This window comes from Sphingobium sp. RS1 (assembly GCF_056156825.1).
The window spans coordinates 3,637,929-3,740,556 of record NZ_JBLZXE010000002.1 but is presented as its reverse complement, the minus strand read 5'-3'; the positions used below and the strand labels follow the sequence as shown (position 1 = coordinate 3,740,556).

Sequence of the window (102,628 nt, the reverse complement as noted above, 5' to 3'; positions counted from 1 at the left end):
GACAGCGCCGGCATCTTCACTGGCTTCGGTGCGGTCCCCGTCAGCCCGACGCGCTGGACACTCCTCCCCGGCGAGGAGCAGCCCAAGCCGGTGGTGGACGGAAGCGAAGGCACGGTGTCATTCCCCGCAATCACCGGCGAAAACGTATATTTCTCAGACGGTACGATCAAGATCGACTTTCCGGCGCTGCCCCGTGATGATGCCACCTATGTCGCGGAATATATCCTCACCTCCGAGATAACCGGCGGCGAGAATGACCCATGGCAACCGCTGGCGATCAACATCAATACGGCGGTCAGCTCCACCCTTCCTGATGGCGATTATACGGTTCGCTACCGCTATGTCGTGACTTCTGGTCGCGGCCCGGCATGGGAGTATGCCGCCCTGTCAGTGGCAAGCGCGCTGCCTCCGTCGACCAACCTGACAGCAGAAGGGGATGTTGGCCAAGCCGTGTTCGCATGGAAGAACCCGAACGACCTGCGGTTCTTCTCCTCCGACATATGGCGCGGCTCTACATCGGTTTTCAGTGCTGCGACAAAGATCGTGGACAGCTTCGGCGGGGGCGTGGGGCAGGTCCAGTCCATCACCGATACGGTCGCGCCGGGGGTCTGGTATTATTGGAATGTCGCGACAGATGGCGCGGCGCTGGAAGCAGTGGAATCCGGCCCGGTCAGCGCGACCGTCACATGAGCGCCATCGCCAATCCGGTGATCGGCGCGGTGGTCAAGAGAGACGGAAAGCTGGAGCCGGTTGAGGGCGCCGACCCTTCTACGCCCGGCACCTATCGGGCAAATGCGCCAGCCACCCCCACCGATGGAAATTCCGTGGAACAAAGCGCCCCTCACACTATGTGAATATTTCAACGCGCTTGTCTAATATTGCGTCATTCGGTATGTCTTGGACATATCGTTTCAAAGGTGACGTTGTGAGCGCAATAGACATTCTCAGGGACGCACTTTTCGGAAACCCGCCATCCCCGACGACCAAGCCTTCTCGCGAGGGCGTGTTTGCCGCATTCGCTGCGCTCTATGATCTTCTCGTCACCTCTGGCTTTGCTCAAGGCATCTATGAGACGACGGCAGCGGGCATCGCAGCGACGACCAATGGCGAACTGTTTCTGGTCAAAGGCGACGGGACCAACACGTTCGTCGGCATCTACAAGAACAATGCGGGTGTGGCGCAGGACTTGGGCATTTCACTGCCCTCTTCCGCGAGCGTCCTAGCTCTATTTGAGCAGGCCATGGATGAGGCGGCGGCGGCGTCCGATCTTGCGGAATCAATCCGCCTCGGCTCCGGCGAAAAGCTACCGGAAACCTCTTCCCTCTCCTCTACCAGCGGTGGCGCGTCGATCATCACCTCAGGCGGTCGCCCGGTAGGGGTTTCCATCCCGGCAGGCCAGACCGGCGCCGGCTCCAACGTGATCCCGCGCATCCCCTTCGACGCGGACGTTGCCAAGCTGCTGACCGGCGCGACAATCCGCATCCGGGCAAAGGCCAACGCGACGGCCGGCTATCTGGCGGCGACGCCGTTCGGCGGCAATGCCGTGCGCATCGATCGGCAGGACGGCACCGTCAATTCCAATGCCGGCACGGCGTTCCCCGCGACGCAGGATGGCACCGCGCTATCGCGCGTCTTCACCTATCCGATGATCGGCAATGAGCGGCTGGTCGGGCCGACGATGCAGGTCGGGGCCAATGTCGAGACAGGCGCTGTGCGGTCGTTTGAAACCCGCTCGGTCACATGGAAGGTCAAGGAAACGCCTGCCTATTCCGGTGTGACCGGCGCCGACCTGGCGCTGGAAGCCCGGCTGTCCGCACTGGCCCCCGCCGCCAACATCCTCGACAAGGCAGAGCCGATTTTCCAGCTTTTCAACGGCGCCGTTGCGGTAGTCGATGAGGCTAGCCGCAACGTCGGCGTGATGGTGCCGGAGGACGCCACCGGCCGGAACACGATCGCGCAATGGCGCATCCCCATGAGCGGGCGCCTGCGCAAGATGCTGGTCGGTCGGCAGCCGTTTATCCTGATGGCCTTCGACACGCCGGCAGGCTGGTCGCGCGATCATACCGTCAACATGCAGGTGCGCGACACGAAGCTGAACGTCGCGCCGGTCGTGACGTCGAACGTCATCGACATGCAGATCAGCCCGACGCGCCGACTGGTGGGGTTCACCTGCCTCATTCCGTCGGACGCGACGCTGGACGATCTGCGGCCCTACATCGCCCTGACCGATACCGACGCCGCCACGGCTGACGAGACGATCACGCTGACAGACATGGTCATCAGCTATTTCCGCAACGAGTCGGATGTGGTGCAGGAGGCGGCCAGCACGGCGCTGCTTGGTGACGAGTTCACGCGCGCAGCGGCGGTGGAACAATCGGTCGCCACGCTGGCGGGCACCGGCAAGCGCATCGGCGCGATTCTGCAATCGGCCAGCTACGCGACCATTGCCCTCGCCCTTGAGGCGGCGACCGCGCTGGCCTCCCCCGGTGCTCTGGCGGTGGTCGATCTGGATGCCAAGACCTATTACGAGCGCAGCCTTGGCCTGATCCGCTCCGGTCAGGACGGCGCATGGCTGATCCTGCGCGGCAAGGGCATGGGTCGCACCATCATCGACGGATCGCTCCCGGCCAGCACGGCCCAGGCGATCATTCAGGCTACCAGCACTGTCGACTTCAACGCCAACCAGTATCTCGAAAAGCTGACGATCCGCGCGAAGAACCAGCGTTATGGCGCGCATATCGACAGCGTCAGGGTCAACGAAGACGTCTGGCTGCTGTGGCGTGAGGTCGAGATCGAGCATCTGGGCAATGATGAAGCGGATGCCTATCATGGCACGTCCGTCTGGCCATCCCAGCATGCCTATGCGCTGGGTGTCACGTCCGGCTCTTATTACGGCTTCATGGATTGCCGGGCGAAGGGGCGCCGCGCCGCTTTCTCCGCGCATGACCAATATGACAACGACGCCCAGAAGGGCTTTGCCAACCCGGCGACCGTCGAATGGATCGGCGGGCCGCTGACAGCGGTCGGCAATGCCGACTGGTGCTTCAGACTGGAAAGCATCGGCTCGCTGGTGATGAACCGCGCCGTACTGCGCAATTCGCCATTGTCGGGCGAAATCTCGATGGCGGTGCAGCCATGGCTTCCTGACACGCGCGACAAGATGCCGGCTGACCATCGGTGCTGGGAACTGACCGGGTCGGGCAACAGCCCGGCGGCGTTCCGGATCAGGGATTTCGGCCGCGCGCTGCGCATCGTGTCCGCCACGACCGGCACGGCATCAAAGGTGGTGATCGGGGACACGCCACTTGCGGCCGCTCTGTTCGACGGGGTCAACCAGATCGATGGCGATGTAGGCATGTCCGGCTATGCCTTTGGCAATGCCGACATATCGGAGGATGTCAGCAACGGGCGTCCCGGTGCGGTGACCAAGCTGGCGCGGACGCTCACGGACTTTCTGGCGACGAACAGCAGCGGTTCGGTCCCGGTGACTGTCGACGGCGTCACGCACACATGGACGGTCACAAGCGCCACCAACTATTCGGCGATGAGTAACGCCACCATCCTCGGACTGCTCAACACGGCGCTGGCCGGTGCGGCGGTCGCATCCGAATATGCGTCGGGCGAACTCTACCGCCCGCTGTTCACCGATGAAGAGCTGCAGCTCAAGAACAACAGCGCATCGACCATCCTGCGCGGCATGGTGCTGGCCTATGACACTGAGGTCGGCACGGTGCGGCCGATGACTTCCGCCGACAGCTTCACCCTGTTTGCCGGCGTCGCGATCGAGTTCATCCGGCCCGGCGCGCATGGCCGCGTCAAAACACGGGGCTGGATCGCGCTTGGCGATGTGCTGCGCATCGGCGGCGCCACGATCAACCTGTTCGAGCGCTTCGGCATTTCCCCGGCCAATTCCGGCTACGTCGTGTCGGGCCGCACCGATGGCACCGGTATTCTGAAGGTGGTCCGCCCCTCGCTGGGTGCCGGCCTCGAAACGCTGGAGGTCGCGCCGAAATGATCGAGTTCGCAGGAGAATATCCGCGCGGTGGCGCGATCCGCCTGGCGCTCGACTTCAAGGCATCGGACGGTGAAAAGCCCTCCGATATCGATCTGGTCGAGGCAGACCTGCGCTTTGCCGGATACAAGCCGACCCGCGTCACCGACGATATGCAAAAGGTCGGCACCTTCGAAATCGAAGAGCGATCGAACAATGCCGGCTGGTTCCTGACGCTTGCCGACACTGCCGAACTTTCCCTTGGTTGGTACGTGGTGGACTTGCGCCTGACCATGTCGGGCGATGCACAGATCAGCCCTCCCGCCTGTTTCCAACTCACCGAAGCCGTCACGCGGAGGCCCGAATGACCGTAATCGTAGAATGGGCCTTTGCGGGTCGATACCTCAATCAGATCATTGGCCCGCGCGGCAAGCCTGCATGGGTGGGCATGGCGGAAGAGGACAACCCGGACACGGGCGCGCCCTATATTGACGAGCCGACCGTGCCAGCGATGGTCGAATATCTCGCCGAACAGGGTAGCGCCGCCGGCGCGGAGGCCGGTGCGGCGGCGGGCGCTGCCGCAGGCGCCGAGGCTGCGGAGCCCTTTGCGGATGCCGCCAGCCTTGCCGCCACCAATGCGCAGGGTTGGGCAGTCACCGCACTCGGCCATGCCGATCTGGCGCAGCAGGCAGCGACGGAATCCGTTGGCGCTTCGGCGGCTGCTGGCGCGGCGGCTGACCTTGCCGATGCTGCCGCCGGTCGTTCCGAGGATGCGGCTGATGCCAGCGGCAACTCCGAGGCGCAGGCCTTGGGCTATCGCAATCAGGCGGGCGCGTTTGCTGCGGGCGCGGCGGCCTATGGCACGTACAAGACCGTTGCTGAGGCGCAGGCGGATTCGGCCTTGCCGGTCGGCCGCCAGTTCTACGTGCCGTCCGCTGACGGGCTGGGGCTGGACCTCTACACCAAGGGCGCCAGTAGCGCGACGAGGGAGACGCTCCAGATCCCCGGCGCGCAGGTCGTCACCGACGTGAAGGCGCGCACTGGTTTCAAGGTGCCCAAGATCGGCCGTGCCGATCGCAGCATGATCGCTTCGGGCGGGCAGTTTTTCACTGACCAGACGCTAAAAACCTATGCTGTGCCCAAGATCGGGCGCGGCGCCGCATCCGTCTCAGGCGGCGTGGTGACGCGCATTGCCGATGCTATGCAGCTTCGCTTCGGGGCGACGGACGATTTCCTTGCCGGCGTTCCAGTCACCATACCAGTTGCCGGGACCGTGACCGGGCTGGTTCGGCCGCAGATTTGGGTTGAGCGGACGGATGCGGTGATGGCGCCGGTAACAGGCGGCCCCTACCCTGCAACTCTGATCGCGGGCGGCAATGGCTATGCATTTGTGATGCGGCGCGGGGTCCAGCAGCGCACGCGGTGGCGCACGGTGACCCTGTGGGCGAACTCTGGCCTGCAATTGATCCTCGTCCTTATCTGGGGTCAGAGCCTTGCGCAGGGCTATGCCGAAAGCAATGCAGCCCGCATCGGCCCGACGTGGCGCGATAATGTGGGCGAACGGGCATGGCAGTTCGATGGCCGCGCGATCGACGGGCTGGAGCGTGGCCCGCGCCCGTTCCAGCTCATGCCCGAAGGCAGCAACAAAGACCATGTCATCGATCCGCTGCAACTGGAGCGGATCGTGCCGATGCGCGGCGCCGGCCACATGGGTAGCCGCGTCTTCGCGCAGACCTGTGCGGAAAGCTGCGCACTCGCCCTAATCGGCCATCATCTGCATCCCCTGTCCAATGTGCTTGGCTGCATCGTCGGCACTGGTGGCACGAAGCTGATCGATTTTGCACCGGGCAGCGAGCATTACACTTCGCTTGAGGCTGTCATCGATGCCGCGAAGGCGCAGGCCGATCGCCTCGGGCTGACGCTCAATGTCGTCTCGGTCAGCAATCAGGGCGAGGCGGACAATGGCAGCACATCGGCGGCGACGTGGAAGAGCCAGTGGCAATCCATCACCGATGGCCTGAAAGCGAAGACGCAGGCGCTGAGCGCGAACTGGCTGGGTGCCATCATCCAGCAGACAGAGCAGCGCCCGAACGGCAATACCGGCATGGCCACGCTGGCGCAGGCGGACCTTATCCGCGCCGGGCTGGCTGTGGGCGTGCCTGTCTACCCCATGCTGCCGGGCCACGATCTCGACACGCATCTGCTGCCGGAAACCTATTTCCCGCTCGGGTCCGCCACGGCCTACGCCATCGGGCGGCTGGTCGATACCGCCGGGATATACAGCGAACCCTATGTGCCAGATGGGGCGGCGGTCCTGACGATCGGCACGACAACGACCGTCACCTTCTCAGGCGGCACCGGGAACATGAAATTCGACACAACGACCATCCCCGACATGGCGGACGGGTGGAAGGGCGTTTCTCTGGTCGATGATAACGGCCCGGTTGCCATCACCGGCCTGACGCTTTCCGGCGCCACCCTGACCATCACCCATGCCGCGACCGGCCTCCCGCTGCATCCGAAGGTTCGGCTTGGCCTTGTCGGCAGTGTGAACCCGCCACCTGACGCAGCCGGCGCGCGGATCAACATCCGTGACGACTCCGAATGGCTCTGCCCCGTCACCGGACAAATCATCTCGGGCTGGCCGATCCAACAAGAAATTGCCCTCGTTTAAGGACTGACCGACATGGCCTTTGACCTTGCCCATATCGAAACCGTGCTGGCCGGTGGCGTTGCCGTGCCCGGTGCGCCCTCGCTCCCGCAGACCGCGTTCGCGCTGGAGGAAGCGATTTGCGCGGCGCGCGCGGACCTCCTGTACATGTGGGCGCAGCCGGGCCGCCGCCCGCTCGGCGCCGCTGGCGATCCGATCGCAGATCAGGACGGGCTGGACGACCGCAAATATTACGCCCTCCCCGCAGCCAGCGCGACAACCACCCGCGTTGATCCCACGACCTCCAAGCTGGGCTACTGGAACTGCAATCGCGCTGGCACAGGCCACCTGAAGGAGGGCCTTCAGATGGTGGCGCCCGCGAATGGCGACCTGTTGAATGCTCCCGGCTATAGCTTCCTTTCGATCTTCCGGCCGACCAACATCAGCGGCGCCAACGGCATTCTTGGGCAGGGCACCAGCACCCCCAGCATCGTGGGCTTCTACCAGAACACCAGTAGCCAGCTCGTCATGCAGCATGGCTCCGGCGACCGCCACCCCGGCGCCAACTCGGTCGCGTCGGTGGGCCAATGGTCAGCGGCGATGTTCTGCAACCGGGCGTCTGATCGCGAGTCGCAGATGTTCTGCAACAGCCTGACCGTGAGCGATGAGTTCACGATGGCGGTGGGCGTCCCGTCGCAGTCGCCGAACTTCCGGCTTGGCGGCTTCGCTGATGACCAGTTCTCCGCGGACATGGACATCGCCCTCATCGTCGGCTGGCTGGGCTACCTGCCCGATACGCCCGGAGCATGCGAAGCCATTATGAACGCCGCCATGGCCATGCGCGCACTGTGCCCGCAATAAGGGAGGCGGCTATGCTGAACTGGATCAGCGCGGCGGGCAGCGTCGTCGCCAACTACATCGCGGAGGGGCCGGCCACGCCTGTCCCACCCAGCTTCGACAACGGCGAATCGCTGTTCCTGTTCAACCTGTTCGTCATGACGGCAACGACCTTCCTCGGGTCGATGCTGGTCGGCAAGCAGGGTAGCAGGATCTGGACGCAGCGCTTATGGGACCACCCTCTCCATCCCGTCTCGCTTTACCGGGCGATCACGTTGCTCGCCGGCCTCGGCATCACCTTGCGTTGCGGCGCAGAGGCGATGTTCCTGTGGGGCTGGAACCCGGCCGACGTTGTGACATGCGCGGTCTGCGGCGCGTCAGCTGGTGGGCCATCGCTGTTCCCGTTCCATCGGCTCGGCCTGATGGGAACGATCGTGATCCTGGGGGAGCCGGGGATCGAGCATCAGTTGAGAAGGCTCCCCTGCCCGTCGACATGTGGTCCCGCTGGCCAGTGCTCGTCCGCGCCGGAATCGTCATCATCCTGAGTTTTGTTGCCGCCCTGGCAGCCGTATGTCTGCGGTGAGACTGGGCGCGGCGCTGGGGGCAGCCGCAATGACCTCTGCTATCTCGTCTCGCGAGCCCGTCATCTGGTGGATTTTCGGCGAACCCTTCCACGCTGGCCCCACGATCGTCTGCATCTGCGCCGTCATCATCACCCGCGTCATCATCGGCCTTCAGGCGAAGAGCAAGGCGCAATGGACGCTGGACGACGCCAGCGCGATGCGCAGCCTGCAGCGCATGTCTGCCGTAGTGCCGTCCTATCGGTGCAGGCCCAATCGCTTGAGCTGCTCGCCGCTCGGCATCACCGGTATCGGCATAGGCAGTCTGGGCGGCCGGCATCATCGGCATCGCCAAGAGCGCTGATCGGCGGCCGGTTCAAGGCAGCGATCGACGCCTTCATGGGCTAATCACGCCTGCGCTGAGCGGCAGTCACTTCGACATTGCGAGGTAGTATGACCATCGCTTGCTGACGATGCTCATCGTGCGTCATGTATCAGGCCCGGTGCGGCCTGTGAGGTGGATCGATGCGTCGTCGCTGCGCGCGATTGGCGCACCGGGCTCAAGCACGCGCTGGAACTGCCATCGATCATGAGCTTTGGTGCCGCGCCAGGGCATGCCGGGCTGCAGATCGACGACTGGGCCGGCCGGGATGCGCTCGCAATGACTGTCAGCGCCCGTCGTCGCCAAGGCGGACGCTGACGCGATATCGGACAGCTATTGGCCGATGCTGTCGAAGATCGAAAGCGGGGACCGGCCATATATTCAGGCAGCCTCTTCCAGCGCTTCCGGCCTCTACCAGTTCATTCGCGGCACGTGGCAGGCCGAAGGTGGCACAGTGGGGCCCGACGCTGCGCCCTGCGTTCGGGGGACTGCGACCGACCATTTCGGAGCAGCTAGCGCGTGCGAAAACCTTCACAGCCAAGAATGCGACCTATCTCAGGACGCGCGGCGTTCCGATCAACAACGCCTCGCTCTACGCCGCGCATTTCCTTGGCGCGGTGCGGACGGCCGGGTCTATCCTTGCGGCCGATAGAAACGAGCCTGCGGACCTGATCGCAGGCGGCGCAGCGACGGATGCTAATCCGTCGATCCTGCGCGACAAGACGGTTGCGGACTTCATGGACTGGTTGCGCCGCAAGACGGGCGTGGCGGCGCGCTGATGGGCCTCGGCAAGATCGCGCGGGGCGCGGGCAAGGTCGGCCTGCTGATCGAGGGCATCGCCTATATCGTCGCTGACCGGCCCGGCGCTAGCGTCGGCCGCGATCCGGCAAGCCGCAGATTGCAAGGGTGATCCTGACGACACAGAGGGTCGTTCTAGATCGCCAGGATCGCGGCGGCGATATAACCACGGCCCGCGATTCGCAAGGTGGCCCCGACGCCTCAACCGCGTGCAAACCGTAGCGCCGGAGCCATCGCCGCCATAAGGAAGTTGCGTTCTCGCCTCAATATGTCAGGACATCGCAGCCAATGGACTGCATCGGCGGCGCGGCTGCGCCGCAAGACGGGCGTGGCGGCGCGCTGATGGGCCTCGGCAAGATCGCGCGGGGCGCGGGCAAGGTCGGCCTGCTGATCGAGGGCATCGCCTATATCGTCGCTGCCGGCCGGGTACTGGTGAAGGCAATTAAGGGTGATCCTGACGACACAGAGGGTCGTTCAATCGCCAGGATCGCGGCGGCGATATAACCGCGGCCCGCGATTCGCAAGGTGGCCCCGACGCCTCAACCGGTGCAAACGTAGCGCCGGAGCCATCGCCGCCATAAGGAAGTTGCGTCTCGCCTCAATAGGTCAGGACATCGCAGCCAATGGACCCGACGAATGCGGCCGGGCAGGCCAAACATGAGGCAGGCGGCAGGCAATAAAAAGCCCCGCGCCGGTGTCGCAGCGCGGGGCTAGGTTCCTTATTCGCGGGAACCGACGTAAGTCAGCCGCTGCATATACGCGCCGGTGAGGTCAGGGTTCCAAAAAAAGCCCCGCCTGAAAGGCAGGGCTGTAAGGTATCGCTCAATAACCCGAACGAGATGCTGGCCCGGGCAGGCCAAACATGCCCGAGGCGCAAGGGCTTGTCGAAGAGGATTTTGATGTCATCGCCGTACGCCTGCATTACCTTGGCAGCGAGGGACCATAGATCCCAATCGGTCAGCACCGATGCCCCTTCACACGCTTATGTGCCCGCTCGCCATACAACTCGAGCAGGCGCGCGACATCGTCCCCAGAACGGCAGACGACTATTGTCCCAACCCTAAGACCGGCGCTGAGCAAGGCGAAATCGACACCTTCTTCCCGACACCTAACCCTGACCGCCTGCGGATCGTCATCTACGCAAACGGCATTGGCGATGTCACTCATGAGAGAGCCATTCCACCTCAGCATCATCCAGCGCCTCGAAGCTGTCGCCTTCTGCCCCGGCTTCCTGAAGCCGCTTGCGCAACTCGTCTGGCGTCGTCGCCGCGCGAAACCGGGGATCGCTCTTCGCCTGCTTAGCCAGCGTGCCTATCCAGTCGTCCCGGCCGGTCTGCTTCAGCAGCCAGCCGCCGAAGGGTTCGCCCTGTTCATTCGTCTGCATCGCACCACCCGATTCGCGGAATAGATTTCACGTTCCTATGGTATCTGAGTAGTCCGAGCGATTCCCTGATCAGGGCAAAGCGCAGGGGTGAAAAAATAATTCATGGTATTTGCCATGGTATAATGGTCCAAGCCATACATTTTATGTAGCAATATCAACGCTAAAATTGGATAGATTGATAGGCTCCTCCGCTACCATTTCCCCGTACATAGCAGGCCATATCGGGATACCGGCCCTTGATTTCCGGGCATTTTCGGCCATTGATGATGCCGGCCTTGGATATGGAAGTCTACTCGCGTCTACCATGTGGCAGGGCATGATCCATGGTACGGACCATGGAAACCATGGTATCGAGGTTGATGTGCTGACCGACGCAAAAGTGAAGGCCGCCCGGCCGCGTGAGACGGCCTACAAACTGGCCGACTCCAACCAGCTTTATCTCCATGTCTCGCCTGCCGGCGGGAAACACTGGCGCATGAACTACACCTATGGGCGCAGCGCCAAGAACCCGAACCAGCCAGCGCAGAAGACGCTGAGCTTCGGCCCCTACCCTGCCATCACACTGGTAGAGGCCCGCCGCCGTCGGGACGAGGCCAAGGCCATGCTGCTGGATGGCCGCGATCCGGGGACCGAGCGACGGCTGGCCGCGAAGGCGCAGGCGTCCGCGACGGTCAACACCTTCCGCAGCGTGGCGAAGGCATGGTTTGACAAGAAGAAAGGCACATGGGTCCAGCGCCACGCGGACAAGGTCTGGGAGAGCCTGGAGGAAAATGTCTTCGACGCGATCGGCGCGCTGCCGATAACCGCGATCGATGCCCCTCGCCTGCTCGACCTTCTGACGCTTGTGGAGAATCGGGGAGCCGTTGAAACAGCGCACCGTCTGCGCCAGCGCATATCCGCCGTCTTCGTCTATGCCATCGCGGCCGGCCTCGCCACTATCGATCCCGCCGCCAGCCTCGGCAAGGCGCTGACGCCAAAGCCGCGCGCCCGGCGCCAGCCAGCCCTGACCGATCTCGATAGCATCCGCGAAATGCTCGCCGCCTGTGAGGCTGAGCGCAGCCGGGCGGGCACGAAGCTAGCGCTTCGCCTGCTGGCGCTGACGGCGGTGCGACCGGGCGAACTGCGGCATGGGCGCTGGGAAGAGATCGAGGATCTGGACGGCCCGGAACCGACATGGCGTATCCCGGCCGCCCGGATGAAGGGCGACGAGGATCGCAAGGCGGAGATCGGCGGCGACCATATCGTGCCGCTATCGAAGCAGGCCGTTGCGGCGATCAAAGCCCTCCAGCCGCTCACCGGCCATCTGGACATCATGTTCCCTAGCGAGCGCCATCTGCATGTGCCGATGTCTGAAAACACGTTGCGCCAGATGCTAATTCGGTCAGGCTATTATCAGCGCCATGTTCCGCATGGTTTCCGCGCGGCCTTTTCCACGATCATGAATGAGCGGGCCGACGCGGCTGGCCGCAGTGGCGACCGGGCGATCATCGACCTGATGCTGGCGCACGTCCCGAAGGACAAGGTGGAGAGCGCCTATAACCGGGCTGCGTTCATGCCGCGTCGGCGCGAGCTGGCGCAGGAGTGGGCCGATCTAATCATGAAGGATTTAGCTGACCCCAATTCGTTCGCGTGCCAGCCGATGCGCCGGTCGGTGGGGAACCCTAACGACTAGGCGGCATCCTTCACGCTCGCCACCCAATCGGTCACTTCCTGAAGGCTCCAGCGCGACGAAGCGCCGCCCGGCTTGTAGGGTTTCGGGAAGGTGCCTGCCCGAACCTTTCGATAGATCATCGCCTTGCAATAGCCGACGATCTCTATGACCTCGGACAGGCGGATGAGGCGGTCGGGATTACTGGCCATTGTTCACCCCCCTGTCCTTTGCTGCTTCGGCTACAAGCCCGAGTGCTTTCCAGCGCTTCGCCAGTGCCCCAAGAGCGATGGCCTGATGCTCCCCGCACCACTGATGGGCCATCATTGGTGGAAAGACCTGATAGCCGTTATTTTGGCAGCCGATGATCGCGCCCTGGGGCGCATGGCGTCGGCACATTCCGTCGGCAGACGGAAATGCCGCCGTCGTGCCGACTTGGAAGAACCGGCAGTTGCCACACCACGCGCTCATGGCTGCACCTCAATCGCTGACATAGCCCCGCAAACTTGCTTGCCGTCCGCGCTTAGACGCGGCGTCAGTCCCCCGCCTTTCGTCTCCAGATACTGACAGCCGGTGCCGTTATCGATGCGGAGGCGCACCCCACTGCGCGGCCCCGACGGCGGGTCCGTGGCATCGCGCGCTGGCGGCGATATCGCCTGGAAGATCGCTGTCCCGACCACGACTATCAACGTCCACTTGCCGATGGCCCATAGCGCCCCTTCGGTCAGTTGTTTGCCGATCTTCTCGATTTCCTTGGGGGTCACGGCCTCGTCTCCGGGCATTTGAAAACCTGAATGGTCGGCGTCAGCGCCATGAACTCAGGGTCAAGGTTGGCGGTGGCCATGTCGACGGCCTCCATTTCGCTGGCGGCATGGACGAAGCGGTGGCGCACCGTCGATCGCGCCCGGCAGGCGTTGTCATCAATCCAGATGGCGGCGGCCATGGTCGACCACCAGCTTTTGGCGGGGGCGGTCATTGCGTCGGCCTCTTCCGGAGAAAGGGCAGGACATTCTTGTCATCCACCTCCACCACCGGCAAACCTAGCGTCGCGGCCATCTTCGCCGCCCGACGCCGGGCTTCCTCAATGCCGGTCGCCATGTCTGGTTCGCGCTGCTCGTCGCAACCGCCGTCTGGCTTTATGACTTCGACCAGATGCGTGAGCCATGGAATATCCTTTGACCACGCCTTGATGATGCGGATCTTGCCCTCCGCCTTCCGCCATCCGGTAGGTTCGGGCTGGGGGTCGGGCAGCGGAACCCACATGGTCGGATTGGCTTCGTAGAACGCTTCGTCATGCCATCCGTCATCGCAGCGGGTGACAAGCAACCACGGCGGTCCGACGGTGGAAGCTGGGTCGTATCCCAAAATCCAGCGATCATCTTCCGGGGCGTCGCCGATGGGCTTTGGCACGGCCAATTCCCGCAAAGCCCGGCTGGCTTCCGACATGAGGTTCCCGCAGCGGCTCAGTGTAGGCGTTTCACTGTCTGATGCCACGATATCGAGCCAGCACGCATCAAGGCGCGCGGCGATGTCGAGAAGATCGTTCATTGCGCCGCTGCCTTTCGGTGAGCCACCATCTGATCAATGGTGTCATTGAGCAGGACGAGGATTTCGCGAAGGTACGGCTCGCGTCCATTAAGGACGGCGATTGCAGCGCTCGAACCGAAGATGGCGGCGATTGCTGGAAAGCCGTGCTTTTGCACTAGGTCATTCACGATCGCATCGGTGACATCGATCAGCGTTTCCGACGCAGAGCGCGGGGATTGAACATCAAGCATCGACCGCTTCTCCTTCTTCCTCGTAGGCCATCAGCAGCACCTGCCGGAGCTGGGCCGCGCGATCGTCCCCGCCGCCCTTCGTCTCGTTCAGGAAGCTGGCCCATTCGCGCTGGTTGCGCTTGAGTAGCGCGCGGAACAGCCGGCCATGATCGAAGTCGTCGGGCGGGCTGATGGCCAGCTTCGTCAGCGCCGTGAACATGCTGGCGCCCGCGTTCAGCACTTCGTCCGGCCATGCCTCCTGCATGGTCCGCAGGGCATCGGCGCAGACCTTCGCGCCATGCTTGCGCAGCACCTTGGCGATCGCCGCGGTAAAGGCGACCTCGCCCGGCCGCCACGACTGCGATCCCGTCTTGCGTGACACGGTGAACCCGGCGTCGGTGATGATCTGGGCAATCTGGATCGCCTCGCCGTCGCCGCTGGCGATAGCCGCATGGAAGTCGTCCAGCCGGTTCATCGGCTTGCGCGCCCGGTTCATGGCGACGAACATGGCCGCCTCGTCCGCGACGCTCCCATAGACGCCGACGCAGCAGGGCAGGAACTGGATATCCCCGCGCAGGAGCGCTGCTGCCAACCGATGCTGGCCGTCGATCACCCAGAGCGATCCGTCGTCCCGCTTCGACACGACCAGCGGCAGACACATGCGCCAGTCCCAGCCGGTCGCAATCCGCTTTATGAGCGCCTGACTGGCGCCGTTGTCCGTGGACCGCTGGTAGCTGTCGTCAAGGCGCAACTCGGTGGGGCTGCGGTTCTCTACAGATGGCGGATTGCCCTTGGCGGTGGGCCACCGCTTGAGGGCGGTGGTGGCTTTGGGCGCCGGTGGGGTCGAAGGGGCGGTTTTCTGCGCGACAAACGGCCTTATCGGTGGTGACGGCGGCGGGGTCTGAGCATTGATCCGTCGCGTGATGTCGTCCGTGTCGTCCGTGCGATCAGCGAAGATTTCAAAGCTGCGTCGTCCGCCTGGGCGGGCAATAGAAATCCTTCCGGCATCGCACAGGTCAGCAAGTATCTCGCCAACGCGCCGCTCGTTAGCGATCCTCGTGTCCAGCATGATCTGGACATCGTTGGGCCAAGCGCGATTGCCCTGATGCCGCGCGTCGTGCGACCTCAAATAAGCAATCACGCGTTCATGCTCCGCGCCGCATTTCCCTGCCATCACGCACCGCCTTTCGAGCCGGGCGACATGGGGGGATTGTCGCCCGGCTCTCCCGACCGCGTGGGGGCAATGGCGGCCGGAATGGGTTCAGCTTCGGCCTTGGCACGAAGCACTTCCTGAAACACGATCATGACGCGGCCCGGCGCTGCGGCGGCTTCCGTCTCGGCAACGGTCGCGGCCTCGTCCAGCGTCTGATAGCGCCTGCGCGGAAGCGTGGAGCCGGGGCGCATCGTGCGGCCTTTGCGCGCCACCATGAAGGCGGGGGTGTTGGGCACGGTGAGGCGAACGTCGGTCATATCGAGCGCTCCGGGCTGGCAACGGCGGCGCGGTGCATGACGCGCCAGATGTTGGCGATGGCTTTGCGGCCAAAGCGGTTCCCGGTGGAAAGGCCGGCCTCAATCATGACATCCGTCGGTTCGGCGGGAACGCCGGTCGGGGCACCGATCAGCAAGAAATCATGGAACGCTGTATGCACAGCCATAGCGGCGTCGAAGCGCTCACCGGCTGTGGCGTTCGGGTTTGCGCAGATCATGGTGTGCGCGGCGTTGGCGTCGACATAGCGGTCATAGGCCGACTTGGTCGGACTATCCGGCCGGGCTTCGGCTTCATTCGTGGGCATGGTGACGCTCCTATGCAGCTACAGGCCGGGGCGGCGGGTTCGGGAAAAGGCGGCGGACCTTGGCGCGGTCCGGGTCAGGCACAGGGACAGGCGCGGGCATGCCGTCGCCGGGGCCATCGTCGTCGGGATAGTCCGGGAGCCAGTTCGAGCAGCAGCGGCTATGGTGCGTCGTCGGCTGGACCGTCACCGGGTCGCCGTTGATGATCGCGATATAGGGCGGCATCCACTCGCAGGCGCCGACATGCTCCGCGCTGGTGTCGGGCGCTTCCATGGTCATGTCGGCCGGCGCACCGGGGCGCCAAAAGCCGCAGTCTCCGCAGGTGCCGGTGACGCTCATGCCGCCGCCTCCATTGCTTCGAGGCTCTGGATCGCGGACCAAAGCGTTTCGGTAATGGCGCCGTCCAAGGCGATCTTGCTCGCCATGTCGGGGACGTCCGCGCCTAGCGCCGCCGCCTGCAACCATGGAGGATTGCCGTACAGATACAGCGCGTACCGCAGCTTGGCCGCGACGGCGTGGGGATGGCTGGCGATGGCCGTCGACAGCCTGCTCTCGTCAATCTGCGATTGTGGCGTGGACGGCAGATCGCCAGCAATTTCCCATGCGCCGGCTGACCAGCTTTTCCACGACGACAGGATTTCGCTGTCGATCTCGCTCGTTGTACGGGCCAGCGCCGCGACGTCCCGCTTGAGCGCTTCCCAATCGACTTCGGGGATGCTCTCATTATCGACCATATATCGGTCGTCTATCATGCTCATCTTTTCGAGCAGGTCTGCGGAAGTCTGGGATGGAGCCTGAAGCAGGACGTCCCATGTGTCATAATGGGCGTTGGTGATCGCCTCGTCTTCATCGATGCCTATGCCGTTGAAGTCGGTCGCATTGTAGGCGGCAAGGCTGGACTGATAAGCGACACGCGCGGCGGCGAAGGTGAGCTGGGTCATGCTGCGGCCCTCCCCGATGGCGCATAGATGCCGACGACCGGGCCAAGCACCTTTGCGGCCATGGAATATTGGTCAGGATAAGGCCCATCGCTCCAATGAAACGGACCGGCATAGGTGCGGAAATTCCAGCGCTCTTGCCCCTTGTGCTGGACGCAATAGGCCTGAACCAGCGACTGACGGCGCGGGGAAAGAAGCGGACGGTCGCCGGAAAGCATGACGCCCATCGGATAGCCGCCGAATTCCACGACATAGAGCTTCCCATGTTCGGGGAACGTCGTCGCCGCGTCCTTGTAGACGGCGACTTCGCCCTGCCGGAAAAGCGGCGCGGTTTCGTTGTTGCGGACCGCGTGGGCCAGCGCCCAGCCGGGGATCGAGGTAAAGACCTCCAGCGCGATCGAGGGCGGTTCTGCCGCCACTAAGGCCAGCGCGCTCATGCCGGCACCCTGAACATATAGCCGTAGGCGCTGCCGTTGACCTCAAGGTGGGCAAGGATCGCCGCCCGTCCGCCGTCGATCGCCTTGAAATGCTCGATCATCGCGTCAGAGCGTTCGCGGCGAAGGAGCAACTGGCGATCGCAGGGGTGCGAGGTCTGGATCATCGGGCCGTCGGCGGTGCGCTCGCGCATCACGATGACGCCGATATCCCGCATTTCGTCGGTCCAGGCCTTGCCGTAGCCCGCTGGATCGGTAGCGGCGACCCAGTCGAGATACGCGATCGTGTCGGCCAGCGTGCGGCCGGTGGTAAGATCGGGCAGCGGCTCGAAAGCGTCGTCGCTGTCATCCATGCGGTGAGTGCCGAGCATCCGCTCAGGCGGGCATAGGGGTGCTGTTCGCGAAGCGTCATCGCTCCGCGCCGTGGTGGCGTCGGCCATTTGGAATGCTCCTGTCTAAAGGACAGGAGCGACTTTGCCGTATCACCCTATGCTGGGTTTACCGTCGTAGTGCATTCCTGCCTGGCGCTTGCCGGACAGGGTTGGTTACCAGTCCCGGCTAACAAGACTGGTTAATAGACACCTATTGTGCTCATCGTCAACACCATTTGTGCACAAAATCGTTTTTATTCGTCGGGCCATTCTTCGTCAGGCCACCAGTCGGCATCTTCCGACCCTGGAGGCGGCCAGTCGTAGGCGCGGGGATCATCCAGATCAGGCAGCGTTGGCTCTGAACCGTCGAGGTGGGCGCGAATGACGGCGCCCCATCGTTCTGCACTCTGGAAGATGGCTGAAACCCCTGCCCGCCCCATGGCCAGCAGGATCAGCGGCGCGCGCTCGGCGCGGACGTAGCCGATCTGGATACCGCGCGATGAATAGACCGCGATCGCGTTACTGTCGGCGGGGTTCTTGGGTTCGTGGCGCAGCTCAACCGGTTCGCCCGGGCTGCACATGGCAATCTCGAAGCGCCGCGTCGGGCCGGACTTGTTATCAAATTGGACGCCGACAACAGCGAGTGATAAGCGGCGCATCACATGCGGCGAACAATGGCAACGACACGTCCTACGACGTGCAATTCGCCGTCGTAGGCTGTTTCAGGCGTAACACTTGGATTGTCGGAAAGTATTTTCACGCTGCCGTCCGGCATGGGTCGAAGCCGCTTGATGATGCCAGTTTGGCCATAGGCGGCTGCATAGATCCTGTCGGCCATCCTTACTTCGCGCTGAGTTGTGTCGACCAAGACGATATCGCTGTCATGGATCGTCGGAGTCATTGAGTCGCCCGTTCCAGTGGCCAAAAACACTTTGTTGGCAGGCGCTTGAGTAAATAGCCTAAGCCACTGACGCGAGAATTTATGCTTCTCGCCGGTCACAGGCAAATCAAGATAGCCGCCACCGCCCATTCCATACGCGATGTCCCACTGCTGGATTTCTACATCGTCGCTTCCATCATCTTCGGCACTGTCTGCGAAATCGACCAACGAATCCCGAGTGATTAACATTTCGGGGCGGACATCGAGTGCCCCGCCGATCTTCATCAGCCAGTCCATATTGAGACGCCGATCGCCCCTTTCCAACTTCCCTATGGTGGTGAGGGTGGTGCCTATCGCCTCAGCCAGCTCTGTCTGGGACATCCCGCGAGCTTTGCGGATGGTGCTGATTCTATTTTCGTGCTGCATAGCAACATTATGCACCATATGTGCACAGACCGCTAGGGCACATATTGTGCGTTAACCCTCTTTCCATTTGCACCCATATAGTGCACATATGCGGTTATGACCCTGCTCGAATTCATCCGCGCGTCCGACTTCACGTTTGCGACCTTTGCGCAATCCATCGGCGAAACAGAGAACATTGTCCGCAAATGGGCCTATCGCCAACGCCAGCCTTCATTGCCGCGTGTCGTCAAAATCGAGAGCGCTACCAATGGCTTGGTTAAGGCCCGTGACTTGCTGCTATCTCCCGCCGAGGCGGAGTGACCGCCATGACGGGGGCGCGTGGGTTCGTACCAGACGATGATCTGGCCAATATCGTCGCGGCGGAAGTTCGTGAAATTCGCAATCCCTTGCGCCGTGAAATAGAGCAATGCGCAGCGTCGACCAGTTTCGCCGACATGCGCCGGCTCGCGGCTCTGATTGGGAAATCCGCTGCCAGGATCTACGGCGCCGGCCTGATCGGGTTTGCAAACATCGAAGCTGACCGGCGCGATTTCTGGCAGCAATGCGAACACGGGCCGCGCTGCGCTATCATCGCAGCGATCGAGGACGGGGCAATCCTCGATCTGATCGCCTTTCGGCTGGCGGCGCCAAATGCGTGGTTCCTGCGGACGGCCCATAGCTGGGCGCTAGGCATGGATGCGATCACATCTGCTTCACGGTCATGGGACGGCGATGCTCGCGTGCTGTTACACGCGACGCCGCTTGACTGGCTGCGGAGCAATTGCGTCGGGTCGTGCATAGTGAACTGGACGGACGATGCGCGCCGGACGCTATGCGCCCTGCCCGGCATTGATGTTGGCTCCCCAGCTATGGCGAAGGCTCTGCGCGATCAGTTAACCCAGCCCCTGACATTGCCCAGCATACAAGTCCGGCGAGGTGTCCGCGATGCCGCGTAACGTCCTCGGTGTGGGTGAAGAGCACCCCGCAGCCAGCAATGATCCCGCCACGGCGCTCCAAAATCCGGAGGCTGAAATTGCCCTGCTGTCCGACCTTCTTGCGGATAACCGGCTGATCGACCCTGCGGCGGACAAGGTCCGGCCGGTGGACTTCGCCGTGCAACTGCATGGGCAAGTGTTTGCCAAGATGGTAGAGCAGACATCCCTCGGCAGGCATGTCGACGCCGTGACACTGGCGCCGTTTTTCAGCGCGAACGATAAATGGCGGGAGCTGGAGCGCGTCCTACTCGCCGCCGATTTGAACGCAGGTTCGCGAGAGCGCACGAAATCTTATCTGGAGCAGGTTTGCGACCTCGGCCGGCGCCGGCGCATGGTTCAGGGATTGGAGGAGGTCGTCCAGTCCGCCCGCGATGGCAGCGAGACATGCGACAGCCTGATAGTGCTGGCGGATGAAGCCGTAGCCGAACTGGCAGACGAAGACGCATCTGCGGGCCAAGCCCACGCTGCCGTCTACGCTCAAGAGGTCATTGAGAGCTTCGGCAAGCCGATCGTCGGTGTGAAATGCGGCATCATCGGATCGCTCGACAAGGTTATAGGCTATCTGCGCCCCAGCGAATTGATCGTCGGCGGCGGTCGCCCTGGAATGGGCAAAACGTCCGTCGTGACGACCTATGCGTGGGGCGCGGCAAGCGCTGGGCATCCGGTGCTAATGTTCAGCCTAGAAATGTCCGGCGATGAACTGTCCCGCCGAATACTGGCGGACATGTGCTGCACCCGGAACAGCGCGGTGCTGTATGAGGATGTAGTGAACGGCACCGTCCGAGGCGACGATCTTCAGGCCGTCAAGGCGGCGGCACGGCGGCTGGCGGAAATTCCCCTGGAAATATCCGACAAGGGCGGGCTGACGCTTGCCATGCTCGGGCGAAGGGTCCGTCGGCATAAGCGCCGTCTGGCCGCGAGCGGTCAGAAGCTGGAACTGGTCATCATCGACTATCTTCAGTTGATGCAATCGAGCCGGCCGGGAATGTCGCCTTACGAGAGCGCTTCGGAAATTAGCAAGGGCCTCAAGATGCTTGCCAAGGAAGAAGGGCTTGCCGTTCTCGCCCTCGCCCAGCTCAACCGCAACGTTGAAAGCAGGGACGACCATCGCCCCAAGACATCCGATCTTCGCGACAGCGGCCAGATTGAGCAGGACGCGGACGCGATTTTCTTCGTTTATCGGCATGAGGTCTATGTGAAGGACCAGAAGCCGGAAGTGGAGTCTGGTGACAAATATGCTGACTGGCTGGCCGACATGAAGGCCGCCGAGAAGAAGATAGAGTTCATCGTCCCCAAGCGTCGCAACATGCCCCCCGGAAAGGGTCTGGGCTGGTTCTTCGGTCAACATGCCGCTGTGCGCGGCGCCGACTTCTACAGCGGGCCAGACGAGGACCATTATGGCTGAGTTTCCCTCCCTGCCACTATTCACGGACGCCTATCTGGCGGACACCACGCACCTGACCACCACAGAGCATGGGGCCTACTTGCTTCTGCTCATGACCGCGTGGCGCACCCCAGGATGCTGCCTGCCTGACGACGATATGAAGCTCGCGCGCTATGCCAAAATGACCCGCGATAAATGGAAGAAAATCAGGCCAACACTGGTCCAGTTTTTCCGCGTCCGTGATGGCCAATGGCACCAAGCCAGATTGCAAGATGAACTCCAGCATTTGCAAAGCCGGCGCACGCAACAGAGCGAAGCCGGCAAGGCTAGCGCGAAAGCTAAGTCATTGAAAAGACAGAATAGGGATGCAGCATCCGTTGACCTGTCGTTGCAACGGAACGGCAACGAGAACTCAACCCCCATACCCACACCCACTACAGTTACTAAAGTAACTGACGCTGACGCGCATTCTGGCGATCCGAAAAAGATGATCTTCGACGCCGGGATTCCGCTCCTGACCGGCGCGGGGATGAAGGTCACGCAGGCTCGTTCCGTGCTGGGGAAATGGCTCAAGGATCATGATGTGGCGGAGGTACTGGCAGCGGTTATTGCCGCCCGCGATCACAATCCCGCCAGTCCTGTCGAGTGGATATCGGGGCGGTTTCGCTCGATCGCCACCCGCGAGGATCAGGAGCGCGCTGTCAGCCGCTCGATTTCCGAACAGTACCGCCAGATGGACATTCCCGGCCCGCCTCCGGGCGCGTTCAAGCATTGAGGGTAAGCAACATGATCAAAACCTGCGACACCTGCCGCTATTGGATGCGCCTGTCTGAAGCGGAGGGCACATTCACGGATGGCAATTGCGACACGATCGAGGATGGCACGGGCCAATGCCGCTTCAATCCTCCGGCGGCGACCTATGACCCCATGGCGTTCACCGGCCAATCCAGTTCCTCTGATGCTGCGATGCGCGCTTTGTGGCCAATCACTTGGGACCGGCACTGGTGCGGACAGCATCCGGATAATCGCGTGCAAGACGGCCCTATCGACGCTCTGCGGTTCGCCATTGATGCGTCCGGCTTGCTTGAACCGGTGATGCGCCCATGAAGCACCGTCGCCCCAGCCCCGAAGACATCACGGCCTCGCTGATGGCGGTGAAGCTGCTGGTGAAGGGCCTGCACGGCGCCATGCCGACGCTGGCCGCCGAAATGCGCCGGGAAGCCTGCGAGCGCATCGATGACGTGATTGACGATATTGGAAGGATGAAGCGGTGAAGGCGGCAATCGAAAAGATCGCGAAGGGCGTTCCATCTCGCGAACGGGACGTCATCGATGTGCGCGGGCCTGCATTCGCCCCGACGCCGGAACAGATGCGCCATGCCCGCTATGTCGAGGGCGACATTGTCGACACGAAGCCGGGCGGCAAGTCCATCACGATCGGCAAGGCGTTCCGCAAGGAAGCGAAGTTCGAGCGGATCAAAGGCCTTGGTGATGAGCAGTTGAAGGCCCTGCGGTACTATCGGGCGGCCTTTGATATGTCCGAAGCCAGCGAGGTCAAGTCAGCGCTGGACGTCCGGCCGCGCGGCAACAGTGGCCTGTGCAGCCAAGAGGTCTGGGTGGAGCGGCAGGCCGGCGCCCGCGTGCGGATGGCAGCGCTGGAGAGCAACCTGGGTGCCGCCGTCCATACGCTCCGGGACGTTGCCCTGCGCGACATGACGTTCAGCGACCTTGCCATTAAGCGCTATGGCAGCCGCGAGGTATCGAAGATCATCACCGGCAAGGGGCGGCAGAAGCCGCGCATCGTCAATGAGATCGTGCCCAAGTCTGGCAAACACCGTGAAGCCGTGCGGGTCGAGTTCTTCCTCGCTGTGACGCGGCTGGTGGATAATGTTCGGCCATATCTGCGGACAGGATAAAGAGGCTTGCGTGGGGGCAGTGATTACGGCATAGATATCAACGTCGTTTCGTGCGACCAGATGAGGCCCGGCGCAAGCGCGGGCCTTTTTCATTGGTTTCGGCTGGGGTAGCTCAACGGTAGAGCATCCGTTTTGTAAACGGGCGGCTGAGAGTTCAAGTCCCTCCCCTAGCACCATAGCCGCATAGAGCAGTCCGGTAGCTCGTCAGCCTCATAAGCTGAAGGTCGCGGGTTCAAATCCCGCTGTGGCAACCAGTTATCATGTCGGTGTAGCTCAATTCGGTAGAGCGCTGGTCTCCAAAACCAGAGGTTGCAGGTTCGAGCCCTGCCACCCTCGCCATTACGCGGAGGCCAGCCATGGTGCTTTTCCGGTTTGGCTCAAGCCTTTCTCTGGGCTTTTCGGATACTCTTCGTGATTTCTCGGTCGTGCATGACCTGCCCGGCAAGCCCTACCGTGGCTTGCTCGGCACATGGCCGCCCGAACTGATGCCGCCTGAGACGATGACCAGGCAGAGGCGAAGGGCGCAGGAGCGAGCAGATCGGAAGCGGCAACGTGCCAAGCCGCCCGCCTAGCCTCAAGCAGAAGCCCCGCGCGAAAGCATGGGCCAGCACCCGCAAGAGCCGGCAAGAGCGCGGCTATGGCCGTGAGCATGACATCATGCGGGCGATCGTGTTGCGGGAAGAGCCGCTGTGCAGGATGTGTCTGGCGCAAGGGCGCGTGTCAGCCGCCACGATCGCCGATCATATTATTCCGCTCAGTGAAGGCGGAACTGGTGATCGGGATAATTATCAGGGCCTAGACGCCGACTGTCATCGGAAGAAAACGGCTGAAGAGGCAGCACGCGCAAGGGGTGCGAAAGCCCCACGCCACCGTCGCGCAATAGGGTCGGACGGCTGGCCCGCTGACTGAAGATTTCGACCCGATCGCAGCGTTGGCGCGCTCGACCGGGTCTCACCCCAGACGATCATGGAAGGATCGCTATGGCTTCGTCCGCTATAGCCGATGCCACTTGCGTATGCGAGTGCTGCGGCAACGCCTTTGCATCCCGACGTAAGGGCAACAAGGATAGCAATCGCTGCTGTTCAAGGGCCTGCGGCTTTGAGATACTGCGGAGGGACAGACAGTCGGCAAGCGAGCGCAATGCCGCCATCATTGAAGCCCAGCGGCAGGCCGCGCGTCAGCATGTGTGCCTGAACTGCAACGTGGCATTCGAGGCTCATCCTTCGGCAAAGTATTGCAGCCCTTCTTGTTCGAGCCAGTATCATGAGAAGATGCGGAAGGGGCCGAAGCCTGAGCGCGCATGTCGGGAGTGCCAACGCCTGTTCACTGCCGAATATGGCGACAAGCGCCGCGCCTTCTGCTCCGACACGTGCTCAGCCAGGAACAACCATCGGATCAGCAAGGGCATGAAACGGGCGGCTGAGCATGGTGTTGATGCCAGTCGCATCGATCCTATCGCCATCTTGGAACGCGACGCCTGGCGTTGCCACATATGCGGCGGCCATGCTCCGCGTGAACTGCGCGGAACATTCGCAGCTGAGGCTCCAGAGATCGATCACATCGTTCCCTTGTCACGCGGCGGTCGCCATATCGATAGCAACGTCGCTTGTGCGCATCGGCGCTGCAACATTGAAAAGGGTGATGGATTGGCGCGCGCCGACGCCCACACGGCCCGCCGATGGGTCCATGGGTAGGGGGCATCCCAAAGTTGGGGCGCTTTCAGCTACGGACCGAGCGTGGGGCCTTTTTTCTGCGCGTGCAGATTAAACTTTCGGTGCGAATTAAATTTCGCGTGCCAATTAATTTTCAGGAGGCCCGGCGATGAAGCGCGGACCCAAGCCCGAGACGCCCAGCGCCAAACTGGCGCGCGGCACCTTCCAACCAGTGCGCGACGGCGTCAAGACGGAGATCATCGTCCCCGGCGACCCGCCGATCCAGCCGGACTATCTGACGCCCGCGGCGATCGAGGTTTGGCAGGAGGTCATTGGCCGGGTGATGGCGGCCGGCGTGACGGAGGTCGATAGCGCCCTACTCGCCCGGTACTGCTCGCTGGAGGCTGAGGTCCGCGTGGCGTTCAGTTCTGGCGGCGAACTGCCATCGGCCGCTTATCTGACCGTGCTTCGCCAGCATGAGGAACTGTTGCGCATCGCCGGGCCAAAGAGCCGCGTGGGCGTCGGAGGTGGGAATGGCGCGAAGCCAGCAAATCGCTTCGCCCGCAACGGCGCTGGAAACCGGACGTGATTTCGCCGCTATCGCGCTGGCCTATGCCAAGCGCGCGGCGGCGGACAAGAAGCAGGTTCGTCACTGCAAATGGGTGCGCCTGGCAGGGCAGCGCCACCTAGACGATCTCAAGCGGTCGAAGCAAAAGGACTGGCCGTATAAATTCGACCCTTGGTACGCGAACGATGTTTGCGATTTTATCGAGGGCCTGCCGCACGTCGAAGGTCGCTGGGAAACGCCCACGCTGACGCTGGAACCGGCGCAGATATTCATTCTGTCGATGGTTTTCGGCTGGCGGGAAAAGGCCACCGGCCTGCGCCGCTTCACTGATACCTATATCGAGATGGCGAGAAAGGGCGCCAAGTCGACACTGACGGCCGGCGTAGTGCTGTATTGCACCTGCTGCGAGGACGAGCCGGGACCGCTGGTGCTGATCGGGGCGACCACCGGGGCGCAGGCGCAGAAGGTTTTCAACCCCGCCAAGCTGATGGTGCAGAAGACGCCGGACTTGCAGGAGGCCTTCGCGCTGAAAGCGTGGGCGCGGGCGATCACCTGCGACATGAACGGCGGCACGATCCAGACCATCAATTCCAAGTCCGCGACGCAGGACGGGCACAACCCCCATCTGGCCGTGCTGGACGAGCTGCACGCCCATAAGGATCGCGGCCTCTACGACGTCGTTCACTCCGCCGACGGCGCGCGGCGTAATCCGCTCTACTGGAAGATCACGACGGCTGGTTACATTCTGGACGGCGTCTGCTTCGAACAGCGGACGTTCACGACGAAGATGCTGGAACGGTCGATCATCGCCGACCATGTGTTCGGCATCATCTTCACCCTGGACGGCCCTAAGGATTTCACCCCCGAAAGGAAGGTCGGGGACGATCCCTATGATGAGAAGAATTGGCCCAAGGCCAATCCTCTCATGCCGATCACGCCGAGCCTCGCGTCCATGCGTCGCCTCGCCATCAAGGCGAAAGGCGCGCCGGGTGAGGAAGGCGAGTTCTTCACCAAGCGCCTCAACCGGTGGATGTCTGCGGCTACGGCATGGCTGAGCGTCCCCCAATGGCTGCTCTGCGGCGACGACACGCTTCGGCTTCGCGATTTCGCCGGACTGGATTGCGATATCGGCGCCGACCTTGCGCACAAGAGCGACCTTACATCGGTGGCGCTGTCCGCCATCACCGCCGACGATCAGATGCTGCTCAAGACGTGGTTCTTCCTGCCGGAAGCGGTGCTGACGCGCGACGGGCAGAGCGACCGCAACAATGTGGCGCTGTATCGCCAGTGGCACAAAGAGGGGAAGCTGATCCTGACGCCCGGCGATTGGGTGGATCAGGCCCGCGTCGAGAGGCTGATACGGCGTCTGAAATCGGTGCTGCGCGTCAATAAGGCCGTGTTCGACCACTTCGCGGCGGCTGAAGAAATGGCCGTGCGGCTTAACGCCGATCTGGATGATGGCAGCGGATTCGCATCGATCCTGCCGAAGAACGCCAAGAATGTGACCAACCCGGCGCGCAATCTGGAAAACCGCGTCATCAGCGGCCCGCATCTGCTCCGCCACGATAACAATCCGGTGATGACCTGGTGCGTCGGCAACGCGGTTGTCGATCGCCGCATAGACGGCTCGATCTTGCCGAAGAAGGAGACGCCAATGTCGATGAACAAGATCGATGGCGTCGATGCGACCGTGCATTCGCTGGCGCCCAAGATGCTGCCGGAGGAAACCGAGGATCTGGACGACGTCATTGCCCGCCTGAAAGCGCAGATGAAGGCTGGCGTCTGATGGGCATCGGTACGTGGGTAGGTTCCACGCTTCGCCTGTTCGGTACCGGTCAGAATGGCAAGCTGAGCGGCGCACCGGAAGACGAGCCGTCGCGCAAGGCGATAGCGTTCGGGTCGCGCATCGACAGCGCTGGGCAGTCGGTGACGGCTAAGACCACGCTTGGCCTGCCCGCCGCATGGGCTTGCATTCGCCTTAAATCGGACGTCGTCGGCTCCATGGGCATGGGCGTCTATGAAAAGGCTGGCGACGGCGGCCGGAAGGCGCGCACTGACCACTGGCTCTATGACCTCGTCCACGAAGAACCGAACCGTGACCAGACACCGGCCGAATTTTGGGCCGGTCAGGTTGCGGCAATGGACCTTTGGGGCAATGCCTATGCGGAGAAAGAGACGCTGGGCAGCCGCGTCACCGCCCTCACGCCGTTGGCGCCGGACCTTGTCACCGTCAAGCGGAACCGGTCCAATGAGCGGATCTATATCTATCAGGATCGCGGCAAGGCCGAAGAGATTCCTGCGGACAAGATTTTCCATCTGCGCGGCCTGACCCTTGGCGGCGACGTCGGGCTATCCGCAATCGAGTTCGGCCGGCGAACGTTGGGCAGCGCCATGGCGGCGAACAAGACGGCGGCGGACACCTTTCGCAGCGGCCTTCAAATCGCCGGCTTCATGGAAACGGCATCGGTCACATTGAAGCCCGACCAGCGCGCCGACCTGATGGCGATCTTCGACGCCTGGCATAACGAAGCCATGCGCGGCCGGGTCGTTCCGCTGGAAAAGGATTTCAAGTTTCACGGCCTCAAGATGAACCCGGCAGAGGTTCAACTGCTCGAATCGCGCGGCTGGGACGTGGAGGAAATTTGCCGCTGGTTTGGCATGCTGCCGATGCTGATCGGCCACGCCGCGAAGGGCCAGACGATGTGGGGCAGCGGCATTGAGCAGTTGCTGCTCGGCTGGCAAACCCTTCTGCTGAACCCACTTCTGACCAATATCCAGCAGGCAGTCAAAAAGCAGTTGCTTCCGGCGGCCGAGCGCAAGCGGGTCTATCCCGAAATCAACCGCGAAGCACTGATGGCGGCGGACAGCGCGGCCCGCGCCGCCCTATATTCCGCCTTCGGCCAGAACGGCGTGATGACGCGCGGCGAAATGCGGAACCGCGAAAACCTGCCTTCGCTGCCGGGCGACGGTTTCCTGACCGTCCAGTCCAATCTCGTTCCGCTCGACATGCTGGGCCAGGTCAACGCGCCGGAACAGGGCGCCCGGTCGGCGCTGATGAACCTGCTGTTCGGCGGCGACGTCGACAGCCTGATCGATGCCCGCGTGAAGGCGGCGATGATGAACCACAATGGCGGCCCGCGCCTGGAGGATTGACGATGCGTATTGATCGCGCCTTCGGGCGTAAGCACAGCGGCGCCTTGAAGGTCCGCGACTTCGATTTCGAGATCAAGGCTGTGTCCGACGACGGGAAGTTCAACGGATACGGCTCTGTCTGGGATGTGGTTGACAGCTATCAGGAGGTGGTCGCCAAAGGCGCCTTCACCGAGAGCCTTGCCGAACTGGCGGCGAAGGGCCGCCCCGTTCCCGTCCTCTGGCAGCATCGCAGCAGCGAGCCGATCGGCGCGTGGGCCAACCTGAAAGAGGATGATCACGGCCTGTTCGGCGAAGGCCAGATCCTGCTGGATGCCGGCGAAATGGAAAAGCGCGCCTATGCGCACATGAAGGCCCGAACCGTCACAGGCCTGTCCATCGGCTATTGGGTGCGGGAATCGTCCTATGACGAAAAGACCGGCATCCGCACGCTGACGAAGCTGGACCTTGTCGAGATCAGTCTCGTCACCTTCCCCGCCAATGATGACGCGCGGGTCGAAGCCGTCAAATTCAAGCTCGCGCACGGCGAGCTGCCAACAGATCGCGAATTTGAGAAGTTCCTGCGGGATGCAGGTTTCTCGAAAACCCGCGCCGCTGGCCTCGTCGGCAGCGGCCTGGCTGAACTGCGCCGGAGGGAGTCCGAGCGCGACACGACGATCACCCCGGCCCTCAAAGGCCTCTCGGACACCCTGGCCGGCTTCTCCCTGAAGTCCGCCTGATCTCAGGATTATCGAAATGCGAACCTATTTTCTCGCGGCGATTGCCGCGGTGCTGACGCTTGTCGCCCTTCCCGACATGGCCATGGCTGCTACGGCGGTCGGTCATGCAGCCTCCGGCTCCGGCGTCGGCGCGATCGGCGCGGTTGCCATGGCCATGTCTCTGATGGTTCCGGCGCGCGAGTTCGGCCGGAAGGCCCCCGATGGCGAAGACAAGACGCTGGAAAACCTCCAGAAGCAGCTAGGCGAAACGCTCGGCGAGGTGAAGGAGTTCGCCAAGGAATTTAAGTCCAAGAGCGAGGCCGGCGAAAAGGTTTCGACCGAAACCAAGGAAAAGGCCGACAAGGCTCTTTCCGAACTGGAAGGCCTGCGCGGCGAGATCACCGAACTGTCGCAGAAGCTGGCGCAGGGCCGTCGTGGCGGTGATGATGACCAGCCCGCGCTGAAAAGTCTGGGCGTCGAAGTCGCCAATCACGATGAAGTGCGGGCCTATGTCGACGGCGGCTGCAAGGGCACCATCGGCTTCAGCGTGAAGGCGATCACCACGGCAGCCGGTTCGGCTGGCGGTCTTATCCGCCCGGACCGTCAGAGCGATATCGTGACCATGCCGCGCATGGGCCTGCGTGTTCGCGACCTGCTGACGCCCGGCCGCACCGATGGCAACTCGATCGAGTTCGCCAAGCAGGTGACCCGCACCAATAATGCCGCGCCGGTGGCGGAAGGCGCGCAGAAGCCGGAATCTGTCTATGAGTGGGACGTGGACGACGCCCCGGTGCGCACGATCGCGCATTGGGTTCCTGCCTCGCGTCAGGCCATGGACGATATCCCCCAGCTCGAAAGCCTGATCGATGGCGAACTTCGCTGGGGTCTGGACGATGTCGAAGACGCCGAATTGCTGCTGGGCGATGGCACCGGCCAGCACCTCAACGGCCTTTATACCCAGGCGACTGCCTATTCGCAGCCGTCGGGCGTGACGATCTCGGGCGAAACCAAGATCGATCGCCTGCGCCTCGCCATCCTTCAGGTCGAACTGGCCGACTATGCCCCGGATGGTATTGTCATCCATCCGACGCAGTGGGCGAACATCGAACTGACCAAGGACGCGGCTGGCGGCTATATCTTCGCCAATCCGCAGGGCATCGCTGGCCCGGTGCTTTGGGGCCGCCCGGTCGTGTCGACCAAGCGTATCGGCGCGAACAACTTCCTGACCGGCAATTTCAAGCTGGCCGGGCAGATCTTCGACCGGATGGATACCGAGGTCCGTATCTCGGATCAGGACCGCGACAACTTCATCAAGAACATGCTCACCGTCCGCGCTGAAAAGCGCCTGGCGCTGGTCGTGCGCCGCCCGGCGGCTCTGGTGAAGGGATCGCTGGTCATTTCCTGACCTGACGGAGGTGGGACCACCGGGAAACCGATGGTCCCCCTTTCCGATCATTGGCGCACTTCCGCGCTGATGATCCGAAAGGAGAAAGTCATGAGCAAGAACGCTTATGTCCTTGATGATCACTACGGCGATAACGGCTCCGTTACCGCTGGCATGATCCTGACGGGCATTTCTGCCACCCGCTTCACCGAACTGGAGAAGAAGGGCTTGGTGCGCGAAGCCACCGCCGCTGAGGTGAAGGCTGGCGATCAGCATCAGATCGACGCCGATCCGTCGAAGGAAACGGACGAGAAGAAGGCTGGCGACCCCGAAAACAAGCAGGCGCCCGCGCCCAAGAATAAGGGCGCCTGACCGTGGCCCGCTCCGCTCGTCGCTCGCGCGGCTTCATGTGCGCGCCGGCATTCACCGTAAATCCGTCGATCACCGGCACCGCCCAGGTGGGCCAGACGCTGACGGGCGCGAGCGGGACGGTCCGCAACGGTAGCGTGACCGCCCGGCGCTGGCTGCGCAATGGCGCGGCGATCTCCGGCGCCACCGCCGCCACCTATGTCGTGCAGGCCGGGGACGTTGGCGCCAAGATCACCTTTGAGGTAACCGCGACCAATGGCTTGAACAGCGCCAACACCGCGAAGGGCCTTTCCGCAGAGACAGCGACGGTCATCGCCTGATGCGCGTCATCGTAATCACCCCTCCCGCGCCCATCGTGACGTGGGAGGAGGCTGACCAGCATCTTCGGCTGGATGGCGACGAAGAGCAGAAGGCTATGATCGAGCGCCTGATCAAGGCAGCGACCCATCATATCGACGGCCCTGACGGCTGGCTTGGCCGGGCATTGGGACCGCAGACGCTGGAGGCCCGCGCATGCGGCTTCTGCGATTATATGACGCTACCCTATCGCCCGATCATCGATATCGTATCTGTCCATTATCTCAACGAGGCGGGCCAACCCACGCCAGTCGAGGCTGATGGCTTCGAGTTGTTCGGCCATATTCTCGGGCCTGCTTGGGGCAAGTCCTGGCCCTTTGCTTTCGCTTATGGCGGCCATCCCGAGACGGTTCGCATCCAGTACCGCGCAGGCTACGCCGCCGACCCGGAGGCCGACCCGTTGGTGCCCGCCGTGCCTGAGCCGATCAAGCAGGCAATCCTGCTGATGGTGGGCGATATGTACCGCTTCACCGAGACGGCCAGCGACATGAACGTTGCGCCGACGTCCATCCCCATGTCGACCACCGTTGAAAACCTGCTCTCGCCTTTCCGGGTCTATGCCTGATGGGACGGCGCAGCGCTGGCGCGTTCGATCGCCGCATATCGATCTGGGGTTCGTGGCTTGAGGATGACGGCACGGCATCCGTCGAAGCGGAGCCGAGAGAAGTCGGAAAGCGCTGGGCGAAGAAGGTCGACATTAGCGACGGCGAGCGCCTGCGCGCGAATGAGAATGCCCAGGAATTGACGACGCGATGGACGGTCCGCGCTGACAGCCTCACCCGGCAGATTGTTGGCGGCTTTCTCATCAAGCACCGGGGCCTGACCTATGCAGTGGTGGGCACGAAAGAGGGCAGAGAACGCGACGACGTGATCGAGATCACGACCGCCGCCCGCCCTGATCGCGCCATGGAGGCCTGACATGTCGAAAACGCGGATCGAGGGCCTGAGCGCGATCAACAATGTCCTGCGCTCGCTCCCGCGCGGCACCGGGAAGGCAACACTCACGCGCTTCGGCAAGAAGCGGTTGGAGCCTATGCGGGACACCGCGAAGGCTGCCGCACCGGTCGACGCCGGCGACCTTCGCGAGAGTATAATTGTGTCGACGCGCCAAGGGTCACCCAGCCAGCGCAAGAAGCGCTTTGCCGACAAGGCGGCGGTGGAAGTCTACATGGGCCCAAGCCACGAAAAGGACGGCCTGACAGGATATCCGCAAGCGGTGCCGCAAGAATTTGGGTCGGTGAACAATCCGCCCGCTGGATATATGCGCAAGGCCTGGGATCGGCATAATCAGGAGCTGCTGAATAACCTTGCAGAGGATCTAGGCGCGGCTGTGGATGGCGCGGCCAAACGCTACGCCCGCAAGCAGGCGCGCGGGGCGCGCTGATATGGAAGAGGCGCTTCGCACATACATCATGGCCCTTTCCGGCATGTCCAAGGCCGTCGGTAACCGCGTGGACTGGAATTTGTCGCCTCAGGGCCGCCCTTATCCGTCGGTTGTCCTCTGGGGCGTCACGTCGATCGAGCAGATGAACCAAGCCGGCCCCGGTGGATGGGTCCGCAGCAGGGTACAGGCAGACACCTTCGGCAAGACGTTTAAGCAAGCGCGCGACATATCGCACATCATCGCGCCACCAGGGCGCAAGGCCGGACTGAACGGCCTGCGAGACACATTCGGCGGCTATCGCTTTCGTATCTTCGTCATCGACCGTGACGCCAGCACGGACGAGGACAAGGCGGCAAACAGTGGCGTGGTCCACCGCTTCCGCCTCGATTTGGACGTCTGGCATTCCAAACTTTCAGGAGCGTAAAGATGGCAGAGACTGCTGACGAAACCGATATCGGCTATGGCACCCTCTTCAAGAAGAAGACCGGGCCGTCGACCTATGTAACCCTGGCGGAGGTGGTCGAGTTCGAACCGCCCGAAACCACCATCGACTCGGTCGAGTTCACCCATATGACCTCGCCCGACCGCTGGCGCGAGTATAAGCCGGGCCTCAAGGATGCCGGCGAAACCACGCTGACCTATAACCTCATCCCCGGCGAAGCCGATGACGATATGGTCAATGACACGATCGAGGCCGGAGGCTTGTCGGAATGGCAGATCGAATGGCCCAACGGTGCGACCTTGGACATCAAGGGTTTCTTCACCAGCCATAGCCGCGCAACGCCGCTGGAAGATCGCATGACGGGCGCCGCGACGTTCAAGATCAGCGGCAAGCCTGTCCTGACCCCGGCGGCTGGCTGATATGCTGGCGAACCGTCATAAGGGCGAAGTCGCCTTTCCCGGCGTCGGCGTTGTCGGCTTCGAGAAGGGTGGCGTCCTCCTGTTCGACTTCAACGCGCTGGCGGCGGTCGAAACCACCCTCAAGGGCATGATCGAGGATATCGGCACCCGCGTCCTCGCTTCGCCGTCTGCCATGATCACCGTCATGCAGGCGGCGCTGGAAGAGCATCACGGCGCTGTAGATGCCCGCACCGCTGGCAAGGTCATTCAGGCGATCGGCCCGGCCAAGGCGAGCGAGCTGCTGGCCGAAGCCTACACGCTCAGCTTTCCGGAGGCGGCCGAGAGCGGCGCGGCGGACCCTCTTCAGGGGGCGAACGCAGCCCCTGGAGCATCGCCAAGTGTCGGCAAATCTGGCTCGAAATCGGCCAGCCGGAAGAAGGCTTCTGGCGGCAAACGCCGCGCACCTTCGCCCAAGCGGTAGAGGCTGCCTCCGCCCGCCGACGGGCCGATACCGACATGGTCATCATGGGCGCGTGGCGAACGGCCTATTACCAGCGGGTAAAAAAGCTGCCCGATCTCAGCAAGGAACTGTCGAAGTCCGGGCCAAAGCGCGCCACCAAGGCGCGGCCATGGCAGAAGCAGGCGGCGGCATGGGGCAACTTCCTTGATCCTAAGCGCAAGCGGAAATCACCTTTGGCGGGATAGCGGGAGTTTGCCAGGATATTTCTTTCAGACCGTAGCCGGTCGGCGGGGTGTAGGTCAGGTGTTTCGAGTTAATGACGCTCACCGCAATCTTGCGACCATCCTGAGCCCCGCCAATATCCCTAGCTCCCCACAGATCGCTTAGATTCCAAGCCATTTCGACTCTGACGGGATCGGCGTCATCGAACTGGAAATGGCCGAAAGTTCCTGCCAGCGGCGTAGGCTTTGTCGGCTCCAGCACAGATCGCAGCTGAAAATACTTTGCCTTTCCTCCTTCGCACACCAGCGTCAAAGTCGGCCTTGCATCACCTATGGCAGCATCAGCTTTGATGCTGAAAAAGAGAGAGCCGCCCTCTTCGGTGATCTCGCTCTTAGGGCCTGCTTGAGCAACATCTGGGTTATGATCGCCACGCTCGGTCGAGCAGCCGGCTAAAGCGATGACCAGCCCAAGACATCCAAAAATTTTCATATCTCGCCTCCTTTTGGTGTGGCGGATCATACGTAGAGAGGCAGGCATGGCTAGTAGCGTAATTGGCCAGCTCAGGGTTATTCTGGGCCTAGACACGGCTGCCTTCGACAAAGGTCTATCCGACGCTGAGCGCGAAATGTCGCGGTCTACTCGCAAACTAGAGAAGATGGGTCAGCGCGTCGAGAATATCGGCAAGTCGATCAGCGTAGGGGTCACGCTCCCTATTCTCGCGGTAGGTGGCGCCGCGCTGGGCATGGCCGCGAAGTTCGAAAGTGCCATGAACCGTGTGGAGGCAGCGACCGGCGCAACCGGTCGGCAACTGGAGGCTCTGAAGCAGCAGGCTATAGCATTCGGCAAGGACAAGAATTTCACCGCAACGGCGGCCGAAAGCGCCGACGTGATGGAAATGCTGGCCAAGAACGGGCTGAACGTGCAGCAAATCCTTGGCGGTGCCACGGAGGCTACCTTGAAGTTCGCAGCCGCCAATGGCGCGGAGTTTGCCCCTTCCGCCGATGCAGTGACGGATATTCTGCAACAGTTCGGCCGCGACGTGTCCGAACTTCCCGGCATTGTCGACAAAATGACTGGCGCGATGCTTGTCAGCAAAATGGGCTTTGATGATTACCGTCTCGCGATCGGTCAGGCGGGCGGCGTTGCCGGAGGCACTGGGCAGTCTTTCGAGGATATGAACGTCGTGCTGGCCGCGACGTCGTCCCTGTTCGCTTCCGGCTCTGATGCGGGCACCAGCTACAAGACGTTCCTGACCACTCTGCCTGGCAAATCCAAAGAAGCGGCAGCGGCTATCGATCAGTATGGCCTTTCCTTCTATGACGCGCAGGGCAACCTAAAGTCGATGGGCGATATCGCCCAGAGCCTGCAAGACAAGCTGGGCGGCCTCAATGATCAGACGAAGAGCAAAGTCCTAACGACAATCTTCGGCACCGACGCCATGCGCACGGCGATCGGGCTGATGAACCAAGGTGCTGACGGCCTCGCACGTATCAGGGCGGAGATCGACAAGGCCTCCGCGCAAACACAGATGGAAGCCCGGATGAAAGGCTGGGCCGGCGCGATGACGCAGGTAAAGAAGGCCTTCGAAGCTGCGGCCATTTCGCTCGGAGACAGCGGAATCCTAAGTGCAATCACCAAGGTTCTCACCGTCGTAGCCGCCACGATTGGCGCATTTGCCGATCTCCCCCAGCCGATCCAACTTGCGATCGGCACGATGCTTGGATTGACGGCAGCCGTAGGCCCTCTTTTGATCGTTGGCGGCAAGATGATCGCTATGTGGGCGGGCATCACGACAATGTTGGTCGGGCGCTTCATTCCGGCTGCCAGTGCGACCGCTATCGCGGCAGCATCCACCGGCACCGCTGCCGCTGGCGCGGCTGTTGGATTTACGGCTCTTCGCGCGGCCATGACGTTCCTGATGCCATGGGCGGCTGTGATTGGAGGCATCGCGCTCGCCATCTACGGGGTGAGCAAGGCAAGCGCCCAGGCAGCAGTCAATGCCAAGGCTATGGCGACTGAGCAGAGCGCTGCAAACAAGTTTCAGGCTGAATATCAGGCTATCATGTCGCGTGATAATTCTCGGGAAATCGCCGCTGGCATTGGATCTATGGCGGACCAGCACAGGCGCGCGGCTGATGAGGCTTTCCGGCACGCTCAAGCTGAACTGGCCATTCGGAAAGCGGCAATCATCCAGACTGGCCGCGACGCTCGCGCAGGATATCGCACTGAAACGCGGACGCGATATGAGGTCGTCCCTGGATCGCGCGAGCGCCGCGCCGTCCAGTATGACGAGCGCGTTCCTCTCTCCACTCGACGCGGCGGGCGCGGTGGCGACAATTCTGGGCGGTCCGAGCAAGACAGGGCGATGGACGCAGCGCGTCAGGAATGGCGCGGCGTCTGGCAGCAAGAACAGGATCTGATTGCGGCCCACAAGTCGGTGTTGGCCTCCCCCGCAGCGAAGCCATCCACTGTATCCACGGTCGCGGCATCGGGTGGTAGCGGCGGCGCATCTGGCAGCAAAGGCGGTGGCAAGTCCGGCCCCACGAAGGAAGATCTTGCCGCCCGTCGCGAAGAGATGCGCCTTCAGGCCGAACTGAACGCGGCGCAGATGCGTGGCGACACAGGGACCGTCCAACGCCTGCAAGATCAGCTAGACCTGAAACAGCAGATCAAATCCTATGAGGACGCGGGCCTGACCGCGATCGAGGCGAAGAAGGCCGCAGAGGCGGACCTTGCGGCTGTCGCGTCCGCCCGGCGCGTCGCCGCCCAGCGCGAGATTGCCGATCAGAAGCTGAGCGTCGATCTCGACATGGCGCGTCTGGCCGGTGACGACGAACTGGCCCTGAAGCTGGAGCGTCAGCAGGAGATAAAGGATCGTATCCTGTTCTTCGAGCAGCAGCTTGTCGACGTCACCGATCAGAAGCTACGGCTGGAACAGGCGACGACTTTGGCGATGGAGCAGCAGGCGAAGGTCGACGCTGCCCGCGCCGCCGGCCGGGCGAAGTGGTTGGCCCAGGACGAAGCCCAGCGCCAGATCGACCTGATGAAGGCGCGCGGCGATACCGACGTCGCCATCCGCCAGGCGCAGCGCCGCTTCGATATCGAGCGCCGCATAGAGCAATTGAAAGCGCAGGGTTTCACCGAAGGCGCTGCCCGCAGTCGTGCGGAGGCGGAGGATTCTGAAATGGAACTGGCCCGGCAGCAGGGCGAGTGGCGAGATACCTTCAATGGAGCCTTCCGCGCCGCGCTTGACGGCGATCTCAAGGGTTTCGCGAAAAACTGGTGGAAGGACATGGTTGCTCGCGGGATGCAGGAGGGGCTGAATAGTGTCAGCGACTTCCTCTTCTCACTGATCCGTAATGCCTTCAGCCAAGGCGCTGGATCGCTGGGCGGCGGTGGTGGCGGTGGGTTCATGGGCGCAATATTGAGCGGCATCGGCGCTATTGCTGGCGGCGGCTCTTCCCTCGGTGGCGTCAGCGCCTCGTCCCAGTCCTATTTGGACGGCATCGCGTCCACCCTCGGAACCGGCAATCTGACCGGCTTCGCCCAAGGCACGAAAGGCTGGATGAAACCCGTTGGCGGCATGGCCGGGGTCGATCGTAATGTCGTCGCCTTCCGCATGTCCTCCAACGAGGAATTTGCCGTTCGCCGCAAGGGTGAGGTTGGCGGTCCGGTCGGTGGCAGTGGTGACACGCACATCCATATGGAAGGCGCGGTCATGACCAGCGACGAGTTCTGGGCGCGGATCGATCGTGGCAACAGGCAAGCGTCCGAGAGCGGCGCAGCGAAGGGTGCCGCTTCCGTTGTGGAAGGCAACAAACGCACTTACGGGCGCATGTTTCAGGCGGAGCGCTGATGACTAAGCCTGTCGTGATGCCCTCGATTGGCGCGGAGGGCCTGACCTTCCAACCGCAGCGCGAGGATCTTATCGCTCCAGAAACGAGCGGTCGGATGGGTGGCGTTCAAATCGGGTGGCCGCGCTGGGCACTGACCATGAACCTCGCCAATCTGGAGTTCCCGGTCGCCGATCAGTGGATCGCCTTCTATCGCAGCCGGCGCGGTTCCATGCGCATGTTTCTGGGCTACGACCTGTCCCGCCCCTTCCCCGCCGCCCATGCCGACGGCTTCGGCAATATGCTGACCGTCGGCGGGGCGCCTTTCATGGGCGCGGCCGGCGACTGGTCGCAGGCGATCAACGATGACGGTGACGCCGTCCTGACGCTGGAGGATGTCCCGTCTGGTCTGCGCCTTGGATATGGCGACTATATCGGGTTCAAATGGGACAGTGCCGATGCCGATCCGGGTGATGAGGATCGCCGCTTTCTGGTGGCGGTCACCGGCCCGGCGCAGGCGAATGCCAGTGGCGTCATCACCGTCGTGGTCGAACCGTCCGTGCACGCCGTCGTGCCCTCCGACGCGGTCGCGCACCTCGACAATCCGATGTGCCTGATGAAGCTGATGGACGACACGAAGATGCCGCGCATCACTATCAGCCATGCCGAGGCGGGTGGCGTCATCAGCGCCGTGCAGGTCACGCTGCCATGAAGAATTACAGCGACGAAGCCCTTGCCGCGCTGGCGAGCGGGGAAGCGATCGTGACCGGCGCGCTGGCGATCTACTGCGATCCGCCCGTGTTCGTCTGGGGCGGCATCGGGCCGGTCGAGATCGAAGGCGACACCTATATCGGCGTTGATGACGGCAGCATCGGCCTGTCGACGGGCGGCAGCATCGGCACCAGCGAGCAGGCGATGACGCTGAGCCTGTCGGGCATCGATCCCGATGTCGCCGCGCTGTTCGACGCGAGCGAGGTGCAGCGCGCACCCGCAAAGCTGTACCGCATGATCTATGACGGGTCGGGGAGACATCTCCTTGACTGCCGCGTGTTCAAACGGGGCCGGGTCGATAGCGCGCCTGTGGAAGATGTCATCGGCGGCACGTCGACCATCACGATTTCGGTCGAGACGTCGGCGCGTGGCATGGGACGAAGGGGGAAGCGGATGCGCAGCGATGCAGACCAGCGCACGATCGATCCCCTGGACGGTTTCTTCAAGCATTGCAGCTACGCCGGAACCAAGACGGTCTATCAGGGCGGCAAGCCCTCGTCGGCGGACTGACACATGCGCGATTTCGATGCGCTCGACCGCTATCTGGCGGAGCGCCGGGCCATGCCGTTCGCCTATGGGTCGGCCGCGAATGATTGCGTCAGCTTCTATGTCGGGGCGGTGCGGGCCATGGGCGGCCCTGACCTGTTCCGGGGAGCGAGCTGGACGACGCAGATCGGCGCGGCGCGCGTCATTGCCCGGCTGGGCGGATTTGAGGATGCGATCACGTCGCGGATGACGCCGGTTGCGCCTGCCCTCGCCCGGCGCGGCGATGCGGCCGGCGTCGATTGCCCCGACCATGGCATGATGCTGATGCTGATCGAGGGCGAGACGCTGGTCGGGCCGGGGGATCATGGAACCCTGCGCCGCCCGCGCAGCGCCATGGTCACCGCCTGGACCTTTGGGAGCTAGTCGCTAGCCATGGCAAAGGTTGTAGCCGTCGTAACCGGCGTGGTGATGATCGCGCAGGGTATCGCAACATGGAACCCACTGCTGATCGCGCAGGGGGTGATGACCATCGCGACGGTCCTTCTCGCGCCCTCGATGAAGGCCCGCGCCGCCAGTAAAAACACCATGCAGATCGGCGAGGTGGCGCGCGAAGGGATTTTTGGCGAGGGTTCGACCGGGGGCAGTCTGGTCGATATCTTCAACTATGGGGGCAAGTACGGCACCGAATGGACGGTCGCCATCTATGCGCTGGCCGATCACCGCTGCGAGGCGCTGACCGGCTTTTATGTGCAGGACAAGTGGGTCGCCTTTTCCGGCAACGGCCTCGTCCCCGGTTACAAGGGTCAGTTGCGCGTGCACTGGCTGCCCGGCGCGTGGGATGACGCGGTGCCCGACTGGGTGCTAGCCAACTGCCCTGTGGTCGACGGCGTACCGACATGGACGGCCAACGATCGCGGGCGCAGCGTCTGCAAAGTCTATGTCGCTTGGAAAGCCGATAAGTCGGATGCCAAGAACCCGGTATGGACCAGCGGCTCGCCTTACGCCTCCTTCCTTTGGATCGTGAAGGGCCTGCGCTGCTACCAGGCACGCAAGGATAGCAGCGTCGGTGGATCAGGCCCGCACCGCTGGGACGATCCGGCCACCCGCGAATGGACCGATAACCCGATCGACTGTCGCTATACCTGGGCGCGTGGCATTTATGCCGGGGATCAGGTGGACGATCCCTCCATGCTGCTGCTGGGGCGCGGGCTGTCCGCCATCGAGCAGCCGCCGGAGAATGTCTTTGCCCCTGCCAACCTGTGCGATGAGCCGGTCACGCTGAAAGGCGGCGGAACGGAGCCGCGCTATCGGATCGGCGGCGTCTTTGGCGGTGACGACAAATATATCGACACGGATGACGATATCGCATCGGCATGCGGCGGTTACACGGTGGAGCGCGAGGGCGCGATCGAGATCGTGCCGGGCGCGGCGCAGCCGGTCGTCTGGGACATCAGCGATGATGACCTGGTCGTCGGGTCGACGGTCAACAGCAGCGATTTCCGCACCCAGACCGATGATGAATGGGTCAACACGGTCGCGGCCAAATATATCGAGCCCGAACAACAGTGGAAGGATCATAGCGCCCCGGTGCGGCGCGATACCGACGATATCCTGGCCGATGGCGAACCCAAGGTTGCGCAGCCTGCCCTGACGCTCTGCACTTCGGGAACGCAGGCGCAGCGCGTAGCGGAAATGAAGCGCCGCATGGGCCGCCTGTGGCGCACGCGCGGTCTGACACTGCCGCCGCGCCTCGTCGGCGTCGAACATGGCGACTGGATCAGGTGGACGTCGCGGCGCTATGGCGTGCGGCCCATTCCGACGGAGCCGGTCGCGATCATCTACCGCGTGGAAAGCGACGCACAGGACAAGGGCTGGCAGAACCAGATCAGCCTGCGCGAGATCAACGCGAACGTCTATGGCTGGACCGTGGCCGATGAGCTGGATGACGAGTCGGTCGCCATCGACAATCCCGAGCCGGATTTCAGCGAGGCGCCCGATGCCGGGGACTGGACGCTGACGGCCGAACTGGTGACCGGCGACGGCCTTGTCTCGCCTGCCCTGCGGATCACTGGCGCGGCCGGATCGGACGAAGTGAGCGCGATCCTGTTCGAATATGCGGCCAGCCCGACGGCTCCTGATGCCGAGGACGATGGCGCGTGGATCACGGCCGGCATGTCGTCGGGCTCCGCGACGGAAATGGTCATTACGGGCATCGAGGCGGGCACGACCTATTATGCCGCCGTGTCCTACCAGATCGGGGCGGAGCGCAGCGATCGTCTGGTGCTGGGGCCGGTATCGGTGGATTATGCCATTCAGCCACCGACTGACCTGACGATCGCGCCCGGCACCACATCGGCAGCGCTGTCCTGGCGCAACCCGGTTCAGGCCATCTTCGCCTATTGCAATTTCTATCGCGGCACCACGCCACTCTTCGCCGACGCCGTACAGATTGCCGGGCCGATCGTGGGCGGCCTCGGGCAGGTGCAGCAGATCACGGACAGCGTCGGCGCCGGCACCTATTATTGGTGGGGCCGCGCCTTCGATACCAGCGGCGGCGCGTCCGTCGTGGCAGGGCCGGTGACCGCGAGCGTCGGCGCCTATGACCTGACCGGCGGCGCGGTGCCGAGCGGCGCCACTTTCACCCGCGCGTCGTCGGGCACCCGCACGAACGTCAGCGGTTCGCTGGTGACGGAAACGACCGATGCCGCCCGGTTCGATTATGACCGCACGACCCACGCGCTGCGCGGGCTGCTGTATGAACCGGCGGCCACGAATCAGATCGCCAACAGCGTTCTTGCCGGCGGGACCGTCGGGACGATCGGCACTGGAAGCGGCGTGGTTCCTACCGGGATCGGCGTCGGCGGCAATGGCGGCCTGACGCGCGAAGTGGTGGCGCTGGCTTCGATCGACGGCATCGACTATTTCACGATCCGCTATCACGGCACGGCGAACACTACGGGAACCATCACGCTGGCGCTGGAGCCGTCGGCAACGTCGGCCGGGACAGAGACATGGACGGCAAGCGCCTATGTCGCACTGGTGGCAGGCTCCCTGTCAGGCGTGAATACGGCGAACATGCTGATCCGGGTCGGTGGACAGCCTGGCACCACCCTTGCCGGGCTCACGGCGACGCCGCAGCGCTTCGCGGCCAGCGCGACGGTCGCGGCCAGCACGAACATCACGGCGACGCTGCGCTGGAACTATCTGAGCGTCGGCGCGGCGATCGACTTCACGCTGCTGGTTGGCATCCCGCAGCGCGAAGCCGGGACCAAGATGACATCGCCTATCCGCACCAGCGGCGCGGCGGCGACCCGCGCGACGGACGCCCTTACGCTGAACTGGGGCGGCCGGGGCGTGGCTGACGGCACGATCACGATGCGGGTGACCTTCGATGATGATTCGACGCAGGACGTCATCGCCACCGTGGCGGGCGGCAACGCGACACTGACGACGTCGCTGAACCGTTCCACCATCCGCAAAATCGTCAAGCTGTAGCGAGGGCGCGATGGCAGTCACCATGAACGTCGTCGGCGGGGCCATGAAGGACGGCGACAGCCTCAAGCCCTATGTCGCGGACAAGGGCGATCCCGGCGCGCCGTCGACCGTGCCGGGGCCGGAGGGCAATGACGGCTGGACGCCGGTGCTGGCAGGGGAACTGGACGGCGTCCGCACCCTTATCAAGGTGGTCGACTGGACCGGCGGCGACGGGACCAAGCCCGCCACTGGCATGTATCTAGGCACGTCCGGCTATGTCACAACCAAGGCGGCGGCCTTCAATTTCAACGCCGCCAAGCGGTTCGGCATCTTCACGGCGGTCACCAACGCGCAGGGCATCGCCACCATCTCGTTCGGGACCATGTTCGACGCATCGAGCGCCGCGCCCTCGATCGGCTTCTGGGCGATCCCTGCGACCGCTGTCGGCGGGGTGAAGGCGACGCAGGTCGCCGGCACGCTCAGCAAGACGGGCGTTCAGATCAAGGTCGAGGCGCCGAACATCCTGACCGCCGTCCTGACTGTGCTGGTCGGGGCGAGCGTGACCGTCATCGCCATCGAGCAATAGCCCTGCCCTCATTGCCATCACCTCAACCGGGTCACCGACCCGAGGAGCGCCCCTCTATGCCCAATCGTTTCGCCGCGAAGGAGAGCGTCGGCTATTATGCGACATGGACGCTGGGGAAAGGCCTGGCCGATCCCTACGACATCACCGGCTGGACCTTCAAAGCCAGCTTCGAACGCTATGCTGGTGATCCGCAGGCCTTCACCCTGAACATGGCGGCCGATGCGGCAGCCGAGGGCTTCCGCATCTACGACGGTCCGACCCGTCAGATCACCATCCGCATCCTGCCCGCCACCCTGGCCGGCATCAGCGACACGACCGGGCAATTCACCATGCAGGCCGACCTTCTGGCCACGCCGCCCGCCGCCGACCGCTTCTTCATCACCGACCTTGAAATGACCGTCCTGAGAGGGCCGACCGCATGAAAGACCTTGCCTATATCGATTTTGCAGGCCCTCCGGGGCCGGGCCTCACGACGGAACAGCAGGCGCTGGTCGAGGAGGCTATTGAGGCTGGTGAAGCCGCTTCCGCGCAGGCAGCGAACATCACCATCACCTCGGGCGAGAAGCTGGGCGAAACCTCCAGCCTGAGTTCGATGGTTAACGGCGGCGCCGCGATCACAGTGTCGGGGCGGCCGGTGGGGGTGTCGATCCCGGCCGGGCAGACGGCGGTGGGCTCCAACATCATCCCGCGCATTCAGTTCGACCCTGCCATTGCGCAGCTTCTGGCAGGCGCGACGATCGAGATCCTTGTGGAAGGTATTGCGACGGCCGGCTATCTGGCGGCGACGCCGTTCGGCGGCAATGCCGTGCGCATCGATCGGCAGGACGGCACCGTCAATTCCAATGCCGGCACGGCGTTCCCCGCGACGCAGGATGGCACCGCGCTATCGCGCGTCTTCACCTATCCGATGATCGGCAATGAGCGGCTGGTCGGGCCGACGATGCAGGTCGGGGCCAATGTCGAGACAGGCGCTGTGCGGTCGTTTGAAACCCGCTCGGTCACATGGAAGGTCAAGGAAACGCCTGCCTATTCCGGTGTGACCGGCGCCGACCTGGCGCTGGAAGCCCGGCTGTCCGCACTGGCCCCCGCCGCCAACATCCTCGACAAGGCAGAGCCGATTTTCCAGCTTTTCAACGGCGCCGTTGCGGTAGTCGATGAGGCTAGCCGCAACGTCGGCGTGATGGTGCCGGAGGACGCCACCGGCCGGAACACGATCGCGCAATGGCGCATCCCCATGAGCGGGCGCCTGCGCAAGATGCTGGTCGGTCGGCAGCCGTTTATCCTGATGGCCTTCGACACGCCGGCAGGCTGGTCGCGCGATCATACCGTCAACATGCAGGTGCGCGACACGAAGCTGAACGTCGCGCCGGTCGTGACGTCGAACGTCATCGACATGCAGATCAGCCCGACGCGCCGACTGGTGGGGTTCACCTGCCTCATTCCGTCGGACGCGACGCTGGACGATCTGCGGCCCTACATCGCCCTGACCGATACCGACGCCGCCACGGCTGACGAGACGATCACGCTGACAGACATGGTCATCAGCTATTTCCGCAACGAGTCGGATGTGGTGCAGGAGGCGGCCAGCACGGCGCTGCTTGGTGACGAGTTCACGCGCGCAGCGGCGGTGGAACAATCGGTCGCCACGCTGGCGGGCACCGGCAAGCGCATCGGCGCGATTCTGCAATCGGCCAGCTACGCGACCATTGCCCTCGCCCTTGAGGCGGCGACCGCGCTGGCCTCCCCCGGTGCTCTGGCGGTGGTCGATCTGGATGCCAAGACCTATTACGAGCGCAGCCTTGGCCTGATCCGCTCCGGTCAGGACGGCGCATGGCTGATCCTGCGCGGCAAGGGCATGGGTCGCACCATCATCGACGGATCGCTCCCGGCCAGCACGGCCCAGGCGATCATTCAGGCTACCAGCACTGTCGACTTCAACGCCAACCAGTATCTCGAAAAGCTGACGATCCGCGCGAAGAACCAGCGTTATGGCGCGCATATCGACAGCGTCAGGGTCAACGAAGACGTCTGGCTGCTGTGGCGTGAGGTCGAGATCGAGCATCTGGGCAATGATGAAGCGGATGCCTATCATGGCACGTCCGTCTGGCCATCCCAGCATGCCTATGCGCTGGGTGTCACGTCCGGCTCTTATTACGGCTTCATGGATTGCCGGGCGAAGGGGCGCCGCGCCGCTTTCTCCGCGCATGACCAATATGACAACGACGCCCAGAAGGGCTTTGCCAACCCGGCGACCGTCGAATGGATCGGCGGGCCGCTGACAGCGGTCGGCAATGCCGACTGGTGCTTCAGACTGGAAAGCATCGGCTCGCTGGTGATGAACCGCGCCGTACTGCGCAATTCGCCATTGTCGGGCGAAATCTCGATGGCGGTGCAGCCATGGCTTCCTGACACGCGCGACAAGATGCCGGCTGACCATCGGTGCTGGGAACTGACCGGGTCGGGCAACAGCCCGGCGGCGTTCCGGATCAGGGATTTCGGCCGCGCGCTGCGCATCGTGTCCGCCACGACCGGCACGGCATCAAAGGTGGTGATCGGGGACACGCCACTTGCGGCCGCTCTGTTCGACGGGGTCAACCAGATCGATGGCGATGTAGGCATGTCCGGCTATGCCTTTGGCAATGCCGACATATCGGAGGATGTCAGCAACGGGCGTCCCGGTGCGGTGACCAAGCTGGCGCGGACGCTCACGGACTTTCTGGCGACGAACAGCAGCGGTTCGGTCCCGGTGACTGTCGACGGCGTCACGCACACATGGACGGTCACAAGCGCCACCAACTATTCGGCGATGAGTAACGCCACCATCCTCGGACTGCTCAACACGGCGCTGGCCGGTGCGGCGGTCGCATCCGAATATGCGTCGGGCGAACTCTACCGCCCGCTGTTCACCGATGAAGAGCTGCAGCTCAAGAACAACAGCGCATCGACCATCCTGCGCGGCATGGTGCTGGCCTATGACACTGAGGTCGGCACGGTGCGGCCGATGACTTCCGCCGACAGCTTCACCCTGTTTGCCGGCGTCGCGATCGAGTTCATCCGGCCCGGCGCGCATGGCCGCGTCAAAACACGGGGCTGGATCGCGCTTGGCGATGTGCTGCGCATCGGCGGCGCCACGATCAACCTGTTCGAGCGCTTCGGCATTTCCCCGGCCAATTCCGGCTACGTCGTGTCGGGCCGCACCGATGGCACCGGTATTCTGAAGGTGGTCCGCCCCTCGCTGGGTGCCGGCCTCGAAACGCTGGAGGTCGCGCCGAAATGATCGAGTTCGCAGGAGAATATCCGCGCGGTGGCGCGATCCGCCTGGCGCTCGACTTCAAGGCATCGGACGGTGAAAAGCCCTCCGATATCGATCTGGTCGAGGCAGACCTGCGCTTTGCCGGATACAAGCCGACCCGCGTCACCGACGATATGCAAAAGGTCGGCACCTTCGAAATCGAAGAGCGATCGAACAATGCCGGCTGGTTCCTGACGCTTGCCGACACTGCCGAACTTTCCCTTGGTTGGTACGTGGTGGACTTGCGCCTGACCATGTCGGGCGATGCACAGATCAGCCCTCCCGCCTGTTTCCAACTCACCGAAGCCGTCACGCGGAGGCCCGAATGACCGTAATCGTAGAATGGGCCTTTGCGGGTCGATACCTCAATCAGATCATTGGCCCGCGCGGCAAGCCTGCATGGGTGGGCATGGCGGAAGAGGACAACCCGGACACGGGCGCGCCCTATATTGACGAGCCGACCGTGCCAGCGATGGTCGAATATCTCGCCGAACAGGGTAGCGCCGCCGGCGCGGAGGCCGGTGCGGCGGCGGGCGCTGCCGCAGGCGCCGAGGCTGCGGAGCCCTTTGCGGATGCCGCCAGCCTTGCCGCCACCAATGCGCAGGGTTGGGCAGTCACCGCACTCGGCCATGCCGATCTGGCGCAGCAGGCAGCGACGGAATCCGTTGGCGCTTCGGCGGCTGCTGGCGCGGCGGCTGACCTTGCCGATGCTGCCGCCGGTCGTTCCGAGGATGCGGCTGATGCCAGCGGCAACTCCGAGGCGCAGGCCTTGGGCTATCGCAATCAGGCGGGCGCGTTTGCTGCGGGCGCGGCGGCCTATGGCACGTACAAGACCGTTGCTGAGGCGCAGGCGGATTCGGCCTTGCCGGTCGGCCGCCAGTTCTACGTGCCGTCCGCTGACGGGCTGGGGCTGGACCTCTACACCAAGGGCGCCAGTAGCGCGACGAGGGAGACGCTCCAGATCCCCGGCGCGCAGGTCGTCACCGACGTGAAGGCGCGCACTGGTTTCAAGGTGCCCAAGATCGGCCGTGCCGATCGCAGCATGATCGCTTCGGGCGGGCAGTTTTTCACTGACCAGACGCTAAAAACCTATGCTGTGCCCAAGATCGGGCGCGGCGCCGCATCCGTCTCAGGCGGCGTGGTGACGCGCATTGCCGATGCTATGCAGCTTCGCTTCGGGGCGACGGACGATTTCCTTGCCGGCGTTCCAGTCACCATACCAGTTGCCGGGACCGTGACCGGGCTGGTTCGGCCGCAGATTTGGGTTGAGCGGACGGATGCGGTGATGGCGCCGGTAACAGGCGGCCCCTACCCTGCAACTCTGATCGCGGGCGGCAATGGCTATGCATTTGTGATGCGGCGCGGGGTCCAGCAGCGCACGCGGTGGCGCACGGTGACCCTGTGGGCGAACTCTGGCCTGCAATTGATCCTCGTCCTTATCTGGGGTCAGAGCCTTGCGCAGGGCTATGCCGAAAGCAATGCAGCCCGCATCGGCCCGACGTGGCGCGATAATGTGGGCGAACGGGCATGGCAGTTCGATGGCCGCGCGATCGACGGGCTGGAGCGTGGCCCGCGCCCGTTCCAGCTCATGCCCGAAGGCAGCAACAAAGACCATGTCATCGATCCGCTGCAACTGGAGCGGATCGTGCCGATGCGCGGCGCCGGCCACATGGGTAGCCGCGTCTTCGCGCAGACCTGTGCGGAAAGCTGCGCACTCGCCCTAATCGGCCATCATCTGCATCCCCTGTCCAATGTGCTTGGCTGCATCGTCGGCACTGGTGGCACGAAGCTGATCGATTTTGCACCGGGCAGCGAGCATTACACTTCGCTTGAGGCTGTCATCGATGCCGCGAAGGCGCAGGCCGATCGCCTCGGGCTGACGCTCAATGTCGTCTCGGTCAGCAATCAGGGCGAGGCGGACAATGGCAGCACATCGGCGGCGACGTGGAAGAGCCAGTGGCAATCCATCACCGATGGCCTGAAAGCGAAGACGCAGGCGCTGAGCGCGAACTGGCTGGGTGCCATCATCCAGCAGACAGAGCAGCGCCCGAACGGCAATACCGGCATGGCCACGCTGGCGCAGGCGGACCTTATCCGCGCCGGGCTGGCTGTGGGCGTGCCTGTCTACCCCATGCTGCCGGGCCACGATCTCGACACGCATCTGCTGCCGGAAACCTATTTCCCGCTCGGGTCCGCCACGGCCTACGCCATCGGGCGGCTGGTCGATACCGCCGGGATATACAGCGAACCCTATGTGCCAGATGGGGCGGCGGTCCTGACGATCGGCACGACAACGACCGTCACCTTCTCAGGCGGCACCGGGAACATGAAATTCGACACAACGACCATCCCCGACATGGCGGACGGGTGGAAGGGCGTTTCTCTGGTCGATGATAACGGCCCGGTTGCCATCACCGGCCTGACGCTTTCCGGCGCCACCCTGACCATCACCCATGCCGCGACCGGCCTCCCGCTGCATCCGAAGGTTCGGCTTGGCCTTGTCGGCAGTGTGAACCCGCCACCTGACGCAGCCGGCGCGCGGATCAACATCCGTGACGACTCCGAATGGCTCTGCCCCGTCACCGGACAAATCATCTCGGGCTGGCCGATCCAACAAGAAATTGCCCTCGTTTAAGGACTGACCGACATGGCCTTTGACCTTGCCCATATCGAAACCGTGCTGGCCGGTGGCGTTGCCGTGCCCGGTGCGCCCTCGCTCCCGCAGACCGCGTTCGCGCTGGAGGAAGCGATTTGCGCGGCGCGCGCGGACCTCCTGTACATGTGGGCGCAGCCGGGCCGCCGCCCGCTCGGCGCCGCTGGCGATCCGATCGCAGATCAGGACGGGCTGGACGACCGCAAATATTACGCCCTCCCCGCAGCCAGCGCGACAACCACCCGCGTTGATCCCACGACCTCCAAGCTGGGCTACTGGAACTGCAATCGCGCTGGCACAGGCCACCTGAAGGAGGGCCTTCAGATGGTGGCGCCCGCGAATGGCGACCTGTTGAATGCTCCCGGCTATAGCTTCCTTTCGATCTTCCGGCCGACCAACATCAGCGGCGCCAACGGCATTCTTGGGCAGGGCACCAGCACCCCCAGCATCGTGGGCTTCTACCAGAACACCAGTAGCCAGCTCGTCATGCAGCATGGCTCCGGCGACCGCCACCCCGGCGCCAACTCGGTCGCGTCGGTGGGCCAATGGTCAGCGGCGATGTTCTGCAACCGGGCGTCTGATCGCGAGTCGCAGATGTTCTGCAACAGCCTGACCGTGAGCGATGAGTTCACGATGGCGGTGGGCGTCCCGTCGCAGTCGCCGAACTTCCGGCTTGGCGGCTTCGCTGATGACCAGTTCTCCGCGGACATGGACATCGCCCTCATCGTCGGCTGGCTGGGCTACCTGCCCGATACGCCCGGAGCATGCGAAGCCATTATGAACGCCGCCATGGCCATGCGCGCACTGTGCCCGCAATAAGGGAGGCGGCTATGCTGAACTGGATCAGCGCGGCGGGCAGCGTCGTCGCCAACTACATCGCGGAGGGGCCGGCCACGCCTGTCCCACCCAGCTTCGACAACGGCGAATCGCTGTTCCTGTTCAACCTGTTCGTCATGACGGCAACGACCTTCCTCGGGTCGATGCTGGTCGGCAAGCAGGGTAGCAGGATCTGGACGCAGCGCTTATGGGACCACCCTCTCCATCCCGTCTCGCTTTACCGGGCGATCACGTTGCTCGCCGGCCTCGGCATCACCTTGCGTTGCGGCGCAGAGGCGATGTTCCTGTGGGGCTGGAACCCGGCCGACGTTGTGACATCGGCGCGGGTCAGCATGGCGAAGCGCTGGATTGACCCGATTGCCGTCGGCTGCGGCCTGATGTGGATGACGATCGTGATCCTGGGGGAGCCGGGGATCGAGCATCAGTTGAGAAAGGCTCCCCTGCCCGTCGACATGTGGTCCCGCTGGCCAGTGCTCGTCCGCGCCGGAATCGTCATCATCCTGAGTTTTGTTGCCGCCCTGGCAGCCGTATGTCTGCGGTGAGACTGGGCGCGGCGCTGGGGGCAGCCGCAATGACCTCTGCTATCTCGTCTCGCGAGCCCGTCATCTGGTGGATTTTCGGCGAACCCTTCCACGCTGGCCCCACGATCGTCTGCATCTGCGCCGTCATCATCACCCGCGTCATCATCGGCCTTCAGGCGAAGAGCAAGGCGCAATGGACGCTGGACGCCGCCATCACCATGCTCTGCCTTCTAGTCGCCGTCCTATGGGTGCAGGCCCAATCGCTTGAGCTGCTCGCCGCTGGCATCACCGGTATCGGCATAGGCAGTCTGGGGGCCGGCATCATCGGCATCGCCAAGAGCGCGATCGGCGGCCGGTTCAAGGCAGCGATCGACGCCTTCATGGGCAACACGCCGCGCTGAGCGGCAGTCACTTCAACATTGCGAGGTAGTATGACCATCATTTCTGATGATGCTTTCGTGCGTCTGTATCAGGCCCGGTTCGGCCTGAAGGTGGACGGCGTCGCCGGCTTGCTCACGATAGCGCACCTGGGCGTCAAGCTCTTGCCGGCGCTGCCTGTGAGTGATGATGCTTTTGTGCGGCTATTCCAGAGCAAGCACGGGCTGAAGATCGACGGCTGGGCCGGCCGGGATACCCTCGCCCAACTGGACATGGTCAAAGCGCCCGTCGTCGCCAAGGCGGACGCTGACGCGATATCGGACAGCTATTGGCCGATGCTGTCGAAGATCGAAAGCGGGGACCGGCCATATATTCAGGCAGCCTCTTCCAGCGCTTCCGGCCTCTACCAGTTCATTCGCGGCACGTGGCAGGCCGAAGGTGGCAAGTGGGGCCCGACGCTGCGCCCTGCGTTCGGGGGACTGCGACCGACCATTTCGGAGCAGCTAGCGCGTGCGAAAACCTTCACAGCCAAGAATGCGACCTATCTCAGGACGCGCGGCGTTCCGATCAACAACGCCTCGCTCTACGCCGCGCATTTCCTTGGCGCGGTGACGGCCGGGTCTATCCTTGCGGCCGATAGAAACGAGCCTGCGGACCTGATCGCAGGCGGCGCAGCGACGGATGCTAATCCGTCGATCCTGCGCGACAAGACGGTTGCGGACTTCATGGACTGGTTGCGCCGCAAGACGGGCGTGGCGGCGCGCTGATGGGCCTCGGCAAGATCGCGCGGGGCGCGGGCAAGGTCGGCCTGCTGATCGAGGGCATCGCCTATATCGTCGCTGCCGGCCGGGTACTGGTGAAGGCAATTAAGGGTGATCCTGACGACACAGAGGGTCGTTCTAATCGCCAGGATCGCGGCGGCGATATAACCACGGCCCGCGATTCGCAAGGTGGCCCCGACGCCTCAACCGGTGCAAACGTAGCGCCGGAGCCATCGCCGCCATAAGGAAGTTGCGTTCTCGCCTCAATATGTCAGGACATCGCAGCCAATGGACTGCATGGCGGGCGGCTCTGCGCGACGGCGTGGGGCCGCCCTTATTATTTGGCGGCCTGTCGCGCGCTGCGATGATGGTGTGCGGCAGGATCTCGGTAGCAATACCAATGAGGCAGGCGGCAGGCAATAAAAAGCCCCGCGCCGGTGTCGCAGCGCGGGGCTAGGTTCCTTATTCGCGGGAACCGACGTAAGTCAGCCGCTGCATATACGCGCCGGTGAGGTCAGGGTTCCAAAAAAAGCCCCGCCTGAAAGGCAGGGCTGTAAGGTATCGCTCAATAACCCGAACGAGATGCTGGCCCGGGCAGGCCAAACATGCCCGAGGCGCAAGGGCTTGTCGAAGAGATTTTGATGTCATCGCCGTACGCCTGCATTACCTTGGCAGCGAGGGACCATAGATCCCAATCGGTCAGCACCGATGCCCCTTCACACGCTTATGTGCCCGCTCGCCATACAACTCGAGCAGGCGCGCGACATCGTCCCCAGAACGGCAGACGACTATTGTCCCAACCCTAAGACCGGCGCTGAGCAAGGCGAAATCGACACCTTCTTCCCGACACCTAACCCTGACCGCCTGCGGATCGTCATCTACGCAAACGGCATTGGCGATGTCACTCATGAGAGAGCCATTCCACCTCAGCATCATCCAGCGCCTCGAAGCTGTCGCCTTCTGCCCCGGCTTCCTGAAGCCGCTTGCGCAACTCGTCTGGCGTCGTCGCCGCGCGAAACCGGGGATCGCTCTTCGCCTGCTTAGCCAGCGTGCCTATCCAGTCGTCCCGGCCGGTCTGCTTCAGCAGCCAGCCGCCGAAGGGTTCGCCCTGTTCATTCGTCTGCATCGCACCACCCGATTCGCGGAATAGATTTCACGTTCCTATGGTATCTGAGTAGTCCGAGCGATTCCCTGATCAGGGCAAAGCGCAGGGGTGAAAAAATAATTCATGGTATTTGCCATGGTATAATGGTCCAAGCCATACATTTTATGTAGCAATATCAACGCTAAAATTGGATAGATTGATAGGCTCCTCCGCTACCAACTTTCTTGCATCATCATGACACATCCTCCTTGCCTCCCCCGGCAAAGCGCGCCAAGCAGCGTCGCAAACGGGCATAAGAGGATAGCGGCGGCATGAGTTATTATGACGTTCTGATCGTGGGTGCGGGGCATGCAGGCGCGCAGGCGGGGATCGCACTGCGTCAGGCAGGTTTCGAAGGCACGGTCGCGATGATCGGTGATGAGGCCTATCCGCCCTATGAGCGCCCGCCGCTGTCAAAGGAATATTTTGCCGGCGACAAGAGCTTCGACCGCATCCTGATCCGCCCGGCCAGCTTCTGGGAAGAGCGCAAGATCGACATGCTGCTGGGCAAGCGCGTCCGCAGCGTCGATCCCGAAGGCAAATTCGTGACCGTGGGCGGGGAAGAGATCGGCTATGGCAAGCTGATCTGGTGCACCGGCGGTTCCCCGCGCATGCTGACCTGCAACGGCGCCGACGCGGTCAACGTCCATGCCGTGCGCCGCCGCGACGATGTCGACGCGATGATGGCGAAGATCGATACGATCAACCATGTGACCATCATCGGCGGCGGCTATATCGGGCTGGAGGCGGCGGCGGTGCTGTCCAAGTTCGGCAAGAAGGTGGTGCTGCTGGAAGCGCTGGACCGGGTGCTGGCGCGCGTCGCGGGCGAGGATCTGTCGCGCTTCTACGAGGCGGAGCATCGCGCCCATGGCGTCGACCTGCGCACCGGCGCGCGGATGGACTGTATCGAGGTGACCGACGGCAAGGCGACCGCCGTGCTGATGCAGGATGGCGAGCGGATCGAAACCGACATGGTGATCGTGGGTATCGGCATCATCCCCGAAACCGGCGCACTGATCGCGGCCGGCGCGGCCGGGGGCAATGGCGTGGACGTGGACGAATATTGCCGCACCAGCCTGCCCGACATCTATGCCGTGGGCGATTGCGCGGCGCATGCCAACCGCTTTGCCGGCGGCGCGCAGATGCGGCTGGAATCGGTGCAGAACGCCAATGATCAGGCGAAGGTTGCGGTGGCGCATATCATGGGCAAGGAAGAGGCCTATGACGCGGTGCCCTGGTTCTGGTCCAACCAATATGATCTGAAGCTGCAGACCGTCGGCCTGTCGACCGGTTTCGACCAGACCATCACACGCGGCGATCCGGCCAGCCGCAGCTTTTCGATCGTGTATCTGAAGGGCGGCAAGGTGATTGCGCTCGACTGCGTCAACATGGTCAAGGACTATGTACAGGGCCGCGCGCATGTGATTGCCGGCGCAGCGCTGGACGTCACGCAGCTGGGCGATGCGAGTGTGCCGCTCAAGGAAGTCGGGCTGGCTTAAGACCACAAGTTCCGTTCGTTTCGAGCGTGTCGAGAAACGTGAAGCGCTGCGCTATCCGTTTCTCGACTGCGCTCGAAACAAACGCTGTTGCATTACCCCCTGAACATCGCCTTCATCGCCAAGTCCCATGGCCCGCCGCGATAGTGCCAGGCGGCCAGCCCCGCGATCATGAGCGGGCGCGGACGAAAATCCTCGCGCAGTGATGCCGCCAGCGCTTTCGCTTCGTCCGGCGCAACCTTGTTCTGGACGGTGATGTGCAGGCGCGGGCGCGCCTGATCCTGCGGCGTCAGCAGGCCGGCAAAGGCATCGGCCAGATCGTCCCGCATCGCCATCAGCACCGGACTGTCGACGCGGAAGGCCACGCCCCGCCCCAGCAGCATCACCTCCGTCAGGCGCGCCATCGGCGGCGGACCGGCGCACAGCCGTTTCAGCCGCGCAGCGACCTCCTCCAGCGCGGAAGGCGGCAGATGGTGGAACAGCGTCAGATGCGCCGGCAGCACATTGCGATCCGGCGGAAAATGCGCACGGCGCAGGCCATCCGCCCAGGCGAAGTCCGCCGCGCCCAGCAAGGCCGTGACGATGATTGGCGCACCCATCAGACGGGCTTTCCCAACCCCGTGGCAAGGCGTAGGATGTCATCATTACGGCTGCGTACCATCGCACCGTCGTAGCGGAAGGGGATCATCATGTCGGCACCACGTTCCTTCATCCTCATCGCCATCGCGTTCCTGCTCTGGAACCTGATGGGTATCGCGTCCTTCGTCATGCAATATCTGATGGATCTGAACGCACTGGCCAAAACGGACCCCGGCGGCGCGAAGATATTTGCGGCCATGCCTGCCTGGCTATGGCTGGACTATGGCATCGCCGTGCTGGCCGGCTTTGGCGGCGCGCTGTTCCTGCTGCTCCGCAAGCGGGCGGCGGTGCCGCTCTTCCTCCTCTCGCTGATCGCGGTGGTGGTGCAGTTCGGCTATGTCTTTACTGCCACGCCCATCATTGCGATCAAGGGCGTGGTGGTGGCAACCGCCTTCCCGATCCTGATCTTCGTCATCGCGATCGTGCAATGGCGCTATGCCATGGCGCAGCGGGCGAAAGGCGTCTTGCGGTAAGGCAAATCGTCATTGCGAGCGCAGCGAAGCAATCCATGTTCGCGCCAATGGATTGCTTCGCTGCGCTCGCAATGACGGAAGGTGGCGCTTACAATTCCCCGCGCGCGCGGCGGATCTCGAACCATTTGCGCACATTTTCATTATGCTGCTGGTAGGTGTCGGCGAAGATATGGCCGCCCTTGCCATCGGCGACGAAATAGAGCGCCTTGGTCTGCGCGGGGTTCAGCACCGCCAGGATGGAAAGCCGCCCCGGATTGGCGATCGGTCCCTTGGGCAGACCGACCATCGCATAGGTGTTGTAATCGTTGACCGCCGCGATTTCCGACTTGCGGATGCGGCGGCCGAGCGGCTTGCCCTTGGTGATCGGGTAGATGATCGTCGGATCGGCCTGCAACATCATGTTGGTGCGCAGCCGGTTGGCATAGACGCCTGCCACCATCGGCCGCTCTGCCGGGACGCCGGTTTCCTTTTCCACGATGCTGGCAAGGATGATCGCTTCGCGCGGCGTCTTCACCACCAGATTCTGCGCGCGCTCGGCCCATAGCTGGGCCAGAGCCTTGTCCATGGCGTCCTGCATGCGCTTGAGCACGGCCGCGCGCGGCTCGCCCTTGTCGAAGGCATAGCTGTCGGGCAGCACGCTGCCTTCTTCCGGCACCTTGATCTCCCCGGTCAGCTGGTCGTTCGCCATCAGCCGTTCATAGACCAGGATGGACGGCATGCCTTCGGGGATGGTGATGAGGCGGGTGAGCGTCTTGCCGCCTTGCAGGATCGACAGGATATCGCTGTTGCTGGCGCCGGCGGGGATGGTGAACTCGCCCGCCTTGATCGACTTGCCCGCGCCGAACACCTTGGCCCGCGTCAGGAAAGCGTCGGCGGAGCGCACCGCACCGGCCTGCTTCAGCAGCACGGCCGCATCGGACAGGGTCGATCCTTCCGGCACGACGACGCTGACATCCTGCGTCGCCGGCCCCTTCTCGCTCCAGCCATAGACGAAGCGAAAGCCGATGAAGGCCGCGACGCAGAGGCCGATCAGAAGGACGATGCAGCCAAGCCGCCGCATCGGATTGCCGGATCGTCTTGCCATGCCCGTTCAGCCCATAGCGTGACCGCGAGCGCCGCAGGACGACGCGCGCGACACAGGATCAGATTGCCTTCATGATGAGCGAGGCGTTGGTACCGCCGAAGCCGAACGAGTTGTTCAGCACCGCGCGCACCTTGCGCTCCTTCGCCACATGCGGGACCAGGTCCACGCCCTTGCAGCTTTCGCTCGGTTCATCGAGGTTCAGCGTCGGCGGGACGATCTGGTCGCGCATGGCGAGGATGCAGAAAATGCTCTCCACCGCGCCCGCGCCGCCGAGCAGATGGCCGATGGCCGACTTGGTGGAAGACATCGACATGGTGCTGAGGTTATCGCCGAACAGGCGCTTGACCGCACCCAGTTCCAGCTCGTCGCCCAGCGGGGTCGAAGTGCCATGCGCGTTCACATAGTCGATATCCTCAAGGGACAGGCCCGACTTCTTGAGCGCCATCTGCATCGAGCGGAAGCCGCCATTGCCTTCCGGATGGGGGGCGGTGACATGATAGGCGTCGCCCGACAGGCCATAGCCGATGACTTCGGCGTAGATCTTGGCACCGCGCTTCCTGGCATGCTCATATTCTTCGAGCACGACCACGCCCGCGCCTTCACCCATGACGAAGCCGTCACGGTTGACGTCATAGGGGCGGCTCGCCTTTTCCGGCGTGTCGTTGAAACCGGTCGAGAGCGCACGCGCCTGGGCGAAGCCGGCGATGCCGATCGGGCAGATCGCGCTTTCCGCGCCGCCCGCCAGCATCACGTCGGCATCGTCCATCGCGATCATCCGCGCGGCGTCGCCGATCGAGTGGGCGCCGGTCGAGCAGGCAGTGACGACTGCGTGGTTCGGACCCATCAGGCCGTATTTGATCGACACTTGCCCCGAGATCAGGTTGATGAGACGACCATGGACGAAGTGCGGGCTGACGCGGCCCGGCCCCTTGTTGGCCAGCACCAGCGATTCGCTTTCGATGCCCGGAAGGCCGCCGATGCCCGAACCGATCGAGCAGCCGGCGCGCAGCCGTTCTTCTTCCGACATGTTGTCCAGGCCCGCGTCGCGCAGCGCTTCGCTGGCGGCGGAAATGCCATAGACGATGAAGGGATCGACCTGACGCTGGATCTTGTGATCCACGTCGAGGCTGGCGTCATAGCCATATTCATGATCGGCCGGCTTCACTTCGCAGGCGATGCGGCATTTATATTCGCTGGCGTCGAAGCGCTGGATCGTCGCCGCGCCCGATTTGGACGCAATGATGTTCTTCCAGCTGGTTTCGACATTCCCGCCCAGAGGGCTCACCATGCCAAGGCCGGTTACGACGACACGACGCATATCCTAGCTCCGAAATCTCTCATGGGCTTTGTGCCGCCCATCTAGCCATTTAAAGCGCGCTTTCAAGCCGCGCGCCAGATACGAAAAGGCTCCCCACGCTCGGCGCTGGCCGGACAGGAGGAGCCGTCTCTTATGCGCAATTCCGGCCTTTCCCATATGGGATCAGGCCGAAAGACGCCTTACTGCTTGCTGTCGATATAATCGATCGCATCCTTGACGGTGGCGATCTTCTCAGCAGCGTCATCGGGGATTTCGACGCCGAATTCTTCTTCGAACGCCATCACCAGTTCGACGATGTCCAGGCTGTCCGCGCCCAGATCGTCGATGAAGCTGGCGTCCTCGGTCACCTTCTCGGCTTCGACGCCCAGATGCTCGACGACGATTTTCTTTACGCGATCCGCGGTCTCACTCATGAGTGGTCCTTCTTACTGGGTATCGTTGGTGGTTCTGAATAACCGTTAAGGCATTGCCCTAGTGCCAAGCCCCGATAGAGGCAAGAGGGAAGGCCGCCAAGCCCCTTCATTCGCTATCGCAATCATGCGGCAATAAAAACCGCCTTTTGGGGGGATGGTTACGCCCTATTTACCAAAATTTCAGCGGCTTCGTGCGAGGGACAGAGCCATGGCGGCCCTTCTCTCCCCCGATTCTTTCGTCACCCGCGCGCGCGTTCGGCTGACCGCGATTTTGGTGCTGGCGGCGACCGTCATCGGCCTTTCATACCTGTTCGCGACTGCCCATGGCACGGTGGATTCGCTTGGCCGGCCGCTCGGCACCGACTTTTCGAACGTCTGGACGGCGGGCTGGATGGCCGATCATGGCCGCGCGCCCGCCGCATGGGACTGGCCGACCCAGCATGAAGTGCAAAAACAGGTCCATCACGATCCCGCCATCCCCTTCTATGGCTGGCACTATCCACCCCCCTTCCTCATCATCGCAACCTTGCTGGCGCAATTCCCCTATGTCGCGGCGCTGCTGATCTGGCAGGGGATGACGCTGCTGCTGGCGCTATGCTTGATCCGGCGCATCCTGCCGGGCGATCGCGACGCGATTCTGGTCGCGCTGGGCGCGCCGGTGGTGCTGGTGTGCCTGGGCCATGGCCAGAATGCCTTCCTGACCGCCAGCCTGCTGGGCGCAGGCATGTTCCTGCTCGACCGCAGGCCATGGATCGCCGGGATGCTGCTCGGCGCACTGGTCTACAAGCCGCAATTTGCCGTGCTGATCCCGATCCTGATTTTGGCGCGGGGAAATTGGAGAGCCTTCATCGCGGCGGGCCTGACCGTCACGGCGCTGTGCCTGCTGACGCTCGCCATCTGGGGCTGGCCGGTGTGGCAGGCATTCCGGGATTCCCTGCCGCTGACCCAGCATATCATCATAGAGGCAGGCGCGACCGGCTGGGAAAAAATCCAGAGTCCTTTCTCCGCCATCCGCCAATGGGGCGGCGCCATTCCGCTCGCCTATGCCGTTCAGGGCATCGTCACCGCCATGGCGATCGCAGCGGCCGCGCTGGCCGCGCAACGCGGATCGATGGAAGTGCGCGGGGCGGCCGCGCTAAGCGCCGCGCTGCTTTGCACCCCCTATGTGCTGGACTATGATTTCGTGCTGCTGGGCGTCGCCATCGCCTTCCTCGCCGCGGACATGAAGCGGCGCGGCACGCTGGCGTGGGAGCCGACCTGGCTGGCCTATGCCTGGCTCGCGCCGCTGTTCGGCCGGTCGCTGTCGGAACTGACCCATGTGCCCATCAACCTGATCGCCGCCATCGCCGTGCTGGCACTGGCAGTGCGGCGCGCGGTGCTGCTGGACCGCGCGCTCGCCGGGTTCAGATCATCGCCATGCCGCCATTCACATGCAGCGTCTGGCCGGTGACATAGCCCGCTTCCTTGCTCGCCAGATAGACGACCGCCGCGCCGATATCGTCGCCGCTGCCGAGGTCGCCGGCCGGGATCTTGGTCAGGATCGCGCCCTTCTGCGCATCGTTCAGCGCGTCGGTCATGGCCGAGCGGATGAAGCCCGGCGCGACGCAGTTGACGGTGATGCCACGGCTCGCCAGTTCCTGACCCAGCGACTTGGACATGCCGATGATGCCCGCCTTGGACGCGCAATAATTGGCCTGACCGGGGTTGCCGGTGACGCCCACGACCGAAGTGATCGAGATGATGCGGCCAAAGCGCGCCTTCATCATCGGCTTAGCGGCGGCGCGGACGAGGCGGAAGGCGGCCTCCAGATTGACGGAAATGACCTGCGACCATTCCTCATCCTTCATGCGCAGGATCAGATTGTCGCGGGTGATGCCGGCATTGTTGACGAGGATGTCGATCTTGCCACCCAGCGCCTCCACCGCCTGCGGCACCAGCGCGTCAACCGACGCCGGATCGCTGAGGTTGCACACGATCGTCTTGTGATCGCCGCCCAGTTCGGCCGCAAAGGCCTTGAGCTTCTCCTCATTGCTACCCGACAGCGCCAGCGTCGCGCCGCGCGCCGCCAGCGCCTTGGCAATGGACGAACCGATGCCACCCGAAGCGCCAGTCACCAGCGCGGTCATGCCTGTAAGGTCGAACATATTCATTACTCCGTTATATTTTGTTCGCGCAGAGGCGCAGAGAGCGCAGAGTCGATGTGGTTATTGACGAGACGGCGGATGCCCTCTTTCATCGTTTCACCACCAAAATTCAGGATCAGACCCACCAGTTGCTGCATAAGCCGAAGATAAGTGAGAAGCTGTTTGGCGTGAACCTTATGCAGTTGGTCAAGAGATTTGTTCTCTAACACCAGCCGGTCGTCCACCAATATGTCGATGCGAAAGGCGCCTTCGACCTGCACATCTTCAAATCGAATATCGACCGGCTTTTGCCGGTCGACCTTATAACCCATACGCAGCAGCTTGGCCGCCAATATGGCTTCGTAAACGCTTTCGAGCAGTCCCGGACCCAAGTCCCGATGGATGCTCATCGCTACACCGATCACATCCCTTGTGATGTCGTCGATCGGCTTCACAACCCCTCCGCGTCCTCTGCGCCTCTGCGCGAAAAATCAAAAACCCGCCAGTGCCGCCTCGATATCGTCCATCGTCACGATGCTTCGCACGGTCGCATCCGGCGCGATGCGCTTGACCATGGGGCCGAGCACCTTGCCGCCGACTTCCACGAATTCGGTCACGCCCGCGTCCCACATCGCCGCGACGGATTCGCGCCAGCGCACCCGTCCCGTCACCTGCTCGACCAGGCGCGCCTTGATCTCTTCCGGGTCGGCGATCGGCGCGGCGAGGACATTGGCGTAGACCGGCAGCAGCGGTGCGCTGATAGCGGCCTTGGCCAGCGCCTCCTGCATCGCCTCGGCGGCGGGCTGCATCAGCGGGCAGTGGAAGGGCGCCGACACCGGCAGCAGCACGCCGCGCTTGATGCCATGGTCCTTCACCAAGGCAACCGCGCGCTCGATCGCGCCGCGATGGCCGGAGATCACCACCTGCGACGGGTCATTGTCATTGGCAACGGTGCAGACTTCGCCTTCGGCAGCAGCATCGGCCAATGCCTGCGCCTTCTCGATGTCAGCGCCGAGCAACGCGGCCATTGCGCCCTCGCCCACCGGCACGGCGGCCTGCATCGCCTGTCCGCGCAGCTTCAGCAGACGCGAGGTGGTGCCGATGTCGAACGCCTCGACCGCGCACAGCGCGCTATATTCGCCGAGCGAATGGCCAGCGACATAATCGCCCTTGTCGGCGAGGCTGAAGCCGCCTTCCGCCTGCATCACGCGCAGCGTCGCGATGGCATTGGCCATGATTGCCGGCTGAGCATTCTCGGTCAGGGTCAGGTCGCTGTCCGGCCCTTCCACCATGATGCGGAACAAATGCTGCGACAGGGCGTCATCGACCTCCTGAAACAATTCCTTCGCCGCCGGGCTGGCGTCCGCCAAAGCCTTGCCCATGCCAACCGACTGGCTGCCCTGCCCCGGAAAAAGAAATGCCCGCATGATCTACTCCAAGCTCGCGCGCTCCGGAAAAAGCGCTGAAATTCAAAATCGTTACACTTTGAGACATAAATGTCGTTGAGCCGTACATTAACCTGCGACAAGCAGGAAATGGACGTTTCGCCTTCCCGTCCGGGTCGGCATGTGGCGGCTCCTTTAACGATGACGGAGTGCAAGGAAAAGGTGCGATATCGCTTTGCATGGATCGGCGGGACGGCGCTCATGCTGTCCGCCTGCGCCGCCGGGCCGGATTATCGCGCGCCGCAGACGGGCGCGCTGGGCGTGCCGGCGGCCTATAGTCAGGGTGAGACGGCAGCGCTCAGCGACGCCGATCTGGCGACATGGTGGACGCGCCTCAACGACCCTGCGCTCAACGGACTGATCGACAGCGCGATCGCCAACAATCTCGACATCGTGCAGGCACAGGCCCGGTTGCGGCAGGCGCGCGAGAGCCTTCGCCAGGCCAATGCCAGCTTCCTGCCACAACTCAACGGATCGGGCAGCGGCGGCAAGAATTACCGCAATCAGGCCGGCGGCACCCGCGTCGACGACAGCGGCAACGTCATCAGCACCGGCGCGAGCAACTGGTCCAGCACTTACTCGCTGGGCGCCAATGCCAGCTGGCAGATCGACCTGTTCGGCGAGCTGGCCCGCTCATCCGAGGCCGCCCGCGCCGATCTCGCCGCGTCGGGCTATGACCTTGCCAATGTGCGGATGACCATCATATCCGAACTGGTCACCAACTATGTGCAGGCGCGGCTGGCGCAGCAGCAACTGATCGTCGCGCGCGAAACGCAGGCGGTGCAGAAGGATAATTATGACATCGCCGGCTGGCGGTTGCAGGCCGGCCTCGTCTCCTCGCTGGACGAGCAGCAGGCCAAGGCGCAACTGGCCCAGACAAACGCCACCGTGCCCCAGCTGGAAGCGAACCTGCGCGGCAGCCTCAACCGCATCGCCGTGCTGACCGGACAGGCGCCGGGCGAAGCGACCCGCACGCTGGAAACCCCCACCCCCATTCCCGTCGCCACGGCCCAGATCGCCACCGGCATTCCCGCCGACACGCTGCGCCAGCGGCCTGACGTGCGCAGCGCGGAGCGGGCGCTGGCCGCCGCCACCGCGCGGATCGGCGTGGCGCAGGCGCAGCTTTATCCCTCGCTCGGGATCAGCGGCAACATCGGCACCACCTCCAACGCCTTCAAGGATCTGTTCAGCCTGATTACCGGCGGCGTCTTCGGCAATGTGGCGCAGACCATCTTCGACGGCGGCCGGCTGCGCTCGCAGGTGCGGTCGCAAAAGGCCGCGACCGACGCCGCCTTCGCCGCCTACAAGCAGAGTGTCCTCACGGCATTGGAAGATGTCGAAAATGCGATGGCCTCGCTCCAGAGCGCACGCCTGCGCAAGGGCCAGTTCGCCACCGCTTATGAGGCGTCGAACAATGCCGCCATCCTGGCCCGCAGCCAGTATCAGACCGGCCTGATCGACTTCCAGACGCTGTCGACCAGCGAAACCACTTTATTGAACGCGCGCAACAGCCTGGCTGCCGCGCAATCCGACGAGGTTCTGGCCATCGCCCAGTTGTACAATGCGCTGGGTGGCGGCTGGCAGAGCATGGACGACCGCCCAAATGAGCAATGATGTGACCCCGGACAAGGATCTCAGCGACTTCCTCGGCGAAAAGCCGCAGAAACCGTGGCGCAAATGGGCGATCCGGGGTGGCGCGGGCGTCGTCCTGCTGATCGCGGTCCTGCTCGTCGCCAAATGCTTCTCGGGCGAGGACAAGCCCAGTTACGCGACCCGCGAAGTGCGGCAGGGCGACCTGACCGTCAGCGTGTCCGCCACCGGCAACCTCAAGCCGATCAATCAGGTCGATGTCGGGTCGGAACAGTCGGGCAAGATCACGGCAGTCTATGTCGATGTGAATGACCGGGTGACCAAGGGGCAGAAGCTCGCCGAGTTGGACACCCGCCGCCTCGTCGACACGGTAAACCAGAATCAGGCGCAGGTCGCGTCCAGCCAGGCCAGCGTTTCGCAGGCGCAGGCGCAGGTCGCGCTGGCGAAAGCCACGCTCGACCGGCAGGAAAGCGTGTTCAAACTGTCAGGCGGGCGGGTGCCGGCCAAGACCGAGATGGATTCGGCCCGCGCCGATTATCAGAGCGCGATCGCCAACCTCCGCTCGGCACAGGCGCAGGTGCGCGTGTCGCAGGCGGGGCTTTCCAGCGCCCAGACCAACCTGTCGATCGCCCAGATCGTGTCACCGGTGAACGGCGTGGTCCTGTCGCGCGATATCGAGCCGGGCCAGACCGTCGCCGCGTCACTGAACGCGCCCGTGCTCTTCACGCTGGCCGAAGACCTGACCCAAATGGAGGTCGAGGTGTCGGTGGACGAAGCCGATGTCGGTCAGGTGAAGGAAGGCCAGAGCGCCAGTTTCGCCGTCGATGCCTTCCCCGGCCGCACCTTCCCGGCGAAGGTCACGCGGGTGAATGTCGGATCGAACGCATCGAGCAGCAGTAGCTCCTCCTCATCCAGCACGACGACGACGAGCACCACCGGCACGGTGGTCGCCTATACGGCGGTACTGTCGGTCGACAACAAGGATGAGACGCTGCGCCCCGGCATGACCGCGACGGCGGACATCGTGACGCAGGAACTGCATGACGTGCTGCTCGTCCCCAACAGCGCGTTGCGTTTCAAGCCCAGCACCAGCACACAGGGCGGCGGCATCACCAGCGTCCTGCCCGGCCCCGGTCGCATGCGGCGCGGCGGCGCCAATCGGCAGGTCAAGTTCGGCGCCGGCAGCAGCCAGACCGTCTATGTCGTGGGCGAGGATGGCAATCCCAAGCCGGTGCAGGTGACCGTAGGCGCCAGCGACGGATCGCGCACCGCCATCACCGGCGGCGATCTGAAATCCGGCATGCGCGTCATCACTGGCCAGTTGGCGGCGGGGCAACAGGCTCCGGCCGAAGACGAGAAGGCCGAAGCGGGCGCCGATACGAAGAGCGACCGCCGCAACGCCAATCCGGCGGCGGACGGCACGCCCGCCAGCGTCGGCAAGCTCGGCAATTCGGGCGATGCTGCGCCGGAAACCGCGCCGGTCGCGCCGTCCGGCGGTCAGGCCGCACCCGCCCAGACGCGCGGCACCGGTCGCCAGAGCGGAACCTGATCGCCATGGGTGCTGATCCCATCATATCTCTGCGCGGCGTCACCAAAGTCTATGGCGAAGGACCGACCGCGTTTCAGGCGCTCAAGGGCGTCGATCTCGACATCCAGCAGGGCGATTTCGTCGCCGTCATGGGGCCATCCGGGTCGGGCAAGTCGACCACGATGAACATTCTCGGCTGCCTCGACGTGCCGTCCGGCGGCACCTATTTGTTCAAGGGGCATCATGTCGAGACACTGGACCGCGATCAGCGCGCGCTGCTGCGCCGCCGTTATCTCGGCTTCGTGTTCCAGGGCTTCAACCTGCTGTCGCGCACGACCGCGCTGGAAAATGTCGAACTGCCCCTGCTCTATCGCGGCGAGGACAAGAAGTTGCGCTACGAGATGGGCATGGCCGCGCTCGACAAGGTGGGGCTGAAGGACTGGTGGGATCATACGCCCGCCGAACTGTCAGGCGGCCAGCAGCAGCGCGTCGCCATCGCCCGCGCCATCGTCACCCAGCCCGACGTGCTGGTGGCGGACGAACCGACCGGCAATCTCGATTCGCAACGGTCGGTGGAAATCATGGAATTACTGACCGACCTCAACCGCAACAGCGGCATCACCGTGCTCATGGTGACGCATGAGCCGGATATGGCCGCCTATGCCCGCACTATCGTCCATTTCCGCGACGGGCTGGTCGAAAGCATCGAAGCGGGGGTGAAGGCGTGAGGAACATCTCCCACCCATTTCCGTCATCCCAGCGAAAGCTGGGATCCCGCTTTCTTCTTTCTTCCACAGCGATTGCAGAAAAGAAGAGAGATCCCAGCCTTCACTGGGATGACGGCGTTGGGAAAGAAGGATCAGCCGGATGCTAGGCACCACCGTCATCCTCGCCTTTCGCGCGATCAACCGGCACAAGCTGCGCAGTTTCCTGACCACGCTGGGCATCATCATCGGCGTGGCGGCGGTCGTCACCATGGTGACGCTGGGCAATGGCGCCACGGCGGCCGTGCGCGAACAGATTAGTTCGCTGGGCGCCAATGTGCTGCAATTGCGTCCGGGTCAGGGCTTTGGCCGTGGCGGCGGTGGCCCGCGTCCGCCCGATTTCAAGGAACGCGACCTTACCGCCATCGAAAACCAGCTGACCGGCGTGCGCGCCGTCGCCCCGGTGGTGCAGTCGAGCGGCACCGCCATCTATGAAGGCAATAACTGGTCCACCACCGTCTATGGCACCACATCGGCCTATTCGGAGGTCCAGTCGTGGAAGGTCGCGGACGGCCGCCTGTTCCTGCCGGAGGAAGAGGAAGCGGGCAAATCCGTCTGCATCATCGGCAATACGGTGCGCACCAACCTGTTCCAGGGCGCAGAACCGGTCGGGCAACGGATGCGGATCAAGGGCGTCTCCTGTCAGGTCGTGGGCGTGCTCGCCACGCGCGGACAGGGCGGCTTTGGCGATCAGGACGATGTCGTCGTCATGCCGATCAAGTTCGTACAGCGTCGCTTCACCGGCGACCGCGACATTTCGCAGATCATGGTTGCGGTCGACGACGCCTATGACACCAGCACGGTGCAGGCCAGCCTTGAGGAACTGATGCGCGAACGGCGCAAGATCAAGGCGGGCCAAGAAGATAATTTCAACGTCTTCGACACCAAGCAGATCAGCGACACGCTGACCGGCACGACCACCATCCTGACCCAGATCGTCGGCGCGGTGGCGGCCATTTCACTGCTGGTCGGCGGCATCGGCATTATGAACATCATGCTGGTGTCGGTGACGGAGCGGACACGGGAAATCGGCATCCGCCTCGCCATCGGCGCGGTCGCGCGCGAAGTGCTGATGCAGTTTCTGGTCGAGGCGATCGTTCTGTCCTGCCTGGGCGGCCTGATCGGGCTGTTCCTGGCGCTGATCGCCTCCGTCGCCATCGCCCCGCTGATGCAGGTGCCCTTCCTGTTCGACGTGAAGGTCAACGCCATCGCCTTCCTCTTCTCGGCGGCGATCGGCGTGGTGTTCGGTTATTTCCCGGCCCGGAGGGCGGCAGCGCTCAACCCGATCGACGCCCTGCGGCACGAGTAAACGCGGAGGGTACAGGCTGGCTTCGATCAGAAGCGGTCATTCCGCTAGATTATCTTCATCCTTGAAACCGGCCACTCATTCGGATGGCCCGTTTGACGCTGAATGACGGAGTCCTGGCGGGAAGCGGTCATTGTGAAACAATGTTGCGCTATCTCCAAAAGCGCCGGATGATCGTCATCATTTTCCCTAAAGCGGTTTCACCGTGGCATCGATTGCACGTACTGGCCCGGACTGGCCTCGTTGGTGAACCGACATCCCCTTCGCCCGGACGGGACGAAAAGTAGCGTTCGAATTTCCCGGAAACCGCGCGAAATTGATCGGCATCTGCAGGAGTTTGTCCGCCGTCGAAGGTCACATTCGGCCACAAGGCCGAATACTTTGCGTTTAGTTGAATCCATGGTTCGGCACGAGGTTCGGTGTCAAAAACGATTGCGTGAACCGGACATGCCTCGATGCAACATCCGCAATCAACACATTCGAGAGGATTGATGACGAGCATGTTCTCGCCCTCGTAGAACGCATCGACTGGACAAACTTCGACGCAGTCCATGTGCTTACATTTGATGCACGCATCGGTGATTACCCCAGTCATGCCTTCTACCTCTGCTTCCAAGGCAACGGCATAGCCATCAGCTGGGAACGTCTGCAACGGCGCCGTTTTTGCCGGATGATTTTTCACCGCGCAGTGTCAGCTATCGCCGGTCGTCTCCCCAAAGGTGGACTGTCTCCAATCGACCCAAACCCTGCCCCGTTACACTTTCCGACAAAGTCCCCTCCTCCCGGCACAGTCCTGCGACATCCCGCCCTTAATGCCCTTCAATGCCGTCACCCCGGCGGCGCGGAAGAATCATCCCATGAAGACCATCGCCCTCAGCCTCGCCCGCAGCGCGCTGGTCCTCGGCCTCAGCCTCTCCGCCATGGCTGCAGCGCCTACCAACGGCACCGCCCCGGTTGTCGAAGGCAAGGACCGGCCCATCCTGCTCGCCCGCATGACGGTGACGGCGACCCCCTTGTCGAACTGATCGCCCTTCATATCGACGCCCAGGCCTCGCAGCCCATGCTGCGGGGCTTTTTGCTTTGGACACCCACAAAATCCCCCGCGATTCCGTCCTTCCTGAACAACAGTTCAGCTTAAATTTCAATTTGTTACAATTTCCGACAATCTTGGGCCGTGCGCGACACATCTGCGCGACAAGCGCCGCCTATCTCTGTCTTCGACGCCACGGACAAGGCGCCCGTAACAAGGCAAAAGGAGCACAACATGTTCAAGAAGATTCTCATGGCCCTGGCCACCACCACCCTGGTCGCCAGCCCCATCGTCACCGCGCAGGCGCAGGCCCAGAGCCATGTCGCCCAGCATCGCCAGGTCGAAACCCGCAAGGTGGTGAAGCAGAAGCCCAACGGCCGCACCGTGGTCAAGAAGCAGACCGTCGTGCGCAAGGACACGCATCGCGACAATGGCCGCCGCTGGGCGAAGGGCCAGCGCTTCGATCGCAACCACGCCACCAATTATCGGGTGATCAGCAATTATCGCGACTATCGCCTGTCGGCCCCGCCGCGCGGCCAGCAGTGGGTGCGTTCGGGCAATGACGCGGTGCTGATCGCGATCACCAGCGGCATCATCGGCGCCGTCGTCGGCAACGCCATCCGTTAAGAGCCGCCGCGCAAGCCTAAAGCGCCCCGGAGTTCTCTCCCTCCGGGACGTTTTATGGAAATGTGCCTTCGCACATTTCATCGGCACCAGCCCGCTCCCCCACCCGGCCACCCAACGGCAGTATTCTATGGGTGGCCGGGTGGGGGAGCGGGCTGGTGCGGCTCAAAATGCGCTCTTTCGCGCATTTTGCACAAACCTCATACCAGTCCGGTCAGATAATAGACCGCGATCACGATGAAGACAGTCAGCGTCTTGATCAGCGTCAGCGCGAATATGTCCTTATAGGCCTGTCGATGGGTCAGGCCCGTCACCGCCAGCAGAGTGATGACCGCGCCATTATGCGGCAGGCTGTCCATCCCCCCCGACGCCATGGAGGCAATCCGGTGCAGCACCTCGCGCGGGATACCGGCAGCGTCGCCCGCTGCCGCGAACTGTTCCGCCATCGCCGCCAGCGCGATCGACAGGCCGCCCGATGCCGATCCGGTGATGCCCGCCAGCGACGTCACGGTGATCGCCTCATTCACCAGCGGATTGGGAATGGCCTTCAGCGCTTCCTTCACCAGCAGAAAGCCCGGCAGCGCCGCGATCACCGCGCCGAACCCATATTCGACCGCCGTGTTCATCCCCGCCAGCAGCGCGCCGCCGACCGCCGCCTTCGATCCGTCGGCAAAGCGTTGCGCCACGGTGCGGAAGGCAAAGAGCAGAATCGTGCCGATGCCCAGCAGCAGCGCCCCTTCCACCGCCCACAGCGCCGCCATCTGGGCGACCTTCACGCTCACCGGTTCCGCCATCCCCGGCAGCGACAGCGACACTGCTTCCCCCGTCACCCAGCGCGGGATCGTCAGCGTCAGCAGCAAATTGCCCAGTCCCACCACGACCAGCGGCAACAGCGCGATCAGCGGATGGACGCGCACATCCTCCGCCACCGCTTCGGGTTCGTTGACCAGCGTCTCCGGCGCGCCATAGCCTTCCCCCGCCGCCAGCATCGCCCGCCGCCGCCAGCCCAGATAGGCCAGTCCCATCGCGATGATGCACAGCGATCCGATGGTCCCCAATATCGGCGCGGCCCAGGTGGTCGTGCCAAAGAAGCTGGTCGGGATGATATTCTGGATCTGCGGCGTACCGGGCAGAGCGTCCATGGTGAAGGTCAGCGCGCCAAGGCCGATGGTGGCCGGAACCAGTCGCTTGGGAATGTCGGCGCGGCGAAACATCTCGGCGGCGAAGGGATAGACCGCGAAGACCGCGACGAACACCGATACCCCGCCATAGGTGAGCAAGGCCGTCACCAGCATGATCGCGGGAATGGCCCGCCCCGCCCCGATGAAGCCGATCACGGCGGTCACGATCGACCGGGAAAAGCCTGAAATCTCGACCAGCTTGCCGAACAGCGCGCCCAGCAGGAAGACGGGGAAATAAAGTTTCAGGAAACTCGCGACCTTTTCCATGAACAGGCCGGAAAAGGCGGCCGGCACGGCTGCCGGATCGGTCAGCAGCACCGCCAGCATCGCCAGCAAAGGCGCCATGACGATGACGCTCATCCCCCGATAGGCGGCGATCATCAGCAATATCAGCGACAGCGCCGCAATTCCGACTGCCATATCCCGTTCCACTCCATCTGCGCCGGACCTGCGGCTGCGCCATTCTTTTCTTCGGCTCCTTCGGGAGTTAAGAAGAAAAACGGCGCCACGACAAGCGCAGGCCGACCGGCATTTTTGCCGACCGCCCTTGCAGCGATGCGCCCTTGCCTTTCCCCCGCATTTCGGCCATAGGCGCGCCTTCGCATCGGCTCCGGGGTGACTCGGCGTCATCGCGAAGCATACAGACGACAGCCGGAGGGGCGTTCCACATGGGGTGGGCGTCAGCGATCGGCCAACAGATGAGGCATGACATGGCTCTTTATGAGCACGTCTTCCTTGCGCGCCAGGATCTGGCACAAGCGCAGGTAGACGCCCTGGCGGAAACCGCCACGAAGATCGTCGAGGACATGAACGGCAAGGTGACCAAGGTCGAGACCTGGGGCCTGCGTTCGCTCGCGTACAAGATCGCCAAGAACCGCAAGGCGCACTATGTGATGCTGAACATCGACGCCCCCGGTGACGTCGTTGCGGAACTGGAGCGCCAGACGCAGATCAACGAAGACATCATCCGCTACATGACCATCAAGGTCGATGAGCTGGAAACCGGCCCGTCGGTGATGATGCGCAAGCAGGACCGCCCCGAGCGTGGTGACCGCGGCCCCCGTGGCGATCGTGGTCCCCGTGGCGATCGCGAAGACCGTGGCCCGCGCCGCGACCGCGAAGAAGCCGCTCCGGCTGCTGAATAAGGAGATCTGAAACATGGCACGCCCGTTTTTCCGCCGCCGCAAGAGCTGCCCCTTCGCCGCCAAGGATGCGCCGAAGATCGATTATAAGGACGTCCGTCTGCTCCAGGGCTTCGTGTCCGAACGCGGCAAGATCGTCCCCAGCCGCATCACGGCCGTTTCGGCCAAGAAGCAGCGCGAACTGGCCCAGGCCATCAAGCGCGCCCGTCACCTGGGCCTGCTGCCCTACATCGTGAAGTAAGGGGAAAGACCCATGGAAATCATTCTCCTCGAACGCATCGAGAAGCTGGGCGCGATCGGCGACGTCGTCACCGTGAAGGACGGTTACGCTCGTAACTTCCTGCTGCCCAACAAGAAGGCGCTGCGCTCCAACAACGCCAACAAGAAGGTCTTCGAAGCCAACCGCGCGAAGATCGAGGCCGACAACGCCGCCCGTCGCACGGACGCCGAAGCGGCTGCCGAAGGCGTCAACGGCAAGCAGATCGTCCTGATCCGCCAGTCGTCGAACGCCGGCCACCTGTACGGTTCGGTCGCCGTCCGTGACGTCGTCGAAGCGCTGCACGCCGATGGCGTGACCAACGTTACCAAGGCGATGGTCGTGCTGGAACGCCCGATCAAGACGCTCGGCGTGTTCGACGTCAAGGTCGCGCTGCACCCCGAAGTCGCCGTGACGATCACCGTCAACGTCGCCCGTTCGCCGGAAGAAGCCGAGCTTCAGTCGCAGGGTGTGGACGTGATGGCTGACCTGTTCGAAAAGGACGAGGCTGGCTTCACCGAAGATTATGATCCCAATGCCGAACCGGGCGAAATCGCCTCGGTCAGCAGCGACGAAGAAGAGACGGCTGAAGAAGCCTGATTTCTTGTCCGCCAAGGATCGAACGAGAAAGCCGCCCCGCAACGGGCGGCTTTTTTGTTGGACGATGGCGATGATGCCTCGTGCCGAAGGGACGCCTGCGCGTCACCCGCCCCGCAAGAGCCCCACTGCCGCATCCTTCTCGAACAGATAGAGGCAGGTCCGCGCCGCCTGCCCCCGCGCGCTGTCCAGCCCGCCGTCGCGCTCGATCAACAGGTTGGCGTCATCGCGCGCGCTATCGACCAGCGCCGCGACATGTTCGGGCGTCGCGACCTTCAGCTCCGCCTCGCCCGACTGGCGCGTGCCCAGCACCTCGCCCGCGCCGCGCAGCTTCAGATCCTCCTCGGCGATGCGGAACCCGTCATTCGTCTCCCGCATCAGCGCCAGCCGCGCGCGGGAGGTTTCGCCCAAGGCATTGCCGCGCAGCAGCAGGCAGACCGACGGCTTGTCGCCGCGCCCCACCCGCCCGCGCAACTGGTGCAACTGCGCAAGGCCGAACCGCTCCGCCCCCTCGATGATGATGAGGCTGGAGTTGGGCACGTCCACGCCCACTTCGATCACCGTCGTCGCGACCAGTATTTGCGTCCGGTTGGCGGCGAAGGCTTCCATTGCCGCATCCTTGTCCGGCCCCTTCATCTTGCCATGCACCAGCCCGACCCGGTCGCCGAAGCGCTCCCGCAGCGTCTCGGCGCGCATTTCGGCCGCTGCCTGATCGCTCGTCTCGCTTTCCTCGACCAGCGGACACACCCAATAGGCCTGCCCCCCGCCCTCGACATGGCGGGCCAGCGCATCCACCACCTCGTCCAGCCGGCTCGCGGCCATGACGAGTGTCTGGATCGGCTGGCGCCCCGGCGGCATCTCGTCCAGCCGGGAAACGTCCATCTCGCCATAATAGGTCAGCGTCAGCGTGCGCGGGATCGGCGTCGCCGTCATCACCAGCAGATGCGGCGATCGCTCCGCCTTGCTCGCCAGCATCATTCGCTGCGCCACGCCGAAGCGATGCTGCTCGTCGATCACGGCCAGCCCCAGCGCCTTATATTGCACCGCTTCCTGAAAGATCGCGTGGGTGCCGACAAGAATATGGATGCTGCCGTCCGCCAGCCCCATGAGCGTCGCTTCGCGCACCTTGCCCTTCTCACGCCCCGTCAGGATAGCAATCTCGATCGGCAGGCCGGACGCCATTTTCCGCAGCGTCTCATAATGTTGCCGCGCCAGAATTTCGGTCGGCGCCAGCATCGCGCCCTGCATTCCCGCCTCGACCGCGTTCAGCAGCGCCATGAGCGCCACCAGGGTCTTGCCCGACCCAACATCGCCCTGAAGCAGGCGCAGCATCGGCGTCGCCTGCGCCATGTCGCCCTCAATCTCGCCGATCGCCCGCCGCTGCGCCCCGGTCGGCGCGAAGGGCAGCTTCAGCATCGCGCGCAGCCGCCCGTCGCCCTGGATCGACACGCCCCGCCGCCGCCGCGACGATTGCCGCACCAGCATCAGCGCCAGTTGCCCGGCGAAAATCTCGTCATAGGCCAGCCGCTCGCGCGCCTTGACATCGGACGGATCGGCATGCACCCGCGCCAGCGCCTCCCGCCACGCCGGCCATTGCTTGCGCGCCAGCAGGCTCGGCTCGATCCATTCGGGCAATTCCGGCGCCCGCGTCAGCGCCTGTGCCGCGATATCGCGCATCCGGTTGTTGGTCAGTCCTTCGGACAGCCCATAGACCGATTCGCGCGCCGGCACCGTGTCCGCCTCCTCGGGCGGCAGCACATAGTCGGGATGCACCATCTGGAGATTGTCGCCATAGGCCTCCAGCTTGCCCGACACGAATTTGGGTTCGTTGAGCGGCAACAGCTTGCGCGGCCATCCGCTATTCTTTCCGAAATAGACGAGGCTGACGACATTCGCCCGCTTGTCGATCGCCTGCACCCGGAACGGCGCGCGCGGGCTGCTGCTGGCCTTGTAATCCACCGGCGTCAGCATCGTGCCGATGATCCGCCCAGCATCCGCCATGTCCAGCTCGTCGGTCAGATGCCGGTCCACCCAACTGACCGGAATATGGAAGGCCACATCGACCGCGCGTGCCAGCCCCAGCCGCTCCAGCGGACGGGCAAGCGCGGGGCCGATCCCCTTGAACAGGGATATTTCGGCAAAGAGCGGATTGAGAATATCAGGTCGCATGGCTATCTGACGGGCTGTAACGCCTGATCGTTCCTATGTGAACGTCATTGCGAGCGTAGCGAAGCAATCCAGTGTCGCGTCCATGGATTGCTTCGCTACGCTCGCAATGACGGTAGCTTTCCGGGGAAGGTCAGTCATCAAACGCCAGCCGGGACGGTGGTTCAAACATCCGATCGGCGGGCAGTGCCATGCCCGTTAAAGGAACAAATTGTGAACGACAATCCCCAGATGCGCCGCATCAAATTCCGGGCCTGGCATCGCGGCACACGAGAAGCGGACTATACGGTCGGGGGCTTCTTCGAACGCTATTATGCGACATGGAACGAAGAGGAAATCGCCTGGTTCGAACGCTTCATGGAAGAACAGGATGCCGACATCATCGGCTGGGCGCTCGGCACCATCCCGGTCCCGGAGGAATGGAAAGGCCCGATGATGGACAAATTCCTGAAACTCGATTTCGTGAAGATCGAGAATTAATCGACCTCTCCCTTATGGCTCCCCTCCCGTTTGCGGGAGGGGTCGGGGGAGGGTCTGTAGCGACTGACCAACAAGCCCTCCCCTAGCCCCTCCCGCAAGCGGGAGGTAGACTAAATAAGGAGGGGAGAGAAACAAGATGACCGATCTCCAGACAATCCTGAAGGCGAAGGCGCCGCTCACCCTGTCGGGCGTGCCCGCCGGCTTCCAGCCCTGGCTGCTGGCCGACATTGCCCGCGCCGCCGGGGCTGCGGGTAGCCGCGCCGTCTTCATTGCCTCCGACGAGCAGCTGATGCGCGCAGTCGCGGACACCGCGCATTATTTCGCGCCGGAGATCGAGATCATCGAAATCCCTGCCTGGGATTGCCTGCCCTATGACCGGGCAAGCCCCTCGCTGCGTGCCGCCTCCGCCCGCCTTGCCGGCCTCTATGCGCTCCAAGCCAAGCCCAAGGGGCCGCAACTGGTCGTCACCACGCTGGCGGCGATGACCCAGCGAACCCTCACCCCGTTCCGCGTCCGCCAGCTTGTCGCCAAGCTCGCGCCCAAGGAACGCATTGCGATCACCCGTCTCGCCGACATGCTTCAGGCGAACGGCTATGTCCGCACCGACACGGTGCATGATCGCGGCGAATTTGCCATTCGCGGCGGCATTGTCGATCTCTTCCCCGGCGGCGAGGAGCAGCCGCTGCGCTTGGATTTCTTCGGCGACGAGATCGAGACGGTCCGCCGTTTCGATCCGTCCGATCAGCGCACTATCGACAGCGTGGACGGCTTCACCCTCCTCCCCGCCTCCGAAGCGCTGCTGGACGAAGACACGATCAAGCGCTTCCGTGGCCGCTATCGCGAGACATTCGGCGCGACCGCGACCGGCGATCCACTCTATCAGGCGGTGAGCGATGGTCGCCGCCTCGCCGGCATGGAACATTGGCTCCCCCTGTTCGAGGAAAAACTGGTCCCGCTGACCGATCACCTCGGCGAAGGCGCGGTCCTGATCCGCGATCATGGCGTGGCCGGCGCAGCGGAAAGCCGCTTCGAGGCGATCCGCGATTATCATGCCAACCGGGTGCAAGCGAAATCCACCGACCCCGGTTCCTACCGCCCGCTGAAACCCGACGCACTCTACCTGAATGCCGCTGAATGGGACGCCGACGTCGCGACCTTGGCCGTACACGGCACGACGCCCTTCCATGAACCCGAAAGCGCGACCGTCCTCGACTTCTCCGTCGATGGCCCCCGCGATTTCGCCCCGGAACGCGCGCAGAACACGAATATCTACGAAGCGGTCGGCAAGCATATCGCCGACCTGCGCCGTCAGAAGAAGAAGGTCGTCATCGCCAGCTATTCCGGCGGCGCGCGCGAACGCCTGTCCGGCCTGCTCGCCGACCATGGCGTGTCCCGCCTCGCCGCCGCCGACAACTGGCAGGAGGCGCTTGGGCTCGCCGCCAATGGCAGCGTCACCCTGACCGTCCTGCCGCTCGACCATGGCTTCACGGCGCCCGATGTCGCCGTCCTCACCGAACAGGACATGCTGGGCGACCGCCTCGTCCGCCGCGCCAAGCGCAAGAAAAGCGCCGATGCGTTCCTCCAGGAACTCGCCACCCTCTCACCCGGCGACCTCGTCGTCCATATGGACCATGGCATCGGTCGCTATGAAGGGCTGATGCAGATCCCGGTGGCGAAGGCGCCGCATGACTGCGTCGCCCTCTCCTATGCCGGTGGCGACAAGCTCTATGTCCCGGTCGAAAATCTCGAAGTCCTCTCCCGCTATGGCAGCGACAGCGAAGGCGTAAGCCTCGACAAACTGGGCGGCGAAGCCTGGCAGCGGCGCAAGGCGAAGATGAAGGAGCGCATCCGCGAAATCGCGGGTGAACTGCTCAAGACCGCCGCCGAACGCGCGCTGCGCCCCGCCACCGTCGCCGAACCCGACGCCGCCGGCTACCCCGCCTTCGTCGACCGATTCCCCTATCAGGAAACCGAGGATCAGGACCGCGCCATCAGCGACGTGGTGGAGGATCTGGGCGCCGGCAAGCCGATGGACCGCCTCGTCTGCGGCGATGTCGGTTTCGGCAAGACCGAGGTTGCGCTGCGCGCCGCCTTCGTCGCCGCGATGGCCGGCATGCAGGTCGTGGTCATCTGCCCCACCACCTTGCTCGCGCGCCAGCATCATATGAATTTCGAGGAACGCTTCCGCGGCTTCCCCGTCAATATCGGCCGCCTCTCCCGCCTCGTTCCCGACAAGGAGGCGAAGGCGACCAAGGCGGGCCTGGCCGACGGCACGATCGACATCGTGGTCGGCACCCACGCCCTGCTCGCCAAGGGGCTGGAGTTCAAGCGTCTCGGCCTCGTCATCGTGGACGAGGAACAAAGGTTCGGCGTCACCCACAAGGAACGCCTCAAGTCCCTGAAAACGGACGTCCATGTCCTGACGCTGACCGCCACGCCCATCCCGCGCACGCTGCAAATGGCGATGTCGGGCCTGCGCGAGCTCTCCGTCATCCAGACGCCGCCGGTCGATCGCCTCGCCGTGCGCACATACATCATGCCGTGGGATGGCGTCGTGATCCGCGAGGCTTTGCTGCGCGAACATTATCGCGGCGGCCAGAGCTTCTTCGTGGTGCCGCGCATCGCCGACCTCACCGAAGTCGAGGAATTCCTGCGCACCGAAGTCCCCGAAATCAAACCCATCGTGGCCCATGGCCAGATGAGCGCCACCGAAGTCGAAGAGCGCATGTCCGCCTTCTACGACAAGCGCTACGATGTGCTGCTCTCTACGACCATCGTGGAATCGGGCCTCGACATCCCCAGCGCCAACACGCTCATCATCCACCGCGCCGACCGCTTCGGCCTTGCCCAGCTTTACCAGCTTCGCGGGCGCGTCGGCCGGTCGAAGACGCGCGCCTATGCCTATTTCACCACGCCGGCCAACCGCATCATCACCGAAACGGCGGAAAAGCGGCTCAAGGTCTTGTCCGACCTCGACACGCTGGGCGCCGGTTTCCAGCTTGCCAGCCACGACCTCGATATTCGCGGCGCGGGCAACCTCGTCGGCGACGAACAGTCGGGCCATATCAAGGAAGTCGGCTTCGAACTCTACCAGTCGATGCTGGAAGACGCGATCATGGACGCCAAGGCCGGCGGGGTCGGCATCGAACGGCGCAGCGACAGCTTCTCGCCCCAGATCACGGTCGACGCGCCGATCCTCATCCCTGACGATTATGTGCCGGACCTCGACCTGCGCATGGGCCTTTATCGCCGCATCAACGAACTGGAAGACCGCAACGGTCTGGAGGCGTTCGCCGCCGAACTGATCGACCGCTTCGGCAAGCTGCCGTTGCCGACCCAAAACCTGCTCAAGATCATCGAGATCAAGCAGAACTGCCTGGTCGCGAACATCTCGAAGATCGACGTCGGGCCAAAGGGCGCGCTGGTCAGTTTCTTCGAGGATCGTTTCCCCAAGCCCGCCGGCCTCGTCACCTATGTCCAGAAGCTCAACGGCGTCGCCCGCCTGCGCCCGGACAGCAAGATCGTGGTCGACCGCGCCTGGGCCGACCCGCAGGCCCGTTTGAATGGCGCCCTGCAACTGTCGAAGGGGCTGATGAAAGCGGCGGGGTAACAGCAGGGCATTCCCCTCCCTTTCAGGAAGGGGCCAGGGGTGGGTAGCAAGCGCGGCGATCTTTCCCTGTCCTATTCCGTGTTCCTCTGATCTATCCTGCCGGATGGACAGCATGCCCCTCCTCGGCTTCGTGCCCTGTCGCTTCGCGGTCGCGGGGTTGGCGCGCGCCTGTGACCATGGCGGCGCGTTAGTGGTGCGTCGGAGACGCTTCGCGAGAGCCTCGCGAGCGCTTCGGCCTCAAAATAGCGGGCGACACTGTGAACTTCGCCTGTCGCGTCGAACCCGCCCGAACTCGACCTCCATGTATCCATTCATCATCGTCGGGAAACGCATCAGCAACAGTGGAAACCTAAATCCGTGCATGACGACCGGCCAGCAAAGTCCGGCGTCACAGCAGGAGAATAAGCATGAGCATCACCCTTATCGCGCTGGCGGCTGCCGCCGCGTCGCACAGCGTCACCGTTGAACATCACGGCCAGCAACTCGGCGCGACCTACACCGCCCGCACCGAAATGCGCACGAAGACTATAGGCGCAAAGACCCCCAACCGCATGGATGCCCAGCGTTGCCAGTGGACCGCGACCATCGTGGTCGACCGCAAGCTGGATCATGGCCCGGCGCTGGCCCGCACCATCGCCACCGACAAGACATTTTCGGGCAGCGAAGCCGGTGCCTGCACGCCCGGTCGCAATTCGGGCGCCCGCAACCTTGCCCAGCATCAAGAAAAGATCGAAGCGCATCTGGTCGAGGTCGCACAGGCCGACCGCGCGCCCCTTCTGGCTGAACTGGACTCGGTACGTAATCTTGCATCCAACTGATTGTCTTCGCCGCTCGGCATGGCTGGGAGCGCTCCTGCTCGCCGGCCATGCCCATGCTGCCACCGCTCAAAGCGCATCCGGCATCACCGCCACCCTTGAAGCCGCCAGCGACGACCGCCGTCGGGGCCTTAGCTGGAGCGATGGCGATCCGGTGCTGCGCGGCTCCGTCTCCATGCCCGTCACCGATGGCCTCAGCCTCGACGGCACAGCCACGACATTATGGGGCAGCAACCGCCATGGCGGCGCCGACGCCGTGCTGGACCTGGGCGCCACCTATGCAAAACAATTGGGCGGTTTCCGCCTGACAGCAGAAGGTCGCTACCACCTCTTCCCCGGCGCTTCGAACCTGGGCTATGGCGAAGTCGGGGGCATCGCCGGCTTCACACTCGGCCCGGCCAGTATCGATCTCAGCGCCCGCTACGCCCCCCGCCAGTCGGCGATCGGCGGCGACAATCTCTATCTGTCGGCCAGTTCCGCCGTCGCCATACCCGGTACGCCCTTCACCCTGTCCGGCCATGTCGGCCGCTCCTCGGGCGATGTGCGCGATCCGCTGCGCGCCGCCCGCCTGCGGCCGGACGGCAACTATTGGGACCATGGCGTCGCGCTCGACTGGTACCGGGGCCGCTGGTCCGCCGGTCTGCGCTATGCCGATACGGATATCGACGCGCCCGACAGCGCCCATGCCGGCGCCACGCTCATCGCACGGGTCGGCTTCACGCTCTGAAACCCTGTCCTACATCCTCCCGCTCTGGTAAAAGCGCAGCGGGAGGACATCATAATGCCCGTGGAACTGACCATTATCGCCTGGGGCATGATCCTGCTCCTCGTTCACATCTTCGCCGCCGCACATGTGAAGACGAAGCAATATGGTGCCAAATGGAATATGGGCGCGCGCGACGCGCAGTTGCCGCCGCTGAACCCACTCGCCGGCCGCCTGTCCCGCGCCGAAGCCAATTACAAGGAAACCTTGCCCATCGCCATCGTCGCCCTGATCGGCGTGGTCGTGGCGGGGCGCATGAGCGAATGGACCGCGCTGGGTGGCTGGATCTGGCTCGGCGCGCGGGTCGTCTATCTGCCGCTCTATGCCGCCGGCGTCCCGGTCGTTCGCACCATCATCTTCATGGCCAGCCTTGTCGGGCTGCTCATCGCGCTCTGGCCGCTGCTCGGTCTTTAGGGCCGATCGACATTCAGGAGATGGTGAGCCGAGCCGCAGGCCAGCGTAGCTAAAATGGTACTTTTGCGTGACCCGGAGCGCAGCGGACTAAATGTCCGTGAGCACCGGAAGCACGGAAAAGTACCATTTGCAGGCCGCCAGAACTGAATGTCGCTCGGCCTCTAACCCGCTAGTACCAGATTGATGAGATCGGCGGACGAAACGCCCGCCGACCGCAGGAAGCCCTGATAATAATCGCACCCTTCCCGCGCCAGCAGGCCAAGCTGCTCCTCCGTCTCGACCCCTTCGGCGATCACCTTCAACCCCAGCGACTTGGCCATGTGAATGACCCCGCGCACGATGATCCGATCGCGCGCCGTGCCGGCAATATCCTGCGCCAGCCCGCTGTCGATCTTGAGATAATCAAGCGGCAGATTCTTGAGATAGGCGAGGCTGGAATAGCCGGTGCCGAAATCGTCGATCGCCACCGCCAGCCCTTCGGCCCGCAGCGCCATCAACAGCGCGGACGCCGCCCCAACATCCTCGATCAGCCCACTTTCGGTAATCTCCACCGTCAATCGCGACCGGGGGAAGCCGCTGCGATCCACCAGCCCCAGCAGGCCCGCCATGAAGCCCGGCTGGGCTATGTCCGCCGCCGTGACGTTGATCGACAGCCGCAGGTCCGCCAGCGCCCGTGGCCAGGCCGCCGCCTGCCGCAACGCCTCCGCCTGAATATGCGCCGACAGCGGCAACATATAATCGGACCGCTCGGCCGTGGCGAACAATATGCCGGCACCCAGCGGCCCATAATGGGCGTGGTTCCACCGCGCCAGCGCCTCCACGCCGCTGATCCTGTCGGAATCGACCGGATATTGCGGCTGGAACACAATGCTGATCTCGCCCCGGTCCAGCGCCAGCCGCAGGTCGGTTTCCAGCCGGTCGGCATCCACCTGCCGGCTGTGCTTTTCGGCGGACAGAATGCGAATGCCCTCGCCGCCTGCCTGCCGTGCGTCGGACAAGGCAGTGCCCGCGCGGCGCAGCAATTGCGTCACATCATCCTCCGCCCGCGCCTGCGCAATGCCGCATCGGGCAATCAGACGAATAAGGTGATCGCCGGCGCTGAACGGCTGCCCCACCGCGCCGATCAACTGCCGCGCCAGGAAGGTCGCCCGGTCGGTGCCCGCCACCTCGCCGGTCAGGCCGACGAGAAACTCGGTCCCGGCGATGCGCGCCACCATGGTGCCGGGCGCGACATCCTCCACCATCCGCTCGATTCGCCGGGCGATCCGCCCCAGCAGCGCGTCGCCCACCACCTGCCCATAGGCCGCATTCATCCGGTCGAACTGGCTGATCGACAACAGAAGGATCGTCGTCGGCAACCCCGCCCGCCGGCCCAGCCAGTCGAGCGCCGCCTGCCGCGAACGCAAACCGGTCAGATGATCGCGGCTGCCGCCATCCTGCGCATGCCCCTCGGACAGCCATTCGACGTCGGCGGCAATCGCCCCGTCCGTTTCCCGCAGATGATGAACCAGCCTTTGTCCCGGCCGGTCGGGCAATCCATGCGCCAGCACCGCCGGCCGCCCCGACTGCCGCATCGTCCCGAGCGCCGCCAGCACCGTGCGCCGTTCCACACGCGGTAAACGCCGCACCAATGCCGCCGGCGTGATCCACGTTTCGTCCAGCCCCAGATGCTGCATCAGACTGTCGCTCAGTCGCAGCCGTCCGTCACGGCCCAGTGCCCAGTAGAGCGCATCCCCACGCCGGATGCGCTGCGCCCGTTGATTGTGCGCCACGCCGCCGCCCAGTCGCTCTACCAGACGATGCGCCGATGCCAGCGCTGCGTTCAGGCGCATGTCAGTCACCGGTCCGGCGAGATAATGGGTGGCGCCCACCGCCAGCAGTGCGGGCACCTGATCCAGATGCCGTTCGTCGATCAGGATCAGGATCGCACCGCCGCCCGCTTCCATCGCCGGCACCAGCGGCGCCAGCAGATTGGCGACATCGCCGCCGCCGCGCAGGTCGACCAGCGCGATCTGCGCCTCGCTATGGAGGTAGCGCTGGGGGGCATCCTTGTGCCGTCGCGCCCCGATCGCGCGCCAACCGATACTCTGCGCAATGCGGATCAGCCCGTCCCGGTCGCCCGGCGACAGGATGAACAGGCTGCGCTGGCTCTCTGCGCTCTGATCCCCGCTTGTCAAATCATGTCCCCGGCGCCGCGCATCGCGACGTCTTTACCAGACAGGCGTTACCGACCTCTTGCCCCGCCTGCAACTTCCGTCACTTGCATCCGGGTTGCCGATATTGTCCCTCTTCCGGGCTCTTGCACCGTCCCTGTCCATCGCCTAGCTAGTCGGCATGGTCCCGGCCGATCCCTCGCGCGCACCGATGACCGACGGCCTTGGCCGCCGGATCAGCTATCTGCGCATATCGGTTACCGACCGCTGCGACCTGCGCTGCCGCTATTGCATGGCGGAACGGATGCAGTTCCTGCCGAAGAATCAGGTGCTGACGCTGGAGGAGATCGCGCTGCTGGCGGATCTCTTCATTGCCCGCGGCATCAGCAAGATCCGCCTGACCGGCGGCGAACCGCTGATGCGGCGTGACATAGGCGATCTCGCCCGCCGCATCGGCCGCCATCTGGGGGCCGGACTGGACGAACTGACCCTGACTACGAATGGCACGCGCCTGACCGAGCATGCCGACATGCTGGCCGATGCCGGCGTGCGCCGGATCAATGTCAGCCTCGACAGCCGCGATCCCACGCGCTTCGCCCATATCACGCGCGGCGGCCGGATCGATCAGGTACTGGACGGGCTGAAGGCAGCGCGCGCCGCCGGCCTGGCAATCAAGATCAACATGGTCGCGCTCCAGGGCGTCAACGACGATGAAATCCTGCCGATGCTACGCTGGTGCGGCGATCAGGGTTTCGACCTGACCCTGATCGAGACCATGCCGCTGGGCGATACCGGCGAAGACCGTACCGATCATTATCTGCCGCTGACGCAGGTCGCCGCCATGATTCGCGCCAACCATGCGCTCACGCCCCTCACCCACCGCACCGGCGGCCCGGCCCGCTATCATGGCGTAGAGGGCATGGATGTGCGGCTCGGCCTCATCACCCCGCTGACGCAGAATTTCTGCGCCGACTGCAATCGCATCCGCATGACCTGCGAGGGGAAGATTTTCATGTGCCTGGGGCATGAGGATCATGTCGACTTCAAGACGGCCCTGCGCAAAGACGGACTGGCAGCGGTGCATCCGCTGATCGACCGGGCGTTGCGCCTGAAGCCTGCCGCCCATGATTTCCGGATCGGTGCCGGCGCTGGCGCCGCCACGCATCGTCATATGAGCGTGACCGGCGGATGAGCAGCGAACCACGGCGCGCGCTGGTCGCGTCCCCCACCCAGGCCGCACGGGCAGCGGAAGAGCGCCTGCGTGCCGCCTATGATTTCGTGCCGGTCGATCAGGCGGACATGATCATCGCGCTGGGCGGTGACGGCTTCATGCTCCAGACGCTTCACTCGATGCTGGAAGGGCGGCGGATCGTCCCGGTCTTCGGCATGAATCTTGGCACCGTCGGTTTCCTCATGAACGAATGGCGGCTGGAACGGCTGGACCAGCGGCTCGACAAGGCGAAGAGTTTCAAGGTCAATCCGCTGCGCATGACTGTCGATACGGTCGATGGCGAACGTTTCTCGATTCCCGCCATTAACGAAGTCTCGCTGCTGCGCGAAACCCGCCAGACCGCCAAGTTGGAAGTGCAGGTGAACGGCCGCCCCGTCCTGCCCGAACTGGTCTGCGATGGCGTGCTTGTGGCCACCCCGGCCGGCTCCACCGCCTATAATCTCTCCGCCCACGGTCCGATCCTGCCGCTCGGCTCCGGTCTCGTCGCCCTCACCCCGATCAGCCCCTTCCGGCCACGCCGCTGGCGCGGCGCCATCCTGCCCGAAAACACCGCGATCCGCTTCACCGTGCTCGACCCGGTCAAGCGCCCTGTCAGCGCCGTGGCCGATCAGCGCGAAGTGCGCGACGTGGCGCAGGTCGATATCGGCATCGACCGGGCGACGCCGCTGACCCTGCTGTTCGATCCCGAACATACACTGGACGACCGGATCGCCGCGGAACAGTTCATCGCGTAAAAATTCCGTCATTTGGCGCTTGCCATCTTCGGAAAGCCGCTGCTATAGGCGCGGCCTGCCCAGCGAAAGCGGGTTGCTCCCCGATAGCTCAGCGGTAGAGCATTCGACTGTTAATCGAATGGCCGTAGGTTCGAATCCTACTCGGGGAGCCACATTTTTCCGGCCACAAGCGCCGGCCTCCATATAAATCGGCAATATGCGCAATGTCAGCCGCCACCGACCGCGCCCCGATTCCATCGTCTTGCTTTGACGCAATATTTTTTCAGAATTTAACCATTCAAGGCCCTTGCCAATCCCGCCGGGCCAAGGCATAGGCGCGGCCTGCCCGGCGAAAACCGGCTGTTCCCCGATAGCTCAGCGGTAGAGCATTCGACTGTTAATCGAATGGCCGTAGGTTCGAATCCTACTCGGGGAGCCACTTTTCCACCAGCATCGCTCTCTAGCTAGAGCGTTTTCCAAACAGGTGGAATCACCTGCTGACCCGGAGCCGTAAGGTCAGCACAGCTAAAACGCGGTAAACCAAAACTTAGAGCAGCCGAGCCGATGCAATCGGATCGGAAGCTGCTCTAAGGCGCGTCACTGCGCCTGTGCCCCGCGCCTTCACGCTCAAGAAAAAACGCGCGAAGCCTGGGGGCCTCGCGCGCTTGAAAGGTCACGTTTGGGAGATGAAGGTCAGCGCGATGCGAACTGGCGGCCCCGGTTTGCCACGGCCCAGCGCTGCGGCGTCGCGCCGGCGGCGCCTTCACGCACGAAGCACTGGCCGCGCTGGGCACGGATCGTGCGGCACGCGGTCATCGCGTCCGCCCGGCTGCCAAAGCCGCTGATGGCGAGGCGGTGATAGGCCTTGCCATTGACGGTCGCCTGGCTGGTCAGCACCGGGAAAGCCGCGAGCATGCTGCTGCGTCCCGCCATGCCCTGCCATTTTTCCTTGGCGATCGCCGCGCTGTCATAGGCGCCCAGCTGGACCACCCAGTTGCTCGCACCATTGGCGACTGGCTTGATGAAAGCAGCCTGCTGCATCCGCGCGACGGGCGCGGCTGCCGGCACCGGTTGCTCCTTGCTGCGCGCCTTGACGGCGACCATCGGCCTGGCGTTCCGATCCTCGACAATGAAGTCGCGCGCGGCGACCCGCACCGGCTTGGGCAATGCCTTGACGACCGGCACGGCCTCGACCGCCGGCTGCGATGCCGGCACGGCCTGCACCATGTCGACCGGCGCGTCGGGTTGCGCTGCGGGCAGCGGCGCTGCTTCAGGCGCGGCTTCCGCCATCTGCACCGGCGCATCGGCCACAGCGGGCGCCAGCGCCAGCGCAACCGGCTGACCGGCGTCGGATTCATCGATGGTCACGCCCATCAGCGCCGCAACGCGCATCGGTGCCAGCGACGGTTCGGCGATCTGCGCCCAATCGGAAATACGCTTGTTCGCATCCAGCGCCTGCATATCCAGCCCGACGATCGTCCGCGCATCTTTCCAGCGGCCGGCCAGCGCATAGGCATAGGCCAGATTCTGTCGCGTGCGCACGGTCGCGGACGGATCATGGATCGCTTCGGACAGGATCCGCACGCCCTCGGCCGGATCACCCGCCATCGCCATCGCCAGACCATAATCGCTCGCCGGCACCGTGCCCGCATTGGCGACCAGCAGGCTGCGCGCGGCATCGGCACGCCCCTGCGCCACCTGCACCAGCGCCAGGCTGACGACGGTGCTGGCGTCCGTATTGCCCAGCGTCATCGCATCGCCCAGCGCCGTCTGGGCGGAAGCGAAGCGGCCGGCCATCACATAGGCCCGCCCCAAAATTTGCCGGTAAGCGGCGTTTTGCGGATCGAGCTGCACGGCGGCTTCAGCGGCTTCCACCGCCTTGGTGCCATTACGATCGGCCAGCGCCTTTTCGGCGGCCGCGGCCAGCTTGCCCGGATTGCCCTTCTGCTGCACGGCCGATGCCGACGGGCGGAATGCCGCGCCGGTGCAACCGACCATGGTCGTGGCGACGAGCAGGGATGACAGTGCCGCCTTTCCGAATGTCGTGCGTTTCATGAGCTTACCCACCCTTCATTCACTGGCCGTCGCGCATATGCGGCAGCTGCTGAGTCAGCCGGTCGATCTCCGGCAGGTCGTTGAGGAAATCGTCGAGCGCCCCGGTCACGATCTGCTGGGCGGACCGCCCCGTGATCGCACAGGCGAGCCTCAGCTTCAGGTGCCGCTGGGCATCCAGGCGCAATGTGAAGGCCGCCTTGCGATTGCGCGCAACTGCTTCGACGGCTTCAGCCTTGGCGCTGGGCGTGCCTGCCTTTGCCTTGGCAGGCTTGGTCGCCAGCCGCTTCGCCAGCGCCTTGCGCTCTTCAACCACCGGCGGCACGGGAACCACCGGGGTCATCGGCGTCAGGCCGATCGGCGCGGCCGGCTCTTCCACCGGTTCATGCACCGGCTCGACGTCGAAGCCCATGTCGTTCCAGCCCAGATCATCCTGCTGCACGGCCGACATCGGCGTCCGGCCAAAGCCGAGCATCGGACGGCGCATTGCCGGCTGCGCTGCGCCCTTGCGGGCCAGCAGGCCGGAGGTCAGTGACGCAAGCGGTTTGGGTTCGGCCATATGTCGTCTTCCCTTACTGGCTCACGCGGCGGCCGAAGCCACCACCGGCGGGACGCGCCGCACCCAGGGTGCCGACGCTGCCCTGGGGCACGGAAAAGACCGTGCGGCGGAAATTCTTCTCCAGCCGATCCGACACATAGGTCCACAGCGCCTCCACCTCGGCGGCGGAACGGCCTTTGGGATCGACCTCCATCACGGTGCGGCCGTCGATCATCGACGCGGCAAAATCGGTGCGGTGGTGCAGCGTCACCGGCGCAACCGTGCCATGCTGCGACAGCGCGACGGCGGCTTCGGAGGTGATGCGCGCCTTGGGCGTGGCGGCGTTGACGACGAAGATCAGCGGCTTGCCGGCCCGTTCGCACAGATCGACCGTAGCCCCCACGGCGCGCAGGTCGTGCGGACTGGGACGAGTCGGCACGACGATCAGTTCGGCCACGGAAATCACGCTCTGGATCGCCATGGTGATGGCAGGCGGCGTATCGATGACCGCCAGTTTGAACCCCTGCTGGCGCAGGATTTCGAGATCGGCGGCCAGACGGGCGACAGTGGTCTGGGCAAAGGCCGGGAACTCCGCCTCGCGCTCGTTCCACCAGTCGGCCAGCGACCCTTGCGGATCGATATCGATCAGGACCACCGGTCCGGCCCCGGCACGCTGCGCCTGCACGGCCAGATGACCCGACAAGGTCGTCTTGCCCGATCCGCCTTTTTGCGATGCCATGGCCAAAATCCGCACGCGTTTCCCCCCAGGAAAATCCAGTTCCGGGACGGATTGCCACGACTGCCGCTAAAAATTGGTTAATCGCACGCGAAACTTCATGACGGGCGCGGAGCGCGATAGTTAAGCCGCTATCCAGCCTTTTGTCGTTACGCTAACATCGGCTTAACCTTATTTCGCCATTGCGGTCGTTGATTATTCTTTCGCACTGGAGCCTGTGCATATGAAGCATGTGTTGGGAACGGCGGCGCTGGTCGCCATGCTGGGTATGACTTTGCCAGCACAGGCAGATGTAAAGGCCGGCGTCGATGCCTGGCAGCAAGGCGACTATGCCAGGGCGATTGCCGAATGGCGGCCCCTTGCCGAATCCGGTGATCCAGACGCGCAATTCAACCTGGGCCAGGCCTATAAGCTGGGTCGCGGGGTGCAACCCGACGCCAATCTGGCGATCGACTGGTATAGCAAGGCTGCCGCGCAGGGTCATATGCGCGCCGAGGACAATCTGGGCCTGCTGATGTTCCAGCAGGGCGACCGCGCCGGCGCCATGCCCTATCTGCAACGCGCATCGATGCGCGGCGAACCGCGGGCGCAATATATCGTCGGCACCACCCTGTTCAACGGCGACACCATCGGCAAGGATTGGGTCCGCGCTTATGCGCTGATGACCCGCGCGTCGGCCTCCGGTCTGGCGCAGGCTGCGACCAGCCTGGAGCAGATGGACAAATATATTCCGGAGGACCAACGCAAACAGGGCCTCGCCATGGCCGCCAGCATGGAAAAGGGCGACAGCAGCGCCGCGCTCGCCGTGGCGACGCCCGCCCCGGCGCCTGTCCGCAGCGGATCGGCGGTGCGCACCACCGAATTGCCCCCCTCCACCATCAACCGGCCGGCACCCCGGCCAGCCCCTGCGCCAGCACCTGCTCCGGCCAAACCGCCGGTACAGGTCGCCGCCGCCAAACCGAAACCCGCGCCGGAACCGGCGCCTGCGCGCGCCGCTCCCGCTCCGGCAGCCTCCGGCAGCTGGCGGGTCCAGCTCGGCGCCTTCAGCGAAGACGGCCGTGCCCGTGCCCTGTGGAGCCAGCTCAGCCGCAAGGTCGGCGGCCTGTCCGCTTACCAGCCCTATCTGGTCAAGGCCGGCGCCGTCACCCGGCTTCAGGCTGGCCCGATCGCCAGCAGCAACGACGCGGCCCGCCTCTGCGGCGCGATCAAGGCGGCCGGCGGCGACTGCATGCCCAAGAAGATGTGAGGGGCGTTCGAGGCCAATTGCAAAACCTGCAATAGCCTCCCCCCACCCCGTTCGACCCTTCGACTAAGCTCAGGAGAGCCTGTCGAAGTCCCTTCTTGCTTTTTGATAGCGAGAAAAAGACCACCCCTTCGACGGCCTGCCAAGGCAGTCGCTCAGGACAGGCTCAGGGCGAACGGCTTCTCTTCATGCGCCTATCCCCCCGCCTGTTCCACCATCCAGTCGCGAAACTGCGCCAGCGGCCCCGCCCCCAGCGCACCTGCGGGATAGACCAGATAATAGGCCTGCTCGGTCGATAGCGGCCGGGCAAAGGGGATGACCAGCGTCCCCGCAGCCAGTTCCGGCTGGATCAGGAAGCTGGGGATCAGCGCCACGCCCACCCCGGCAGCACAGGCCTGCGCCAGCATCAGGAAATGCTCATAGGCCGGCCCCTGCGCCAGCCCGCTCGCATCCACGCCGGCCATCGCCAGCCAGCGTGCCCAGGCATCCCGCCGCGATATCTGGCTGAGCAGCGGCGCGTGCAGCAGGTCAGCCGGCTCACGCAATGGATGCGCCGCCAGCCAGGCCGGCGAACAGACCGGCACGGCTTCCTCACGGAACAGAAAGTCCATCGCCACGCCGGGCCAGTCTGCTGCGACACCGAAATGGACAGCTGCGTCGAAATCCTCATGCCCGAAATCGAAGGGCTGCGACCGTGCGGCAAAGTCGATCACCAGATCGGGATGGCGCGCCGTCAACTGCGGCAGGCGCGGCGCCAGCCAGCGCATCCCGAAACTCGGCAGGGTCGCAACGCGCAGGGCCGTCTGCGACGGACGTGCCGATGCGCGCGCGGTCGCACGCCTTATGCTGTCCAGCGCCGGCAGCAACTCGTCGGCATAGGCCCGCCCTGCTTCGTTCAGCCGCACCCGCCGCCCGATCCGGTCGAACAGGGGCGTCTGCAACCAGTCCTCCAGTTGCCCGATCTGCCGGCTGACCGCGCTCTGGGTCAGGCCAATCTCCTCCCCCGCGCGGGAAAAGCCGCCATGCCGCACCGCCGCCTCGAACGCGGTCAGCGCATTCATGGGCGGCAACCATTTACGCGAAATACTCATTCCTAACTCGCATCAACAGATGACAGGTCGCCATTTTGAAAATCACGCATATCCTGCGATAAGGGCGCTGTCATCGGGAGCATATCATGTCGAATGAGAATATGGGTACGATAGAGACGCTGGTCGTCGCGACGCTGGGCGAGGACACTGGCCGGGAGACGCTGGACATGCTGGCGATCGACCCCGCCCTGTTGGCGCAGCGTGGCGACACCGTCTCCCGCGCCGCCTTTGCCATGGCCATGAACGTCGTCCTGTTCGACGATCTGCTGCGTCGTGTCCCCAGCGGCGACGCCTATGTTGCCGATACATTGGCGCGGGGCGGCAAGGTGGTGTTCGACCATGGTGCCCTCCGCTCGATCCGCTTTCCCGTCGGACAGACCGGCGCGCTTCCGGGTGGCGAGGACGCCTTTACCCGCATCTTCCTGCCCTTGGGCTATGAGATGGCGGCGCTCTATCCGCTCGAACGCCTGCGCATGACCGGCCGCGCCTATCGTCACCGGGACTTCCCCGAGGCGATCCCCCAATTCTTCCTGTCCGAACTCCATGTCGACCGGTTCGACGATGAATTTGCCGACGCCGCCGCCCGCATCTTCGGGACCAGCCGCGACCCGCTGGACGAACCGACCAAAGCGATGCTCGCGCACTATGAACGCGATGTACCTGTCCAACTCGCTGTCGCAATTGCCGCTCTGCCGGTGATCCTGTCCGCCTTCGACCGGCAGCATGAACCGCCCAGCTTTGAGGATTATCAGTTGCTCCTGTCCCGCTCCAACGAAGCGGCGTGGATCGCGACGGAAGGCAATGGCTTCAACCATGCGACCGACCGCGTCGCCGATGTCGCCGCCCTCGCCGAACGGCTGAAGGCGGAGGACAGGCCGATGAAGGACAAGCTGGAAGTCTCCGCAACCGGCCGTGTGCGCCAGACGGCCTTCCGCGCCGACGGCGTGGAGCGGATTTTCGCCGACGGTGAACTTCGCTTGGTGCCCGGCTCCTTCTATGAATTCATCAGCCGCGATATAGACCCGGAAACGGGCCGCCTCGATCTCGCTTTCGATACCGGCAATGCCACCGGCATCTTTGCCATGACCAGTGCCCAAAAGGGGGCGAACCGGTGAGCGCCATGTTACAGTCTTTCGATCCCGCCTCGCGTGAACTGATCTGGGAAGGCCCGGTCGCGAGCGCGGATGATTGCCACCGCGCCATCGCCACCGCCCGCGCCGCCCTGCCCGGCTGGCGCGCACTGAGCGTGGATGATCGCGTCGCCGTCGCCCGCCGTTACGCCGCCATATTGGGAGAGCGCCGCGCCGCACTGGCCGAACTCATCTCGCGCGAAACGGGTAAGCTGCTCTGGGAAAGCGACGCCGAAATCGGATCGATGATCGCCAAGGTCGAAGTGTCGATCAAGGCCCATGCCGAACGCACCGGCGAACGCGCTGCCGACATGCCCTTCGGCCGCGCGGTGCTGCGCCATCGCGGCCATGGCGTCATGGCGGTGCTTGGCCCCTATAATTTCCCCGGCCATTTGCCCAACGGCCATATCGTCCCGGCGCTGATCGCCGGCAACGCCATCGTCTTCAAACCGTCCGAAATCACCCCGGCCACGGGCGCCGCCATGGTCGATGCCTGGGCCGCGGCCGGCCTGCCAGACGGGCTGCTGACCGTCGTACAAGGCGGCCGCTCGACCGGTGAAGCACTGGTCGCCGGCGACATTGACGGCCTGCTCTTCACCGGATCGGCACAGGCCGGCGCGGCGCTGCGCCGGGCACTGGTCGATCGCCCCCATGTCATCATGGCGCTGGAACTGGGCGGCAACAATCCACTGATCGCCTGGGACAGTCCGGAAGAGGCCGCGTCGATCATCGTCAACTCGGCCTTCATCACCACCGGCCAGCGCTGTTCCTGCGCCCGCCGCCTGATCGTGCCCGAAGGCGCGACCGGCGACGCCATCGTGGAGGCGACCGCCGCGCTAGCCGCCCGCCTGCCGATCGCCGCCTGGAACGAGGCAGGCGAAGCCTTCATGGGACCGCTCGTGTCGGATCAGGCCGCCGCCGCCGCGCATCGCGCCGTCAGCGACCTTATCGCGCGGGGCGCCCGCACCATCCGCGCGTTCAATGGCGTAGCCGATCGCAGCGCCGCCTTTGTTACCCCTGCCCTCCTCGACATGACCGGCGTGAGCGCCCCCGATGCGGAGATTTTCGCCCCGGTCCTGACCGTGATCCGGGTGCCCGACTTCGACGCCGCGATCGCCGCCGCCAACGCCACCAGCTTCGGCCTGTCTGCCGGGCTGATCGCGCAGGATGCGGCGCTGTGGCAGCGCGTGGTGGAGGAAAGCCGCGCCGGCGTCGTCAACCGCAACCGGCCGACCACCGGCGCGGCGGGCAACATGCCGTTCGGTGGCCTCGGCGCATCGGGCAATCACCGTCCCAGCGCTTATTATGCCGCCGACTATTGCGCCTACCCCATCGCCAGTTTCGAAGCGGAAGGGGTATTCGCCGTCCCGGTCAACGGATTGCCCAGTTAGAGCATCGAGCGTTAAATTTGGATCACCCAATTTCCGTTCGTCCTGAGCCTGTCGAAGGAAATTGCGCGCGTCCTTCGACAGGCCCAGGACGAACGGATCATATTTAAGGCGCGTTGCTTTAAAGCCCCAACCGCGCCCAGAAATCAGCCGGCGCGATCACCTGGTTCACGGCCGGTTTGCGTTCCGTGCGCGTCCAACTGCTATGCGGCAGATAAATGGCCTGTGTCGGGAAAGCCGCGTCGGACGGACGGCGGCGTGGGGTCGTGCGGGTCATCGTCTTCTCCTTTGCAAGGGAACACGAAACCTGGCGTGGTCGCTTCGGCACCGTGCGCTTTAGCCGTTGGTGACGCGGAGCAAGCTGACATCCATCAAAAGCCGCGGAGCATGACGCTCGCGATACTGGATAGCGACCCGGTTGGGAAAATCGACATAGCTTTGCTTGGGCCGCATCCAGCCCGGCTTGGTCAGGCCCGCGGATCAGCCGATCCGGTGCAGCCCACACAGCTTGTTGCCGGCAGGATCGCGCAGATAGGCGAGATAGAGCTTGCCAAAACCACCTTCCCGCACGCCCGGCGGATCTTCGCAGGCGCTGCCGCCTGCCGCCACGCCCGCCGCATGCCAGGCATCCGCCTGCTCGGGCGACGCCATGGCAAAACCGATCGTTCCGCCATTGGCATGGCAGGCCGGCGCCCCGTCGATCGGGGTCGTAATCATGAAGATCGCGCCCTCATGCAGGTAGATGGTCCGCCCCTTGTCATCATAGAAGCCCGGCTTTACGCCCATCGCCCCGAAGGTCGCGTCGTAAAAAGCCTTGGACGCCTCCATATCGTTGGCGCCGACCATGACATGACTGAACATCAGCCTCTCCTGTGATGTGGGCAATGCGTGCGCACAGCCAGATCGCCTTGTGGCGCCCGCGGGCAGCAATCAGGCGGACAAAGCGGATCGCCATGGCGCCCGCCATCCGCAGAGGGGATCAGAAAATCGTGCTATAGAGAAACCAGCCCACGATCAGCAGGCTCGACACGATGCAGATACGATCACCAAAGACGTCAATACGAGACATCGACACACATCCTTCCACATGGAGCGATCTTCGTCGCTTCTGTGAAAAGATTACATCAGTTTTTACCGAGCCGGAATAGCAAAGTTACGGCGGATCGCATCAAATGGGCGATGAACCGACATTCATCGCCCCTTGAACGACCATTCCAGCCGCCTACCCGATCAATTGCCGCTGATTGCGAACGATAACGGCTGTATTTTACCGGAAATCGGGGCCGCGATGCTGAAGGAAGGAGCGAGTCGCTTCCTGCGGGCCGCGATACGCCTCCTGAAACTCGGCGCTCCAATATTTGAGATCGTGGAGATCGATTCGCGCGCCCGAAACGGCGCAGAGCACGAACTGCCCCGGCCGTTCGATATCGAAATCGGCGGCGCCATAATGCAGCACCGCCAGCCCTGGAAGCTCGGTGACCATCAGTCGCCCGTCAGGATGCGGTCGACCAGCTGCTTCACGGTCGGCACGAACCCGTTCGAATAGAAGGGGTCCTGCTTGAACCGATAGGCGGCATGCCCGGCGAACAGCAGATTCTTGTCCAGATCGCCGCCATGGACCGATTCCTGCAACGACTTCTGGATGCAGAAGCTGCGCGGGTCAGCCAAGCGACCGGTCGAGTTGGTTTCGCTGTCCATCCAGCTGGAGAAGCTGCACTGCGACAGGCAGCCCATGCAGTCGGTCTGGTCCTTGCGGATTTCCGCCTTCTCTTCCTCGGTCACGAAGACGAGCGTGTTGTCCGGCGTCTTGAGCGCGGAGGTGAAGCCGGCACCGAACCATTCGCGCGCACGGGTCAGGTCACCCAGCGTCACCCAGAAATTCTTGCCCTTCACGCCCACGTCGAGCTGGTGGGTATGGTCGCCCGCCTGTTCGGTGCTGAACGGAATCTGCCGGTCCGACCGCGCTTCGAGCGAACGCAGGAACGGATTGCGGATCGCCGAGCTGTAGAAACCGGTGGGCGAGAATTTGTGCAGCAGCACGTCGCCCGGCTCCAACTGCATAAGCCGGTCTTTCCAATCCTGCGGGATCGGGCTTTCCTGCGTCAGCAGCGGGCGGGTGCCGAACTGGAACATGATCGACCCCAGTTCGGGATTGTCGATCCAGTCATTCCAGTCCTTGAGCGCCCAGACGCCGCCGGCCATCACGATCGGCACATCGTCCGAAATGCCGCCTTCGCGCATGGTCGCGCGCAGGTCGCGGACGCGGGGATAGGGGTCTTGCGGCGCACGCGGATCTTCCGCGTTGGATAGGCCGTTATGGCCGCCCGCCAGCCAGGGATCTTCATAGACCACCGCCGCCAGCCATTCCGACGCCTTCGAATAAGCGCGCTTCCACAGCGCACGGAAGGCGCGACCGGAGGAGACGATCGGCAGATAGCTGACATTGTAGGAAGCCGCGATTTCGCTGAGCTTATAGGGCATGCCCGCGCCGCAGGTGACACCGGCCACCATGCCGCGCGTCTTTTCTAGAACGCCGTGCAGCACCCGCTGCGCACCGCCCATTTCCCACAGCACGTTGATGTTGATCGCGCCCTTGCCGCCGGCGATTTCGAACGCGCGCTTCACCTGTTCGACGGCGCCGTCGATGGCATAGGCGATCAGTTCCTCATGCCGGTCGCGGCGGGTGCGGCCGTGATAGATTTGGGGGATGACATTGCCGAAGCTGTCATAGCTGTCGGCATTGACCGCCGACACGGTGCCGATGCCGCCGGCCGCCGCCCAGGCGCCAGAGCTGCTGTGGTTGGATACGGCAACGCCCTTGCCGCCCTCGACTATCGGCCAGACTTCACGGCCACCATAGACGATAGGCTTCAACCCCTTGAACAACGACATCTCCTGCACATGCACCCGGCCCCCTCGACCGGGAAAAAAGCAACCCTATAGCAGCTTTGGCTGTCTATGACGAATTTCGCGCGCCCTAGCGCAAAATCATGGGGCTGGCCAGTGCCTCCCCGTAGAGGCGCGCATAAGCATTTACCATATCATGCTCGGCATAGTCGCATGCCGCACGCTGGCGGTTCGCAGCCCCCAGCCGCGCGCGCAGATCGGCATCGTCTGCCAGCGCGCCAAGCGCATCCGCCAGTTCCGCCTCGGTATCGACCACGAAGGGCCGGTTTTCCGGTGCCACCATGTTCGCGACGTCGCCCACATTCATCGACGCCGCCGGCACGCCGGCCGCCATCGCCTCCACCAGCGATATGGGGAATTGCTCGCTGTCGGACGATAGCGCGAAAATGTCGAACAGGCCGACGAAGCGCCACGGACGGTCCATGAAACCCGCCATATGCATGTCGGTCAGCCCGTGCGCCGCAGCCTCTGCCAGGATCGCCTCGCGCTCGGGCCCCTCGCCCACCACGACCAGTTGCAACCGATCCTTGTGCGCGGCCACGGCCCGAACGAGGCGCGGAATATTCTTCACCGCGCGCAGCCCGGCGAGCGTACCGACCAGCAGCTTCCCCGGCGAACGCACGAGGCCGGGGATCGCGTCCGACGCCGGCGCTTGTGCATAACGATCGACGTCGATGCCGTTGCGGATCAGGTGCAAGCGGTCCACCGGCTGCTTCCAGACGGAGCGGGCAATCCCTTCCAGCCGGACCGAAGGCACCACCATACCATAGGCGCGTTGCAGGGCGAGGCGGCGGAACAGGTTGCGCTTCGTCTTCAACCCTTGGGTTTCATCCGCGTTGAACCCGTCCTCATGATGGATCAGCGGGGGAAGGCCAGCCGATGCGCCGGCCAGCCGATGCGCCATCACTGCGTCCATCGATCCCCAATTATAGGTGAGGATCAGGTCGAACTGCTTGAGGAAGGCGGTGATGACCCGATAGCGGGCCAGTCCCGGCTTGCCTGCGAAGGACGGGCTGTCGGGATAGTCGACGGCGACATTCGAATCGATCGCGTCGCGCGCGCCCATCGCCTGCGGATCGGCGCTCGCGATGCTATGGCGCGCCTTGTCGCCCCACAGGTTCATCAAGCGCACGGCGCGTGCTTCCTTGCCGCCCAGGCTGAAGCTGCCATGGACGTGCAAGATGTGCGGCGGCCTATCCATGCAGCACCCGCGCGAGCAATCGATCGATCGCCGCCACGCTTTCCGGCTCGTCCAGCGCCGGCGCATGGCCAACGCCCGGCACGGTTGCCAGTTCAGCACTGAGGCCGATTCCGTCCACCATGCGCCGCGCGGAAGCCTCGGACAGCAAATCGGATCGCTCGCCACGCAGCAGCAGCGTCGGAATACCGTCAAATGCCTGCATCACCGGCCACATGTCGACGCCCGACTCGCTGCCCATGGCGCGGATCGGCTCGGCGATCTTCATGTCATAATCCAGCACGACGCGGCCGCCGCTGTTTAGGCGATAGAGGCGTTTCGCCATGGCCAGCCATTGTTCCAGATCATAATTCGGATAGACATCCGCATTGGCCTCCGCCAGCGCGCGGGCGGCATGGACCCAGGTGGGGTGCGACTGGCCGACGCCGACATAGGATCTGATCCGATCCAGCCCGCCTTCATCCAGCGCCGGGCCAACATCATTCAATAACGCACCCGCCAGCCATTCCTTGTGCGTGGCCGCGATCAGCATGGTGATGATGCCGCCCAGCGAGGTGCCGACCGCGACGAAGCGGGTGATGGCAAGGTCCGCGAGCAACCGGCTGATATCCTGCAAATAGGTTAGCGGGACATAGGTCATCGCGTCCTTGGCATAGGCGCTTTCGGCGCGGCCGCGCATATCCGGGCAGATCAGCCGCCATTCCCCGGCCAGCCGGCCGGCCAACGGCTCGAAATCGCGCGCATTGCGGGTCAGCCCCGGCAGGCAGAGCAATGGTGGACGACCGTCATCGCCCCCTTCATAGTCCCGATAATGGAGCCGCAGCCCATCGGGTGACCACCAATATCCGTCCTTATAGCCGCTCAAGCTTGATCCTTCAGGTGACCTTCCCCCATATCGCCATATGATCCAGACGCCGCAAGCCGCCAAATATCGTCCCGCCACCGAAATCGATACGCTGATGCCCGACATCGCCGATCCTGTCGTGGCGGCGGACTTCCCCAAAACCATCCTGCGCTACCGCAACGACCGCGCCGCCGCCTCGGTGGGCCTCGATGACCTCAGCGATGACGAGTGGATCGCCCATTTCGGCCGCTTCGCACCGCTGGAAGGCAGCCTGCCCCGCCCGCTGGCGCTGCGCTATCACGGCCATCAGTTCCGCCATTATAATCCCGATATCGGTGACGGGCGCGGCTTCCTGTTCGCGCAATTGCGCGACAAAGCCAGTCGATTGCTGGACCTGGGCACTAAGGGATCGGGCCAGACCCCCTATAGCCGCTTTGGCGACGGGCGCCTGACGCTGAAAGGCGGCGTGCGCGAGATATTGGCGACCGAGATGCTGGAGGCATTGGGCGTCAACACCTCGAAGACCCTTTCCATCATCGAGACGGGCGAGGCGCTGGAGCGCAACGATGAACCCTCCCCCACGCGCGGCGCCGTGATGGTGCGGCTCAGCCATTCGCATATCCGCATCGGTTCCTTCCAGCGCGCGGCCTTCCATGACGACCAGGCGTTGCTGGCAAGACTGACCGACTATGCCCTCACCCGGCTTTATGAAGAAGCGCCGGGCGACAATCCGTCCGCCCAATTGCTCGGCCGCGTGGTGGAGCGCACCGCCGACCTCGCCGCCAGCTACATGGTGGCGGGATTCGTCCATGGCGTGCTCAACAGCGACAATATCAACGTCACCGGCGAAAGCTTCGACTATGGCCCGTGGCGTTTCACCCCGTTGTGGGACGCCAATTTCACCGCCGCCTATTTCGATCATCAGGGCCTTTACGCCTTCGGCCGGCAGGCGGAAGCGATCCACTGGGATGTCGCCCAACTGGCCGTGTCGCTGCGCCCGCTGACGGAAGCCCCGCCGCTGATTGCGGAACTGGAACGCTTCCCGACCCTCTATGGCGAGGCCATGCAGCGCCGCTTCTGCTGGAGACTGGGCGTCGCGCCCGATGCCGACCCTGCCCCCATGATCGAGGCTGCCGTCCGCGCGATGGTGACGACCGCCACCCCGATCGACCGGTTTTTCCATGACTGGCGTGGCGGGGTACCCCGCGACGATGCCGCCTATGCCGACGGCGCCTGGGGCCAATTTCGCGAAAAGATCGCGGATTGCATCGCCATATCCGGTGCAAGGGACCATCCCTATTGGTCCGACGCCACCCCCTGCTCCATGCATATCGAAGAGGTCGAGGCGATCTGGAACGCCATCGACAAGGATGACGACTGGTCGCCCCTCCATGCCAAAGTCGCCGCGATCCGGCGCATGGGCGAAGCGTTGAACGTCCCCGCAGACTGAAAATAATCAGACCGATGGAACTATGTTAACGACATGGTGATTATCATGGATTAATCTTCCCGAGATCCTGCAACCTTTGGCGGCAATATGATCGAGCGCGATTTGTCTGATCCGGATGGGATAATCACCATCCGCTCCTCCGGTGACTGGACGCCGTCGGAACTGGACGCGCATTTCAAGATCTTGCGGGAAATCATCGCCAAACGACGGCGCAATGGCGAGCCCATCCGCGTGCTCTCGGACCTCAGCAGCGCGCAAGATCATAAGATGGGCATCAATGACGACATATTGGCAGAATGCCACCGTAGCTATCTGCCGGGCGATCGGGTCGCCATCCTGACCCCGGGCCAGTCGGCTAAGCAATGGTTGCGCGAACGGCTTCGCGGGTCGGAGGTGGCGGCCTTCTGCTCCCGCCTGCCGGCCGAAATGTGGCTGATGGCCGACGACCTGCCGCCACCCCAATAGCGGCGGCCATCGCGCAATACTTCCCATTCGCATCTATTTTCCTTAACCAATTTCGGCCATACCGCTTTCCAAATGGTCGCGCCGCTCACATCCCACGAACCTGCCACCGGCACCCTGCTCTGGCAGGGCGAACCCGGAAACGTCGATGCAGAGGTGGCGCGCGCACGCGCGGCCTGGCCCAAATGGGCGGCCCAGCCGATCGCCTATCGCATCGAAACCCTGCGCCGCTTCGTCAATGTCGTGCGCAAGCATGAGGATGCGCTGGCAGACCTGATCGCCCGCGAAACCGGCAAGCCGTTATGGGACGCCCGCAATGAAGTCGCCGCCGTCATGGGCAAGGTCGACATCAGCGTCGCTGCCTATTCCGAACGGACCGGGCAACGCCGGCTCGAAGCGGCCCTGGGCGCGCGCCAGTCGGTGCGGCACAAGCCCCATGGCGTGATGGCCGTGCTCGGCCCCTATAATTTCCCGGCCCATCTGCCCAACGGCCATATCATTCCCGCCCTGCTCGCCGGCAATGCCGTGGTCTTCAAGCCATCGGAAAAGACGCCGGCCGTCGGCGAAATGCTGGTCAAACTCTATCATGAGGCCGGGGTGCCGGTGGATGCCATGCGCCTGCTGATCGGCGGCGCGGATGCGGGCAAGGCGCTGGCCGCCCATCCCGATGTCGGCGGCATCCTCTTCACCGGATCGGCCCAGACCGGCATTGCGATCAACCGGCAATTCGCCGCCCAGCCGTCGAAGATCCTCGCCCTCGAAATGGGCGGCAACAACCCGATCATCGTCTGGGACACGCCCGAAATCAGCGCGGCGGCGACACTGGTGGTCCAGTCCGCCTTCATGACCAGCGGCCAGCGCTGCACCGCCGCCAGCCGCCTCATCGTGCGCGACAGCATCGCCGACCGGTTGGTAAGCGAGGTCAAGAAACTGGCCGACCGGCTGATCGTCGATCATCCCCATGCCGATCCCGCTCCCTATATGGGCCCCGTGATCGACAATCAGGCCGCCGACGGACTGACCGAAAGCTTCCTTTATCTGATGAGCAACGGCGGCCGGCCGATCAAGCATATGGTGCGGCCGCACAAAGGCCTGCCCTTCCTGTCCCCTGCCATCATCGATGTAACCGCCATGAAGGAGCGGCCCGATGTCGAACTGTTTGGCCCTTTGCTGCAAGTGATCCGCGTCTCGGACTTCGGCGAAGCGATAGCGGAGGCGAACAACACGCGCTACGGCCTGTCCGCTTCACTGATCGGCGGGTCGCCCGAACAATATAACCAGTTCTGGGCCAATATCCGCGCCGGCCTCATCAACTGGAACCGGCCGACCAACGGCGCCTCCTCCTCGGCTCCATTCGGCGGCACCGGCATATCGGGCAACCACCGCCCCAGCGCCTATTATGCCGCGGATTATTGCGCCTATCCGGTCGTATCGGCGGAGATCGAAACGCCCCGCGCCTCGATCGGTGTTGGACTTAAGGACATCGACGTCGCCGCCATGGGCGATTGAGCCGAAAACATTTCCTAACCCCCTGCATACCCATTCTGAATTGAACTTGGCGTCCGCTTTCGCCATCTGGCCATCATGGCTGATAAAGCATCCTCGACCGTCCATCTGGTAGGCGCAGGCCCCGGCGATCCGGACCTGCTGACCATTAAGGCTGCGCGCCTGATCGGCGCGGCCGACGTGATCGTGCATGACGGCCTAGTGTCGGACGCCATTCTTGCCCTCGCATCGCCGGATGCCGAATTCATTTCGGTCGCCAAACAGCGCAGCCGTCATTCCATGCCGCAGGAGGCGATCAACCAACTTCTCGTCGACTTCGCCCGCGAAGGGCGCAGCGTTGTGCGGTTGAAGGGCGGCGATCCCTTCATCTTCGGCCGGGGCGGCGAGGAAGTCGATGCCTGCCGCGCCGCCGGCGTGCCGGTGGAGGTCGTACCGGGCATCAGCGCCGCGATCGGTAGCGCTGCGTCCGCGCAACTCCCCCTGACCCATCGCGAAGCATCCAGCGCGGTCAGCTTCGTGGCCGGCCAGTGCAAGGGGCTGACGGATCAGGACTGGTCCGGCCTGGCGGGTAAAGGGCGCACGCTCGTCATCTATATGGGCGTCGCGACTGCCGCCGACATCGCCGACAAGCTGATCGCCGACGGCGTATCGCCGAACTTGCCAGTGGCGGTGCTGGAAAATGGCACGCGCGCGGACATGCGGACTCTGCGCACCCTGCTCGCCGATCTGGGCGATATGGTGGTGCGGGAAAAGGTGGTCAGCCCGGCGCTGATCGTTGTCGGTGAAGTGGCGGCGCATGCGCTGGCGCAGGACAGCCTGATCGCCTATCGCGATAGCTGTCTGCATGGGGCATTGAATATCGAAGGCCCGGCAACGACCGGACCGGATGGGAAATGGGTAGAATGAAGATATTGACGGGCAATGACCTGGTGAGCGGCGACGTCATCTGGTGGGCAGGCGACGGCTGGTCGCGACAGGTCGGCGACAGCGCCGACGTCGGCGATCATGGCGACGACATCGCCCGCACCGAGGAAGCCGCGCTGCGCGTCGTGGGCGCCTATGTGATCGATGCGACCGTCACGGACGAAGGCGTGCGTCCGGCCCATATCAAGGACCGTATCCGTGCCCTCGGCCCGACGGTGCGCCCCGACCTCAATCTCAAACCGAATGATGCCGACGCCGGCAATTGGGTGATCTGACCATGTATCGCTATGACAGCTACGACCAGTCCATCGTCGACGCCCGTGTCGATGAATTTCGCGATCAGGTGCAGCGCCGCTTGACCGGCGCGCTGACGGAGGACCAGTTCAAGCCGCTGCGGCTGATGAACGGCCTCTACCTTCAGCTTCACGCCTATATGCTGCGCGTTGCCATCCCCTATGGCACGCTCAGCGGCAAGCAGATGCGCAAGCTGGGCGAGATCGCGGCCAAATATGACAAGGGCTATGGCCACTTCACCACGCGCCAGAACCTGCAATATAACTGGATCAAGCTGGCCGACGCGCCCGACATCCTCGCCGAACTGGCGACCGTCGAGATGCACGCAATCCAGACCAGCGGCAATTGCATCCGCAACATCAGCTCCGACCAATATGCCGGCGTCAGCGCCGACGAGGTGGCGGACCCCCGCCCCTGGGCCGAGCTGCTGCGCCAATGGTCGAGCTTCCACCCGGAATTCACCTATCTGCCGCGCAAGTTCAAGATCGCGGTGATTGCGTCAGACGATGATCGCGCGGCGATGCGCCTGCACGATATCGGCCTGAAGCTGGTGTCGAAGGATGGTGTGATC

114 protein-coding genes, 4 tRNA genes and 2 pseudogenes (1 of these 120 running past the window's edge) are annotated in these 102,628 nt (G+C 63.8%); 81 read left to right on the top strand and 39 right to left on the bottom strand.

Annotated elements, in window-relative coordinates; genetic code table 11:
* The 11 genes and pseudogenes from ACNHGR_RS20165 to ACNHGR_RS20115 all read left to right on the top strand — a co-directional run.
* Positions 1–690, top strand: a pseudogene (locus tag ACNHGR_RS20165) (hypothetical protein); the annotation flags it as partial.
* Positions 687–854, top strand: a complete 168-nt coding sequence (locus ACNHGR_RS20160; protein ID WP_475283856.1) for a hypothetical protein — start codon at positions 687–689, stop codon at positions 852–854. The pseudogene ACNHGR_RS20165 and the gene ACNHGR_RS20160, both read left to right, overlap by 4 nt.
* 149 nt (positions 855–1,003) lie before the next feature.
* A complete protein-coding gene (locus ACNHGR_RS20155; RefSeq protein WP_475288293.1) occupies positions 1,004–4,015 on the top strand; it encodes a hypothetical protein in 3,012 nt (1,003 codons plus the stop codon).
* The gene (locus ACNHGR_RS20150; protein WP_475288227.1) at positions 4,012–4,359 is read left to right on the top strand and encodes a hypothetical protein; all 348 of its coding nucleotides are present in this window, start codon (positions 4,012–4,014) and stop codon (positions 4,357–4,359) included. Before ACNHGR_RS20155 ends, ACNHGR_RS20150 begins: the two co-directional genes overlap by 4 nt.
* A complete protein-coding gene (locus ACNHGR_RS20145; protein ID WP_475288225.1) occupies positions 4,356–6,665 on the top strand; it encodes a hypothetical protein in 2,310 nt (769 codons plus the stop codon). The genes ACNHGR_RS20150 and ACNHGR_RS20145 overlap by 4 nt, the downstream gene beginning before the upstream one ends.
* 12 nt (positions 6,666–6,677) lie before the next feature.
* Positions 6,678–7,502 carry a hypothetical protein gene (locus ACNHGR_RS20140; protein WP_475288224.1) on the top strand — a complete coding sequence of 275 codons (825 nt, stop codon included), beginning with the start codon at positions 6,678–6,680 and terminating at the stop codon, positions 7,500–7,502.
* 11 nt (positions 7,503–7,513) lie between these two features.
* Positions 7,514–8,023, top strand: coding sequence for a hypothetical protein (locus tag ACNHGR_RS20135; protein WP_475288292.1), 510 nt, complete (start codon positions 7,514–7,516; stop codon positions 8,021–8,023).
* A 67-nt stretch (positions 8,024–8,090) separates the two neighbouring features.
* Complete coding sequence (locus ACNHGR_RS20130; RefSeq protein WP_475288291.1) at positions 8,091–8,402, top strand: hypothetical protein; 312 nt, start codon at positions 8,091–8,093, stop codon at positions 8,400–8,402.
* 464 nt (positions 8,403–8,866) lie between these two features.
* Complete coding sequence (locus ACNHGR_RS20125) at positions 8,867–9,199, top strand: hypothetical protein (protein ID WP_475288289.1); 333 nt, start codon at positions 8,867–8,869, stop codon at positions 9,197–9,199.
* Positions 9,199–9,330 (top strand): hypothetical protein, encoded by a 132-nt coding sequence (locus tag ACNHGR_RS20120; RefSeq protein WP_475288288.1) that lies wholly within the window; start codon positions 9,199–9,201, stop codon positions 9,328–9,330. The genes ACNHGR_RS20125 and ACNHGR_RS20120 overlap by 1 nt, the downstream gene beginning before the upstream one ends.
* A gap of 176 nt (positions 9,331–9,506) precedes the next feature.
* A complete protein-coding gene (locus ACNHGR_RS20115; RefSeq protein ID WP_475288287.1) occupies positions 9,507–9,722 on the top strand; it encodes a hypothetical protein in 216 nt (71 codons plus the stop codon).
* Between the two features lie 655 nt (positions 9,723–10,377).
* On the opposite strand, the gene ACNHGR_RS20110 is transcribed toward ACNHGR_RS20115, so the two are convergent.
* Positions 10,378–10,602: a YozE family protein gene (locus tag ACNHGR_RS20110; protein WP_475288217.1), complete on the bottom strand. Its 225-nt coding sequence runs from the start codon at positions 10,600–10,602 to the stop codon at positions 10,378–10,380.
* Positions 10,603–10,918: 316 nt separating this feature from the next.
* On the opposite strand from ACNHGR_RS20110, the gene ACNHGR_RS20105 reads away from it, so the two are divergent.
* Positions 10,919–12,274 carry a tyrosine-type recombinase/integrase gene (locus ACNHGR_RS20105; protein WP_475288285.1) on the top strand — a complete coding sequence of 452 codons (1,356 nt, stop codon included), beginning with the start codon at positions 10,919–10,921 and terminating at the stop codon, positions 12,272–12,274.
* Here the strand turns inward: ACNHGR_RS20105 and ACNHGR_RS20100 are convergent.
* The 15 genes from ACNHGR_RS20100 to ACNHGR_RS20030 all read right to left on the bottom strand — a co-directional run bounded on the left by ACNHGR_RS20100 (position 12,271) and on the right by ACNHGR_RS20030 (position 18,865).
* Positions 12,271–12,462, bottom strand: coding sequence for a helix-turn-helix transcriptional regulator (locus ACNHGR_RS20100; RefSeq protein ID WP_475288284.1), 192 nt, complete (start codon positions 12,460–12,462; stop codon positions 12,271–12,273). The genes ACNHGR_RS20105 and ACNHGR_RS20100 overlap by 4 nt on opposite strands.
* Entirely contained in the window at positions 12,452–12,721 is a 270-nt protein-coding gene (locus tag ACNHGR_RS20095; protein WP_475288283.1) for a hypothetical protein, read from the bottom strand. Before ACNHGR_RS20095 ends, ACNHGR_RS20100 begins: the two co-directional genes overlap by 11 nt.
* Positions 12,718–13,014 carry a hypothetical protein gene (locus ACNHGR_RS20090; protein ID WP_475288281.1) on the bottom strand — a complete coding sequence of 99 codons (297 nt, stop codon included), beginning with the start codon at positions 13,012–13,014 and terminating at the stop codon, positions 12,718–12,720. Before ACNHGR_RS20090 ends, ACNHGR_RS20095 begins: the two co-directional genes overlap by 4 nt.
* Positions 13,011–13,226, bottom strand: coding sequence for a hypothetical protein (locus ACNHGR_RS20085; RefSeq protein ID WP_475288280.1), 216 nt, complete (start codon positions 13,224–13,226; stop codon positions 13,011–13,013). Before ACNHGR_RS20085 ends, ACNHGR_RS20090 begins: the two co-directional genes overlap by 4 nt.
* Entirely contained in the window at positions 13,223–13,798 is a 576-nt protein-coding gene (locus ACNHGR_RS20080; protein WP_475288279.1) for a hypothetical protein, read from the bottom strand. Before ACNHGR_RS20080 ends, ACNHGR_RS20085 begins: the two co-directional genes overlap by 4 nt.
* Positions 13,795–14,028, bottom strand: coding sequence for a hypothetical protein (locus ACNHGR_RS20075; protein ID WP_475288277.1), 234 nt, complete (start codon positions 14,026–14,028; stop codon positions 13,795–13,797). Before ACNHGR_RS20075 ends, ACNHGR_RS20080 begins: the two co-directional genes overlap by 4 nt.
* Complete coding sequence (locus ACNHGR_RS20070) at positions 14,021–15,076, bottom strand: DUF6551 family protein (protein WP_475288276.1); 1,056 nt, start codon at positions 15,074–15,076, stop codon at positions 14,021–14,023. The genes ACNHGR_RS20075 and ACNHGR_RS20070 overlap by 8 nt, the downstream gene beginning before the upstream one ends.
* Positions 15,077–15,180: 104 nt before the next feature.
* Positions 15,181–15,477 carry a hypothetical protein gene (locus ACNHGR_RS20065; RefSeq protein ID WP_475288275.1) on the bottom strand — a complete coding sequence of 99 codons (297 nt, stop codon included), beginning with the start codon at positions 15,475–15,477 and terminating at the stop codon, positions 15,181–15,183.
* The gene (locus ACNHGR_RS20060) at positions 15,474–15,800 is read right to left on the bottom strand and encodes a hypothetical protein (RefSeq protein WP_475288273.1); all 327 of its coding nucleotides are present in this window, start codon (positions 15,798–15,800) and stop codon (positions 15,474–15,476) included. Before ACNHGR_RS20060 ends, ACNHGR_RS20065 begins: the two co-directional genes overlap by 4 nt.
* 10 nt (positions 15,801–15,810) lie before the next feature.
* Positions 15,811–16,137, bottom strand: a complete 327-nt coding sequence (locus ACNHGR_RS20055) for a hypothetical protein (RefSeq protein WP_475288272.1) — start codon at positions 16,135–16,137, stop codon at positions 15,811–15,813.
* Complete coding sequence (locus tag ACNHGR_RS20050) at positions 16,134–16,739, bottom strand: hypothetical protein (protein ID WP_475288271.1); 606 nt, start codon at positions 16,737–16,739, stop codon at positions 16,134–16,136. The genes ACNHGR_RS20055 and ACNHGR_RS20050 overlap by 4 nt, the downstream gene beginning before the upstream one ends.
* Complete coding sequence (locus tag ACNHGR_RS20045; RefSeq protein WP_475288270.1) at positions 16,736–17,173, bottom strand: hypothetical protein; 438 nt, start codon at positions 17,171–17,173, stop codon at positions 16,736–16,738. The genes ACNHGR_RS20050 and ACNHGR_RS20045 overlap by 4 nt, the downstream gene beginning before the upstream one ends.
* The gene (locus ACNHGR_RS20040; RefSeq protein ID WP_475288268.1) at positions 17,170–17,610 is read right to left on the bottom strand and encodes a hypothetical protein; all 441 of its coding nucleotides are present in this window, start codon (positions 17,608–17,610) and stop codon (positions 17,170–17,172) included. The genes ACNHGR_RS20045 and ACNHGR_RS20040 overlap by 4 nt, the downstream gene beginning before the upstream one ends.
* A 185-nt stretch (positions 17,611–17,795) precedes the next feature.
* Complete coding sequence (locus ACNHGR_RS20035; protein ID WP_475288267.1) at positions 17,796–18,200, bottom strand: HIRAN domain-containing protein; 405 nt, start codon at positions 18,198–18,200, stop codon at positions 17,796–17,798.
* Positions 18,200–18,865 (bottom strand): XRE family transcriptional regulator, encoded by a 666-nt coding sequence (locus ACNHGR_RS20030; protein WP_475288266.1) that lies wholly within the window; start codon positions 18,863–18,865, stop codon positions 18,200–18,202. Before ACNHGR_RS20030 ends, ACNHGR_RS20035 begins: the two co-directional genes overlap by 1 nt.
* Before the next feature lie 78 nt (positions 18,866–18,943).
* Between ACNHGR_RS20030 and ACNHGR_RS20025 the strand changes: the two genes are divergently transcribed.
* The 24 genes from ACNHGR_RS20025 (at position 18,944) to ACNHGR_RS19910 (ending at position 34,003) form a co-directional block, all read left to right on the top strand.
* Complete coding sequence (locus ACNHGR_RS20025) at positions 18,944–19,147, top strand: hypothetical protein (protein ID WP_475288265.1); 204 nt, start codon at positions 18,944–18,946, stop codon at positions 19,145–19,147.
* Positions 19,148–19,152: 5 nt separating this feature from the next.
* The gene (locus tag ACNHGR_RS20020) at positions 19,153–19,782 is read left to right on the top strand and encodes a hypothetical protein (RefSeq protein ID WP_475288264.1); all 630 of its coding nucleotides are present in this window, start codon (positions 19,153–19,155) and stop codon (positions 19,780–19,782) included.
* Positions 19,772–21,226 (top strand): replicative DNA helicase, encoded by a 1,455-nt coding sequence (locus tag ACNHGR_RS20015; protein ID WP_475288492.1) that lies wholly within the window; start codon positions 19,772–19,774, stop codon positions 21,224–21,226. The genes ACNHGR_RS20020 and ACNHGR_RS20015 overlap by 11 nt, the downstream gene beginning before the upstream one ends.
* Positions 21,219–21,980, top strand: a complete 762-nt coding sequence (locus tag ACNHGR_RS20010) for a YdaU family protein (RefSeq protein WP_475288262.1) — start codon at positions 21,219–21,221, stop codon at positions 21,978–21,980. Before ACNHGR_RS20015 ends, ACNHGR_RS20010 begins: the two co-directional genes overlap by 8 nt.
* An 11-nt stretch (positions 21,981–21,991) precedes the next feature.
* Positions 21,992–22,312: a hypothetical protein gene (locus ACNHGR_RS20005; protein ID WP_475288261.1), complete on the top strand. Its 321-nt coding sequence runs from the start codon at positions 21,992–21,994 to the stop codon at positions 22,310–22,312.
* On the top strand, positions 22,309–22,479 hold the full coding sequence (locus ACNHGR_RS20000) for a hypothetical protein (RefSeq protein WP_475288260.1): 171 nt from the start codon (positions 22,309–22,311) through the stop codon (positions 22,477–22,479). Before ACNHGR_RS20005 ends, ACNHGR_RS20000 begins: the two co-directional genes overlap by 4 nt.
* Positions 22,476–23,120, top strand: a complete 645-nt coding sequence (locus tag ACNHGR_RS19995) for a hypothetical protein (RefSeq protein WP_475288258.1) — start codon at positions 22,476–22,478, stop codon at positions 23,118–23,120. Before ACNHGR_RS20000 ends, ACNHGR_RS19995 begins: the two co-directional genes overlap by 4 nt.
* Positions 23,121–23,221: 101 nt before the next feature.
* Positions 23,222–23,296, top strand: a tRNA-Thr gene (locus tag ACNHGR_RS19990).
* 1 nt (position 23,297) lies between these two features.
* Positions 23,298–23,374: transfer RNA gene (locus ACNHGR_RS19985), tRNA-Met, on the top strand.
* Between the two features lie 403 nt (positions 23,375–23,777).
* Positions 23,778–24,029 carry an HNH endonuclease gene (locus ACNHGR_RS19980; protein ID WP_475288257.1) on the top strand — a complete coding sequence of 84 codons (252 nt, stop codon included), beginning with the start codon at positions 23,778–23,780 and terminating at the stop codon, positions 24,027–24,029.
* Between the two features lie 71 nt (positions 24,030–24,100).
* Complete coding sequence (locus tag ACNHGR_RS19975; RefSeq protein WP_475288256.1) at positions 24,101–24,814, top strand: HNH endonuclease; 714 nt, start codon at positions 24,101–24,103, stop codon at positions 24,812–24,814.
* Between the two features lie 127 nt (positions 24,815–24,941).
* Entirely contained in the window at positions 24,942–25,361 is a 420-nt protein-coding gene (locus ACNHGR_RS19970) for a hypothetical protein (protein WP_475288254.1), read from the top strand.
* Positions 25,306–27,126, top strand: coding sequence for a terminase large subunit (locus ACNHGR_RS19965; RefSeq protein WP_475288253.1), 1,821 nt, complete (start codon positions 25,306–25,308; stop codon positions 27,124–27,126). Before ACNHGR_RS19970 ends, ACNHGR_RS19965 begins: the two co-directional genes overlap by 56 nt.
* Positions 27,126–28,493, top strand: a complete 1,368-nt coding sequence (locus ACNHGR_RS19960; RefSeq protein WP_475288252.1) for a phage portal protein — start codon at positions 27,126–27,128, stop codon at positions 28,491–28,493. The genes ACNHGR_RS19965 and ACNHGR_RS19960 overlap by 1 nt, the downstream gene beginning before the upstream one ends.
* Positions 28,494–28,495: 2 nt before the next feature.
* Positions 28,496–29,209, top strand: coding sequence for an HK97 family phage prohead protease (locus ACNHGR_RS19955; RefSeq protein ID WP_475288251.1), 714 nt, complete (start codon positions 28,496–28,498; stop codon positions 29,207–29,209).
* A 16-nt stretch (positions 29,210–29,225) separates the two neighbouring features.
* On the top strand, positions 29,226–30,593 hold the full coding sequence (locus ACNHGR_RS19950) for a phage major capsid protein (RefSeq protein WP_475288250.1): 1,368 nt from the start codon (positions 29,226–29,228) through the stop codon (positions 30,591–30,593).
* Between the two features lie 90 nt (positions 30,594–30,683).
* Complete coding sequence (locus ACNHGR_RS19945; protein WP_475288249.1) at positions 30,684–30,944, top strand: hypothetical protein; 261 nt, start codon at positions 30,684–30,686, stop codon at positions 30,942–30,944.
* 2 nt (positions 30,945–30,946) lie between these two features.
* A complete protein-coding gene (locus tag ACNHGR_RS19940) occupies positions 30,947–31,261 on the top strand; it encodes a hypothetical protein (RefSeq protein ID WP_475288248.1) in 315 nt (104 codons plus the stop codon).
* Positions 31,261–31,863: a head-tail connector protein gene (locus ACNHGR_RS19935; RefSeq protein ID WP_475288247.1), complete on the top strand. Its 603-nt coding sequence runs from the start codon at positions 31,261–31,263 to the stop codon at positions 31,861–31,863. The genes ACNHGR_RS19940 and ACNHGR_RS19935 overlap by 1 nt, the downstream gene beginning before the upstream one ends.
* Positions 31,863–32,216, top strand: coding sequence for a phage head completion protein (locus ACNHGR_RS19930; protein ID WP_475288246.1), 354 nt, complete (start codon positions 31,863–31,865; stop codon positions 32,214–32,216). Before ACNHGR_RS19935 ends, ACNHGR_RS19930 begins: the two co-directional genes overlap by 1 nt.
* A 1-nt stretch (position 32,217) precedes the next feature.
* Complete coding sequence (locus ACNHGR_RS19925) at positions 32,218–32,682, top strand: HK97 gp10 family phage protein (RefSeq protein ID WP_475288244.1); 465 nt, start codon at positions 32,218–32,220, stop codon at positions 32,680–32,682.
* 1 nt (position 32,683) lies between these two features.
* The gene (locus ACNHGR_RS19920) at positions 32,684–33,106 is read left to right on the top strand and encodes a DUF3168 domain-containing protein (protein WP_475288243.1); all 423 of its coding nucleotides are present in this window, start codon (positions 32,684–32,686) and stop codon (positions 33,104–33,106) included.
* Positions 33,107–33,108: 2 nt separating this feature from the next.
* The gene (locus tag ACNHGR_RS19915; RefSeq protein WP_475288242.1) at positions 33,109–33,543 is read left to right on the top strand and encodes a phage tail tube protein; all 435 of its coding nucleotides are present in this window, start codon (positions 33,109–33,111) and stop codon (positions 33,541–33,543) included.
* Position 33,544: 1 nt separating this feature from the next.
* Positions 33,545–34,003: a hypothetical protein gene (locus ACNHGR_RS19910; protein WP_475288241.1), complete on the top strand. Its 459-nt coding sequence runs from the start codon at positions 33,545–33,547 to the stop codon at positions 34,001–34,003.
* A 189-nt stretch (positions 34,004–34,192) separates the two neighbouring features.
* Here the strand turns inward: ACNHGR_RS19910 and ACNHGR_RS19905 are convergent, their stop codons facing one another.
* Positions 34,193–34,693, bottom strand: coding sequence for a hypothetical protein (locus tag ACNHGR_RS19905; protein ID WP_475288239.1), 501 nt, complete (start codon positions 34,691–34,693; stop codon positions 34,193–34,195).
* Between ACNHGR_RS19905 and ACNHGR_RS19900 the strand changes: the two genes are divergently transcribed.
* From ACNHGR_RS19900 to ACNHGR_RS19830, 15 genes are read left to right on the top strand one after another with little or no spacing between them, the layout of a single operon-like run.
* The gene (locus tag ACNHGR_RS19900; RefSeq protein WP_475288238.1) at positions 34,662–38,060 is read left to right on the top strand and encodes a phage tail tape measure protein; all 3,399 of its coding nucleotides are present in this window, start codon (positions 34,662–34,664) and stop codon (positions 38,058–38,060) included. The genes ACNHGR_RS19905 and ACNHGR_RS19900 overlap by 32 nt on opposite strands.
* A complete protein-coding gene (locus ACNHGR_RS19895) occupies positions 38,060–38,749 on the top strand; it encodes a hypothetical protein (RefSeq protein ID WP_475288237.1) in 690 nt (229 codons plus the stop codon). The genes ACNHGR_RS19900 and ACNHGR_RS19895 overlap by 1 nt, the downstream gene beginning before the upstream one ends.
* The gene (locus tag ACNHGR_RS19890; protein WP_475288236.1) at positions 38,746–39,318 is read left to right on the top strand and encodes a hypothetical protein; all 573 of its coding nucleotides are present in this window, start codon (positions 38,746–38,748) and stop codon (positions 39,316–39,318) included. The genes ACNHGR_RS19895 and ACNHGR_RS19890 overlap by 4 nt, the downstream gene beginning before the upstream one ends.
* 3 nt (positions 39,319–39,321) lie before the next feature.
* Positions 39,322–39,717 carry a DUF6950 family protein gene (locus ACNHGR_RS19885; protein ID WP_475288235.1) on the top strand — a complete coding sequence of 132 codons (396 nt, stop codon included), beginning with the start codon at positions 39,322–39,324 and terminating at the stop codon, positions 39,715–39,717.
* Between the two features lie 9 nt (positions 39,718–39,726).
* The gene (locus tag ACNHGR_RS19880; RefSeq protein WP_475288234.1) at positions 39,727–42,789 is read left to right on the top strand and encodes a phage tail protein; all 3,063 of its coding nucleotides are present in this window, start codon (positions 39,727–39,729) and stop codon (positions 42,787–42,789) included.
* A gap of 10 nt (positions 42,790–42,799) precedes the next feature.
* A complete protein-coding gene (locus ACNHGR_RS19875; RefSeq protein WP_475288233.1) occupies positions 42,800–43,354 on the top strand; it encodes a hypothetical protein in 555 nt (184 codons plus the stop codon).
* Positions 43,355–43,410: 56 nt separating this feature from the next.
* The gene (locus ACNHGR_RS19870) at positions 43,411–43,776 is read left to right on the top strand and encodes a hypothetical protein (protein WP_475288231.1); all 366 of its coding nucleotides are present in this window, start codon (positions 43,411–43,413) and stop codon (positions 43,774–43,776) included.
* The gene (locus tag ACNHGR_RS19865; protein ID WP_475288229.1) at positions 43,773–46,631 is read left to right on the top strand and encodes a hypothetical protein; all 2,859 of its coding nucleotides are present in this window, start codon (positions 43,773–43,775) and stop codon (positions 46,629–46,631) included. Before ACNHGR_RS19870 ends, ACNHGR_RS19865 begins: the two co-directional genes overlap by 4 nt.
* Complete coding sequence (locus tag ACNHGR_RS19860; protein WP_475288227.1) at positions 46,628–46,975, top strand: hypothetical protein; 348 nt, start codon at positions 46,628–46,630, stop codon at positions 46,973–46,975. The genes ACNHGR_RS19865 and ACNHGR_RS19860 overlap by 4 nt, the downstream gene beginning before the upstream one ends.
* The gene (locus tag ACNHGR_RS19855) at positions 46,972–49,281 is read left to right on the top strand and encodes a hypothetical protein (protein ID WP_475288225.1); all 2,310 of its coding nucleotides are present in this window, start codon (positions 46,972–46,974) and stop codon (positions 49,279–49,281) included. Before ACNHGR_RS19860 ends, ACNHGR_RS19855 begins: the two co-directional genes overlap by 4 nt.
* 12 nt (positions 49,282–49,293) lie before the next feature.
* Entirely contained in the window at positions 49,294–50,118 is an 825-nt protein-coding gene (locus ACNHGR_RS19850) for a hypothetical protein (RefSeq protein WP_475288224.1), read from the top strand.
* A gap of 11 nt (positions 50,119–50,129) precedes the next feature.
* Positions 50,130–50,678: a hypothetical protein gene (locus ACNHGR_RS19845; protein WP_475288222.1), complete on the top strand. Its 549-nt coding sequence runs from the start codon at positions 50,130–50,132 to the stop codon at positions 50,676–50,678.
* Between the two features lie 29 nt (positions 50,679–50,707).
* Complete coding sequence (locus tag ACNHGR_RS19840) at positions 50,708–51,058, top strand: hypothetical protein (protein WP_475288220.1); 351 nt, start codon at positions 50,708–50,710, stop codon at positions 51,056–51,058.
* A 30-nt stretch (positions 51,059–51,088) separates the two neighbouring features.
* The gene (locus ACNHGR_RS19835) at positions 51,089–51,802 is read left to right on the top strand and encodes a hypothetical protein (protein ID WP_475288219.1); all 714 of its coding nucleotides are present in this window, start codon (positions 51,089–51,091) and stop codon (positions 51,800–51,802) included.
* Positions 51,802–52,041: a hypothetical protein gene (locus tag ACNHGR_RS19830; RefSeq protein WP_475288218.1), complete on the top strand. Its 240-nt coding sequence runs from the start codon at positions 51,802–51,804 to the stop codon at positions 52,039–52,041. Before ACNHGR_RS19835 ends, ACNHGR_RS19830 begins: the two co-directional genes overlap by 1 nt.
* Positions 52,042–52,697: 656 nt before the next feature.
* On the opposite strand, the gene ACNHGR_RS19825 is transcribed toward ACNHGR_RS19830, so the two are convergent.
* Positions 52,698–52,922 (bottom strand): YozE family protein, encoded by a 225-nt coding sequence (locus ACNHGR_RS19825; RefSeq protein ID WP_475288217.1) that lies wholly within the window; start codon positions 52,920–52,922, stop codon positions 52,698–52,700.
* A 290-nt stretch (positions 52,923–53,212) separates the two neighbouring features.
* On the opposite strand from ACNHGR_RS19825, the gene ACNHGR_RS19820 reads away from it, so the two are divergent.
* A complete protein-coding gene (locus tag ACNHGR_RS19820; protein ID WP_475288215.1) occupies positions 53,213–54,439 on the top strand; it encodes an NAD(P)/FAD-dependent oxidoreductase in 1,227 nt (408 codons plus the stop codon).
* Positions 54,440–54,531: 92 nt separating this feature from the next.
* Here the strand turns inward: ACNHGR_RS19820 and ACNHGR_RS19815 are convergent, their stop codons facing one another.
* The gene (locus ACNHGR_RS19815; RefSeq protein WP_475288214.1) at positions 54,532–55,035 is read right to left on the bottom strand and encodes a 2'-5' RNA ligase family protein; all 504 of its coding nucleotides are present in this window, start codon (positions 55,033–55,035) and stop codon (positions 54,532–54,534) included.
* A gap of 90 nt (positions 55,036–55,125) precedes the next feature.
* On the opposite strand from ACNHGR_RS19815, the gene ACNHGR_RS19810 reads away from it, so the two are divergent.
* Positions 55,126–55,548 carry a sugar transporter gene (locus tag ACNHGR_RS19810; protein WP_475288213.1) on the top strand — a complete coding sequence of 141 codons (423 nt, stop codon included), beginning with the start codon at positions 55,126–55,128 and terminating at the stop codon, positions 55,546–55,548.
* A gap of 88 nt (positions 55,549–55,636) precedes the next feature.
* Here ACNHGR_RS19810 and mltG read toward each other — a convergent pair whose 3' ends face one another.
* From mltG to ACNHGR_RS19795, 3 genes are all read right to left on the bottom strand, one after another.
* Positions 55,637–56,608 carry an endolytic transglycosylase MltG gene (mltG, locus tag ACNHGR_RS19805; protein ID WP_475288491.1) on the bottom strand — a complete coding sequence of 324 codons (972 nt, stop codon included), beginning with the start codon at positions 56,606–56,608 and terminating at the stop codon, positions 55,637–55,639.
* A gap of 82 nt (positions 56,609–56,690) precedes the next feature.
* A complete protein-coding gene (gene fabF, locus ACNHGR_RS19800; protein ID WP_475288212.1) occupies positions 56,691–57,950 on the bottom strand; it encodes a beta-ketoacyl-ACP synthase II in 1,260 nt (419 codons plus the stop codon).
* A 179-nt stretch (positions 57,951–58,129) separates the two neighbouring features.
* Positions 58,130–58,363, bottom strand: a complete 234-nt coding sequence (locus ACNHGR_RS19795; RefSeq protein ID WP_007689016.1) for an acyl carrier protein — start codon at positions 58,361–58,363, stop codon at positions 58,130–58,132.
* Positions 58,364–58,571: 208 nt separating this feature from the next.
* Between ACNHGR_RS19795 and ACNHGR_RS19790 the strand changes: the two genes are divergently transcribed.
* Positions 58,572–59,813 carry a glycosyltransferase family 87 protein gene (locus ACNHGR_RS19790; protein ID WP_475288211.1) on the top strand — a complete coding sequence of 414 codons (1,242 nt, stop codon included), beginning with the start codon at positions 58,572–58,574 and terminating at the stop codon, positions 59,811–59,813.
* On the opposite strand, the gene fabG is transcribed toward ACNHGR_RS19790, so the two are convergent.
* Genes fabG through fabD form a run of 3 tightly spaced genes read right to left on the bottom strand, consistent with a single transcriptional unit; the run spans position 59,767 to position 61,913 of the window.
* Positions 59,767–60,507 (bottom strand): 3-oxoacyl-[acyl-carrier-protein] reductase, encoded by a 741-nt coding sequence (gene fabG, locus ACNHGR_RS19785; RefSeq protein ID WP_475288210.1) that lies wholly within the window; start codon positions 60,505–60,507, stop codon positions 59,767–59,769. The two genes, ACNHGR_RS19790 and fabG, sit on opposite strands and share 47 nt — an antisense overlap.
* Before the next feature lie 5 nt (positions 60,508–60,512).
* The gene (locus ACNHGR_RS19780; RefSeq protein ID WP_475288209.1) at positions 60,513–60,941 is read right to left on the bottom strand and encodes a GxxExxY protein; all 429 of its coding nucleotides are present in this window, start codon (positions 60,939–60,941) and stop codon (positions 60,513–60,515) included.
* 36 nt (positions 60,942–60,977) lie between these two features.
* Positions 60,978–61,913, bottom strand: coding sequence for an ACP S-malonyltransferase (fabD, locus tag ACNHGR_RS19775; RefSeq protein ID WP_475288207.1), 936 nt, complete (start codon positions 61,911–61,913; stop codon positions 60,978–60,980).
* A 159-nt stretch (positions 61,914–62,072) separates the two neighbouring features.
* Between fabD and ACNHGR_RS19770 the strand changes: the two genes are divergently transcribed.
* The 4 genes from ACNHGR_RS19770 to ACNHGR_RS19755 all read left to right on the top strand — a co-directional run bounded on the left by ACNHGR_RS19770 (position 62,073) and on the right by ACNHGR_RS19755 (position 67,122).
* Positions 62,073–63,545, top strand: coding sequence for an efflux transporter outer membrane subunit (locus ACNHGR_RS19770; RefSeq protein ID WP_475288206.1), 1,473 nt, complete (start codon positions 62,073–62,075; stop codon positions 63,543–63,545).
* The gene (locus tag ACNHGR_RS19765; RefSeq protein WP_475288205.1) at positions 63,535–65,070 is read left to right on the top strand and encodes an efflux RND transporter periplasmic adaptor subunit; all 1,536 of its coding nucleotides are present in this window, start codon (positions 63,535–63,537) and stop codon (positions 65,068–65,070) included. Before ACNHGR_RS19770 ends, ACNHGR_RS19765 begins: the two co-directional genes overlap by 11 nt.
* Before the next feature lie 5 nt (positions 65,071–65,075).
* Positions 65,076–65,777, top strand: coding sequence for an ABC transporter ATP-binding protein (locus ACNHGR_RS19760; protein WP_184271152.1), 702 nt, complete (start codon positions 65,076–65,078; stop codon positions 65,775–65,777).
* A gap of 139 nt (positions 65,778–65,916) precedes the next feature.
* On the top strand, positions 65,917–67,122 hold the full coding sequence (locus ACNHGR_RS19755; protein ID WP_184271148.1) for an ABC transporter permease: 1,206 nt from the start codon (positions 65,917–65,919) through the stop codon (positions 67,120–67,122).
* Positions 67,123–67,375: 253 nt separating this feature from the next.
* Here the strand turns inward: ACNHGR_RS19755 and ACNHGR_RS19750 are convergent.
* Positions 67,376–67,714: pseudogene (locus ACNHGR_RS19750) on the bottom strand (DUF3470 domain-containing protein); the annotation flags it as partial.
* 262 nt (positions 67,715–67,976) lie between these two features.
* Here ACNHGR_RS19750 and ACNHGR_RS19745 point away from each other — a divergent pair.
* Both ACNHGR_RS19745 and ACNHGR_RS19740 read left to right on the top strand, forming a co-directional pair.
* The gene (locus tag ACNHGR_RS19745; RefSeq protein ID WP_475288202.1) at positions 67,977–68,144 is read left to right on the top strand and encodes a hypothetical protein; all 168 of its coding nucleotides are present in this window, start codon (positions 67,977–67,979) and stop codon (positions 68,142–68,144) included.
* Between the two features lie 239 nt (positions 68,145–68,383).
* Positions 68,384–68,776, top strand: coding sequence for an RcnB family protein (locus tag ACNHGR_RS19740; RefSeq protein ID WP_475288200.1), 393 nt, complete (start codon positions 68,384–68,386; stop codon positions 68,774–68,776).
* A gap of 197 nt (positions 68,777–68,973) precedes the next feature.
* Here ACNHGR_RS19740 and ACNHGR_RS19735 read toward each other — a convergent pair whose 3' ends face one another.
* A complete protein-coding gene (locus ACNHGR_RS19735; RefSeq protein WP_475288198.1) occupies positions 68,974–70,374 on the bottom strand; it encodes a GntP family permease in 1,401 nt (466 codons plus the stop codon).
* 290 nt (positions 70,375–70,664) lie between these two features.
* On the opposite strand from ACNHGR_RS19735, the gene rpsF reads away from it, so the two are divergent.
* The 3 genes from rpsF to rplI are packed head-to-tail and all read left to right on the top strand — an operon-like array spanning position 70,665 to position 71,952.
* On the top strand, positions 70,665–71,099 hold the full coding sequence (rpsF, locus tag ACNHGR_RS19730) for a 30S ribosomal protein S6 (RefSeq protein WP_184271137.1): 435 nt from the start codon (positions 70,665–70,667) through the stop codon (positions 71,097–71,099).
* A gap of 13 nt (positions 71,100–71,112) precedes the next feature.
* Positions 71,113–71,337, top strand: coding sequence for a 30S ribosomal protein S18 (rpsR, locus tag ACNHGR_RS19725; RefSeq protein WP_004212076.1), 225 nt, complete (start codon positions 71,113–71,115; stop codon positions 71,335–71,337).
* A 12-nt stretch (positions 71,338–71,349) separates the two neighbouring features.
* A complete protein-coding gene (rplI, locus tag ACNHGR_RS19720) occupies positions 71,350–71,952 on the top strand; it encodes a 50S ribosomal protein L9 (protein WP_184271134.1) in 603 nt (200 codons plus the stop codon).
* Positions 71,953–72,054: 102 nt separating this feature from the next.
* Here the strand turns inward: rplI and recG are convergent, their stop codons facing one another.
* Complete coding sequence (gene recG, locus ACNHGR_RS19715; protein WP_475288195.1) at positions 72,055–74,118, bottom strand: ATP-dependent DNA helicase RecG; 2,064 nt, start codon at positions 74,116–74,118, stop codon at positions 72,055–72,057.
* A 210-nt stretch (positions 74,119–74,328) separates the two neighbouring features.
* Between recG and ACNHGR_RS19710 the strand changes: the two genes are divergently transcribed.
* The 5 genes from ACNHGR_RS19710 (at position 74,329) to ACNHGR_RS19690 (ending at position 80,197) form a co-directional block, all read left to right on the top strand.
* Positions 74,329–74,595 (top strand): succinate dehydrogenase assembly factor 2, encoded by a 267-nt coding sequence (locus ACNHGR_RS19710; protein ID WP_184271128.1) that lies wholly within the window; start codon positions 74,329–74,331, stop codon positions 74,593–74,595.
* A gap of 136 nt (positions 74,596–74,731) precedes the next feature.
* The gene (gene mfd / locus ACNHGR_RS19705) at positions 74,732–78,205 is read left to right on the top strand and encodes a transcription-repair coupling factor (protein WP_475288194.1); all 3,474 of its coding nucleotides are present in this window, start codon (positions 74,732–74,734) and stop codon (positions 78,203–78,205) included.
* A 407-nt stretch (positions 78,206–78,612) separates the two neighbouring features.
* Complete coding sequence (locus ACNHGR_RS19700) at positions 78,613–79,023, top strand: hypothetical protein (RefSeq protein ID WP_184271122.1); 411 nt, start codon at positions 78,613–78,615, stop codon at positions 79,021–79,023.
* On the top strand, positions 79,010–79,747 hold the full coding sequence (locus tag ACNHGR_RS19695; RefSeq protein WP_475288193.1) for a TorF family putative porin: 738 nt from the start codon (positions 79,010–79,012) through the stop codon (positions 79,745–79,747). The genes ACNHGR_RS19700 and ACNHGR_RS19695 overlap by 14 nt, the downstream gene beginning before the upstream one ends.
* 54 nt (positions 79,748–79,801) lie before the next feature.
* Positions 79,802–80,197 carry an MAPEG family protein gene (locus ACNHGR_RS19690; RefSeq protein ID WP_184271116.1) on the top strand — a complete coding sequence of 132 codons (396 nt, stop codon included), beginning with the start codon at positions 79,802–79,804 and terminating at the stop codon, positions 80,195–80,197.
* Positions 80,198–80,358: 161 nt separating this feature from the next.
* Here ACNHGR_RS19690 and ACNHGR_RS19685 read toward each other — a convergent pair whose 3' ends face one another.
* Complete coding sequence (locus ACNHGR_RS19685; RefSeq protein WP_475288191.1) at positions 80,359–82,374, bottom strand: putative bifunctional diguanylate cyclase/phosphodiesterase; 2,016 nt, start codon at positions 82,372–82,374, stop codon at positions 80,359–80,361.
* A gap of 157 nt (positions 82,375–82,531) precedes the next feature.
* On the opposite strand from ACNHGR_RS19685, the gene moaA reads away from it, so the two are divergent.
* From moaA to ACNHGR_RS19665, 4 genes are all read left to right on the top strand, one after another.
* Positions 82,532–83,542: a GTP 3',8-cyclase MoaA gene (gene moaA / locus ACNHGR_RS19680; RefSeq protein WP_475288190.1), complete on the top strand. Its 1,011-nt coding sequence runs from the start codon at positions 82,532–82,534 to the stop codon at positions 83,540–83,542.
* Positions 83,539–84,315, top strand: coding sequence for an NAD kinase (locus ACNHGR_RS19675; RefSeq protein WP_184271107.1), 777 nt, complete (start codon positions 83,539–83,541; stop codon positions 84,313–84,315). The genes moaA and ACNHGR_RS19675 overlap by 4 nt, the downstream gene beginning before the upstream one ends.
* A gap of 77 nt (positions 84,316–84,392) precedes the next feature.
* Positions 84,393–84,467 (top strand) — tRNA-Asn (locus ACNHGR_RS19670).
* 191 nt (positions 84,468–84,658) lie between these two features.
* Positions 84,659–84,733, top strand: a tRNA-Asn gene (locus tag ACNHGR_RS19665).
* 254 nt (positions 84,734–84,987) lie between these two features.
* Here ACNHGR_RS19665 and ACNHGR_RS19660 read toward each other — a convergent pair.
* From ACNHGR_RS19660 to ACNHGR_RS19650, 3 genes are read right to left on the bottom strand one after another with little or no spacing between them, the layout of a single operon-like run.
* The gene (locus ACNHGR_RS19660) at positions 84,988–86,349 is read right to left on the bottom strand and encodes an SPOR domain-containing protein (RefSeq protein WP_475288188.1); all 1,362 of its coding nucleotides are present in this window, start codon (positions 86,347–86,349) and stop codon (positions 84,988–84,990) included.
* A 19-nt stretch (positions 86,350–86,368) separates the two neighbouring features.
* On the bottom strand, positions 86,369–86,905 hold the full coding sequence (locus ACNHGR_RS19655) for a hypothetical protein (RefSeq protein ID WP_475288186.1): 537 nt from the start codon (positions 86,903–86,905) through the stop codon (positions 86,369–86,371).
* Between the two features lie 13 nt (positions 86,906–86,918).
* Positions 86,919–87,638, bottom strand: a complete 720-nt coding sequence (locus ACNHGR_RS19650; protein ID WP_184271098.1) for a ParA family protein — start codon at positions 87,636–87,638, stop codon at positions 86,919–86,921.
* 205 nt (positions 87,639–87,843) lie between these two features.
* Here ACNHGR_RS19650 and ACNHGR_RS19645 point away from each other — a divergent pair, with 205 nt between their 5' ends.
* Positions 87,844–88,866: an SPOR domain-containing protein gene (locus ACNHGR_RS19645; RefSeq protein ID WP_475288184.1), complete on the top strand. Its 1,023-nt coding sequence runs from the start codon at positions 87,844–87,846 to the stop codon at positions 88,864–88,866.
* 191 nt (positions 88,867–89,057) lie between these two features.
* Here the strand turns inward: ACNHGR_RS19645 and gcvA are convergent, their stop codons facing one another.
* Positions 89,058–89,954: a transcriptional regulator GcvA gene (gcvA, locus tag ACNHGR_RS19640; RefSeq protein ID WP_475288182.1), complete on the bottom strand. Its 897-nt coding sequence runs from the start codon at positions 89,952–89,954 to the stop codon at positions 89,058–89,060.
* An 86-nt stretch (positions 89,955–90,040) separates the two neighbouring features.
* On the opposite strand from gcvA, the gene ACNHGR_RS19635 reads away from it, so the two are divergent.
* Together ACNHGR_RS19635 and astD (ACNHGR_RS19630) are read left to right on the top strand one after the other, a co-directional pair.
* Positions 90,041–91,069 carry a 2-oxoadipate dioxygenase/decarboxylase family protein gene (locus ACNHGR_RS19635; protein ID WP_475288180.1) on the top strand — a complete coding sequence of 343 codons (1,029 nt, stop codon included), beginning with the start codon at positions 90,041–90,043 and terminating at the stop codon, positions 91,067–91,069.
* 5 nt (positions 91,070–91,074) lie between these two features.
* Positions 91,075–92,475: a succinylglutamate-semialdehyde dehydrogenase gene (gene astD, locus ACNHGR_RS19630; protein WP_475288489.1), complete on the top strand. Its 1,401-nt coding sequence runs from the start codon at positions 91,075–91,077 to the stop codon at positions 92,473–92,475.
* Positions 92,476–92,593: 118 nt separating this feature from the next.
* Here astD (ACNHGR_RS19630) and ACNHGR_RS19625 read toward each other — a convergent pair whose 3' ends face one another.
* From ACNHGR_RS19625 to ACNHGR_RS19600, 6 genes are all read right to left on the bottom strand, one after another.
* Complete coding sequence (locus ACNHGR_RS19625; protein WP_475288178.1) at positions 92,594–92,749, bottom strand: hypothetical protein; 156 nt, start codon at positions 92,747–92,749, stop codon at positions 92,594–92,596.
* Between the two features lie 203 nt (positions 92,750–92,952).
* Complete coding sequence (locus ACNHGR_RS19620) at positions 92,953–93,333, bottom strand: VOC family protein (RefSeq protein ID WP_475288176.1); 381 nt, start codon at positions 93,331–93,333, stop codon at positions 92,953–92,955.
* Positions 93,334–93,739: 406 nt separating this feature from the next.
* Positions 93,740–93,955: a DUF2093 domain-containing protein gene (locus tag ACNHGR_RS19615; protein ID WP_475288174.1), complete on the bottom strand. Its 216-nt coding sequence runs from the start codon at positions 93,953–93,955 to the stop codon at positions 93,740–93,742.
* Entirely contained in the window at positions 93,955–95,358 is a 1,404-nt protein-coding gene (locus ACNHGR_RS19610) for a nitronate monooxygenase (protein ID WP_184271077.1), read from the bottom strand. The genes ACNHGR_RS19615 and ACNHGR_RS19610 overlap by 1 nt, the downstream gene beginning before the upstream one ends.
* A 91-nt stretch (positions 95,359–95,449) precedes the next feature.
* Complete coding sequence (locus ACNHGR_RS19605; RefSeq protein ID WP_475288173.1) at positions 95,450–96,580, bottom strand: glycosyltransferase; 1,131 nt, start codon at positions 96,578–96,580, stop codon at positions 95,450–95,452.
* Complete coding sequence (locus ACNHGR_RS19600) at positions 96,573–97,442, bottom strand: alpha/beta fold hydrolase (RefSeq protein WP_475288171.1); 870 nt, start codon at positions 97,440–97,442, stop codon at positions 96,573–96,575. The genes ACNHGR_RS19605 and ACNHGR_RS19600 overlap by 8 nt, the downstream gene beginning before the upstream one ends.
* Positions 97,443–97,479: 37 nt before the next feature.
* On the opposite strand from ACNHGR_RS19600, the gene ACNHGR_RS19595 reads away from it, so the two are divergent.
* The 6 genes from ACNHGR_RS19595 to ACNHGR_RS19570 form a co-directional block, all read left to right on the top strand.
* Positions 97,480–98,871: a protein adenylyltransferase SelO family protein gene (locus tag ACNHGR_RS19595; RefSeq protein ID WP_475288169.1), complete on the top strand. Its 1,392-nt coding sequence runs from the start codon at positions 97,480–97,482 to the stop codon at positions 98,869–98,871.
* 87 nt (positions 98,872–98,958) lie between these two features.
* On the top strand, positions 98,959–99,336 hold the full coding sequence (locus tag ACNHGR_RS19590; protein WP_184271065.1) for a hypothetical protein: 378 nt from the start codon (positions 98,959–98,961) through the stop codon (positions 99,334–99,336).
* A 72-nt stretch (positions 99,337–99,408) separates the two neighbouring features.
* Entirely contained in the window at positions 99,409–100,842 is a 1,434-nt protein-coding gene (astD, locus tag ACNHGR_RS19585) for a succinylglutamate-semialdehyde dehydrogenase (protein ID WP_475288168.1), read from the top strand.
* A gap of 75 nt (positions 100,843–100,917) precedes the next feature.
* Positions 100,918–101,745, top strand: coding sequence for a uroporphyrinogen-III C-methyltransferase (cobA, locus tag ACNHGR_RS19580; RefSeq protein ID WP_475288166.1), 828 nt, complete (start codon positions 100,918–100,920; stop codon positions 101,743–101,745).
* Positions 101,742–102,038, top strand: coding sequence for a DUF2849 domain-containing protein (locus ACNHGR_RS19575; RefSeq protein WP_475288164.1), 297 nt, complete (start codon positions 101,742–101,744; stop codon positions 102,036–102,038). The genes cobA and ACNHGR_RS19575 overlap by 4 nt, the downstream gene beginning before the upstream one ends.
* A 2-nt stretch (positions 102,039–102,040) precedes the next feature.
* A protein-coding gene (locus ACNHGR_RS19570; RefSeq protein WP_475288488.1) for a nitrite/sulfite reductase crosses the window boundary here: on the top strand, positions 102,041–102,628 show its start. 1,044 nt of this gene lie beyond the right edge of the window; 588 of the gene's 1,632 nt are visible here — the first part of the coding sequence; it begins with the start codon at positions 102,041–102,043; the stop codon falls past the right edge of the window.

Bases quoted from the DNA above. Each gene is read 5' to 3' on its own strand.
- ACNHGR_RS20160 (WP_475283856.1), top strand. From the start codon at position 687: ATGAGCGCCATCGCCAATCCGGTGATCGGCGCGGTGGTCAAGAGAGAC.
- ACNHGR_RS20150 (WP_475288227.1), top strand. From the start codon at position 4,012: ATGATCGAGTTCGCAGGAGAATATCCGCGCGGTGGCGCGATCCGCCTG.
- ACNHGR_RS20145 (WP_475288225.1), top strand. From the start codon at position 4,356: ATGACCGTAATCGTAGAATGGGCCTTTGCGGGTCGATACCTCAATCAG.
- ACNHGR_RS20140 (WP_475288224.1), top strand. From the start codon at position 6,678: ATGGCCTTTGACCTTGCCCATATCGAAACCGTGCTGGCCGGTGGCGTT.
- ACNHGR_RS20135 (WP_475288292.1), top strand. From the start codon at position 7,514: ATGCTGAACTGGATCAGCGCGGCGGGCAGCGTCGTCGCCAACTACATC.
- ACNHGR_RS20130 (WP_475288291.1), top strand. From the start codon at position 8,091: ATGACCTCTGCTATCTCGTCTCGCGAGCCCGTCATCTGGTGGATTTTC.
- ACNHGR_RS20120 (WP_475288288.1), top strand. From the start codon at position 9,199: ATGGGCCTCGGCAAGATCGCGCGGGGCGCGGGCAAGGTCGGCCTGCTG.
- ACNHGR_RS20115 (WP_475288287.1), top strand. From the start codon at position 9,507: ATGGACTGCATCGGCGGCGCGGCTGCGCCGCAAGACGGGCGTGGCGGC.
- ACNHGR_RS20110 (WP_475288217.1), bottom strand. From the start codon at position 10,602: ATGCAGACGAATGAACAGGGCGAACCCTTCGGCGGCTGGCTGCTGAAG.
- ACNHGR_RS20105 (WP_475288285.1), top strand. From the start codon at position 10,919: ATGATCCATGGTACGGACCATGGAAACCATGGTATCGAGGTTGATGTG.
- ACNHGR_RS20100 (WP_475288284.1), bottom strand. From the start codon at position 12,462: ATGGCCAGTAATCCCGACCGCCTCATCCGCCTGTCCGAGGTCATAGAG.
- ACNHGR_RS20095 (WP_475288283.1), bottom strand. From the start codon at position 12,721: ATGAGCGCGTGGTGTGGCAACTGCCGGTTCTTCCAAGTCGGCACGACG.
- ACNHGR_RS20085 (WP_475288280.1), bottom strand. From the start codon at position 13,226: ATGACCGCCCCCGCCAAAAGCTGGTGGTCGACCATGGCCGCCGCCATC.
- ACNHGR_RS20080 (WP_475288279.1), bottom strand. From the start codon at position 13,798: ATGAACGATCTTCTCGACATCGCCGCGCGCCTTGATGCGTGCTGGCTC.
- ACNHGR_RS20075 (WP_475288277.1), bottom strand. From the start codon at position 14,028: ATGCTTGATGTTCAATCCCCGCGCTCTGCGTCGGAAACGCTGATCGAT.
- ACNHGR_RS20070 (WP_475288276.1), bottom strand. From the start codon at position 15,076: ATGCTGGACACGAGGATCGCTAACGAGCGGCGCGTTGGCGAGATACTT.
- ACNHGR_RS20065 (WP_475288275.1), bottom strand. From the start codon at position 15,477: ATGACCGACGTTCGCCTCACCGTGCCCAACACCCCCGCCTTCATGGTG.
- ACNHGR_RS20060 (WP_475288273.1), bottom strand. From the start codon at position 15,800: ATGCCCACGAATGAAGCCGAAGCCCGGCCGGATAGTCCGACCAAGTCG.
- ACNHGR_RS20055 (WP_475288272.1), bottom strand. From the start codon at position 16,137: ATGAGCGTCACCGGCACCTGCGGAGACTGCGGCTTTTGGCGCCCCGGT.
- ACNHGR_RS20050 (WP_475288271.1), bottom strand. From the start codon at position 16,739: ATGACCCAGCTCACCTTCGCCGCCGCGCGTGTCGCTTATCAGTCCAGC.
- ACNHGR_RS20045 (WP_475288270.1), bottom strand. From the start codon at position 17,173: ATGAGCGCGCTGGCCTTAGTGGCGGCAGAACCGCCCTCGATCGCGCTG.
- ACNHGR_RS20040 (WP_475288268.1), bottom strand. From the start codon at position 17,610: ATGGCCGACGCCACCACGGCGCGGAGCGATGACGCTTCGCGAACAGCA.
- ACNHGR_RS20035 (WP_475288267.1), bottom strand. From the start codon at position 18,200: ATGCGCCGCTTATCACTCGCTGTTGTCGGCGTCCAATTTGATAACAAG.
- ACNHGR_RS20030 (WP_475288266.1), bottom strand. From the start codon at position 18,865: ATGGTGCATAATGTTGCTATGCAGCACGAAAATAGAATCAGCACCATC.
- ACNHGR_RS20025 (WP_475288265.1), top strand. From the start codon at position 18,944: ATGACCCTGCTCGAATTCATCCGCGCGTCCGACTTCACGTTTGCGACC.
- ACNHGR_RS20020 (WP_475288264.1), top strand. From the start codon at position 19,153: ATGACGGGGGCGCGTGGGTTCGTACCAGACGATGATCTGGCCAATATC.
- ACNHGR_RS20015 (WP_475288492.1), top strand. From the start codon at position 19,772: ATGCCGCGTAACGTCCTCGGTGTGGGTGAAGAGCACCCCGCAGCCAGC.
- ACNHGR_RS20010 (WP_475288262.1), top strand. From the start codon at position 21,219: ATGGCTGAGTTTCCCTCCCTGCCACTATTCACGGACGCCTATCTGGCG.
- ACNHGR_RS20005 (WP_475288261.1), top strand. From the start codon at position 21,992: ATGATCAAAACCTGCGACACCTGCCGCTATTGGATGCGCCTGTCTGAA.
- ACNHGR_RS20000 (WP_475288260.1), top strand. From the start codon at position 22,309: ATGAAGCACCGTCGCCCCAGCCCCGAAGACATCACGGCCTCGCTGATG.
- ACNHGR_RS19980 (WP_475288257.1), top strand. From the start codon at position 23,778: ATGCGGGCGATCGTGTTGCGGGAAGAGCCGCTGTGCAGGATGTGTCTG.
- ACNHGR_RS19975 (WP_475288256.1), top strand. From the start codon at position 24,101: ATGGCTTCGTCCGCTATAGCCGATGCCACTTGCGTATGCGAGTGCTGC.
- ACNHGR_RS19970 (WP_475288254.1), top strand. From the start codon at position 24,942: ATGAAGCGCGGACCCAAGCCCGAGACGCCCAGCGCCAAACTGGCGCGC.
- ACNHGR_RS19965 (WP_475288253.1), top strand. From the start codon at position 25,306: ATGGCGCGAAGCCAGCAAATCGCTTCGCCCGCAACGGCGCTGGAAACC.
- ACNHGR_RS19960 (WP_475288252.1), top strand. From the start codon at position 27,126: ATGGGCATCGGTACGTGGGTAGGTTCCACGCTTCGCCTGTTCGGTACC.
- ACNHGR_RS19955 (WP_475288251.1), top strand. From the start codon at position 28,496: ATGCGTATTGATCGCGCCTTCGGGCGTAAGCACAGCGGCGCCTTGAAG.
- ACNHGR_RS19950 (WP_475288250.1), top strand. From the start codon at position 29,226: ATGCGAACCTATTTTCTCGCGGCGATTGCCGCGGTGCTGACGCTTGTC.
- ACNHGR_RS19945 (WP_475288249.1), top strand. From the start codon at position 30,684: ATGAGCAAGAACGCTTATGTCCTTGATGATCACTACGGCGATAACGGC.
- ACNHGR_RS19935 (WP_475288247.1), top strand. From the start codon at position 31,261: ATGCGCGTCATCGTAATCACCCCTCCCGCGCCCATCGTGACGTGGGAG.
- ACNHGR_RS19930 (WP_475288246.1), top strand. From the start codon at position 31,863: ATGGGACGGCGCAGCGCTGGCGCGTTCGATCGCCGCATATCGATCTGG.
- ACNHGR_RS19925 (WP_475288244.1), top strand. From the start codon at position 32,218: ATGTCGAAAACGCGGATCGAGGGCCTGAGCGCGATCAACAATGTCCTG.
- ACNHGR_RS19920 (WP_475288243.1), top strand. From the start codon at position 32,684: ATGGAAGAGGCGCTTCGCACATACATCATGGCCCTTTCCGGCATGTCC.
- ACNHGR_RS19915 (WP_475288242.1), top strand. From the start codon at position 33,109: ATGGCAGAGACTGCTGACGAAACCGATATCGGCTATGGCACCCTCTTC.
- ACNHGR_RS19910 (WP_475288241.1), top strand. From the start codon at position 33,545: ATGCTGGCGAACCGTCATAAGGGCGAAGTCGCCTTTCCCGGCGTCGGC.
- ACNHGR_RS19900 (WP_475288238.1), top strand. From the start codon at position 34,662: ATGACCAGCCCAAGACATCCAAAAATTTTCATATCTCGCCTCCTTTTG.
- ACNHGR_RS19905 (WP_475288239.1), bottom strand. From the start codon at position 34,693: ATGAAAATTTTTGGATGTCTTGGGCTGGTCATCGCTTTAGCCGGCTGC.
- ACNHGR_RS19895 (WP_475288237.1), top strand. From the start codon at position 38,060: ATGACTAAGCCTGTCGTGATGCCCTCGATTGGCGCGGAGGGCCTGACC.
- ACNHGR_RS19890 (WP_475288236.1), top strand. From the start codon at position 38,746: ATGAAGAATTACAGCGACGAAGCCCTTGCCGCGCTGGCGAGCGGGGAA.
- ACNHGR_RS19885 (WP_475288235.1), top strand. From the start codon at position 39,322: ATGCGCGATTTCGATGCGCTCGACCGCTATCTGGCGGAGCGCCGGGCC.
- ACNHGR_RS19880 (WP_475288234.1), top strand. From the start codon at position 39,727: ATGGCAAAGGTTGTAGCCGTCGTAACCGGCGTGGTGATGATCGCGCAG.
- ACNHGR_RS19875 (WP_475288233.1), top strand. From the start codon at position 42,800: ATGGCAGTCACCATGAACGTCGTCGGCGGGGCCATGAAGGACGGCGAC.
- ACNHGR_RS19870 (WP_475288231.1), top strand. From the start codon at position 43,411: ATGCCCAATCGTTTCGCCGCGAAGGAGAGCGTCGGCTATTATGCGACA.
- ACNHGR_RS19865 (WP_475288229.1), top strand. From the start codon at position 43,773: ATGAAAGACCTTGCCTATATCGATTTTGCAGGCCCTCCGGGGCCGGGC.
- ACNHGR_RS19860 (WP_475288227.1), top strand. From the start codon at position 46,628: ATGATCGAGTTCGCAGGAGAATATCCGCGCGGTGGCGCGATCCGCCTG.
- ACNHGR_RS19855 (WP_475288225.1), top strand. From the start codon at position 46,972: ATGACCGTAATCGTAGAATGGGCCTTTGCGGGTCGATACCTCAATCAG.
- ACNHGR_RS19850 (WP_475288224.1), top strand. From the start codon at position 49,294: ATGGCCTTTGACCTTGCCCATATCGAAACCGTGCTGGCCGGTGGCGTT.
- ACNHGR_RS19845 (WP_475288222.1), top strand. From the start codon at position 50,130: ATGCTGAACTGGATCAGCGCGGCGGGCAGCGTCGTCGCCAACTACATC.
- ACNHGR_RS19840 (WP_475288220.1), top strand. From the start codon at position 50,708: ATGACCTCTGCTATCTCGTCTCGCGAGCCCGTCATCTGGTGGATTTTC.
- ACNHGR_RS19835 (WP_475288219.1), top strand. From the start codon at position 51,089: ATGACCATCATTTCTGATGATGCTTTCGTGCGTCTGTATCAGGCCCGG.
- ACNHGR_RS19830 (WP_475288218.1), top strand. From the start codon at position 51,802: ATGGGCCTCGGCAAGATCGCGCGGGGCGCGGGCAAGGTCGGCCTGCTG.
- ACNHGR_RS19825 (WP_475288217.1), bottom strand. From the start codon at position 52,922: ATGCAGACGAATGAACAGGGCGAACCCTTCGGCGGCTGGCTGCTGAAG.
- ACNHGR_RS19820 (WP_475288215.1), top strand. From the start codon at position 53,213: ATGAGTTATTATGACGTTCTGATCGTGGGTGCGGGGCATGCAGGCGCG.
- ACNHGR_RS19815 (WP_475288214.1), bottom strand. From the start codon at position 55,035: ATGGGTGCGCCAATCATCGTCACGGCCTTGCTGGGCGCGGCGGACTTC.
- ACNHGR_RS19810 (WP_475288213.1), top strand. From the start codon at position 55,126: ATGTCGGCACCACGTTCCTTCATCCTCATCGCCATCGCGTTCCTGCTC.
- mltG (WP_475288491.1), bottom strand. From the start codon at position 56,608: ATGCGGCGGCTTGGCTGCATCGTCCTTCTGATCGGCCTCTGCGTCGCG.
- fabF (WP_475288212.1), bottom strand. From the start codon at position 57,950: ATGCGTCGTGTCGTCGTAACCGGCCTTGGCATGGTGAGCCCTCTGGGC.
- ACNHGR_RS19795 (WP_007689016.1), bottom strand. From the start codon at position 58,363: ATGAGTGAGACCGCGGATCGCGTAAAGAAAATCGTCGTCGAGCATCTG.
- ACNHGR_RS19790 (WP_475288211.1), top strand. From the start codon at position 58,572: ATGGCGGCCCTTCTCTCCCCCGATTCTTTCGTCACCCGCGCGCGCGTT.
- fabG (WP_475288210.1), bottom strand. From the start codon at position 60,507: ATGTTCGACCTTACAGGCATGACCGCGCTGGTGACTGGCGCTTCGGGT.
- fabD (WP_475288207.1), bottom strand. From the start codon at position 61,913: ATGCGGGCATTTCTTTTTCCGGGGCAGGGCAGCCAGTCGGTTGGCATG.
- ACNHGR_RS19770 (WP_475288206.1), top strand. From the start codon at position 62,073: ATGACGGAGTGCAAGGAAAAGGTGCGATATCGCTTTGCATGGATCGGC.
- ACNHGR_RS19765 (WP_475288205.1), top strand. From the start codon at position 63,535: ATGAGCAATGATGTGACCCCGGACAAGGATCTCAGCGACTTCCTCGGC.
- ACNHGR_RS19760 (WP_184271152.1), top strand. From the start codon at position 65,076: ATGGGTGCTGATCCCATCATATCTCTGCGCGGCGTCACCAAAGTCTAT.
- ACNHGR_RS19755 (WP_184271148.1), top strand. From the start codon at position 65,917: ATGCTAGGCACCACCGTCATCCTCGCCTTTCGCGCGATCAACCGGCAC.
- ACNHGR_RS19745 (WP_475288202.1), top strand. From the start codon at position 67,977: ATGAAGACCATCGCCCTCAGCCTCGCCCGCAGCGCGCTGGTCCTCGGC.
- ACNHGR_RS19740 (WP_475288200.1), top strand. From the start codon at position 68,384: ATGTTCAAGAAGATTCTCATGGCCCTGGCCACCACCACCCTGGTCGCC.
- ACNHGR_RS19735 (WP_475288198.1), bottom strand. From the start codon at position 70,374: ATGGCAGTCGGAATTGCGGCGCTGTCGCTGATATTGCTGATGATCGCC.
- rpsF (WP_184271137.1), top strand. From the start codon at position 70,665: ATGGCTCTTTATGAGCACGTCTTCCTTGCGCGCCAGGATCTGGCACAA.
- rpsR (WP_004212076.1), top strand. From the start codon at position 71,113: ATGGCACGCCCGTTTTTCCGCCGCCGCAAGAGCTGCCCCTTCGCCGCC.
- rplI (WP_184271134.1), top strand. From the start codon at position 71,350: ATGGAAATCATTCTCCTCGAACGCATCGAGAAGCTGGGCGCGATCGGC.
- recG (WP_475288195.1), bottom strand. From the start codon at position 74,118: ATGCGACCTGATATTCTCAATCCGCTCTTTGCCGAAATATCCCTGTTC.
- mfd (WP_475288194.1), top strand. From the start codon at position 74,732: ATGACCGATCTCCAGACAATCCTGAAGGCGAAGGCGCCGCTCACCCTG.
- ACNHGR_RS19700 (WP_184271122.1), top strand. From the start codon at position 78,613: ATGAGCATCACCCTTATCGCGCTGGCGGCTGCCGCCGCGTCGCACAGC.
- ACNHGR_RS19690 (WP_184271116.1), top strand. From the start codon at position 79,802: ATGCCCGTGGAACTGACCATTATCGCCTGGGGCATGATCCTGCTCCTC.
- moaA (WP_475288190.1), top strand. From the start codon at position 82,532: ATGGTCCCGGCCGATCCCTCGCGCGCACCGATGACCGACGGCCTTGGC.
- ACNHGR_RS19675 (WP_184271107.1), top strand. From the start codon at position 83,539: ATGAGCAGCGAACCACGGCGCGCGCTGGTCGCGTCCCCCACCCAGGCC.
- ACNHGR_RS19660 (WP_475288188.1), bottom strand. From the start codon at position 86,349: ATGAAACGCACGACATTCGGAAAGGCGGCACTGTCATCCCTGCTCGTC.
- ACNHGR_RS19655 (WP_475288186.1), bottom strand. From the start codon at position 86,905: ATGGCCGAACCCAAACCGCTTGCGTCACTGACCTCCGGCCTGCTGGCC.
- ACNHGR_RS19645 (WP_475288184.1), top strand. From the start codon at position 87,844: ATGAAGCATGTGTTGGGAACGGCGGCGCTGGTCGCCATGCTGGGTATG.
- gcvA (WP_475288182.1), bottom strand. From the start codon at position 89,954: ATGAGTATTTCGCGTAAATGGTTGCCGCCCATGAATGCGCTGACCGCG.
- ACNHGR_RS19635 (WP_475288180.1), top strand. From the start codon at position 90,041: ATGTCGAATGAGAATATGGGTACGATAGAGACGCTGGTCGTCGCGACG.
- astD (WP_475288489.1), top strand. From the start codon at position 91,075: ATGTTACAGTCTTTCGATCCCGCCTCGCGTGAACTGATCTGGGAAGGC.
- ACNHGR_RS19625 (WP_475288178.1), bottom strand. From the start codon at position 92,749: ATGACCCGCACGACCCCACGCCGCCGTCCGTCCGACGCGGCTTTCCCG.
- ACNHGR_RS19620 (WP_475288176.1), bottom strand. From the start codon at position 93,333: ATGTTCAGTCATGTCATGGTCGGCGCCAACGATATGGAGGCGTCCAAG.
- ACNHGR_RS19615 (WP_475288174.1), bottom strand. From the start codon at position 93,955: ATGGTCACCGAGCTTCCAGGGCTGGCGGTGCTGCATTATGGCGCCGCC.
- ACNHGR_RS19605 (WP_475288173.1), bottom strand. From the start codon at position 96,580: ATGGATAGGCCGCCGCACATCTTGCACGTCCATGGCAGCTTCAGCCTG.
- ACNHGR_RS19595 (WP_475288169.1), top strand. From the start codon at position 97,480: ATGATCCAGACGCCGCAAGCCGCCAAATATCGTCCCGCCACCGAAATC.
- ACNHGR_RS19590 (WP_184271065.1), top strand. From the start codon at position 98,959: ATGATCGAGCGCGATTTGTCTGATCCGGATGGGATAATCACCATCCGC.
- astD (WP_475288168.1), top strand. From the start codon at position 99,409: ATGGTCGCGCCGCTCACATCCCACGAACCTGCCACCGGCACCCTGCTC.
- cobA (WP_475288166.1), top strand. From the start codon at position 100,918: ATGGCTGATAAAGCATCCTCGACCGTCCATCTGGTAGGCGCAGGCCCC.
- ACNHGR_RS19575 (WP_475288164.1), top strand. From the start codon at position 101,742: ATGAAGATATTGACGGGCAATGACCTGGTGAGCGGCGACGTCATCTGG.